The sequence below is a fragment of the Pseudomonas sp. P65(2024) genome, assembly GCF_057480955.1.
On sequence record NZ_JBLIYX010000011.1, the window covers coordinates 1 to 108,998 of the forward strand.

117 protein-coding genes, 1 tRNA gene, 1 pseudogene and 1 riboswitch (1 of these 120 running past the window's edge) are annotated in these 108,998 nt (G+C 64.5%); of the genes and pseudogenes, 79 read left to right on the forward strand and 40 right to left on the reverse strand.

What is annotated here, in order from left to right:
- The 31 genes from AC25MA_RS15755 to bfr all read left to right on the forward strand — a co-directional run.
- A partial coding sequence (locus tag AC25MA_RS15755; protein WP_080963315.1) for an EF-Tu C-terminal domain-related protein occupies positions 1 to 121 on the forward strand: 121 nt, incomplete at its 5' end.
- Positions 122 to 262: 141 nt separating this feature from the next.
- Positions 263 to 574: a 30S ribosomal protein S10 gene (rpsJ, locus tag AC25MA_RS15760; RefSeq protein ID WP_003103876.1), complete on the forward strand. Its 312-nt coding sequence runs from the start codon at positions 263 to 265 to the stop codon at positions 572 to 574.
- 80 nt (positions 575 to 654) lie between these two features.
- Positions 655 to 1,290, forward strand: a complete 636-nt coding sequence (gene rplC / locus AC25MA_RS15765; protein ID WP_011531887.1) for a 50S ribosomal protein L3 — start codon at positions 655 to 657, stop codon at positions 1,288 to 1,290.
- A 12-nt stretch (positions 1,291 to 1,302) separates the two neighbouring features.
- A complete protein-coding gene (rplD, locus tag AC25MA_RS15770) occupies positions 1,303 to 1,905 on the forward strand; it encodes a 50S ribosomal protein L4 (protein WP_008089819.1) in 603 nt (200 codons plus the stop codon).
- Positions 1,902 to 2,201 carry a 50S ribosomal protein L23 gene (rplW, locus tag AC25MA_RS15775; RefSeq protein ID WP_003255484.1) on the forward strand — a complete coding sequence of 100 codons (300 nt, stop codon included), beginning with the start codon at positions 1,902 to 1,904 and terminating at the stop codon, positions 2,199 to 2,201. Before rplD ends, rplW begins: the two co-directional genes overlap by 4 nt.
- Before the next feature lie 14 nt (positions 2,202 to 2,215).
- Entirely contained in the window at positions 2,216 to 3,040 is an 825-nt protein-coding gene (gene rplB / locus AC25MA_RS15780; RefSeq protein ID WP_027915105.1) for a 50S ribosomal protein L2, read from the forward strand.
- Positions 3,041 to 3,056: 16 nt separating this feature from the next.
- On the forward strand, positions 3,057 to 3,332 hold the full coding sequence (gene rpsS / locus AC25MA_RS15785; RefSeq protein WP_003255482.1) for a 30S ribosomal protein S19: 276 nt from the start codon (positions 3,057 to 3,059) through the stop codon (positions 3,330 to 3,332).
- 11 nt (positions 3,333 to 3,343) lie between these two features.
- On the forward strand, positions 3,344 to 3,676 hold the full coding sequence (gene rplV, locus AC25MA_RS15790; RefSeq protein WP_003103908.1) for a 50S ribosomal protein L22: 333 nt from the start codon (positions 3,344 to 3,346) through the stop codon (positions 3,674 to 3,676).
- Between the two features lie 13 nt (positions 3,677 to 3,689).
- Positions 3,690 to 4,376, forward strand: a complete 687-nt coding sequence (gene rpsC, locus AC25MA_RS15795) for a 30S ribosomal protein S3 (protein WP_011531889.1) — start codon at positions 3,690 to 3,692, stop codon at positions 4,374 to 4,376.
- 12 nt (positions 4,377 to 4,388) lie between these two features.
- On the forward strand, positions 4,389 to 4,802 hold the full coding sequence (gene rplP, locus AC25MA_RS15800; RefSeq protein ID WP_009397508.1) for a 50S ribosomal protein L16: 414 nt from the start codon (positions 4,389 to 4,391) through the stop codon (positions 4,800 to 4,802).
- Positions 4,802 to 4,993, forward strand: a complete 192-nt coding sequence (gene rpmC, locus AC25MA_RS15805) for a 50S ribosomal protein L29 (RefSeq protein ID WP_002555481.1) — start codon at positions 4,802 to 4,804, stop codon at positions 4,991 to 4,993. Before rplP ends, rpmC begins: the two co-directional genes overlap by 1 nt.
- 2 nt (positions 4,994 to 4,995) lie before the next feature.
- Entirely contained in the window at positions 4,996 to 5,262 is a 267-nt protein-coding gene (gene rpsQ, locus AC25MA_RS15810) for a 30S ribosomal protein S17 (protein ID WP_003255478.1), read from the forward strand.
- Between the two features lie 23 nt (positions 5,263 to 5,285).
- On the forward strand, positions 5,286 to 5,654 hold the full coding sequence (gene rplN, locus AC25MA_RS15815) for a 50S ribosomal protein L14 (RefSeq protein WP_008089810.1): 369 nt from the start codon (positions 5,286 to 5,288) through the stop codon (positions 5,652 to 5,654).
- An 11-nt stretch (positions 5,655 to 5,665) separates the two neighbouring features.
- Positions 5,666 to 5,980 (forward strand): 50S ribosomal protein L24, encoded by a 315-nt coding sequence (gene rplX / locus AC25MA_RS15820; protein ID WP_003255476.1) that lies wholly within the window; start codon positions 5,666 to 5,668, stop codon positions 5,978 to 5,980.
- Between the two features lie 20 nt (positions 5,981 to 6,000).
- Positions 6,001 to 6,540, forward strand: a complete 540-nt coding sequence (rplE, locus tag AC25MA_RS15825; protein ID WP_012316517.1) for a 50S ribosomal protein L5 — start codon at positions 6,001 to 6,003, stop codon at positions 6,538 to 6,540.
- Between the two features lie 13 nt (positions 6,541 to 6,553).
- Complete coding sequence (gene rpsN, locus AC25MA_RS15830; protein WP_011531890.1) at positions 6,554 to 6,859, forward strand: 30S ribosomal protein S14; 306 nt, start codon at positions 6,554 to 6,556, stop codon at positions 6,857 to 6,859.
- A 209-nt stretch (positions 6,860 to 7,068) separates the two neighbouring features.
- Complete coding sequence (gene rpsH / locus AC25MA_RS15835) at positions 7,069 to 7,461, forward strand: 30S ribosomal protein S8 (RefSeq protein WP_028690236.1); 393 nt, start codon at positions 7,069 to 7,071, stop codon at positions 7,459 to 7,461.
- A gap of 12 nt (positions 7,462 to 7,473) precedes the next feature.
- Complete coding sequence (gene rplF / locus AC25MA_RS15840) at positions 7,474 to 8,007, forward strand: 50S ribosomal protein L6 (RefSeq protein ID WP_028690237.1); 534 nt, start codon at positions 7,474 to 7,476, stop codon at positions 8,005 to 8,007.
- A 10-nt stretch (positions 8,008 to 8,017) separates the two neighbouring features.
- Positions 8,018 to 8,368, forward strand: coding sequence for a 50S ribosomal protein L18 (gene rplR / locus AC25MA_RS15845; RefSeq protein WP_011531893.1), 351 nt, complete (start codon positions 8,018 to 8,020; stop codon positions 8,366 to 8,368).
- Positions 8,369 to 8,371: 3 nt separating this feature from the next.
- On the forward strand, positions 8,372 to 8,872 hold the full coding sequence (gene rpsE, locus AC25MA_RS15850; protein WP_023629184.1) for a 30S ribosomal protein S5: 501 nt from the start codon (positions 8,372 to 8,374) through the stop codon (positions 8,870 to 8,872).
- Positions 8,873 to 8,874: 2 nt separating this feature from the next.
- On the forward strand, positions 8,875 to 9,051 hold the full coding sequence (rpmD, locus tag AC25MA_RS15855) for a 50S ribosomal protein L30 (protein WP_028690238.1): 177 nt from the start codon (positions 8,875 to 8,877) through the stop codon (positions 9,049 to 9,051).
- Between the two features lie 3 nt (positions 9,052 to 9,054).
- Positions 9,055 to 9,489: a 50S ribosomal protein L15 gene (gene rplO / locus AC25MA_RS15860; protein WP_011531896.1), complete on the forward strand. Its 435-nt coding sequence runs from the start codon at positions 9,055 to 9,057 to the stop codon at positions 9,487 to 9,489.
- On the forward strand, positions 9,490 to 10,821 hold the full coding sequence (gene secY, locus AC25MA_RS15865) for a preprotein translocase subunit SecY (RefSeq protein WP_003257108.1): 1,332 nt from the start codon (positions 9,490 to 9,492) through the stop codon (positions 10,819 to 10,821).
- Positions 10,822 to 10,851: 30 nt separating this feature from the next.
- Positions 10,852 to 10,968 (forward strand): 50S ribosomal protein L36, encoded by a 117-nt coding sequence (gene rpmJ / locus AC25MA_RS15870; protein ID WP_011531897.1) that lies wholly within the window; start codon positions 10,852 to 10,854, stop codon positions 10,966 to 10,968.
- A 131-nt stretch (positions 10,969 to 11,099) separates the two neighbouring features.
- Positions 11,100 to 11,456: a 30S ribosomal protein S13 gene (gene rpsM / locus AC25MA_RS15875; protein ID WP_003255457.1), complete on the forward strand. Its 357-nt coding sequence runs from the start codon at positions 11,100 to 11,102 to the stop codon at positions 11,454 to 11,456.
- 18 nt (positions 11,457 to 11,474) lie between these two features.
- Positions 11,475 to 11,864, forward strand: a complete 390-nt coding sequence (rpsK, locus tag AC25MA_RS15880; protein ID WP_003255454.1) for a 30S ribosomal protein S11 — start codon at positions 11,475 to 11,477, stop codon at positions 11,862 to 11,864.
- A 15-nt stretch (positions 11,865 to 11,879) separates the two neighbouring features.
- Positions 11,880 to 12,500 carry a 30S ribosomal protein S4 gene (rpsD, locus tag AC25MA_RS15885; RefSeq protein ID WP_023629185.1) on the forward strand — a complete coding sequence of 207 codons (621 nt, stop codon included), beginning with the start codon at positions 11,880 to 11,882 and terminating at the stop codon, positions 12,498 to 12,500.
- Between the two features lie 22 nt (positions 12,501 to 12,522).
- Complete coding sequence (locus AC25MA_RS15890) at positions 12,523 to 13,524, forward strand: DNA-directed RNA polymerase subunit alpha (RefSeq protein WP_003255452.1); 1,002 nt, start codon at positions 12,523 to 12,525, stop codon at positions 13,522 to 13,524.
- Positions 13,525 to 13,566: 42 nt separating this feature from the next.
- Positions 13,567 to 13,953, forward strand: a complete 387-nt coding sequence (gene rplQ / locus AC25MA_RS15895) for a 50S ribosomal protein L17 (RefSeq protein ID WP_003255451.1) — start codon at positions 13,567 to 13,569, stop codon at positions 13,951 to 13,953.
- 170 nt (positions 13,954 to 14,123) lie between these two features.
- The gene (locus tag AC25MA_RS15900) at positions 14,124 to 15,563 is read left to right on the forward strand and encodes a catalase (RefSeq protein WP_250164711.1); all 1,440 of its coding nucleotides are present in this window, start codon (positions 14,124 to 14,126) and stop codon (positions 15,561 to 15,563) included.
- A gap of 163 nt (positions 15,564 to 15,726) precedes the next feature.
- On the forward strand, positions 15,727 to 16,191 hold the full coding sequence (gene bfr / locus AC25MA_RS15905) for a bacterioferritin (RefSeq protein WP_028690240.1): 465 nt from the start codon (positions 15,727 to 15,729) through the stop codon (positions 16,189 to 16,191).
- 70 nt (positions 16,192 to 16,261) lie between these two features.
- Here bfr and uvrA read toward each other — a convergent pair whose 3' ends face one another.
- Positions 16,262 to 19,096, reverse strand: coding sequence for an excinuclease ABC subunit UvrA (gene uvrA, locus AC25MA_RS15910; RefSeq protein ID WP_050703559.1), 2,835 nt, complete (start codon positions 19,094 to 19,096; stop codon positions 16,262 to 16,264).
- Between the two features lie 129 nt (positions 19,097 to 19,225).
- On the opposite strand from uvrA, the gene AC25MA_RS15915 reads away from it, so the two are divergent.
- Both AC25MA_RS15915 and AC25MA_RS15920 read left to right on the forward strand, forming a co-directional pair.
- Complete coding sequence (locus AC25MA_RS15915) at positions 19,226 to 20,620, forward strand: MFS transporter (protein WP_062361853.1); 1,395 nt, start codon at positions 19,226 to 19,228, stop codon at positions 20,618 to 20,620.
- Between the two features lie 9 nt (positions 20,621 to 20,629).
- Positions 20,630 to 21,175, forward strand: a complete 546-nt coding sequence (locus tag AC25MA_RS15920) for a single-stranded DNA-binding protein (protein ID WP_028690243.1) — start codon at positions 20,630 to 20,632, stop codon at positions 21,173 to 21,175.
- A gap of 113 nt (positions 21,176 to 21,288) precedes the next feature.
- On the opposite strand, the gene AC25MA_RS15925 is transcribed toward AC25MA_RS15920, so the two are convergent.
- The gene (locus AC25MA_RS15925; protein ID WP_197866268.1) at positions 21,289 to 21,786 is read right to left on the reverse strand and encodes a GlcG/HbpS family heme-binding protein; all 498 of its coding nucleotides are present in this window, start codon (positions 21,784 to 21,786) and stop codon (positions 21,289 to 21,291) included.
- A gap of 171 nt (positions 21,787 to 21,957) precedes the next feature.
- Between AC25MA_RS15925 and AC25MA_RS15930 the strand changes: the two genes are divergently transcribed.
- The 8 genes from AC25MA_RS15930 (at position 21,958) to AC25MA_RS15965 (ending at position 32,159) form a co-directional block, all read left to right on the forward strand.
- Complete coding sequence (locus AC25MA_RS15930) at positions 21,958 to 22,827, forward strand: DMT family transporter (RefSeq protein WP_028690250.1); 870 nt, start codon at positions 21,958 to 21,960, stop codon at positions 22,825 to 22,827.
- 153 nt (positions 22,828 to 22,980) lie between these two features.
- The gene (gene fdnG / locus AC25MA_RS15935; RefSeq protein ID WP_139121029.1) at positions 22,981 to 26,049 is read left to right on the forward strand and encodes a formate dehydrogenase-N subunit alpha; all 3,069 of its coding nucleotides are present in this window, start codon (positions 22,981 to 22,983) and stop codon (positions 26,047 to 26,049) included.
- Entirely contained in the window at positions 26,049 to 26,999 is a 951-nt protein-coding gene (fdxH, locus tag AC25MA_RS15940; protein ID WP_349739024.1) for a formate dehydrogenase subunit beta, read from the forward strand. Before fdnG ends, fdxH begins: the two co-directional genes overlap by 1 nt.
- On the forward strand, positions 26,996 to 27,652 hold the full coding sequence (locus tag AC25MA_RS15945) for a formate dehydrogenase subunit gamma (RefSeq protein ID WP_028690254.1): 657 nt from the start codon (positions 26,996 to 26,998) through the stop codon (positions 27,650 to 27,652). The genes fdxH and AC25MA_RS15945 overlap by 4 nt, the downstream gene beginning before the upstream one ends.
- A 4-nt stretch (positions 27,653 to 27,656) precedes the next feature.
- Complete coding sequence (gene fdhE / locus AC25MA_RS15950; RefSeq protein WP_349739025.1) at positions 27,657 to 28,577, forward strand: formate dehydrogenase accessory protein FdhE; 921 nt, start codon at positions 27,657 to 27,659, stop codon at positions 28,575 to 28,577.
- Between the two features lie 133 nt (positions 28,578 to 28,710).
- On the forward strand, positions 28,711 to 30,138 hold the full coding sequence (gene selA / locus AC25MA_RS15955) for an L-seryl-tRNA(Sec) selenium transferase (protein ID WP_279153080.1): 1,428 nt from the start codon (positions 28,711 to 28,713) through the stop codon (positions 30,136 to 30,138).
- Positions 30,135 to 32,045 (forward strand): selenocysteine-specific translation elongation factor, encoded by a 1,911-nt coding sequence (gene selB, locus AC25MA_RS15960; RefSeq protein WP_486972223.1) that lies wholly within the window; start codon positions 30,135 to 30,137, stop codon positions 32,043 to 32,045. The genes selA and selB overlap by 4 nt, the downstream gene beginning before the upstream one ends.
- 18 nt (positions 32,046 to 32,063) lie before the next feature.
- Positions 32,064 to 32,159 (forward strand) — tRNA-Sec (locus AC25MA_RS15965).
- 95 nt (positions 32,160 to 32,254) lie between these two features.
- Here the strand turns inward: AC25MA_RS15965 and AC25MA_RS15970 are convergent.
- Positions 32,255 to 33,244, reverse strand: coding sequence for an asparaginase (locus AC25MA_RS15970; protein WP_028690258.1), 990 nt, complete (start codon positions 33,242 to 33,244; stop codon positions 32,255 to 32,257).
- A 75-nt stretch (positions 33,245 to 33,319) separates the two neighbouring features.
- Positions 33,320 to 34,762, reverse strand: coding sequence for an alanine/glycine:cation symporter family protein (locus tag AC25MA_RS15975; protein ID WP_028690259.1), 1,443 nt, complete (start codon positions 34,760 to 34,762; stop codon positions 33,320 to 33,322).
- A 181-nt stretch (positions 34,763 to 34,943) separates the two neighbouring features.
- Here AC25MA_RS15975 and AC25MA_RS15980 point away from each other — a divergent pair, with 181 nt between their 5' ends.
- Positions 34,944 to 35,756, forward strand: a complete 813-nt coding sequence (locus AC25MA_RS15980; protein WP_028690260.1) for a helix-turn-helix domain-containing protein — start codon at positions 34,944 to 34,946, stop codon at positions 35,754 to 35,756.
- Between the two features lie 39 nt (positions 35,757 to 35,795).
- Here AC25MA_RS15980 and AC25MA_RS15985 read toward each other — a convergent pair whose 3' ends face one another.
- Positions 35,796 to 36,635, reverse strand: coding sequence for an alpha/beta hydrolase (locus AC25MA_RS15985; protein ID WP_062361868.1), 840 nt, complete (start codon positions 36,633 to 36,635; stop codon positions 35,796 to 35,798).
- Positions 36,636 to 36,816: 181 nt separating this feature from the next.
- Here AC25MA_RS15985 and AC25MA_RS15990 point away from each other — a divergent pair, with 181 nt between their 5' ends.
- A complete protein-coding gene (locus AC25MA_RS15990; protein WP_028690262.1) occupies positions 36,817 to 37,701 on the forward strand; it encodes a sugar nucleotide-binding protein in 885 nt (294 codons plus the stop codon).
- The gene (locus AC25MA_RS15995; RefSeq protein WP_088851507.1) at positions 37,694 to 38,626 is read left to right on the forward strand and encodes an NAD-dependent epimerase/dehydratase family protein; all 933 of its coding nucleotides are present in this window, start codon (positions 37,694 to 37,696) and stop codon (positions 38,624 to 38,626) included. Before AC25MA_RS15990 ends, AC25MA_RS15995 begins: the two co-directional genes overlap by 8 nt.
- A 74-nt stretch (positions 38,627 to 38,700) precedes the next feature.
- On the opposite strand, the gene AC25MA_RS16000 is transcribed toward AC25MA_RS15995, so the two are convergent.
- Positions 38,701 to 39,141, reverse strand: a complete 441-nt coding sequence (locus tag AC25MA_RS16000) for a winged helix-turn-helix transcriptional regulator (protein WP_088851506.1) — start codon at positions 39,139 to 39,141, stop codon at positions 38,701 to 38,703.
- Positions 39,142 to 39,245: 104 nt separating this feature from the next.
- On the opposite strand from AC25MA_RS16000, the gene AC25MA_RS16005 reads away from it, so the two are divergent.
- The gene (locus AC25MA_RS16005; RefSeq protein ID WP_279153079.1) at positions 39,246 to 40,466 is read left to right on the forward strand and encodes an MFS transporter; all 1,221 of its coding nucleotides are present in this window, start codon (positions 39,246 to 39,248) and stop codon (positions 40,464 to 40,466) included.
- Here the strand turns inward: AC25MA_RS16005 and AC25MA_RS16010 are convergent.
- From AC25MA_RS16010 to AC25MA_RS16030, 5 genes are all read right to left on the reverse strand, one after another.
- A complete protein-coding gene (locus tag AC25MA_RS16010) occupies positions 40,454 to 41,137 on the reverse strand; it encodes an OmpW/AlkL family protein (protein ID WP_028690266.1) in 684 nt (227 codons plus the stop codon). The two genes, AC25MA_RS16005 and AC25MA_RS16010, sit on opposite strands and share 13 nt — an antisense overlap.
- A gap of 109 nt (positions 41,138 to 41,246) precedes the next feature.
- A complete protein-coding gene (locus AC25MA_RS16015) occupies positions 41,247 to 41,732 on the reverse strand; it encodes a DUF3299 domain-containing protein (protein ID WP_486972207.1) in 486 nt (161 codons plus the stop codon).
- 99 nt (positions 41,733 to 41,831) lie between these two features.
- Positions 41,832 to 43,097, reverse strand: coding sequence for an ABC transporter permease (locus AC25MA_RS16020; protein ID WP_062361877.1), 1,266 nt, complete (start codon positions 43,095 to 43,097; stop codon positions 41,832 to 41,834).
- Positions 43,097 to 43,807 (reverse strand): ABC transporter ATP-binding protein, encoded by a 711-nt coding sequence (locus AC25MA_RS16025; protein ID WP_028690269.1) that lies wholly within the window; start codon positions 43,805 to 43,807, stop codon positions 43,097 to 43,099. The genes AC25MA_RS16020 and AC25MA_RS16025 overlap by 1 nt, the downstream gene beginning before the upstream one ends.
- Entirely contained in the window at positions 43,808 to 44,395 is a 588-nt protein-coding gene (locus AC25MA_RS16030; protein WP_069016310.1) for a DUF2796 domain-containing protein, read from the reverse strand.
- A gap of 135 nt (positions 44,396 to 44,530) precedes the next feature.
- Between AC25MA_RS16030 and AC25MA_RS16035 the strand changes: the two genes are divergently transcribed.
- Positions 44,531 to 44,875, forward strand: a complete 345-nt coding sequence (locus AC25MA_RS16035; protein ID WP_028690271.1) for a hypothetical protein — start codon at positions 44,531 to 44,533, stop codon at positions 44,873 to 44,875.
- Positions 44,876 to 44,901: 26 nt separating this feature from the next.
- Here AC25MA_RS16035 and trxA read toward each other — a convergent pair whose 3' ends face one another.
- The 3 genes from trxA to AC25MA_RS16050 are packed head-to-tail and all read right to left on the reverse strand — an operon-like array spanning position 44,902 to position 46,918.
- On the reverse strand, positions 44,902 to 45,774 hold the full coding sequence (gene trxA / locus AC25MA_RS16040; protein ID WP_028690272.1) for a thioredoxin: 873 nt from the start codon (positions 45,772 to 45,774) through the stop codon (positions 44,902 to 44,904).
- Positions 45,775 to 45,805: 31 nt separating this feature from the next.
- Positions 45,806 to 46,465 carry a class I SAM-dependent methyltransferase gene (locus AC25MA_RS16045; RefSeq protein WP_028690273.1) on the reverse strand — a complete coding sequence of 220 codons (660 nt, stop codon included), beginning with the start codon at positions 46,463 to 46,465 and terminating at the stop codon, positions 45,806 to 45,808.
- Positions 46,466 to 46,918: a YbaY family lipoprotein gene (locus tag AC25MA_RS16050; protein ID WP_028690274.1), complete on the reverse strand. Its 453-nt coding sequence runs from the start codon at positions 46,916 to 46,918 to the stop codon at positions 46,466 to 46,468.
- Positions 46,919 to 47,023: 105 nt separating this feature from the next.
- Here AC25MA_RS16050 and nrdR point away from each other — a divergent pair, with 105 nt between their 5' ends.
- The 12 genes from nrdR (at position 47,024) to AC25MA_RS16110 (ending at position 55,719) form a co-directional block, all read left to right on the forward strand.
- Positions 47,024 to 47,488, forward strand: coding sequence for a transcriptional regulator NrdR (gene nrdR, locus AC25MA_RS16055; protein WP_009685710.1), 465 nt, complete (start codon positions 47,024 to 47,026; stop codon positions 47,486 to 47,488).
- A gap of 2 nt (positions 47,489 to 47,490) precedes the next feature.
- Positions 47,491 to 48,618 carry a bifunctional diaminohydroxyphosphoribosylaminopyrimidine deaminase/5-amino-6-(5-phosphoribosylamino)uracil reductase RibD gene (gene ribD, locus AC25MA_RS16060; RefSeq protein WP_028690275.1) on the forward strand — a complete coding sequence of 376 codons (1,128 nt, stop codon included), beginning with the start codon at positions 47,491 to 47,493 and terminating at the stop codon, positions 48,616 to 48,618.
- A 41-nt stretch (positions 48,619 to 48,659) separates the two neighbouring features.
- A complete protein-coding gene (locus tag AC25MA_RS16065) occupies positions 48,660 to 49,325 on the forward strand; it encodes a riboflavin synthase (RefSeq protein WP_028690276.1) in 666 nt (221 codons plus the stop codon).
- A gap of 18 nt (positions 49,326 to 49,343) precedes the next feature.
- A complete protein-coding gene (ribBA, locus tag AC25MA_RS16070; protein ID WP_028690277.1) occupies positions 49,344 to 50,435 on the forward strand; it encodes a bifunctional 3,4-dihydroxy-2-butanone-4-phosphate synthase/GTP cyclohydrolase II in 1,092 nt (363 codons plus the stop codon).
- 91 nt (positions 50,436 to 50,526) lie between these two features.
- A complete protein-coding gene (gene ribH / locus AC25MA_RS16075; RefSeq protein ID WP_003255395.1) occupies positions 50,527 to 51,003 on the forward strand; it encodes a 6,7-dimethyl-8-ribityllumazine synthase in 477 nt (158 codons plus the stop codon).
- A complete protein-coding gene (nusB, locus tag AC25MA_RS16080; protein ID WP_028690278.1) occupies positions 51,000 to 51,500 on the forward strand; it encodes a transcription antitermination factor NusB in 501 nt (166 codons plus the stop codon). The genes ribH and nusB overlap by 4 nt, the downstream gene beginning before the upstream one ends.
- Before the next feature lie 18 nt (positions 51,501 to 51,518).
- Positions 51,519 to 52,475, forward strand: coding sequence for a thiamine-phosphate kinase (gene thiL, locus AC25MA_RS16085; protein WP_028690279.1), 957 nt, complete (start codon positions 51,519 to 51,521; stop codon positions 52,473 to 52,475).
- Positions 52,472 to 52,975 (forward strand): phosphatidylglycerophosphatase A family protein, encoded by a 504-nt coding sequence (locus tag AC25MA_RS16090; protein WP_023632630.1) that lies wholly within the window; start codon positions 52,472 to 52,474, stop codon positions 52,973 to 52,975. Before thiL ends, AC25MA_RS16090 begins: the two co-directional genes overlap by 4 nt.
- Positions 52,976 to 52,991: 16 nt before the next feature.
- Entirely contained in the window at positions 52,992 to 53,729 is a 738-nt protein-coding gene (locus AC25MA_RS16095) for a substrate-binding periplasmic protein (RefSeq protein WP_028690280.1), read from the forward strand.
- A 144-nt stretch (positions 53,730 to 53,873) separates the two neighbouring features.
- Positions 53,874 to 54,491 (forward strand): GTP cyclohydrolase II, encoded by a 618-nt coding sequence (ribA, locus tag AC25MA_RS16100; protein ID WP_028690281.1) that lies wholly within the window; start codon positions 53,874 to 53,876, stop codon positions 54,489 to 54,491.
- Complete coding sequence (locus AC25MA_RS16105) at positions 54,488 to 54,907, forward strand: hypothetical protein (protein ID WP_062361885.1); 420 nt, start codon at positions 54,488 to 54,490, stop codon at positions 54,905 to 54,907. Before ribA ends, AC25MA_RS16105 begins: the two co-directional genes overlap by 4 nt.
- Entirely contained in the window at positions 54,907 to 55,719 is an 813-nt protein-coding gene (locus tag AC25MA_RS16110) for a cobalamin-binding protein (RefSeq protein WP_463402180.1), read from the forward strand. The genes AC25MA_RS16105 and AC25MA_RS16110 overlap by 1 nt, the downstream gene beginning before the upstream one ends.
- Here AC25MA_RS16110 and AC25MA_RS16115 read toward each other — a convergent pair.
- From AC25MA_RS16115 to AC25MA_RS16130, 4 genes are all read right to left on the reverse strand, one after another.
- Complete coding sequence (locus AC25MA_RS16115; RefSeq protein WP_486972208.1) at positions 55,697 to 57,586, reverse strand: TonB-dependent receptor plug domain-containing protein; 1,890 nt, start codon at positions 57,584 to 57,586, stop codon at positions 55,697 to 55,699. The genes AC25MA_RS16110 and AC25MA_RS16115 overlap by 23 nt on opposite strands.
- 76 nt (positions 57,587 to 57,662) lie before the next feature.
- The gene (dxs, locus tag AC25MA_RS16120) at positions 57,663 to 59,558 is read right to left on the reverse strand and encodes a 1-deoxy-D-xylulose-5-phosphate synthase (protein WP_069016308.1); all 1,896 of its coding nucleotides are present in this window, start codon (positions 59,556 to 59,558) and stop codon (positions 57,663 to 57,665) included.
- Positions 59,559 to 59,793: 235 nt separating this feature from the next.
- Positions 59,794 to 60,681 (reverse strand): (2E,6E)-farnesyl diphosphate synthase, encoded by an 888-nt coding sequence (ispA, locus tag AC25MA_RS16125; protein ID WP_069016307.1) that lies wholly within the window; start codon positions 60,679 to 60,681, stop codon positions 59,794 to 59,796.
- Entirely contained in the window at positions 60,678 to 60,920 is a 243-nt protein-coding gene (locus tag AC25MA_RS16130; protein ID WP_028690287.1) for an exodeoxyribonuclease VII small subunit, read from the reverse strand. The genes ispA and AC25MA_RS16130 overlap by 4 nt, the downstream gene beginning before the upstream one ends.
- Before the next feature lie 220 nt (positions 60,921 to 61,140).
- On the opposite strand from AC25MA_RS16130, the gene AC25MA_RS16135 reads away from it, so the two are divergent.
- The 3 genes from AC25MA_RS16135 to AC25MA_RS16145 are packed head-to-tail and all read left to right on the forward strand — an operon-like array spanning position 61,141 to position 64,874.
- The gene (locus AC25MA_RS16135) at positions 61,141 to 62,556 is read left to right on the forward strand and encodes an MBOAT family O-acyltransferase (protein WP_186596816.1); all 1,416 of its coding nucleotides are present in this window, start codon (positions 61,141 to 61,143) and stop codon (positions 62,554 to 62,556) included.
- The gene (locus tag AC25MA_RS16140; RefSeq protein ID WP_028690289.1) at positions 62,543 to 63,679 is read left to right on the forward strand and encodes an SGNH/GDSL hydrolase family protein; all 1,137 of its coding nucleotides are present in this window, start codon (positions 62,543 to 62,545) and stop codon (positions 63,677 to 63,679) included. Before AC25MA_RS16135 ends, AC25MA_RS16140 begins: the two co-directional genes overlap by 14 nt.
- Before the next feature lies 1 nt (position 63,680).
- Complete coding sequence (locus tag AC25MA_RS16145; RefSeq protein WP_088851631.1) at positions 63,681 to 64,874, forward strand: SGNH/GDSL hydrolase family protein; 1,194 nt, start codon at positions 63,681 to 63,683, stop codon at positions 64,872 to 64,874.
- 63 nt (positions 64,875 to 64,937) lie between these two features.
- Here AC25MA_RS16145 and ribB read toward each other — a convergent pair whose 3' ends face one another.
- Complete coding sequence (gene ribB / locus AC25MA_RS16150) at positions 64,938 to 65,588, reverse strand: 3,4-dihydroxy-2-butanone-4-phosphate synthase (protein ID WP_028690291.1); 651 nt, start codon at positions 65,586 to 65,588, stop codon at positions 64,938 to 64,940.
- 80 nt (positions 65,589 to 65,668) lie between these two features.
- Positions 65,669 to 65,810, reverse strand: a riboswitch (FMN riboswitch).
- 36 nt (positions 65,811 to 65,846) lie between these two features.
- Positions 65,847 to 67,430 carry an RNA repair transcriptional activator RtcR gene (gene rtcR / locus AC25MA_RS16155; RefSeq protein WP_486972209.1) on the reverse strand — a complete coding sequence of 528 codons (1,584 nt, stop codon included), beginning with the start codon at positions 67,428 to 67,430 and terminating at the stop codon, positions 65,847 to 65,849.
- Positions 67,431 to 68,656: 1,226 nt separating this feature from the next.
- Here rtcR and AC25MA_RS16160 point away from each other — a divergent pair.
- The 3 genes and pseudogenes from AC25MA_RS16160 to AC25MA_RS16170 form a co-directional block, all read left to right on the forward strand.
- Positions 68,657 to 69,565: pseudogene (locus tag AC25MA_RS16160) on the forward strand (slipin family protein); the annotation flags it as partial.
- A 39-nt stretch (positions 69,566 to 69,604) separates the two neighbouring features.
- Positions 69,605 to 70,810, forward strand: coding sequence for an RtcB family protein (locus AC25MA_RS16165; RefSeq protein WP_069016302.1), 1,206 nt, complete (start codon positions 69,605 to 69,607; stop codon positions 70,808 to 70,810).
- Positions 70,811 to 70,849: 39 nt separating this feature from the next.
- Positions 70,850 to 71,647: a nucleotidyltransferase domain-containing protein gene (locus AC25MA_RS16170; protein WP_028690294.1), complete on the forward strand. Its 798-nt coding sequence runs from the start codon at positions 70,850 to 70,852 to the stop codon at positions 71,645 to 71,647.
- A gap of 4 nt (positions 71,648 to 71,651) precedes the next feature.
- Here AC25MA_RS16170 and AC25MA_RS16175 read toward each other — a convergent pair whose 3' ends face one another.
- The 6 genes from AC25MA_RS16175 to AC25MA_RS16200 form a co-directional block, all read right to left on the reverse strand.
- A complete protein-coding gene (locus AC25MA_RS16175; RefSeq protein WP_280060710.1) occupies positions 71,652 to 72,542 on the reverse strand; it encodes an alpha/beta hydrolase in 891 nt (296 codons plus the stop codon).
- 68 nt (positions 72,543 to 72,610) lie between these two features.
- On the reverse strand, positions 72,611 to 74,839 hold the full coding sequence (locus AC25MA_RS16180; RefSeq protein ID WP_062361917.1) for a TonB-dependent siderophore receptor: 2,229 nt from the start codon (positions 74,837 to 74,839) through the stop codon (positions 72,611 to 72,613).
- Between the two features lie 83 nt (positions 74,840 to 74,922).
- Positions 74,923 to 76,260, reverse strand: a complete 1,338-nt coding sequence (locus tag AC25MA_RS16185; protein ID WP_288518809.1) for a HAMP domain-containing sensor histidine kinase — start codon at positions 76,258 to 76,260, stop codon at positions 74,923 to 74,925.
- On the reverse strand, positions 76,260 to 76,952 hold the full coding sequence (locus AC25MA_RS16190; protein ID WP_486972210.1) for a response regulator transcription factor: 693 nt from the start codon (positions 76,950 to 76,952) through the stop codon (positions 76,260 to 76,262). Before AC25MA_RS16190 ends, AC25MA_RS16185 begins: the two co-directional genes overlap by 1 nt.
- A gap of 116 nt (positions 76,953 to 77,068) precedes the next feature.
- Complete coding sequence (locus tag AC25MA_RS16195; protein ID WP_028690299.1) at positions 77,069 to 78,001, reverse strand: FecR family protein; 933 nt, start codon at positions 77,999 to 78,001, stop codon at positions 77,069 to 77,071.
- Entirely contained in the window at positions 77,994 to 78,533 is a 540-nt protein-coding gene (locus AC25MA_RS16200) for a sigma-70 family RNA polymerase sigma factor (RefSeq protein ID WP_028690300.1), read from the reverse strand. Before AC25MA_RS16200 ends, AC25MA_RS16195 begins: the two co-directional genes overlap by 8 nt.
- A 170-nt stretch (positions 78,534 to 78,703) precedes the next feature.
- Between AC25MA_RS16200 and AC25MA_RS16205 the strand changes: the two genes are divergently transcribed.
- Positions 78,704 to 81,634, forward strand: a complete 2,931-nt coding sequence (locus AC25MA_RS16205) for a TonB-dependent receptor (RefSeq protein WP_486972211.1) — start codon at positions 78,704 to 78,706, stop codon at positions 81,632 to 81,634.
- A 248-nt stretch (positions 81,635 to 81,882) separates the two neighbouring features.
- On the opposite strand, the gene AC25MA_RS16210 is transcribed toward AC25MA_RS16205, so the two are convergent.
- The 9 genes from AC25MA_RS16210 to exaC all read right to left on the reverse strand — a co-directional run bounded on the left by AC25MA_RS16210 (position 81,883) and on the right by exaC (position 91,143).
- Positions 81,883 to 82,581 (reverse strand): LexA family transcriptional regulator, encoded by a 699-nt coding sequence (locus AC25MA_RS16210; RefSeq protein WP_069016297.1) that lies wholly within the window; start codon positions 82,579 to 82,581, stop codon positions 81,883 to 81,885.
- 195 nt (positions 82,582 to 82,776) lie between these two features.
- Positions 82,777 to 83,304 carry an inorganic diphosphatase gene (gene ppa, locus AC25MA_RS16215; RefSeq protein ID WP_028690314.1) on the reverse strand — a complete coding sequence of 176 codons (528 nt, stop codon included), beginning with the start codon at positions 83,302 to 83,304 and terminating at the stop codon, positions 82,777 to 82,779.
- A 92-nt stretch (positions 83,305 to 83,396) separates the two neighbouring features.
- Positions 83,397 to 84,212, reverse strand: coding sequence for a M90 family metallopeptidase (locus AC25MA_RS16220; protein WP_197866399.1), 816 nt, complete (start codon positions 84,210 to 84,212; stop codon positions 83,397 to 83,399).
- Between the two features lie 7 nt (positions 84,213 to 84,219).
- Positions 84,220 to 84,867 (reverse strand): DedA family protein, encoded by a 648-nt coding sequence (locus tag AC25MA_RS16225; protein WP_028690316.1) that lies wholly within the window; start codon positions 84,865 to 84,867, stop codon positions 84,220 to 84,222.
- Positions 84,868 to 85,156: 289 nt separating this feature from the next.
- Positions 85,157 to 85,615: a GNAT family N-acetyltransferase gene (locus AC25MA_RS16230; RefSeq protein WP_028690317.1), complete on the reverse strand. Its 459-nt coding sequence runs from the start codon at positions 85,613 to 85,615 to the stop codon at positions 85,157 to 85,159.
- Positions 85,616 to 85,722: 107 nt separating this feature from the next.
- Positions 85,723 to 86,541 carry an ethanolamine ammonia-lyase subunit EutC gene (eutC, locus tag AC25MA_RS16235; RefSeq protein WP_028690318.1) on the reverse strand — a complete coding sequence of 273 codons (819 nt, stop codon included), beginning with the start codon at positions 86,539 to 86,541 and terminating at the stop codon, positions 85,723 to 85,725.
- Between the two features lie 8 nt (positions 86,542 to 86,549).
- The gene (locus AC25MA_RS16240; protein ID WP_028690368.1) at positions 86,550 to 87,944 is read right to left on the reverse strand and encodes an ethanolamine ammonia-lyase subunit EutB; all 1,395 of its coding nucleotides are present in this window, start codon (positions 87,942 to 87,944) and stop codon (positions 86,550 to 86,552) included.
- A 49-nt stretch (positions 87,945 to 87,993) separates the two neighbouring features.
- The gene (eat, locus tag AC25MA_RS16245) at positions 87,994 to 89,442 is read right to left on the reverse strand and encodes an ethanolamine permease (RefSeq protein ID WP_028690369.1); all 1,449 of its coding nucleotides are present in this window, start codon (positions 89,440 to 89,442) and stop codon (positions 87,994 to 87,996) included.
- A 180-nt stretch (positions 89,443 to 89,622) separates the two neighbouring features.
- Positions 89,623 to 91,143 carry an acetaldehyde dehydrogenase ExaC gene (exaC, locus tag AC25MA_RS16250; RefSeq protein ID WP_028690370.1) on the reverse strand — a complete coding sequence of 507 codons (1,521 nt, stop codon included), beginning with the start codon at positions 91,141 to 91,143 and terminating at the stop codon, positions 89,623 to 89,625.
- A 267-nt stretch (positions 91,144 to 91,410) separates the two neighbouring features.
- Between exaC and AC25MA_RS16255 the strand changes: the two genes are divergently transcribed.
- The 4 genes from AC25MA_RS16255 to AC25MA_RS16270 all read left to right on the forward strand — a co-directional run bounded on the left by AC25MA_RS16255 (position 91,411) and on the right by AC25MA_RS16270 (position 95,713).
- On the forward strand, positions 91,411 to 93,387 hold the full coding sequence (locus AC25MA_RS16255; RefSeq protein WP_486972212.1) for a sigma-54-dependent Fis family transcriptional regulator: 1,977 nt from the start codon (positions 91,411 to 91,413) through the stop codon (positions 93,385 to 93,387).
- A 66-nt stretch (positions 93,388 to 93,453) separates the two neighbouring features.
- Entirely contained in the window at positions 93,454 to 94,803 is a 1,350-nt protein-coding gene (gene mpl, locus AC25MA_RS16260; RefSeq protein WP_028690372.1) for a UDP-N-acetylmuramate:L-alanyl-gamma-D-glutamyl-meso-diaminopimelate ligase, read from the forward strand.
- Positions 94,800 to 95,429, forward strand: a complete 630-nt coding sequence (gene ubiX, locus AC25MA_RS16265; protein WP_028690373.1) for a flavin prenyltransferase UbiX — start codon at positions 94,800 to 94,802, stop codon at positions 95,427 to 95,429. Before mpl ends, ubiX begins: the two co-directional genes overlap by 4 nt.
- On the forward strand, positions 95,426 to 95,713 hold the full coding sequence (locus AC25MA_RS16270) for a YceK/YidQ family lipoprotein (protein ID WP_088851638.1): 288 nt from the start codon (positions 95,426 to 95,428) through the stop codon (positions 95,711 to 95,713). The genes ubiX and AC25MA_RS16270 overlap by 4 nt, the downstream gene beginning before the upstream one ends.
- 64 nt (positions 95,714 to 95,777) lie before the next feature.
- On the opposite strand, the gene AC25MA_RS16275 is transcribed toward AC25MA_RS16270, so the two are convergent.
- The 3 genes from AC25MA_RS16275 to AC25MA_RS16285 all read right to left on the reverse strand — a co-directional run bounded on the left by AC25MA_RS16275 (position 95,778) and on the right by AC25MA_RS16285 (position 98,727).
- Positions 95,778 to 96,422 carry an oxidoreductase gene (locus AC25MA_RS16275; protein WP_028690375.1) on the reverse strand — a complete coding sequence of 215 codons (645 nt, stop codon included), beginning with the start codon at positions 96,420 to 96,422 and terminating at the stop codon, positions 95,778 to 95,780.
- Between the two features lie 27 nt (positions 96,423 to 96,449).
- The gene (locus AC25MA_RS16280) at positions 96,450 to 98,183 is read right to left on the reverse strand and encodes a C13 family peptidase (RefSeq protein WP_213883182.1); all 1,734 of its coding nucleotides are present in this window, start codon (positions 98,181 to 98,183) and stop codon (positions 96,450 to 96,452) included.
- 88 nt (positions 98,184 to 98,271) lie between these two features.
- Positions 98,272 to 98,727 carry a MaoC family dehydratase gene (locus AC25MA_RS16285; protein ID WP_028690377.1) on the reverse strand — a complete coding sequence of 152 codons (456 nt, stop codon included), beginning with the start codon at positions 98,725 to 98,727 and terminating at the stop codon, positions 98,272 to 98,274.
- 151 nt (positions 98,728 to 98,878) lie between these two features.
- Between AC25MA_RS16285 and AC25MA_RS16290 the strand changes: the two genes are divergently transcribed.
- Genes AC25MA_RS16290 through AC25MA_RS16300 form a run of 3 tightly spaced genes read left to right on the forward strand, consistent with a single transcriptional unit; the run spans position 98,879 to position 100,554 of the window.
- Positions 98,879 to 99,241, forward strand: a complete 363-nt coding sequence (locus tag AC25MA_RS16290) for a CidA/LrgA family protein (RefSeq protein ID WP_028690378.1) — start codon at positions 98,879 to 98,881, stop codon at positions 99,239 to 99,241.
- Positions 99,238 to 99,954 (forward strand): LrgB family protein, encoded by a 717-nt coding sequence (locus AC25MA_RS16295; RefSeq protein WP_028690379.1) that lies wholly within the window; start codon positions 99,238 to 99,240, stop codon positions 99,952 to 99,954. Before AC25MA_RS16290 ends, AC25MA_RS16295 begins: the two co-directional genes overlap by 4 nt.
- 9 nt (positions 99,955 to 99,963) lie before the next feature.
- Positions 99,964 to 100,554 (forward strand): LON peptidase substrate-binding domain-containing protein, encoded by a 591-nt coding sequence (locus AC25MA_RS16300; RefSeq protein WP_486972213.1) that lies wholly within the window; start codon positions 99,964 to 99,966, stop codon positions 100,552 to 100,554.
- A 35-nt stretch (positions 100,555 to 100,589) separates the two neighbouring features.
- Here the strand turns inward: AC25MA_RS16300 and AC25MA_RS16305 are convergent, their stop codons facing one another.
- On the reverse strand, positions 100,590 to 101,906 hold the full coding sequence (locus AC25MA_RS16305; protein WP_486972214.1) for a bifunctional DedA family/phosphatase PAP2 family protein: 1,317 nt from the start codon (positions 101,904 to 101,906) through the stop codon (positions 100,590 to 100,592).
- A 3-nt stretch (positions 101,907 to 101,909) separates the two neighbouring features.
- Positions 101,910 to 102,602 carry a DNA-3-methyladenine glycosylase gene (locus tag AC25MA_RS16310; protein ID WP_069016293.1) on the reverse strand — a complete coding sequence of 231 codons (693 nt, stop codon included), beginning with the start codon at positions 102,600 to 102,602 and terminating at the stop codon, positions 101,910 to 101,912.
- A gap of 295 nt (positions 102,603 to 102,897) precedes the next feature.
- On the opposite strand from AC25MA_RS16310, the gene AC25MA_RS16315 reads away from it, so the two are divergent.
- The 7 genes in view from AC25MA_RS16315 to mltB are tightly spaced (at most 44 nt apart) and all read left to right on the forward strand, a layout consistent with a single transcriptional unit that may run on beyond the window.
- Positions 102,898 to 104,169 carry a glutamate-5-semialdehyde dehydrogenase gene (locus AC25MA_RS16315; RefSeq protein ID WP_069016292.1) on the forward strand — a complete coding sequence of 424 codons (1,272 nt, stop codon included), beginning with the start codon at positions 102,898 to 102,900 and terminating at the stop codon, positions 104,167 to 104,169.
- A 1-nt stretch (position 104,170) separates the two neighbouring features.
- Positions 104,171 to 104,830: a nicotinate-nucleotide adenylyltransferase gene (nadD, locus tag AC25MA_RS16320; protein WP_028690384.1), complete on the forward strand. Its 660-nt coding sequence runs from the start codon at positions 104,171 to 104,173 to the stop codon at positions 104,828 to 104,830.
- Positions 104,831 to 104,874: 44 nt separating this feature from the next.
- Positions 104,875 to 105,294, forward strand: a complete 420-nt coding sequence (rsfS, locus tag AC25MA_RS16325) for a ribosome silencing factor (RefSeq protein WP_028690385.1) — start codon at positions 104,875 to 104,877, stop codon at positions 105,292 to 105,294.
- 9 nt (positions 105,295 to 105,303) lie between these two features.
- Positions 105,304 to 105,771 (forward strand): 23S rRNA (pseudouridine(1915)-N(3))-methyltransferase RlmH, encoded by a 468-nt coding sequence (gene rlmH, locus AC25MA_RS16330; protein WP_023631106.1) that lies wholly within the window; start codon positions 105,304 to 105,306, stop codon positions 105,769 to 105,771.
- Between the two features lie 17 nt (positions 105,772 to 105,788).
- Positions 105,789 to 107,687 (forward strand): penicillin-binding protein 2, encoded by a 1,899-nt coding sequence (gene mrdA, locus AC25MA_RS16335; protein ID WP_046857281.1) that lies wholly within the window; start codon positions 105,789 to 105,791, stop codon positions 107,685 to 107,687.
- A gap of 38 nt (positions 107,688 to 107,725) precedes the next feature.
- A complete protein-coding gene (gene rodA / locus AC25MA_RS16340) occupies positions 107,726 to 108,829 on the forward strand; it encodes a rod shape-determining protein RodA (protein WP_051555660.1) in 1,104 nt (367 codons plus the stop codon).
- Positions 108,830 to 108,846: 17 nt separating this feature from the next.
- A protein-coding gene (mltB, locus tag AC25MA_RS16345) for a lytic murein transglycosylase B (RefSeq protein ID WP_028690388.1) crosses the window boundary here: on the forward strand, positions 108,847 to 108,998 show its start. The gene runs 859 nt beyond the window's last position; 152 of the gene's 1,011 nt are visible here — the first part of the coding sequence; it begins with the start codon at positions 108,847 to 108,849; its stop codon lies beyond the right edge, outside the window.

The window sequence follows — 108,998 nt, forward strand, 5'->3', positions numbered from 1 at the left end:
CAACATCCAGATGACTGTCACCCTGATCAAGACCATCGCAATGGAAGACGGTCTGCGCTTCGCCATCCGTGAAGGCGGTCGTACCGTCGGCGCCGGCGTCGTGGCCAAAATCATCGAGTAATCACTCGATCGGTTGAAAAAACCCCCGCTCAGCGGGGGTTTTTTTTATTGGGTTGACACTAATTTGGGGCGTCTATAGAATCACGCCTCCTTTTAACGGGCGTAGTGCGCCCGATGGGAACAGCCTGGAGTCTGAAATCCAATGCAAAATCAGCAAATCCGTATCAGGTTGAAGGCTTTCGACCATCGCCTGATCGACCAATCCACCCAGGAAATCGTGGAAACCGCGAAACGTACTGGTGCACAAGTGCGTGGTCCAATTCCACTGCCAACCCGCAAAGAGCGTTTCACCGTTCTGATCTCCCCGCACGTCAACAAAGACGCGCGTGATCAGTACGAGATTCGCACTCATAAGCGCGTTCTGGACATCGTCCAGCCAACGGATAAAACCGTTGATGCGCTGATGAAGCTTGATCTCGCGGCAGGCGTGGAAGTGCAGATCAGCCTCGGCTAAGACTTCGGTCTGGTCGTGTAACGCTCTGAAATGGGCGGCCATAGCGGGTGAAAGCCCCGTACACTCATGAGGTTTACAACATGACTATTGGTGTAGTCGGTCGAAAAGCGGGCATGACCCGTATTTTCACCGAAGAAGGTGTCTCCATTCCGGTCACGGTCATCGAGATCGAGCCGAATCGCGTCACCCAGTTCAAAACTGAAGAAACCGATGGCTACCGTGCAGTGCAAGTCACTGTCGGCGAGCGTCGTGCTTCGCGTGTGACTGCCGCTCAGGCAGGCCACTTCGCCAAGGCTAACGTTGCCGCTGGTCGCGGTGTCTGGGAGTTCCGTCTTGAAGAAGGCGATTTCCAGGCTGGCGATCTGATCAAAGCTGAACTCTTCACTGCAGGCCAGCTGGTAGACGTAACCGGTCAGTCCAAAGGTAAAGGCTTCGCCGGTACCATCAAGCGTTGGAACTTCCGTGGTCAAGACAACACCCACGGTAACTCCGTATCGCACCGTGTCCCTGGCTCCATCGGCCAGTGCCAGACTCCTGGTCGTGTATTCAAGGGCAAGAAAATGTCCGGTCACATGGGCGCCGAGCGCGTGACTGTTCAGTCCCTGGAAGTAGTACGCGTAGACGCTGAACGCAACCTGCTGCTGATCAAGGGTGCCGTCCCAGGCGCTACTGGCGGCGACGTGGTCGTGCGTCCGGCTGTCAAGGCTCGCGGTTAAGGGGAAACTGACATGCAACTTAATGTAAATGACGCTCAGGCGATCGAAGTTTCCGAACTGACCTTCGGTGGCGAATTCAACGAGACGCTGGTACACCAAGCAGTCGTGGCCTACATGGCCGGCGGCCGTCAGGGCACCAAGCAGCAGAAGACCCGTTCTGACGTGGCCGGTGGCGGTAAGCGCCCATGGCGTCAGAAAGGTACTGGCCGTGCTCGTGCCGGTACTACCCGTGGTCCGATCTGGCGTGGCGGTGGTGTAACCTTCGCAGCTCGTCCTCAAGATCACTCGCAGAAGCTCAACAAGAAGATGTACCGCGCAGCCCTGCGCTCCATCCTCGCTGAGCTGGTGCGTAGCGACCGTCTGGTCGTGGTTCAGGACTTCGCTGTTGAAGCGCCGAAAACCAAGGATCTGCTGAACAAGCTGAACGGCATGGGTCTGAACGACGTTCTGATCGTTTCCGACGCTGTTGATCAGAACCTGTACCTGGCTGCTCGCAACCTGCCGCACGTCGACGTACGTGACGTTCAAGGTTCCGACCCGGTCAGTCTGATCGCATACGAGAAAGTGTTGATCACTGTCTCGGCCGTGAAGAAATTCGAGGAGCTGCTGGGATGAACCAGGAACGCGTATTCAAAGTCCTCCTTGGCCCGCACGTTTCCGAGAAGGCTACCGTTCTGGCTGAGAAAAAAGGCCAGTTCGTATTCAAGGTTGCTACCGATGCAACCAAGCTGGAAATCAAGAAAGCTGTCGAAGGCCTGTTCAACGTAAAAGTTGAAAACGTGTCGACTGTCAACGTTCTGGGTAAAACCAAGCGTACCGCACGTGGTCTGGGCAAGCGTAATGACTGGAAGAAGGCGATCGTCTCCCTTCAGCCAGGCCAAGATCTCGATTTCAGCAGCAGTGCTGAGTAAGGAAGGGGTGCATCATGGCAATCGTTAAATGCAAACCGACTTCCCCTGGCCGCCGTTTCGTGGTCAAGGTGGTCAACAAGGAGCTGCACAAAGGCGCTCCTCACGCACCGCTGCTCGAGAAGAAATCGAAGTCTGGTGGTCGTAACAATAATGGCCGCATCACCACTCGTCACGTTGGTGGTGGTCATAAGCAGCATTACCGTCTGGTTGACTTCCGTCGCAACGACAAAGATGGCATCCCAGCCACTGTCGAGCGTATCGAATACGACCCGAACCGTACTGCTCACATCGCCCTGCTGTGCTACGCAGACGGCGAGCGTCGCTACATCATCGCCCCTAAAGGCGTGAGCGCTGGCGACCAGCTGATCGCAGGTGCCCTGGCCCCAATCAAGGCCGGTAACTCCCTGCAACTGCGCAACATCCCAGTAGGTAGCACCATTCACGGCATCGAACTGAAGCCGGGTAAAGGTGCTCAGATCGCTCGTTCCGCTGGTGCTTCGGCTCAGCTGATCGCTCGTGAAGGTGTCTACGTGACCCTGCGTCTGCGCTCTGGTGAAATGCGTAAAGTCCTGGCTGAGTGCCGTGCGACCCTGGGCGAAGTCTCGAACTCCGAGCACAGCCTGCGTTCGCTGGGTAAAGCTGGTGCCAAACGCTGGCGCGGCGTTCGCCCAACCGTTCGTGGTGTTGCCATGAACCCGGTTGACCACCCGCATGGTGGTGGTGAAGGTCGTACCTCCGGTGGTCGTCATCCGGTATCGCCATGGGGCTTCCCAACCAAGGGTGCTAAAACCCGTGGTAATAAGCGTACCGACAACATGATCGTCCGTCGTCGCAAGTAACTAGAGGGATACGACAGTGCCACGTTCTCTGAAAAAAGGTCCTTTTATCGATCTTCACCTGTTGAAGAAGGTCGAAGTGGCGGTGGAGAAGAACGATCGCAAGCCAGTTAAAACCTGGTCGCGCCGTTCGATGATCCTGCCACAAATGGTCGGTCTGACCATCGCGGTACACAACGGTCGCCAGCACGTCCCAGTTCTCGTGAACGAAGACATGGTCGGCCACAAACTGGGCGAGTTCGCCGGTACCCGCACCTACCGCGGGCACGTGGCTGACAAGAAAGCCAAGCGTTAAGGGGTAAGGAAATGGAAGTAGCCGCTAAGTTGTCGGGCGCTCGCATCTCCGCCCAGAAAGCCCGCTTGGTCGCCGACCAGATCCGCGGGAAGAAGGTGGGCGAAGCGCTCAACCTGTTGGCCTTCAGCAGCAAAAAAGCCGCTGAAATCATGAAGAAAGTCCTCGAGTCGGCCGTTGCCAACGCCGAACACAACGAAGGCGCAGACGTTGATGACCTGAAGGTCTCCACCGTCTTCGTCAACGAAGGGCGTTCGCTGAAGCGCATCATGCCACGTGCCAAAGGCCGTGCTGATCGCATCGTCAAGCGGTCTTGCCATATCACTGTCAAGGTTGCGGACAAGTAACGGAGTCGATCAGATGGGTCAGAAAGTACATCCCACTGGCATTCGCCTGGGAATCGTCAAGGAGCACACCTCCGTCTGGTACGCAGACGGCGCGACTTACGCAGATTACCTGCTGAAGGATCTGCAAACTCGCGAGTACCTCCAGGACAAACTAAAAAGCGCGTCCGTAAGCCGTATCGATATTCATCGTCCGGCTCAAACTGCACGCATCACCATCCACACCGCTCGTCCCGGTATCGTTATCGGCAAGAAAGGTGAAGATGTTGAGAAGCTGCGTCAGGACCTGACCAAGCAGATGGGTGTGCCTGTGCACATCAACATCGAAGAGATCCGCAAGCCGGAACTCGACGCTATGCTGGTTGCTCAGAGCGTTGCCCAGCAGCTGGAGCGCCGCGTTATGTTCCGTCGCGCCATGAAGCGCGCCGTACAGAACGCCATGCGTATTGGTGCCAAGGGCATCAAGATCCAGGTGAGCGGTCGTCTCGGCGGTGCCGAGATCGCACGTACCGAGTGGTATCGCGAAGGTCGTGTGCCTCTGCACACCCTGCGTGCCGATATCGACTACAACACCTACGAAGCTCACACCACCTACGGTGTGATCGGTGTGAAGGTTTGGATCTTCAAAGGCGAAGTAATTGGTGGTCGCCAGGAAGAGCTGAAGCCTCAAGCACCAGCGCCTCGTAAAAAAGCTGCTAAGTAAGGGGTACGCCAAATGTTGCAACCAAAGCGTACAAAATTCCGCAAGCAGATGACCGGCCACAACCGTGGTCTGGCACTGCGCGGTAGCAAGGTCAGCTTCGGCGAGTTCGCTCTGAAAGCTGTCGCCCGCGGTCGTCTCACCGCTCGCCAGATCGAGTCGGCACGTCGTGCCCTGACCCGTCACGTAAAACGTGGCGGTAAGATCTGGATCCGTGTCTTCCCGGACAAGCCGGTTACCAAGAAGCCTCTCGAGGTTCGTATGGGTAAAGGTAAAGGTTCCGTGGAATACTGGGTTGCCCAGATTCAGCCAGGCAAAGTCCTGTACGAGATCGAGGGTGTTTCTGAAGAGCTGGCGCGCGAAGCTTTCGCTCTGGCCGCTGCAAAGCTGCCTCTCGCCACCTCCTTTGTTAAGCGGACGGTGATGTGATGAAAGCGAATGAACTTCGTGAAAAATCCGCACAGCAACTGAATGAGCAACTGCTCGGCTTGCTGCGCGACCAGTTCAATCTGCGCATGCAGAAAGCAACTGGCCAGTTGGGGCAGTCGCACCTGCTCTCGCAAGTTAAGCGTGACATCGCTCGCGTGAAAACTGTGCTCAACCAGCAGGCAGGTAAGTGATCATGGCTGAAGCTGAAAAAACCGTCCGTACGCTGACTGGCCGTGTCGTCAGCGACAAAATGGACAAGACCATCACCGTTCTGATCGAGCGTCGCGTAAAGCACCCGATCTACGGTAAATACGTTAAGCGTTCGACTAAGCTGCACGCGCACGACGAAGCCAACCAGTGCAAGATCGGCGACAAGGTTTCCATCCGTGAAACCCGTCCGCTGGCCAAGACCAAGTCCTGGGCACTGGTTGAAGTCCTCGAACGCGCTGTTGAAGTCTAAGGGCTAAGGGTCGGAGAAATTTTATGATTCAGACTCAATCCATGCTCGATGTGGCCGATAACAGCGGCGCTCGTCGCGTCATGTGCATCAAGGTGCTCGGCGGTTCCCACCGTCGTTACGCCGGTATCGGTGACATCATCAAAGTTACCGTCAAGGAAGCAATTCCTCGCGGTAAGGTCAAGAAAGGCCAGGTGATGACCGCTGTTGTCGTCCGTACCCGTCACGGTGTACGTCGCGCTGACGGTTCCATCATTCGTTTCGACGGCAACGCTGCTGTTCTGCTGAACACCAAGCAAGAGCCGATCGGTACTCGCATCTTCGGGCCAGTGACCCGTGAACTTCGTACCGAGAAGTTCATGAAGATCGTCTCGCTCGCCCCTGAAGTGCTCTAAGGAGATCCGACATGCAAAAGATTCGTCGTGACGACGAGATCATCGTGATCGCCGGCAAAGACAAAGGTAAGCGCGGTAAGGTGCTGAAGGTTCTCGCTGACGACCGTCTGGTCATCGGTGGTGTCAACCTGGTCAAGCGCCACACCAAGCCTAACCCGATGGCGGGCGTCCAGGGCGGTATCGTCGAGAAAGAAGCGCCTCTGCACGCTTCCAACGTTGCCATCTTCAACGGCGAAACCAACAAGGCTGACCGCGTTGGTTTCAAAGTAGAAGACGGTAAAAAAATTCGTGTCTTCAAGTCGACCCAAAAAGCGGTTGATGCTTGAACACTGCTAGGTAGAAGACCATGGCACGACTGAAAGAGATTTACCGGAACGAAATCGCTCCTAAGCTTAAGGAAGAACTTAAGCTGTCGAACGTGATGGAAGTTCCGCGCGTTACCAAAATCACCCTGAACATGGGTCTGGGCGAAGCGATCGGCGACAAGAAAGTCATCGAGCACGCTGTTGCCGACCTGGAAAAGATCACCGGTCAAAAGCCGGTCGTGACTTTCGCTCGTAAATCCATCGCGGGCTTCAAAGTCCGTGAAGGCTGGCCGATCGGTGTCAAGGTGACCCTGCGTCGCGAAAAGATGTACGAGTTCCTGGACCGCCTGCTGGCGATCTCCCTGCCACGGGTTCGCGACTTCCGCGGCCTGAATGCCAAGTCCTTCGACGGTCGTGGCAACTACAGCATGGGCGTGAAAGAGCAGATCATCTTCCCGGAAATCGATTACGACAAGATCGATGCTCTGCGCGGTTTGGACATCACCCTGACCACCACTGCTCGTTCGGACGACGAAGGCCGCGCTCTGCTGCGTGCTTTCAAGTTCCCGTTCCGCAACTGATTGGAGTAGGAAAATGGCCAAGAAGAGCATGAAGAACCGCGAGCTGAAGCGTCAGCTCACGGTAGCCAAGTTCGCTAAGAAGCGTGCTGAGCTGAAAGCGACCATCGTCAACCTGAACGCCTCTCCTGAAGAGCGTTTCGCTGCCGTTGTCGCCCTGCAGAAGCAACCACGTGACGCCAGCGCCTCGCGCCTGCGTAACCGTTGCCGCCTGACCGGTCGTCCGCACGGTGTATACCGTAAGTTCGGCCTGGGCCGTAACAAGCTGCGCGAAGCCGCCATGCGCGGTGACGTGCCAGGTCTGGTCAAGGCCAGCTGGTAATCCCGGTTGGCGTGACGCCGGCGTGAGGGGAGTAATCTTCCGACCGCCGGTGACCTCGCAACGAAACAAGCCCCTACATGGGGCTTGTTTCGTTTCTGCCTTGTGTCTAGAATGACCGGCTCACCTGAGCCTGGGTTTTTTGCCCTGCCTGCTCGGGTGGTTGTGATAGCCGCAAGGCTAATAATTCTTGTATCAGGAGCATCTAGCCCATGAGTATGCAGGACCCGTTAGCGGACATGCTAACTCGCATCCGTAATGCCCAGATGGCTGAAAAGTCTGTCGTAAGCATGCCTTCTTCCACCCTGAAGGTCGCGGTTGCCAAAGTACTGAAAGACGAAGGCTACATCGCCAGCTACGAAGTGACCGGCGAAGCCAAGCCTTCCCTGTCGATCGAGCTGAAGTACTTCGAAGGCCGTCCGGTCATCGAAGAGCTGAAGCGTACCAGCCGTCCTGGTCTGCGCCAGTACAAGGCCGTTACCGAGCTGCCGAAAGTACGTGGCGGCCTGGGCGTGTCTATCGTCTCCACCAACAAAGGTGTGATGACTGACCGCGCTGCGCGCGCTGCCGGTGTCGGCGGCGAAGTTCTGTGCACAGTGTTCTAAGGGGAGATAGGCATGTCTCGCGTCGCTAAGAACCCCGTTAAGCTGCCAGCAGGCGTCGAAGTCAAATTCGCCGGCCAGCAGCTTTCGGTGAAGGGTGCCAAGGGCACTCTCGAACTGAACGTTCACTCGTCTGTTGAAGTTACCGAAGAAGCTGGTGAGCTGCGTTTCGCACCTCGCAACGGTGATCAGCAAGCTCGCGCCATGGCCGGTACCACCCGCGCCCTGGTCAACAACATGGTCCAAGGCGTAAGCCAAGGCTTCGAGCGCAAGCTCCAGCTGGTCGGTGTTGGTTACAAGGCACAGGCCAAGGGCACCGTCCTGAACCTGGCCCTGGGCTTCTCGCACCCAGTGGATTACGAACTGCCAGCCGGTATCACCGCTGAAACCCCAAGCCAGACCGACATCCTGATCAAGGGTATCGACAAGCAGCTGGTGGGTCAGGTGGCCGCTGAAGTCCGCGGTTTCCGTCCGCCAGAGCCTTACAAGGGCAAGGGTGTGCGTTACGCGGACGAAGTAGTCCGTCGTAAAGAAGCCAAGAAGAAGTAGGGCCTAGCAAATGACCGACAAAAAAGTTACTCGACTGCGTCGCGCTCGCAAAGCACGCCTGAAAATGCACGAGCTCGAAGCCGTGCGTCTGTGCGTGTTCCGCTCCTCGCAGCACATCTACGCCCAGGTCATCTCGGCCGACGGCAGCAAGGTTCTGGCAAGCGCCTCGACCTTGGACAAAGAACTGCGTGATGGCGCCACCGGCAACATCGACGCGGCCACTAAGGTTGGCAAGCTGGTAGCTGAGCGTGCGAAAGCCGCCGGTGTATCTCAAGTTGCCTTTGACCGTTCCGGCTTCAAGTACCACGGCCGCGTCAAGGCGCTGGCTGATGCTGCTCGTGAAGGCGGGCTGGAGTTCTAAGTTATGGCAAATAACGATCAAAAGCGCGACGAAGGCTACATCGAGAAGCTGGTTCAAGTTAACCGCGTAGCCAAAACCGTAAAAGGCGGCCGTATCTTCACCTTCACCGCGCTGACCGTGGTGGGTGATGGCAAGGGTCGTGTTGGCTTTGGCCGTGGCAAATCGCGCGAAGTACCTGCCGCGATCCAGAAAGCCATGGAAGCTGCTCGTCGCAACATGATTCAGGTTGACCTGAAGGGCACCACCCTGCAGTACGCCACCAAGGCCGCCCACGGCGCCTCGAAGGTCTACATGCAGCCTGCCTCGGAAGGTACCGGTATCATCGCCGGTGGCGCAATGCGTGCCGTCCTGGAAGTTGCTGGTGTTCAGAACGTCCTGGCCAAGTGCTACGGCTCGACCAACCCGGTGAACGTGGTTCACGCCACCTTCAAGGGTCTGAAAGCCATGCAATCCCCTGAGTCCATTGCTGCCAAGCGCGGCAAGACTGTTGAGGAGATCATCTGATCATGGCAACCGTAAAAGTAACGCTGATCAAGAGCACCGCCGGCCGCCTGCCTAACCACAAACTGTGCGTTAAAGGTCTGGGTCTGCGTCGCATCGGTCACACTGTAGAAGTCCAGGATACTCCCGAGAATCGCGGGATGATCAACAAGGCTTACTACATGCTGAAGGTCGAGGGTTAATCGATGAAACTCAATGATCTGAGTCCAGCGCCGGGTTCCCGTCGCGAGAAGCACCGTCCGGGCCGTGGTATCGGTAGCGGTCTGGGCAAGACCGGTGGCCGTGGTCACAAAGGTCAGACCTCCCGTTCCGGTGGTTCCATCGCTCCAGGCTTCGAAGGCGGTCAACAGCCGCTGCACCGTCGCCTGCCGAAGTTCGGCTTCGTTTCCCTGAAAGCCATGGACCGCGCAGAAGTGCGTCTGTCCGAGCTGGCCAAGGTGGAAGGCGATCTGATCACCGTTCAGTCCCTCAAGGACGCCAACGTGATCGGCCAGCACGTACAGCGCGTGAAAATCATGCTGTCGGGCGAAGTCACTCGCGCAGTCACCCTCAAGGGTATCGCCGTCACCAAAGGTGCACGTGCGGCTATCGAAGCAGCTGGCGGCAAGTTCGAGGAATAAATGGCTAAGCAAGGTGCTCTCTCTTCGCTCGGTAAGGGCGGGATGTCGGAACTCTGGGCTCGTCTGCGCTTTCTGTTCATGGCGATCATCGTCTATCGGATTGGCGCGCACATCCCAGTGCCAGGCATTAACCCGGACCGTCTCGCGGATCTGTTCCGGCAGAATGAGGGGACCATTCTTAGCTTGTTCAACATGTTTTCCGGTGGCGCGCTGGAGCGCATGAGCATCTTTGCACTGGGGATCATGCCGTACATCTCGGCATCGATCATCATGCAGCTCATGACCGCTGTCAGCCCGCAACTGGAGCAGTTGAAGAAGGAAGGTGAAGCTGGCCGTCGCAAGATCAGCCAGTACACCCGCTACGGCACCGTTATCCTGGCGCTGGTCCAAGCCATTGGCATGTCCATTGGCCTGGCCAACCAGGGCGTGGCGTTTTCTGTGGGCCTGGGCTTCCATGTCGTCGCCGTCTCCACCTTCGTGGCGGGCGCGATGTTCATGATGTGGCTCGGCGAGCAGATTACCGAGCGCGGTGTGGGCAACGGTATCTCGATGTTGATCTTCGCGGGTATCGTTGCCGGTCTTCCGAGAGCAATCGGGCAGTCTTTCGAGTCTGCGCGTACAGGCGATATCAACATTTTCGCCCTGGTCGCTATCGGTTTGCTGGCAGTAGCGATTATCGGCTTCGTGGTGTTCATTGAGCGTGGTCAGCGTCGTATCGCCGTTCACTACGCCAAGCGTCAGCAGGGCCGCAAGGTCTTCGCTGCGCAGACCAGCCACCTGCCGCTGAAGGTGAACATGGCGGGCGTAATCCCGGCCATTTTCGCGAGCAGCATCTTGCTGTTCCCGGCTTCGCTGGGTGCCTGGTTCGGTCAGTCCGAAGGTATGGGCTGGCTGCAGGACATCTCGCAGTCGATCGCTCCTGGTCAGCCGTTGAACATTCTGCTGTTTAGTGCAGGGATCATCTTCTTCTGCTTCTTCTACACAGCGTTGATGTTCAACCCGAAAGACGTAGCGGAAAACCTGAAGAAGTCCGGTGCCTTTATTCCGGGTATCCGTCCTGGTGAGCAGTCGGCGCGCTACATTGATGGCGTCCTGACCCGTCTGACCATGTTCGGTGCTCTTTACATGATGGCCGTGTGCCTTCTGCCCCAGTTCCTGGTGGTGGCAGCAAACGTGCCGTTCTACCTTGGCGGGACCTCGTTGCTGATTGTGGTAGTGGTTGTGATGGACTTCATGTCCCAAGTACAATCGCACCTCGTTTCGCACCAGTACGAATCCCTGATGAAGAAAGCCAACCTGAAAGGCTACGGCGGCAGCGGTCTGCTGCGCTGATTTAGCCCCTTAAGGTTCGAGGAGTCGGTAATGAAAGTTCGTGCATCGGTGAAAAAGCTGTGCCGCAACTGCAAGATCATTCGTCGCGAAGGTATCGTGCGCGTGATCTGCAGCGCGGAACCGCGTCACAAGCAGCGCCAAGGCTGAGTGTGATCCGCGCTTCAAACCCAGCAGCTAGTGTGCTGCTGGGTTGATTATTCGTTTCTACAGCGATATTATCTCGCGCCCTATTTCTTGGCTTCCGGGGCGTAGGTAGCTGTCAATTGGAGTCCCACTGAATGGCCCGTATTGCAGGCGTCAACATTCCAGATAACAAGCATACTGTTATCTCGCTGACCTACATCTATGGTGTCGGTCGCACTACCGCGCAGAAAATCTGTGCGGACGCTGGTGTAAACCCAGCCGCTAAGATCAAGGATCTGAGCGACGAGCAAATCGAAACCCTGCGTGGCGAAGTCGCGAAGTTCACCACCGAAGGTGACCTGCGCCGTGACATCAACATGAAGATCAAGCGCTTGATGGACCTGGGTTGCTACCGCGGCCTGCGTCATCGTAAAGGTCTGCCGGTTCGCGGTCAGCGCACCAAGACCAACGCACGCACCCGTAAGGGCCCGCGTAAGCCGATCCGCAAGTAATCGCCCAGGAATATAGACATGGCAAAACCTGCTGCTCGTCCTCGTAAAAAAGTCAAAAAGACAGTGGTTGATGGCATCGCCCACATCCATGCGTCTTTCAACAACACCATCGTGACCATCACCGACCGTCAGGGCAACGCACTGTCCTGGGCTACTTCCGGTGGTTCGGGTTTCCGTGGTTCGCGCAAATCCACCCCGTTCGCAGCCCAGATCGCTGCTGAGCGTGCTGGTCAAGCTGCGCTGGAATATGGTCTGAAGAACCTCGACGTCAACGTCAAGGGTCCAGGTCCAGGTCGTGAATCCGCCGTTCGTGCACTGAACAGCTGCGGCTACAAGATCGCCAGCATCACCGACGTGACGCCAATCCCGCACAACGGGTGCCGTCCGCCGAAGAAGCGTCGCGTGTAATCAGGAGACAGATAAATGGCACGTTACATTGGTCCAAAATGCAAACTGTCTCGCCGTGAAGGCACTGACCTGTTCCTGAAGAGCGGCGTTCGCGCTCTGGAATCGAAGTGCAACATCGAAGCAGCCCCAGGTATCCACGGCCAGCGCCGTGGCCGTCAGTCCGACTACGGTACCCAGCTGCGCGAGAAACAAAAAGTCCGTCGTATCTACGGTGTTCTGGAGCGTCAGTTCCGCGGTTATTACCAAGCTGCTGCCTCGAAAAAAGGCGCAACCGGTGAGAACCTGCTGCAACTGCTCGAGTGCCGTCTGGATAACGTCGTCTACCGTATGGGCTTCGGCTCGACTCGTTCCGAGTCCCGCCAGCTGGTTTCGCACAAAGCGATCAGCGTCAACGGTAAGACTGTGAACATTCCATCCTACCAAGTTCGTCCGGGTGACGTGGTCTCGGTTCGCGAGAAGTCGCTGAACCAGCTGCGCATTGTTCAAGCCCTTGAACTGTGCGCCCAGCGTGGCCGCGTTGAGTGGGTTGATGTGGATGCTGCTAAAAAGTCGGGCGTTTTCAAGAACGTTCCTGCTCGCAGCGACCTGTCCGCCGACATCAACGAAAACCTGATTGTCGAGCTCTACTCCAAGTAAGGGCTAGAAAATAGGTGCATCCATGCAGATTTCGGTAAATGAGTTTCTGACACCCCGTCACATCGACGTGCAGGTTGTCAGTCCAACCCGCGCCAAGATCACGCTCGAGCCTCTCGAGCGTGGCTTCGGCCATACCCTGGGCAACGCGCTGCGCCGCATCCTGTTGTCCTCCATGCCTGGCTGTGCAGTAGTCGAGGCCGAGATCGACGGCGTACTCCATGAGTACTCCGCGATCGAAGGTGTTCAGGAAGACGTCATTGAAATCCTGTTGAACCTGAAAGGCCTGGCTATCAAACTGCACGGTCGTGACGAAGTTACGCTGACCTTGTCGAAAAAGGGTTCGGGGGTGGTTACCGCTGCCGATATTCAGCTGGATCACGATGTCGAGATCGTCAACCCCGATCACGTAATCGCGAACCTGGCGTCCAACGGCGCCCTGAACATGAAGCTCACCGTAGCTCGTGGTCGCGGTTACGAGCCGGCCGACTCCCGTCAGACCGACGAAGACGAAAGCCGCAGCATTGGCCGTCTCCAGCTGGACGCTTCGTTCAGCCCGGTGCGTCGTATCGCCTACGTGGTCGAGAACGCCCGTGTTGAACAGCGTACCAACCTGGACAAGCTGGTCATCGATCTGGAAACCAACGGTACTCTGGATCCTGAAGAGGCTATCCGTCGTGCCGCGACCATCCTGCAACAGCAGCTGGCCGCGTTCGTCGACCTCAAAGGTGACAGCGAGCCGGTTGTGGTCGAGCAGGAAGACGAGATCGATCCGATCCTGCTGCGCCCGGTTGACGACCTGGAACTGACCGTACGTTCGGCCAACTGCCTCAAGGCGGAGAACATCTACTACATCGGCGACCTGATTCAGCGTACCGAAGTAGAGCTGTTGAAGACTCCTAACCTGGGCAAGAAGTCCCTGACTGAAATCAAGGACGTCCTGGCCTCCCGTGGTCTTTCCCTCGGCATGCGCCTCGACAACTGGCCGCCTGCAAGTCTTAAGAAAGACGACAAGGCGACTGCCTGATCGTCGTAATCACCGAACGTAGTGTTTGGTAAGGAATGAATCATGCGTCATCGTAAAAGTGGACGTCACCTGAGCCGTACCAGCTCTCACCGCAAGGCTATGTTCCAGAACATGGCAGTGTCGCTGATCGAGCACGAGCTGATCAAAACCACCCTGCCGAAAGCCAAGGAACTGCGCCGCGTTGCCGAGCCGCTGATCACCCTGGCCAAGGAAGACAGCGTCGCCAACCGTCGTCTGGCCTTCGACCGTACCCGTTCGAAGTCCGCCGTTGGCAAACTGTTCAACGACCTGGGCAAGCGTTACGCCACCCGTCAGGGCGGCTACCTGCGCATCCTGAAGTGCGGTTTCCGCGCTGGCGACAACGCGCCTATGGCGTACGTCGAGCTGGTTGATCGTCCGGTCGGTGGTGCTGTAGAAGCTGCCGAGTAAGACGTTCTGTCTGCTGCAAAGAACCGGGCCTAGGCCCGGTTTTTTGTTGTCTCATGAATTGTTATTTTCTATTGATGTAAGTCAGGTAATGAATTTGTTCTTGTAACATGGGTCGACAATACTCTCTCCAAGCCGATTAGCCGGCCGTTCAAGACCGATCAGGAGAGCCCATGAGCAAGATTCTCACCACCGCAAGCGGCGCGCCCGTAGCCGACAACCAGAATTCCCGTTCCGCAGGCCCTCGCGGCCCGCTGCTGCTCGACGATTTCCACCTGATCGAGAAGCTCGCCCACTTCAACCGCGAGAATATCCCCGAGCGTCGCGTGCACGCCAAGGGCTCCGGCGCCTACGGCACCTTCACCGTCACCCGCGATATTACCGAACTCACCAGTGCCAAACTGTTCGACAGCATCGGCAAGCAGACCGAAACGTTCTTGCGCTTCTCCACCGTGGGCGGTGAACGCGGCTCGGCGGACACCGAGCGCGACCCGCGTGGTTTTGCGGTGAAGTTCTACACCGAGGAAGGCAACTGGGACATTGTTGGCAACAATACGCCGGTGTTCTTCATCCGTGATCCGCTGAAGTTCCCCGACTTCATCCACACCCAGAAGCGCCACCCGCAGACCAATCTGAAGAACGCGCAGATGATGTGGGACTTCTGGTCGCACTCGCCCGAGGCGTTGCATCAGGTCACCATCCTGTTCTCCGACCGCGGCATCCCGGACGGCTACCGCCATATGCACGGTTTCGGCAGCCACACCTACAGCCTGATCAACGCCAAGGGTGAGCGCACTTGGGTCAAGTGGCACTTCAAGACCCAGCAGGGGATCAAGAACCTGGCGCCGGCCGAGGCCGCCCGACTGGCGGGCAGCGACCCGGACTACGCCCAGCGCGACCTGTTCCAGGCCATCGAGCGCGGTGACTTCCCGCGTTGGACCGTGTGCATCCAGGTGATGAGCGAAGCCGAGGCCGCCAGCCGTGACGAGAACCCCTTCGACGTGACCAAGACCTGGTCGCAGAAGGACTACCCGTTGATCGAGGTCGGCGTGCTGGAACTCAACCGCAACCCGCTCAACTACTTCGCCGAAGTCGAGCAGGCGGCGTTCGGTCCCAGCAACATGGTGCCCGGGGTCGGCCTGTCGCCGGACCGCATGCTGCAGGGCCGCGTGTTCGCCTATGCCGATGCTCATCGCTACCGGGTAGGCACCAACCATCAGCACTTGCCGGTCAATGCGCCACGTTGCCCGGTGCACAGCTACCAGCGCGATGGTTCCATGGCCACCGGCGCCTACGGCAGTGCTCCGAACTACGAGCCCAACAGCTACACGGATGCACCGAAACAGTCGCCGCGCCATGCAGAGCCGGCATTGGCCCTGAACGGTTCGGCGCACCGCTACGACCACCGCGAAGACAACGACTACTACAGCCACGCCGGCGCGCTGTTCCGCCTGATGAATGATGAACAGAAGGCGCTGTTGATCGGCAACATCGCCGGCGCCATGGCGGGGGTCAGCGAGGACGTTATCCAGCGTCAGTTGCAGTACTTCTTCAAGGCCGACCCGGCTTATGGAGAAGGGATTGCTAAGGCCCTGGGGATGAATCTTGGCTAACTGGAAGTGATAAGAAGAACCGCCCTCATTAGGGCGGTTTTTCAATGAATATCACTACTGTTTAGCCGATTATTTGCTTCTGATTGCGCATTTTTCAGTGACCGCGAGCAAAACCTGGTTCACACTATGTCCCATAGCCGTATTCACAGGGAGAAGCAGGGCGATGCAAGGTCACCCGGACGTAATCAACTACCTCGTCACGTTGCTGAAGGGCGAACTGGCAGCACGCGATCAGTACTTCATTCACTCGCGGATGTACGAAGACTGGGGCCTGACCAAGCTCTACGAACGTATCAACCACGAGATGGAAGAAGAGACGCAGCACGCCGACGCCCTGATGCGCCGTATCCTAATGCTCGAAGGCACCCCAGACATGCGCGCCGATGACCTGGAAGTGGGCAGCACCGTGCCGGAAATGATCGAGGCTGATCTCAAGCTCGAGTACAAGGTCCGCGCCGCGCTGTGCAAGGGTATCGAGCTGTGCGAGCTGCACAAGGACTACATCAGCCGCGACATCCTGCGCGCGCAGTTGGCCGATACCGAAGAAGATCACACCTACTGGCTGGAGAAGCAGCAGGGGCTGATCAAGGCCATTGGCCTGGAGAACTACCTGCAGTCGCAGATGTAATTTCTGTATTGCAGATGCCCCTGTGGGAGCGGGCAAACCCGCTCCCACAGGGTTTTTTTCGGGCCTGAAATCAGGCCCGATCGCGTTCCAGCAGCGGCTTGAGGTAATGTCCGGTATAGGACTGTTTCTTCTCGGCTAGCTCTTCCGGCGTACCGCAGGCAATGATCTGCCCACCCTTGGAGCCACCCTCCGGCCCCAGGTCGACCAGCCAGTCGGCGGTCTTGATCACATCCAGGTTGTGCTCGATCACCACCACGGTATTGCCGTGGTCACGCAGGCGGTGCAACACGTCCAGCAACTGCTGGATATCGGCGAAATGAAGACCTGTGGTCGGTTCGTCGAGGATGTACAGGGTCTTGCCGGTGTCCCGCTTGGACAGCTCGCGTGACAGCTTGACCCGCTGCGCCTCGCCACCCGACAGGGTGGTCGCCGATTGCCCCAGCTTGATGTACGACAGACCGACATCCATCAGCGTTTGCAGCTTGCGCGCCAGGGCCGGGACCGCATCGAAGAACTCGCGGGCATCCTCGATGGTCATTTCCAGTACCTCGTGGATGTTCTTGCCCTTGTACTTGATCTCCAGTGTTTCGCGGTTGTAGCGCTTGCTCTTGCACACATCGCAGGGCACGTAGATGTCCGGCAGGAAGTGCATTTCCACCTTGATCAGGCCGTCACCCTGACAGGCCTCGCAGCGCCCGCCCTTGACATTGAACGAGAAGCGCCCCGGGCCGTAGCCACGGGAACGTGACTCCGGCACGCCAGCGAACAGCTCGCGGATCGGCGTGAAGATACCGGTGTAGGTCGCCGGGTTGGAACGAGGCGTGCGGCCGATCGGGCTCTGGTCGATATCCACCACCTTGTCCAGGTGCTGCAGGCCATCGACGCTGGCGTGCGGCGCGGCCTCCAGGCTGCTCGCGCCGTTGAGCGCGGTGGCGGCGAGCGGGAACAGGGTGTTGTTGATCAGCGTCGACTTGCCCGAGCCGGACACGCCGGTCACGCAGGTCAGCAGGCCGATTGGCACTTCCAGGTCGACGTTCTGCAGGTTGTTGCCGCGCGCGCCCTTGAGCTTGAGCGACAGCTTCTTGTTGCGTGGGGTGCGCTTGGCCGGGACGACGATCTTCTTGCGCCCGGACAGGTACTTGCCGGTCAGCGAGTCGGGGTGCGCCATGACCTCTTCGGGCGAGCCCTCGGCGACGATCTGGCCGCCATGCACGCCAGCGCCCGGGCCGATATCCACCACGTAGTCGGCCAGGCGGATGGCGTCCTCGTCGTGCTCGACCACGATCACCGTGTTGCCCAGGTCGCGCAGGTGGTTGAGGGTGGCCAGCAGGCGGTCGTTGTCCCGTTGATGAAGACCGATGGACGGTTCATCGAGGATGTACATCACCCCGACCAGGCCGGCGCCGATCTGGCTGGCCAGGCGGATACGCTGGGCTTCGCCGCCGGACAGGGTATCGGCGCTTCGGTCCAGCGTCAGGTAGTCGAGACCAACGTTGACCAGGAACTGCAGGCGCTCGCAGATCTCCTTGAGGATCTTTGCCGCGATCTCGCCACGCCGCCCGGTGAGGGTCAGCTCGCCGAAGTAGTTGCTGGCTTCGCCGATCGGCAGGTTGGTCACCGCCGGCAGGGTCTTCTCGCCGACCCACACATGGCGAGCCTCACGACGCAGGCGGGTGCCGCGGCAGTCGGGGCAGGGCTGGGTGCCGAGGAACTTGGCCAGCTCTTCACGCACGGTGGCCGACTCGGTTTCGCGGTAGCGGCGCTCAAGATTGGGCACGATGCCCTCGAAGGGGTGCGAGCGCTTGACGATGTCGCCACGGTCGTTCAGGTACTTGAAATCGACGCTCTGCTTGCCGCTGCCCTGCAGGATGACCTTCTGGTGCTCGGCCGACAGTTCGCCGAACGGTTCCTCGAGGCTGAAACCGTAGTGCGCGGCGAGTGAACCGAGCATCTGGAAGTAATAGACGTTACGCCGATCCCAGCCACGTATCGCGCCTTCGGCCAGGGTCAGCTCGGCGTTGACCAGGCGCTTGGTGTCGAAGAACTGCTTCACCCCCAGGCCGTCACAGGTCGGGCAGGCACCGGCCGGGTTGTTGAAGGAAAACAGCTTGGGCTCCAGCTCGCTGATCGCATGGCCGCACACCGGGCAGGCGAAGCGTGCGGAGAAGATCACTTCCTCGCCGTCTTCGTCGTCCATCGGCGCGACCAAGGCGATGCCGTCGGCCAGCTTGAGCGCGGTCTCGAACGACTCGGCCAGGCGCTGCTGCAGGTCGGCGCGGACCTTGAAGCGGTCGACCACCACATCGATGCTGTGCTTCTTCTGTTTATCCAGCTTGGGCAGTTCGTCGAGCTCGTAGAGCTTACCGTTGACCCGTGCGCGGACGAAGCCCTGGGCACGCAGTTCGTCAAACACCGCCAGGTGCTCGCCCTTGCGCTCGCGGATCACCGGAGCCAGCAGCATCAGCTTGCTGCCTTCGGGCTTTTCCAGCACCAGGTCGACCATCTGGCTGATCGTTTGCGCCTCCAGCGGGATATCGTGGTCCGGGCAGCGAGGGGTACCGACGCGGGCATAGAGCAGGCGCAGGTAGTCGTAGATCTCGGTGATGGTGCCGACGGTCGAGCGTGGGTTGTGCGAGGTCGACTTCTGCTCGATGGAGATCGCCGGCGACAGGCCTTCGATGGTGTCGACATCGGGCTTTTCCATCATCGACAGGAACTGCCGGGCATAGGCCGACAGCGATTCGACGTAGCGGCGCTGGCCTTCGGCGTACAGGGTGTCGAACGCCAGCGAGGACTTGCCGGATCCGGACAGGCCGGTGATCACGATCAGTTTGTCCCGGGGCAGGGTCAGGTCGATGTTCTTCAGGTTGTGGGTACGTGCCCCACGGATCAGGATCTTGTCCACTACGGCCTCGCTCGGCGGGCATAAACAAAGGAGTATACGGCGCGCTGCCATTACGCGGCAAAGCGTCGCGTATATGCCGCCAAGGCGTCGGACTGATAGAATCGCCGCCGGTTCACACGAGGTTAATCCATGCACGACACCCACAACGAGCGCATGAGTGGCAGCGAAACCCGCGCTGCCAGCGGCCTGGCCCTGGTCTTCGCCTTTCGTATGCTGGGCATGTTCATGGTACTTCCGGTGCTGGCCACCTACGGCATGGACCTGGCCGGCGCCACGCCTGCGCTGATCGGTCTGGCCATCGGTGCCTACGGCCTGACCCAGGCCGTGCTGCAGATTCCGTTCGGAGTGATTTCCGACCGCATCGGCCGCCGCCCGGTGATCTACGTGGGGTTGATCATCTTCGCCCTGGGCAGCGTGCTGGCGGCCCAGGCCGATTCTATCTGGGGCGTGATCGCCGGGCGTATCCTGCAGGGCGCGGGGGCGATTTCCGCGGCAGTGATGGCGTTGCTGTCCGACCTGACCCGCGAGCAGCACCGGACCAAGGCCATGGCCATGATCGGCATGAGCATCGGCCTGTCGTTCGCCGTGGCGATGGTCGTCGGCCCGCTGTTGACTCGCGCCTTTGGCTTGTCAGGATTGTTCCTTGCCACCGCAGGACTTGCCCTGCTCGGCATCGGCCTGATCGCCTTCGTCGTGCCCAGTTCGCACAATGTGTTGACCCATCGTGAGTCCGGTGTCGCCCGTCAGGCCCTCGGCCCGACCCTGCGCAATCCGGACCTTCTGCGCCTGGATATCAGCATCTTCGTGCTGCACGCGATCCTGATGGCCAGCTTCGTGGCGCTGCCCCTGGCGTTCGTCGAGCGCGGCGGGCTGCCCAAGGAACAGCACTGGTGGGTGTACCTCACCGCGTTGCTGGTTTCATTTTTTGCAATGATCCCCTTCATCATCTACGGGGAAAAGAAGCGCAAGATGAAACGCGTGTTGCTCGGCGCGGTCAGTGTCCTGCTGCTGGTGGAGGTGTTCTTCTGGCAGTGGGCTGACAACTTGCGCGGACTGGTGATCGGCACCGTGGTATTCTTTACTGCATTCAACCTGCTGGAGGCATCCTTGCCTTCGCTGGTCAGCAAGGTGTCGCCTGCCGGTGGCAAGGGGACGGCGATGGGGGTTTACTCCACCAGCCAGTTCCTCGGCGCCGCACTGGGAGGCATCCTCGGTGGCTGGTTGTTCCAGCACGGTGGCTTGAGCATGGTGTTCCTGGGATGTGCCGTGTTGTGCGTCCTGTGGCTGCTCACTGCGTTGCGCATGAACGAGCCGCCGTACGTGACCAGCCTGCGCATGCCGCTGACGCCGGAAGCGGTCCGGGAAGCCGGGCTGACCGAGCGCCTGATGGCCGTGCCGGGTGTGACCGACGCCGTGGTGGTGGCAGAAGAAGCCGCCATCTATATCAAACTGGATACGAAAATTTTGGACCGTGCGACCCTCGAGCGTCTGGTGAACCCAGCCTCTGCGGCGTGCGAAGCCTAGGAGAACGTTATGGCCCGTGGGGTTAACAAAGTCATTCTGGTCGGTACCTGCGGTCAGGATCCCGAAGTCCGCTACCTGCCCAACGGTAACGCCGTGACCAACCTGAGCCTGGCCACCAGCGAGCAGTGGACCGACAAGCAGTCGGGCCAGAAGGTCGAGCGTACCGAGTGGCACCGTGTGTCGCTGTTCGGCAAGGTTGCCGAGATTGCCGGCGAGTACCTGCGCAAGGGTTCGCAGTGCTACATCGAAGGCAAGCTCCAGACCCGCGAGTGGGAAAAGGACGGCATCAAGCGCTACACCACCGAGATCATCGTCGACATCAACGGCACCATGCAGCTGCTCGGCGGTCGTCCGCAGGGTCAGCAGGGTGGTGGTGACCAATACAACCAAGGTGGTGGTAACAACTACAACCAAGGTGGCCAGCAGCAGTACAACCAGGCTCCTCGTCAGCAGGCTCCGCGTCCGCAGCAGGCGCCACAGCGCCCGGCGCCGCAACAACCGGCTCCGCAGCCAGCCGCTGACTTCGACAGCTTCGACGACGATATTCCGTTCTGATACTTCCAGGAGGCGCCATGGCTGCCTCCCGCGAAAACGGAGCTGAAACAAGAAACCCGCTTCATACCTGAAGCGGGTTTCTTTTTGTCTGAAGCCGGTGCTCTGACAAGGCGTCAGCCTTCCTCGAGTGCCGTTCTGGCAAATTGGGCGTCCAGTTCCGGCGTTGCTCCGCTGATACCGATGCCGCCGATATGCCTGCCGTTCGCGTCCATGATCGGCAGGCCGCCTTCCAGCAGGGTGAACCCGGGGAGCGAGGCGTAGGGATTGGCCGGCAGCGCGGTGCTGCGCTCGCCGAGCGAGCGGGTCGACAGAGGGAAGCGGGCGGATGTCTCTGCCTTGAGCTGCGCGACCTGGATGCTGCCGCTGCTGGTGCCATCCATGCGGTGGAAGTACTTCAGGTTGCCGTGGTTGTCGACGATGCTGATGACAATGGCAAAGCCTTGGGCGCGGGTGGCACGTTCTGCGGCATCGGCCATGCTCCGTGCTCGCTCGGTTGTGATCTGCTGCGTGGTGGGAGGCGTGTGAACATTGTCTGCCGTCGCCGCTACGGTGGGTTGAAGGAACACCGAAGTGCCAATCAAGAGAGTGGTCAAAAGGTACTTGATGCTCATGCCCGTGAGCCTCGTCCATGTGTGGCCCGTTAACCTAACAGGCACAGGATATTTCGCGACGTAGTACGTTTCCGATAGCGACGTAGTGCTGTTCTTGAATGCCGTCATGTGGCTTGAACTTTGGAACTGACGATGGCTATCGTCACGCTCCTCCCATTCAGGAACCGAGACATGGATGTGCTCATGGGGCTGCTGGCGGCCGTACTCTGGGGAGCCACCGACTTTCTGGTCGGCATGAATGCCCGGGCGGTCGGGGTAAAGCGGGCGGTATTCTTCGGACAGTTGTTGGGCCTGTTATTGATGGGGCTCATCATTGCCGTATCTTCCCAGCAACTCATCAAGATGGTCGCGGCCCCGGCGAGCGTGCTGCTGCTCGCCTGCCTGGCGGCGCTGTGTACCCTGAGCGGCGCGTTGGCTCTTTCGAAGGCGTTCGCGATCGGCAAGACCTCGGTGGTGGCGCCGCTGGTGACTTCCTATGGCGTGTTCACCACGCTGCTCGCCTGGCTGGGCGGCGAGACGCTGGGCACCTGGCAGATCTTCGGGTTGCTGACCTGCTTTCTGGGTGTGGTCCTGGCCAGCCGTGAGGCAAAGGGCGGCAGTGGGCAAGCGCCTGCGGACGGTCGGCTGTCGGTCGGCTTCGCCCTGCTGGCGGCGCTGCTGTATGGCGTCAGCTTCTGGGTTCAGGGCAAGTACGCCCTGCCAGTGCTGGGGCCGGTGAACATGCTGGCGCTGGGCTACGGGGTGGGGGTTCTGTTCCTGCTGCCTGAAGCACTGCGAATGTTTCGAAACCAGGTTACGGTCAGGCTCAAGACCTGGGGGACCTTGTGTGGAGCCAGCCTTTTCAACCTGGGAGGCTTCTCGGCGTTTTCCTGGGGCGCGTTGCATGGCTCGATCGCAGTCGTCACGGTGATCAGTACCTTGTCCGGAGGCATCGCCGCCATTCTCGGCTTCCTGTTCTACCGTGAGCGCCTGTCCCTGCTGCAGATCGTCGGGGTGCTCCTGGTGCTGGCGGGCGCGGTCCTGTTGCATCTGTATGGATAAGGCGGCGATTTGCCTTGCGCCTGATCCAGATCATCGCGCTTTGCAGATTCTTGACTAGGCTTAACAGTTGGCGGTGTCTGTCCACCGTCACCGTGAAGTCCCTGAGGCGCCGGCCAAGTCCCGCGCGCCCGAGAACCTGATCAGGAGTGCACGATGGATCTCAACCGTCGGCAATTCTTCAAGGTCGCCGCCGTCGGCCTTGGAGGCTCGAGCCTTGCGGCGTTGGGCATGGCCCCGACACCCGCGTTCGCCGAGCAGGTGCGCCACTTCAAGCTGGCGCATACCAAAGAAACCCGTAACACCTGCCCTTATTGCTCGGTCGGCTGCGGCCTGATCATGTACAGCCAGGGTGACGCGGGCAAGAACGTCAAACAGAATATCATCCACATCGAGGGCGACGCGGACCATCCGGTCAACCGCGGCACCCTGTGCCCGAAAGGCGCCGGCCTGCTGGACTTTATCCACAGCCCCAGCCGCCTCAAGTACCCCGAGGTGCGCAAGCCGGGCAGCAACGAGTGGACCCGCATCGACTGGGACGAAGCCCTCGACCGCGTCGCCGAGCTGATGAAACAGGACCGCGACGCCAACTTCATCGAGAAGAACGCCCAGGGCCAGACGGTCAACCGCTGGCTCACCACCGGCTTTCTCGCCGCGTCCGCCGCTTCCAGCGAAGCGGGCTACCTGACGCACAAGGTGATCCGTTCGCTGGGCATGCTGGGGTTCGATAACCAGGCGCGTGTCTGACACGGCCCGACGGTGGCAAGTCTTGCCCCGACGTATGGCCGTGGCGCGATGACCAATCACTGGTCTGACATCGCCAACGCAAACCTGGTCCTGGTGATGGGCGGCAACGCCGCTGAAGCGCACCCGTGCGGCTTCAAGTGGGTGACCGAAGCCAAGGCGCACAACAAGGCGCGGCTGATCGTGGTCGACCCGCGATTTACCCGTACCGCCTCGGTGGCTGATTACTACGCGCCGATCCGTACCGGCAGCGACATCGCCTTCATGGGCGGGCTGATCAATTACCTGCTGAGCAACGACAAGATCCAGCACGAGTACGTGCGCAACTACACCGACGTGTCGTTTATCGTCAAAGAGAACTATGGCTTCGAGGACGGGCTGTTCAGCGGCTACGACGCGGCCAAGCGCGTGTACGCCGACAAGTCCGGGTGGGGCTACGAGCTGGGCGAGGACGGCTATGCGAAGGTCGACCCGACGCTGCAGCACCCGCGTTGCGTCTACCAGCTGATGAAGCAGCACTACAGCCGCTACACGCCGGAACTGGCGAGCATGACTTGCGGCATGCCCCAGGACCAGATGATGAAGATCTGGGAAGAGATCGCCACCTGCTCGACACCGGGCAAGACCATGACGATCCTCTATGCCTTGGGCTGGACCCAGCACTCCATCGGCGCGCAGATCATCCGGAGCGCGGCCATGGTGCAGTTGCTGCTGGGCAACGTCGGCATGCCGGGGGGCGGGGTCAACGCCTTGCGTGGGCACTCCAACATCCAGGGCCTGACCGACCTGGGGCTGCTGTCGAACTCGCTGCCGGGCTACCTCACCCTGGCCGGCGACGCCGAGCAGGACTACGCCGCCTACATCGACAAGCGCGCCTCCAAGCCGCTGCGGCCGGGGCAGCTGTCGTACTGGCAGAACTACGGCAAGTTCCACGTCAGCCTGATGAAGGCCTGGTACGGCGCCAACGCCACCGCCGCCAACAACTGGGGCTACGACTGGCTGCCCAAGCTCGACGTGCCGGCCTACGACGTGTTGCGCATGTTCGAGATGATGGGCCAGGGCAAGGTCAACGGCTACATGTGCCAGGGCTTCAACCCGATCGCCGCGCTGCCGGACAAGAACCGCGTCACCGCGGCCCTGGCCAAGCTCAAGTGGCTGGTGGTCATGGACCCGCTGGCCACCGAGACCTCCGAGTTCTGGCGCAACGCCGGCGCGTTCAACGACGTCGACACCGCCAACATCCAGACCGAGGTGATCCGCCTGCCCACCACTTGCTTCGCCGAGGAAGACGGCTCGCTGGTCAACAGCAGCCGCTGGCTGCAGTGGCACTGGAAGGGCGCCGACGGTCCGGGCGAGACCCGCACCGACGTGCACATCATGAGCGAGCTGTTCCTGCGCCTGCGCAAGCGTTACCAGGCCGAAGGCGGCACCTATCCCGACCCGATGCTCAACCTCAGCTGGCCGTACAAGGTCCCGGAAGAGCCTTCGCCCGAAGAGCTGGCCAAGGAGATGAACGGCTGGGCGGTCAGCGACCTCACCGACGCCACCGGCGCCACGCTCAAGGCCGGTCAGCAACTGGCCGGCTTCGCCCAGATGAAGGACGACGGCAGCACCGCGTCGGGCTGCTGGATCTTCGCCGGTTGCTGGACCGAGCAGGGCAACCAGATGGCCCGGCGCGACAACAGCGACCCGTACGGCATGCACCAGGTGCAGAACTGGGCCTGGGCCTGGCCGGCCAACCGGCGGATCCTCTACAACCGTGCCTCCAGCGACCCGCAGGGTAAGCCGTGGGATCCGGAGAAGAAACGCCTGGTGTGGTGGAACGGCAAGGCCTGGACCGGCACCGACGTGCCGGACTTCAAGGTCGACTCGCCGCCGGAAGCGGGGATGAATCCGTTCATCATGAACCCCGAGGGCGTGGCGCGGTTCTTCGCCATCGACAAGATGGCCGAGGGGCCGTTCCCTGAGCACTACGAGCCGTTCGAGACGCCGATCGGTATCAACCCGCTGCATCCGCAGAACAAGAAGGCCACCAGCAACCCGGCCGGACGGATCTTCGATTCGGTGTGGGACACCCTCGGCACCCACGACGAGTTCCCCCATGCGGCGACCACCTACCGGCTGACCGAGCACTTCCACTTCTGGAGCAAGCATTGCCGGCTCAACGCCATTGCCCAGCCCGAGCAGTTCGTCGAGATCGGCGAGGTGCTGGCGAACGAGAAGGGCATCAAGGCCGGCGACCGGGTAAGGGTGTCGAGCAAGCGCGGCTATATCGACGCGGTGGCGGTGGTGACCAAGCGGATCCGTCCGCTGCAGGTCAACAACCAGACCGTGCACCAGATCGGCATCCCGTTGCACTGGGGGTTCACCGGTAGCACGCGGCACGGCTTCCTGACCAACACCCTGGTGCCGTTCCTCGGTGATGGCAACACGCAGACGCCGGAGTCCAAGTCGTTCCTCGTCAAAGTGGAGAAACTCTGATGGCCAGCCAAGACATCATCGCCCGCTCGGCCACCACCACCGTACCGCCCTCGGTACGCCAGCAGCAGGAAGTCGCCAAGCTGATCGACACCACCAAGTGTATCGGCTGCAAGGCCTGCCAGGTGGCGTGCTCGGAGTGGAACGAACTGCGTGACGAGGTCGGCCACAACCACGGCACCTACGACAACCCCCAGGACCTCAGCGCCGAGACCTGGACCCTGATGCGCTTCACCGAGCACGAGCGCGACGACGGCAACCTGGAGTGGCTGATCCGCAAGGACGGCTGCATGCACTGTGCCGAGCCCGGTTGCCTGAAGGCTTGCCCGAGCCCGGGGGCGATCATCAAGCATGCCAACGGTATCGTCGACTTCAACCAGGACCACTGCATCGGTTGCGGCTATTGCATCACCGGCTGCCCGTTCAACATCCCGCGCATCTCGCAGAAGGATCACAAGGCGTACAAGTGCACCCTGTGTTCCGACCGCGTGAGCGTGGGCCTGGAGCCGGCCTGCGTGAAGACCTGCCCGACCGGGGCGATCGTCTTCGGCAGCAAGGAGGAGATGAAGGTGCATGCCGACGAGCGCATCGTCGACCTGAAGTCGCGGGGGTACGAGAACGCCGGGCTGTACGATCCGGATGGCGTCGGCGGCACCCATGTGATGTACGTGCTGCACCACGCCGACACGCCGAGGATCTACGCCGGCCTGCCGGACCAACCGGTGATCAGCCCGTTGGTGGGGCTGTGGAAGGGCTTCAGCAAGCCCCTGGCGCTGCTGGCCATGGGCGCGGCGGTGCTGGCCGGGTTCTTCCACTATGTACGCGTGGGGCCGCAGCGGGTCGAGGAGGACGAACACCCGGCGCCTGTGGATAACACGGTCCACGAGGTCGACCCGGCGGTGCATGTCTATGATCCGAACCGCCCGGGCGGGCAGAGGGAGCAGCGGCCATGAATGACAACAAGCCTATCCTGCGCTACAACGCCAACGAACGGAGCAACCACTGGGTCGTGGCGATCCTGTTCGTGCTGGCCGGCCTTTCGGGGCTGGCGCTGTTCCATCCGGCACTGTTCTGGCTCAGCCACCTGTTTGGCGGCGGGCCGTGGACGCGGATCCTTCACCCGTTCATCGGCGTGGGCATGTTCGTGTTCTTCCTCGGGCTGGTGCTGCGCTTCTGGCGCGCCAACTTCATCACCGCCAACGACCGCCTGTGGCTGCGCCGCATCGACCGGGTGATGCTCAACAAGGAAGAGGGCGTGCCGCCGGTCGGCAAGTACAACGCCGGGCAGAAGCTGCTGTTCTGGACCTTGCTGGCCTGCATGCTGGTGCTGCTGGTCAGCGGCGTGGTGATCTGGCGCGCGTATTTCAGCCATTGGTTCGGTATCGAGGTCATTCGCCTGTCCACGCTGTTGCATGCCCTGGCGGCGTTCGTGCTGATCCTCAGCATCATCGTGCACATCTATGCCGGGATCTGGATCAAGGGTTCGATCGGCGCCATGCTGCATGGCTGGGTGAGCCGCGCCTGGGCGCGCAAGCACCATGAACTGTGGTACCGGGAAGTGACCGGCGACAAGTCGCCACACAACCACGGTGGAAAAGAAGGATGACCGTTTGAGCACGATTCTCGAACCTGGACAGATCGAAGCGTCGGCAGTGATGCCGCCGTTTCTGCACCTGCCCGCCGCCCACCTCTTCGAGGTGCGCGCCACACGGCTTGAGCAACTGGCCGAGGGTAACGCCCTGGGTGATTACCTGCGGTTGATGGCCCGGCTGTGCCGGATTCAGCAGCAGCTTGTGGATAACCCGCCTGCGGGATTACCGGTGGCCGAAGAGCGCCAGCGCCTGTGTATAAGTCATGGTTTGCCGCCCCTGGCGGCCGACAGCCTGGTGCGTGAAGGGCCTTGGTTGGTCTGGTTGCAGGCGTTGCTCGAGCGCTTCGAGACCGCATCCGACGGGCCACTGGCCGAGGCGCTGGATGCGTTGCGTGGCAGCGACGATGCCCAGCGCAAGGGCTGGGCTATCGCCCTGCTCGGTGGCCAGTACGATGCAGTGCCGGCGGCGCTGGTGCCCTTCATTGGCGCCGCGTTGCAGGCGGCGTGGTCCAGCTGGCTGCTGGCCTTGCCTGCGCCTGAGCTCAAGCCAGCGGGCAGCCTGGCCCAGTGCCCAGCCTGTGGATCGCCGGCCATGGCCGGGGTAGTGCGTAACCGTGGCAAGCATAATGGCCTGCGCTACCTGGCCTGCTCGCTGTGTGCCTGCGAATGGCATGTGGTGCGGGTCAAGTGCGTGTACTGCGAGTCGAGCAAGGACCTGCGCTACAGAAACCTCGAGGATGACCGCCACGCGCCGGGCAAGGCGCCGCTGCGCGCCGAGTGCTGCCCGGGGTGCCAGAGCTACCTCAAGCAGTGCTACCTGGAGAACGACGCCGCGGCCGAGCCGCTGGCCGACGACCTGGCGAGCCTGGCGCTGGACATGCGCCTGGACGAGGAGGGTTTCCATCGGCTGGCGCCGAACCTGCTGTTGGCGCCGGGGTAGTGTCTACACTGCAATACCGAGTCGCCTGATTCGCGGGCAAGCCCGCTCTCACAGGAAGCGTACAGTACCTGTGGGAGCGGGCTTGCCCGCGAAGAGGCCGGAACAGACAACGGATTTGTTTAAGGTAGTACTGATGTCTTCAACCCTCGCCAGCGACACCCCACGCCTGCCTTCCATCGACACCTTGCTGCGCCATCCGGCCTGCGCCCCGCTGATCGACCGTCATGGTCGTGACGCCACGCTGGCCACCCTGCGCCAGTTGCTCGACGACCTGCGCGAGCCTGCTCGCCTCGGCCAACTGAGTGCCACCGAACTGACCGCCGAAGTGCTCCTGGGCCGAGCCGGCGAACGCCTGGCCATCCAGCAGCGCAGCCAGGTACGCCGGGTGTTCAACCTCACCGGCACGGTGCTGCACACCAACCTGGGCCGGGCCTTGCTGCCCGAGGAAGCGGTCGAGGCCATGCAGACCGCCGCCCGCTATCCGCTGAACCTGGAGTTCGACCTCAACACCGGCAAGCGCGGCGACCGCGACGACCTGATCGAAAGCCTGATCCGCGAGCTGACCGGCGCCGAGGCCGTCACCGTGGTCAACAACAACGCCGCCGCCGTGCTGCTGGCGCTCAACAGCCTGGGCGCGCGCAAGGAAGGGATCATCTCCCGGGGCGAACTGATCGAGATCGGCGGTGCCTTCCGTATCCCCGACATCATGGCTCGCGCGGGGGTGAAGCTGCACGAGATCGGCACCACCAACCGCACTCACGCCCGCGACTATGAAGCCGCGATCAACCCGCGCACGGGCCTGCTGATGCGCGTGCATTGCAGCAACTACAGCATCCAGGGTTTCACTACCCAGGTGCCTACCGCGGAACTGGCGCGCATCGCTCATGCTCATGAGTTGCCGCTGCTTGAAGACCTGGGCAGCGGCAGCCTGCTCGACCTGACCCGTTGGGGCTTGCCGGCCGAGCCGACCGTGCGCCAGGCGCTGGCCGATGGCGCCGACATCGTCACGTTCAGTGGCGACAAACTGCTCGGCGGGCCGCAGGCGGGGATCATCGTCGGGCGCAAGGAGCTGATCGCGAAGATCAAGAAGAATCCGCTCAAGCGTGCCCTGCGGGTCGACAAGATCACCCTTGCGGCACTCGAAGCCGTGCTGGCGCTGTATCGCAACCCGGACCGCCTGGTCGAGCGCCTGCCGAGCCTGCGCCTGCTCACCCGGCCCCAGGCCGAGATCGCCGCCCAGGCCGAGCGCCTGGCGCCTGAACTGGCCGCACGGCTGGGGACGCAATGGACGGTTAGCGTCGAACCGGCCCTGGGCATGATCGGCAGCGGCAGCCAGCCCGTGGCGCGCCTGCCCAGCGCGGCCTTGTGCCTGCGCCCGCAGGTGTCGAAGAAACTGCGCGGGCGCAGCCTGCATGTGTTGGAGCGGGCGCTGCGCGACCTGCCGGTGGCGGTGCTCGGCCGCATCGATGACGATGCCCTGTGGCTCGACCTGCGCCAGTTGGACGATGAGGTCCAGTGGCTGGCGCAACTGCCGGCGTTGCAGTTGGGGCCGGTGCAGTGATCGTCGGTACCGCCGGCCACATCGACCACGGCAAGACCGCGCTGCTCCAGGCCCTGACCGGCCAAGCCGGCGACACACGCCAGGAGGAGCGTGCCCGGGGCATGACCATCGATCTTGGCTACCGCTATGCCCCGTTGGCTGAAGGCGCGCCGCTGACAGGCTTTATCGATGTGCCTGGCCACGAGCGTTTTATCCACAACATGCTTGCCGGCGCCCATGGCATCGACCTGGTGCTGCTGGTGGTGGCCGCCGACGACGGGGTGATGCCGCAGACTCGTGAGCACCTGTCGATCATCGAACTGCTGGGTATTCCCCAGGCGCTGGTGGTCATCAGCAAATGCGACCGGGTCGAGCCGGCGCGGTTGATCGAAGTCCAGGCCCAGGTCACCGAACTGCTCGCGCCTGGGCCCTATGCCGGGGCCAGGCAATTTCCGGTTTCGAGCCTGTCCGGCGCGGGAATCGACGCCCTGCGCGAGGCCTTGCTGGCGGCCGAGGCGCATGTTCGCCAGCGCAGCGTGCGCGGCGGTTTCCGCCTGGCCGTGGACCGGGCCTTCGCGGTTTCCGGGGCAGGGGTGGTGGTCACCGGCACGGCGCTGGCCGGGCGGGTCAGCGTCGGCGACACCTTGCTGTTGGGCAAGGTAGGCAAACCTGTGCGGGTGCGTGGCCTGCACGCGCAAAACCAGGCGGCATTGGTCGCCGAGGCAGGGCAGCGGGTGGCATTGAATATCAGCGCGGAAAAGCTCTCGGCCGAACAGGTACATCGCGGCGACTGGCTGCTACCTGAGTGGTTGCATGCACCCAGCGTGCGAGTGGATATCAACCTCACCTTGCTGGCCGGAGAAGCACGCGTGTTCGAGCACTTCAGCGCGGTGCACGTGCACCTGGGGACCCAGGATGTCACTGCCCGGGTCGCGTTGCTCGAAGGGGAACGGCTCGAGGCCGGCCAGCGCATGTTCGCCCAACTGCTGCTCAATGCACCGTTGCAGGCAGTGCATGGGGATCGTCTGGTTCTGCGCGACCAGCGCGCCCAGCGCACGCTGGGTGGTGGCCGTGTGCTCGATCCATTCGCCCCGAGCCGGCAGCGGCGCAGCGAGGCGCGCTTGCGCCAGTTGCAGGTGCTGCGCAATGCCGACGGCCTCGAGCGGGCGTTGCCGGCCTTGCTGGAGGCAGCCCCGGGCGGGCTCGAGCCCCGGCGTCTGGAGCGTCAGTTCAATCGCCTGCGTGAGACCTGGCAGTTGCCGGATGCGGTGCTGGTGATTGCCACGCGTCAAGGTCAGTTGCTGTTCGATTGCCTACAGTGGCAGGCGCTCAAGCGACAAGTGCTGGAGCGCCTGGCGCAGTTCCATGAACAGGAACCTGATCAGCTTGGCCCGGACCGTGACCGACTGCGCCGCTTTACCGCATTGCCGTTGGAGCGGCCTGCGTTTGTCAGCCTGTTGGATGAGTTGCTGGGCGAAGGCGCGATCAGCAGCAGTGGCCCGTGGCTGCACCTGCCGGATCACCGGGTCCAGCTGAGCGAGGCGGATACCGCGTTGTGGGCGCGTCTGTTGCCCCGCCTGTTGGCGGGCGAGTTCGATCCGCCCTGGGTGCGGACCCTGGCCGGCGAGGAGGGCTGCGACGAGGCTGACGTGCGCCTGCTGTTGCGCAAGCTTGCCCGGTTGGGCCTGGTGCACCAGGTGGTGCGTGACCTGTTTTACCCGGAGACGACGTTCAAGCGCATGGCAGAGCTGCTGTTGCGTCAGGCCGAGACATCGCCGATAGTGCAGGTCGCGGCGTTTCGCGATGGTTTGGCCATCGGTCGCAAGCGCACTGTGCAGATTCTCGAGTATTTCGACCGCGTTGGCTTGACCCGACGAGTTGGCGACCTGCGTCATATCCGCGTCGACAGCGCCCTGGCCCAGCCGTAACGCGGGCCCTGATTTCAAGGAAGGCAATCGCGCCCGGTGGCGCGGCCGGGCTTCAAACCCGGTTGGGGACGGCAGCCGTTCCCGGGCAGGTTCGACTCCCGCTGCCTTCCGCCACTTTTCCAGAGGCTGAAACGATCGCGGGGCAAGCCCGCTCCCACGGATTTGTGGGAGCGGGCTTGCCCCGCGATGGCGAACGGACGATCTGCGAGTCAGGCGCGCTCGCCGCACAGGTCCAGCGCGAACCAATGTTCCGCCGCCTGCACGTCCAACCCTGCGCCCAACAGCGCAAACAGCTTGCCCAGCGCCGCCTCGCGGGTCATGCCACCGCCACTGACCAGCCCGGTGTCACGCAGGCGGCTGCCAGCGGCATAGGTGTCGAATACCACCGAACCTTCCGGACACTGGCTGATGGCAACGATCATCACCCCACCCTGGCGGGCGTCGTGCAGCACGTCGAGCAGTGCCTGGTCATCGGACGGGCCGGTGCCACTGCCGTAGCACTCCAGCACCAGCCCCTGGATGCCACTGTCGAACAGGCCACGCAGATGTTCGGCGGCAAGGCCAGGGAACACCGGCATGACCGCCAGCTTGACCGGCTGGCGTGGCTGACGGTAGTCCAGGCGGGTCGGCAGCTCAGAAGTGTGTTCGCCCTCGCGATGGCGAGGTAGCACGGTGAAGGCGTCGAACGCCTCGCTGCGCAACTTCGAGGCGCGGCAGCCGTGCAGCAGCTGACCGTGGAAGTACAGCTGCACGCCGTCTTCCAGGCCGTTTTCGAACAGGTTCAGGGCGCCGACGAGGTTGGCCCAGGCATCGCTGTCCGGCGCGCCGGCCGGTAGCATGGAACCGGTCAACAGCACTGGTGCTGGCAGGCCCAGCAACAGGAACGACAGGGCCGCGGCGCTGTAGGCCAGGGTATCGGTGCCATGCAGCACCAGCACGCCGTCGTGGCCATCACGCTCGACCGCCTCGACGATGGCATCGCGCATCGCCAGCCAGTTGGCCTGTTGCATGTTGGCGCTGTCGATCAGTGGGTTCAGCTCACGCAGCGACCAGTGCACCTTTGGCGCGTCGCCGCAGTTGGCGAAGTGGTCACGCATGCGCGCTTCGAAGCCACCGGCCGGCGCGAGGCCTTCGGCGGTCTGTAGCATGCCGATTGTGCCACCGGTGTAAAGGACGAGAAGATTCTTGACTGCACGCATGGGAATTTTCCGTAGCGATGTAGCGAAGGAAGAGGCAGCCGCCCACGGACGGGGCGGCTGGGGCAGGGGAGAATATCAGCGCTGAGCGTGCGCCTGAACGGCGGCTTTGTCAGTGGCTGTTTCAGCCTGCGGATTGGCCGGCCAGGCGGCACGGTCCAGGTCCAGGTCGGTGAACTTGCTGGAGTCGAACACTGGCTGCTTGATACCAGCCTTGCGCTGAGCGTCGTAGTCGCGCATGACGCGCAGGCCGACTTTGAACAGCATGGCCAGGGCGATCAGGTTGACGAATGCCAGGCAGGTCATGGTGATGTCGGCGAAGGCGAACACGGTCGACAGGTCCTGCGTCGAACCCCACACCACCAGCGCCAGTACCAGGCCGCGGAAAGTCATCAGCACGGAGCGGTTGCGGCTGAGGAACTGCAGGCTGTTTTCGCCCAGGTAGTAGTTGTAGAGAATGCAGGTGAAGACGAACAGCGACAGCGCAACGCTGACGAAGATGCGGCCCCAGTCACCGACCACGGCGGCCAGCGAGTTCTGGGTCAGGACGATGCCGTCACCTTCGAAGCCCGGGGTGTAGAAGCCCGACAGCAGGATCAGCAGCGCGGTGCAGGTGCAGATCACGAAGGTGTCGAGGAACACGCTGAAGGCCTGGACTACGCCTTGGGCGCCCGGGTGCTTCACGGCGGCCACGGCGGCGACGTTCGGCGCGCTGCCCAGGCCTGCTTCGTTGGCGAACACGCCACGCTTCACGCCCATGACGATGGCGCTGCCGAGCAGGCCAGCGAACGCAGGGTCGAGGCCGAAGGCGCTCTTGAAGATGGTTTCCAGCATGGCCGGGACGTGTTCGATCTGGGTGCCGATCACGTACAGGGTCACGCCGATGTAGGCCAGGGTCTTGACCGGTACCAGCAGGTCGGACACTGCGGCGATGCGCTTGATACCGCCGATGAAGGTCAGGGCCAGCAGGGCTGCCAAGACGATACCGGTGTGTTTCGGATCGAAGGCAAAGGCGTTCTGCAGCGAGTGGGTCACGGTGTACGACTGCAGGCCGATGAAGGCGAAGCCGTAGGTGACCAGCAGCAGGATCGAGAACACGATCGCCATGCTTTTCAGCTTCAGGCCGTGCTGGATGTAGTACGCCGGGCCGCCGCGGTACAGGCCATCGCCATCGGCGCGCTTGTAGACCTGGGCCAGGGTGCATTCGAAGAAGCTGCTGGACATGCCCACCAGCGCGGTGACCCACATCCAGAACACGGCGCCCGGGCCACCGAGGGTCACGGCGATACCGACACCGGCGATGTTACCGGCGCCGACGCGACCGGCCAGGCTCAGCATCAAGGCCTGGAACGAGCTCAGTTGGCCTGCCTGGCCGCGAAGGGATTCCTTGAAGACACCGAACATGTGGCCGAAATGGCGGAACTGGACGAACCGCGAGCGGATGGTGAAGTAACCGCCGAGTCCGACGATCAGCACGATGAGCAGTTTCCCCGAGAGGAAATCGTTGAGTGCTTCGAGCATTGGAAAATGACCTCGATTCTTATTCTTCGCGTGGAAAGACCAGCGGGCGGCAGGCGCACCGCTTTTCATTGGGGGCGCATGGTTGGCTATGACAACTGTGGTTACAATTTCGCGGGTTGCTCCGTTTTGGTGCGACTTGATGCTAGAATGGCGTCACTCGCATCATCCGGACCTGCGCATCATGGGCGATCATTTCGCTATCAACCTCAAATTGGCCTGTAGCCACTACCGCTCTATCTCCGAGGTTTGCCGGCAGCTGTCGATCAATCGCGCGCAGTTCAACAAGTACCTGAGCGGTCAGAGCCGTCCGACGGCTTACAACCTCAAACGCATCGGCGATTTCTTCGGCGTCGAGGATTACGAGCTGGGTCTGCCGGCCGAACAGTTCGCCCGCTTGATCGGCGCACGCACCCAGGAACAGCGTGTCGGTCCTCAGGACGACCCGATCAGCGAACTGTTCAGGCCGCTGCATAAAGAAGCCGGCAACCTGTCGCGCTATTGCGGCTACTACTTCGAATATTCCAACTGCATGTCGGTGCCGGGCTCGATCCTGGTATCGCTGGTGCATCTGTGGGAGGAGCGCGGCAGCTTTTTGTTCGAGCGCCAGGAACGCCAGGAGCGCAGCAGCGGCCTCGACCAGCACGCCGAGGTGCGTTGCCGCTACCTGGGCGCGGCGTTCCAGCTGCAGGACCGGATGTTCCTGATCGACTACGAGTCGCTGACCTTCAACGAGATGAGCCAGACGATCCTCATCCCCAGCTTCAAGAGCCGCATCAGCCGCCTGAACGGCCTCAAGACCGGGGTTTCCAGCGGTGACCGTCGCAATCCGGCGTGCACCCGGGTGGTGTGGGAATACCTGGGCGAGGAGATCAACCGCATCAACGCCTACCGGCAGATCAAGCTGTACCGCCCGGACGATCCGCGCATCGATGACGACATCCGTGATCGGCTGAGCGCGGGGATGGTCAGCAACGGGTTGTTCGAGATCGAGTGAGCCATCATTGGCCGCGCATTGGGAGCGGGCGCCGCAGGACTAGTCGAGAATGAACGCCGCCACCGCATCGGCCACCTGGTCCGCGACCTCCGGCCGGGCCCGCAGGTGCGCGGCGATGCCGTGGTCGCAGTCGGTGAGCATCAGGCACTCCACATGGGGCGCCGGCACCGAGCGCAGCAACGCGTGGGTGACCTCCTCGGGAATCGGGCTGTAGCGCTCGACGCCCGCCAGCCGCCGGGTACCGGCCGAGGTGCCGGGCCCCTGGCCGTGGACCCTGGAGTTGAGCCCGTCGTATTCGCCGATCACCAGCAGCACGCGGCCCTGGAACTGGCGCAGGAAGGCGTAGCTGTCGCAGTCGAGGAAGGCATAAGGCTTGCGGATGGCCTCGCTGAAGGCCGGCCCGAAGGGCGCGGCATGGGCCGCGTCGGGGTAGACCGCCGGGCAGATCAGCACCAGCTTGCGCACGCTGGGGCGCTGGGCGGCCAGCTTCAGGGCTATGGACGCGCCCAGGCTGTGGCCGACCAGGGTGTCGCTGCGCGTGTCCAGATGCCGGTGAAAGCGCAAGGCCTCCTGCAGGTTGATGTCCAACGAGGCGTCCTTGGCCCCTGGTTCGCTGGCCAGGCTGTGGCCGGACAGGTTGCCGGTCAACGAGCCGATGCCCTGCTGCTGGAGGCGGTAGAGCAACGGGTTGAGGCGGGTGAAGTCGGAGCGTGCGCCGCCGACCACGAATACCGAGGGGGCACGCTCGGCGTCTGGCAGCAGCAGGCGTGCCTGCTGGCGATAGTCGGCAAAATCCTCGTCAATGAACCGCTCCGGGCCGGGCGCGGGCTCGTCGAATTGCCATCTGGCGCGCTGTGCAGTGTTCAGTTCGGCATCCATGTTGATCTCCTTGAACAGGCCTGGCGCAGTATAAGTAGCTGTCGGCAAAGGCGGAATACCGCCCCGACCGGTGCCAATCGCCACGCGGCGCGCGCCAGGCCTTGCCTGGGTTGGACTTCCCCTGTCGGAAACAGCAAAATGAACCCCTTTCCTCCATCGACCAACCGGACCTGTTGACTCTATGCGTATGCGCCTGATGCTGTTGGGTGGTGGCAATGCCCTCGGGCAAGCGCTGATTCGTCTTGGGGCCGAGGAAGATATCGCCTTCCTGGCGCCTCGCCCGCCGGAAAACGGCTGGGATCCGGCCAGCCTGACCCTGCTGCTCGACGAGCAACGTCCGCACGCCGTGGTCAACCTGGCCTATTATTTCGACTGGTTCCAGGCCGAGTCCGTCAGCGAGCAACGCCTGGCCCAGCAGGAGCGGGCGGTGGAGCGGCTCGCCGAGCTGTGCCAGCACCACGAGATGATCCTTGTGCAACCGTCCAGCTACCGTGTGTTCGATGGCTCGCGCGCCACTGCCTACAGCGAGAAGGACGAGCCGGTGCCACTCGGCCTGCGCGGCCAGGCGCTCTGGCGCATCGAGCAGAGCGTGCGCGCCACCTGCCCGCAGCATGTGCTGCTGCGCTTCGGCTGGCTGCTGGACGAAAGCATCGACGGCGCGCTCGGGCGCTTCCTGACCCGCGCCGAACAGCCCCAGGAATTGCTGCTGGCCGATGACCGCCGCGGCAACCCGACGCCGGTGGACGACGCCGCGCGGGTGATCCTCTCGGTGCTCAAGCAGCTCGATTGCCAGGCGCCGCTGTGGGGCACCTACCACTATGCTGGCAACGAGGCTACCACGCCGCTGGTGCTCGGCCAGGCGATCCTCACCGAGGCCACCCAGTGGCGCAAGCTGGCCGTTCAGGCGCCGACCGCCCAGGCCCACGCCGCCCGCCCGGATGCCAGCGAGGAGCCACAGCACGCGGTGCTGGCCTGCAAGAAGATCCTTCACACTTTCGGCATCAAGCCCCGCGCCTGGCGCGCCGGCTTGCCGCCCCTACTGGACCGATTCTACCGACATGGCTGACGCCCCCATCCTGATCACCGGCGGTGCCGGCTTCATTGGCTCCCACCTGTGCGATGCGTTGCTGGAGAAAGGCTACGCGGTGCGTATCCTCGACGACCTGTCGACCGGCAAGCGCAGCAACCTGCAGCTCGGCCATCCGCGTCTTGAACTGCTCGAAGGCGATGTCGCCGACGCCGCCCTGGTGGCCCGTGCCGCCACTGGTTGCCAGGCGGTAGTGCACCTGGCTGCGGTAGCCTCGGTGCAGGCCTCGGTGGAAAATCCGGTGAAGACCCACCAGAGCAACTTCATCGGCACGCTCAATGTCTGCGAGGCGATGCGCCTGAATGGCATCCGTCGCGTGCTGTTCGCCTCCAGCGCGGCGGTGTACGGCAACAATGGCGAAGGCCAGTCGATTGCCGAGGACACGCCCAAGGCACCGTTGACTCCCTATGCGGTGGACAAGCTGGCCAGCGAGCAGTACCTGGACTTCTACCGCCGCCAGCATGGGCTGGAGCCGGTGGTGTTCCGCTTCTTCAATATCTTCGGGCCGCGCCAGGATCCTTCCTCGCCGTATTCGGGGGTGATCAGCATCTTCTGCGAGCGCGCCATCCAGGGTACGCCGATCACCGTGTTCGGTGATGGCGAGCAGACCCGCGACTTCCTGTTCGTCGGCGATCTGGTCCAGGTGATGGTGCAGGCACTTGAACAGCCGGTGGTGGAAGAGGGCGCGGTGAATATCGGCCTGAACCAGGCGACTTCGCTGAACCAGTTGCTCAAGGCACTGGAGCAGGTGGTGGGCGGTTTGCCGGCGGTCAGCTACGGTCAGGCCCGCTCGGGCGATATCCGCCATTCGCGGGCAGACAATTCGCGCTTGCTGGCGCGTTTCGCGTTCCCTGAGCCGACGCCGTTCGTCGAGGGGCTGGCGCGGTTGCTCGGCAAGGTCTGAATCCCCATCGCGGGGCAAGCCCACTCCCACGTCGCCATGGGGGCTGGTGGGAGCGGGCTTGCCCCGCGATGGCATCACGAATGCCGGACCACCCGCCGCCGGCAATCCTCCGGCCGCACCTCCCGCCCATCCCGGGCCCGCACCTGCAGCGTCTCCAGGCCTTGGCCACGATCATCCACCACCTGCGAGCGTGATTCCCCCGCCGTGAACAGGTAGCGCTCCCCCCACTGGCGCAAGCCGATCACGATCGGAAACACCGAGCGCCCCCGTTCGGTCAGCACATATTCCTTGTAGGCACTGCCATCCGAGGCCGGCTGCTGCACCAGCAGTTCCGCCTCCACCAGCAGCTTCAAGCGCGAGGCGAGGATGTTCTTCGCCAGCCCCAGGTTCTTCTGCAATTCGCTGAAGCGGCGCAGGCCGTCAAAGGCATCGCGCAGGATCAACAGCGCCCAACGGTCGCCGATCACCTCCAGGGCGCGGGCCACGGGGCATTGCTGGTTGTTCTCGTCGAGCATGGCGCGATCCTTGGGTGTCTATCTGGTTGCAGAATAAAACCACTTTTGTTAAGAAGCTAGTTATGTGGTTTTAAATTGAAACTAGAATTGAAAGGGAGTCTTCGATGTCGACGCTCACCCGTGGATTGACGTTGTTGCTGGCAGCCGCCTGCGCACTGGCCGTGGCCACGGTGTATCTCGCCCAGCCGCTGCTGGAGTCGATGGCGGCGAGCCTTGGGGTGAGCAGCGCCCGCGCCGGCCTGGTAGTGGGAATGACCCAGGCTGGCTATGCCTTGGGGCTGCTGATGATCGTGCCACTGGGGGACCTGGTCGATCGCAAGCGGCTGATCCTCGGCCAGTTGCTGGTCTCGTCCGGTGCCTTGCTGGCGGTAGCCTTTGCCGTGGACTGGGCCTTGCTGCTGGTCGCAATGGCCCTGATCGGCCTGGCCGCGGTGGTGGTGCAAGTGATGGTGGCGCATGCCGCCACGCTCGCCACGCCCGCCGAACAAGGGCAAGTAGTGGGCACGGTGACCAGCGGCGTGGTGTTAGGCATCCTCTCGGCGCGCCTGGTATCAGGCGCGGTAGCCGACCTGCTCGGCTGGCAGGGTGTGTATGGCCTGGCGGCGGTGCTTGCGCTGGCAATGGCGGGGCTGCTCGCCTGGCGCTTGCCTGTCGCCAGGCCGCAGGGGCAGAGGCAGCGCTATCGGGCGTTGCTGGCATCGGTGCTGCGGCTGTATCGACATGACCGTCTGCTGCGTGAGCGCGGTGTGTTCGCGGTGCTGGTGTTCGCGGCGTTCAGCGTGCTGTGGAGTGCGATGGTGCTGCCCTTGAGCGCCGCGCCACTGGCACTGGATCACACGCAAGTCGGGCTGTTCGGTCTGGCCGGCGTGGCGGGGGCACTGGCGGCATCGCGTGCCGGGCGTCTGGCGGATCACGGACATGGACGGCGGGTGACTGGCTGGGCATTGGGTCTGCTGACCCTGTCGTGGCTGCCCATCGCCTACCTTGAGCAATCATTGCTGGCGCTGGTAGTCGGGATTCTGATGCTGGACCTGGCCGTGCAGGCGGTGCACGTGACTAACCAGAGCCTGCTGCTGGCGGGGCGCGGCGAGATGGCCAGCCGGCTGATCGGCGCCTACATGTGCTGCTATTCGCTCGGCAGCGGGGTAGGGGCGGTCGTGGCGACCTGGGTTTACGGACAGTGGGGCTGGGTGGCGGTGTGCGGGGTGGGGGCGGGGATAAGCGCGCTGGCCTGGGGCTATTGGGGGTATCTCTGGAGCGTCGAGACGATGCGTGGCGCGCCCGCTCCAGAGGGAGCAGGCGCGCCTGCGGATCAGAACTTGTAGCCGATACCGACCATGTAGACCCACGGATCGACATCGACGTCGACTTTGGTCTTGCCGACGCCCAGGGCGCTCGGGCCATCGATGCTGGCCTTGGTGTCGATGTCGACGTACCAGACCGCGGCGTTGAGCAGCAGGTTGTCGGTGAGCATGTAGTCCATGCCCAACTGGCCGGCGATGCCGACCGAGTCCTTCAGCTTCATGTTGCTGAAGCCCTGGGCCTTACGGTCGCTGGTCAGGTCCTCATCGAAGAACATCGTGTAGTTGATGCCCACGCCGGCGTATGGCTGGAACTTCGAGGACGGCGCCATCGGGTAGTACTGCAGCGACAGGGTCGGCGGCAGTTGCTTGATGTCGGCCAGCTTGCCGTCCAGGCCAGGGCCGAGGCCCTTGACGCCGACTTTGTGCTGGAACGGGGTGGCGGCCAGCAGCTCGAGACCGATGTGGTCGGTGAGCATGTAGGCGAAGGCCAGGCCCAGCTGGGTGTCACTGTCCAGAGTCGCCTTGGTGCCCGAGACCTTGGCGCCGTCGAGCTTGATGTCGCCGCTGTTCTCGTTGGGCGCGGTGGTGATGGCGCCGGCGCGGAGGATGAAATCCCCCGCCTGGTGGGCGTGGGCGACAGGGGCTGCAAGCGCCAACGCGACGAGCGAGGCACCGAGCAAGGACTTGTTCATGGAAGCTCCCAGAGGACGTGAGTAATCGAGTAGTCCAATGGTACGAAGCTGACTAAACAGAAAGTTTGACCCAGCTCAAAGAAGCCGTGCTATCGGGGTGACGCAATGCTCACTTCAGCTCATAAGCGTAGATTTTCTCTGCTTCCATCTGGTAACCGGCGTCCGCCAGTTCGCTGCTGCTGGCCTTGACCTGCATCGTGCCCTCGATCCAGTACGGTTGGTACAGGTCTTCGATGCGCACGCCCATCTCGCTGAAGATATGCACGATCTGGTTCGACGGCGGTGGCGGCACATGGATGCAGGCGCCGTAGTAGGGCACCAGGAGGAACTCGGTGGTGCGGCCTTCGTCGCTGACTTCCAGCGGCACGATGTAGCCGGGGATCTTCACCTGCTGGCCGTCCAGGGCTTTCACCACCGGCGCGTTGGGCGCCTGCTGGCGGGCGGCGGGGGCGGCCTCGGCGGACAGCGCGTCGCTGATCTGCGACAGATCGTGCAGGGGCGTCAGTTGTGGCGGGATGACCGGCGCGCCCTCGGGGATCAGGGCGGGCCAGTCCAGCTCGCGCGGGTCGGCGGCCCAGAGGGGCATCGAAGTCATCAGCAGGATCGTGAGCAGCAGATACTGAATGATCGGTCTTGCCCTCTTCGCGGGTTTACCCGCGAAGAGGGTGGTGAAGTCTAGGATCATGTCTGTCTCTTAAAGGTGGATCGACAAGCCATCGGCCAACGACTGCCGATAGGCGCGCCAGGCCGGCACGCTACCCATCAGCAGCGCCGCGCCGAGGATGATGGCCAGCAACGTCCACTCGTGGGCGCTCGGCCAGGCCAGTGGCAGGTATAGCCCATAGTTGGCCTGCACATAGCCCTGGGCCAGGGCTATGCCTGCGTACAGCAACCCCAGCCCGGCGGCGATGCCTGCCAGCGCCAAGGCCAGCGCCTCGAGCACCAGCAATCCGGCGATATGCCAGGGACGGGCACCCACCGATCGCAGGATGGCCATTTCCCGGCGGCGCTCGTTGAGGCTGGTGAGAATGGCCGTGAGCATGCCGATCAGGCCGGTGAGCACAACGAACAGCGACACCACGAACAAGGCCTGCTCCGCCGTGCCCATCAGGCTCCACAGCTCCTGCAGGGCCACGCCGGGCAGGATCGCCAGCAGCGGTTCGGCGCGGTATTCGTTGATCTCGCGCTGCAGGCTGAACGTGGCGATCTTGCTGTTGAGCCCGAGCATGAACGCGGTGATGGCCGCAGGCTGCAGGTCCATGGTGCGGGCCTGCTCGGCGCTGATGCGCCCGGCGCCACGGGCCGGCACGCCGTTGTGCCAGTCGATGTGGATCGCCTCCATGCCGGCCAGGCTGATGTGCAGGGTGCGGTCCACCGGGGTGCCGGTGCGCTCGAGCACGCCGACCACGGTGAACGGCTTGTCGTCGTGCTTGACCAGGCTGATGGCGGCTACACCATGCGCCAGGACCAGCTTGTCGCCGAGCTTGTAGTGCAGCGCCTGGGCCACTTCGGCGCCGAGCACCACCTCGAACGGATCGTCGGCGAACGCCCGGCCCTGGTCGAGTGCCAGGTGCTGACGGCGGCCGAACTGGTAGTGGCTGAAATAGTCGGTGGTGGTGCCCATCACCCGGTAGCCACGGTGCGAGTCACCCAGGGAAATGGGGATGGCCCATTTCACCCGCGGGTCGCTGGCGTAGTGCTGGTAGCTGTCCCAGCGGATGTTGTTGGTGGCGTTGCCGATGCGAAACACCGAGTACAGCAGCAGGTTCACCGACCCCGAGCGGGCGCCGACGATCAGGTCGGTGCCGCTGATGGTGCTGGCGAAGCTGGCGCGGGCCTCGGTGCGCACCCGCTCGACGGCCAGCAGCAGGCACACCGACAGGGCGATGGCGAACGCGGTGAGCAGGGCGGTGAAGCGGCGGTTGGCCAGGCTGGCCAGGGCAAGGCGAAGCAGGTACATCAGGCCTCCCGGGGCTTGGCGGCGCGGTTGAGCTCGGCCAGGGACAGGTGCCGGTCGAACAGCGGCGCCAGGCTCTGGTCATGGCTGACGAACAGCAGGCTGGCACCCGCGTCGCGGCATTCGTCGAACAGCAGGCGGATGAAGGCCTCGCGGGTGTCGGCGTCGAGGGCCGAGGTGGGCTCGTCGGCAATCACCAGCTCGGGCTGACCGATCAGCGCCCGGGCCGCGGCAACCCGCTGCTGCTGGCCGATCGACAGGCTGTCGGCGCGGCGGGCGAGCAGCGCCGGGTTGTCCAGGCCAAGGTGGGCGAGCAGTTGGGCAGCGGCCTGGTCGATGCTGCCATGGCGCTGGGCGGCGCGGGCCGCGCGGCTTTTCGAGAAGCGACAAGGCAGCTCGACATTCTCCCGCACCGACAGGAACGGCAGGAGGTTGAACTGCTGGAAGATGTAGCCGGTGTGATCGACCCGGAAACGGTCGCGCGCACCCAGGCCCAGGGCCGCAAGGTCCTGGCCAAGCAGGCGGATGCTGCCTTGTCCGGGGCGGTTGACCCCTCCCAGCAGGCCGAGCAGGGTGGTCTTGCCGCTGCCGCTGGGGCCCTTGAGGAACAGCGCCTCGCCGGGCTCCAGGCGAAATGCAGGGATTTCCAGGAGCGGCGCCTGGCCGGGCCAGGCGAACACCAGGTCATGCAGTTCGATCAGCGGCTGGTTCATTCAGAACGCGACCACGGCCTTGGCGGGGGTGGCCTCGATGCCTTTCTGGCCGTTGGGGCCGATCAGTTGCACGTTGATCTTCTGGGTCTGCGGGAAGGTCTTGAACAGCGGGCCGAGGTCGATCTGGGTGAGTTTGTCCGGGGTGGCGCAGGTCAGCTGGTAGTGGGCGTTGACGTCGGCGTGACCGTGCTCATGCTCATGGCTGTCGCCATCCTCGTCGGCCTGGGCGGCGTCGCCGAACAGCGGGCTTTCCAGCTCCTGGGCGTCTTCCTTGCAGCCGGCTGCCGGGGCAACGCCGAACAGTTTCAAGGGCTGTTCGAGCTGCTGGCGGGCGGCGGCGACCTTGGCCTTGTCGGTATCGTTGCTGGCCACGTGCTCGAAGCCGACAATGTTCATCGCCGGGCTGTCCAGTTCCAGCTCGAGGGTGTTGCCGTCGAGCACCGCGTTGAGCTTGGCCACGCCATGCTCGTGGGCACCGAGGGAGCCATGGGCGTGGTCATGATCGTGGTCGTGGTCGTGGTCGTCGTGGGCATGGGCCACGGCCAGGGGCAGCAGGGCGAAGGGCAGGGCGAGCAACAGACGACGCATGGACGGCTCCACAGGCGGTTTGGGAAAGATTATGTGATGTTATAACAATTTTACTTTGCCCCGCCAGCCTGCCTGGCACAGGTTTCATGTTCGTGGGAGCATGGCGGCATCGAGACTGGAGGCAGGGTACCTATCGTGAGAATTCGTGGACAGATCGGTGAATGGCCGGTGGACCTGACCATTGAGCTGGCGCCGGAGGAGTGGGCGCAGCTGGGGCGTCGACTGGAAGTGCCGGCGTCTGTCGAGGCGGTGCCGGTCACCACCAGCCCGGCACCTCGGCAGGATGACGGACAATGGGCAGCGGCGCGTGACGTGCTGCGCCAGGCGGGGCAGATGAGCGGGCCGGCGCTGCTGGAGCGCCTGGAGGGGCTGGCCGGGAACGTGGCGGCGGGCAAGCGGCTGCTGGTGCGCTTGCGCCACAGCAGTGAGGTGAAGGTGGAAAGCGGCGTGGATGCGCCGGTTTATCGCTGGGTGGGGTGAGGGGCTGCAAAGCAGCCCCAACAGCCTCAGAACAGCGCAGCGGACAGCTTGCGGCGATACAGGCTGACCAGCGGGTGAGCGTTGCCCAGTAGTTCGAACACCTGCAGCAGCGCCTTCTGCGGCAAGCCGTTCTCGTAGGCGCGGTTGCGCTGGAACAGCTTCAGCAGCCCCTCCATCGCGGCCTCGTACTGCTGGCGCGCCAACTGCTGGATGCACAGCTGGTAGGCCGCCTCGTCGTCCTGCGGGTTCTGCGCCAGGCGGCTCTTCAGCTCGGCGGCTTCCGGCAGGCTGGCGGCCTGGCGCAGGAAGGTCAGCTGGGCCTTGGCGCCGGCCAGGGCGGCCTTGTGCTCATCGGTCTTGACCGCGTCGAGCACCACCTGGGCTTCGCCCAGCTCGCCCCGTTCGGCCAGGCAGCGGGCATAGAGGATCAGCGCCTCGGCATTGCTGTTGTCTTCACCCAGCAGCACCTGCAGCAGGGCTTCGGCTTCGCTGAATCGGCTTTCGGCGAACAGCGCCTTGGCCTGCTCCAGCGGCGCGGCGGCGGGCGGCGCGGGCATCTGCACGTGGGGTTCGAGCATGGCGCGGATGGCCGACTCGGGTTGCGCGCCGGCGAAACCGTCGACCGGCTGGCCGTCCTTGAACAGCACCACGGTCGGCAGGCTGCGAATGCCGAACTGGGCGACGACCTGCTGCTCGACGTCGCAGTTGATCTTGGCCAGCAGCAGCTCGCCCTGGTAGCCCTCGGCGATTTTCGCCAGCAGCGGCATCAGCGCCTTGCACGGCGCGCACCATTCGGCCCAGAAGTCGACCAGCACCGGCTTGTGGAAGGAGTTCTCGATGACCAGTTGCTGGAAGGTGGCATCGGTGGCATCGAAGATAAAGGGTGTTTCCTGGCTCATCGTGACTCTCGCAAATCGGTGAATACCCCCACTATAAGGGCTCGCGGCTGGCGTGGTACAGGCTGACCCGGCGGAATTCGTGCGGCTCGGCCAGATCAGGCAGGGTCAGCGCCTCGAGCACCCCGAGCGGGCGGTACAGCGGGTGGCTGAAATCGCGCACCCGCGAATCGGCCACCAGCGCCTGGCGACCTCGGCTGAGGAACTCGTCCAGCAGCGGCAGGTTGGCGCGGTCGTAGAGTACATCGGCGACCAGGATCAGGTCGAAGCGGTCGGCCTCGGCAAAGAAATCGCTGCTGTAGTTCAGCGTCACGCCGTTCAGCGCGGCGTTGGCACGGCAGGCGTCCAGGGCCAGCGGGTCGAGGTCGCAGGCCACTACCTCCCGCGCGCCAGCGCGGGCGGCGGCGATCCCGGCGATGCCGGAGCCGGCGCCGAAATCCAGCACGCGCTTGCCGCGCACCCATTGCGGATGCTCGGCCAGGTAGCGCGCCATGGCCAGGCCGCTGGCCCAGCAGAAGCTCCAGTAGGGCGGCTCCTCGAGAATGCGCCGGGTTTCCTCGCGGCTGAACTCACGGTCCATGTTCTGTTCATCGATCAACCAGAGTTTCAGGTCGCACCCAGGCAGTTCGCTGACGATCAGGCGCGCTTCGCCGATCAGGCCGCTCAGGGCCTGTCGCAGGGTTGGCGGGGCCATCTAGGGTGCCTTTTCGAAACGCAGCGGACCGGTGGCCTGGGTTTGGGCCTGGGCAATGCGAACCGGCGGCAGGTGCAGGATCAGCTGGCCGGAGCGGCTGGCACGGCCGCGCAGTTCGACCCGGGCGCCGGCGGGGAAGGCTTCGGGGTTGAAGCGCAGGCGGTAGGGCAGGGCCTGGCCGGTGCCGCTCAGGGTGCTGCTGGCCAGCAGTTGCTGGGGCCGGCCACGCTCATCGATCACCAGCAGGGCCAGCTCCACGTCAGCGCCTGCCGGGATTTCCAGCAGGGTGCCGCTCAACTCGCGCTGGTAGGCCGGCAGCGGGCCCAGGGGTTCGGTTTTCTTCGCCACTTTGGCCGGCACCGGGGCCGGGGCCTGTTCCGGCTTGGGGCGGTCGCTGCCGCAGGCGGCGAGCAGGGCGGCGCAACACAGCACGACGAGCGCTCGAGGGTGCATGAGGTAGTCCTTCACGGGCAGATTTGCATGGATGGTAAACCCTTTGGCTTGTCTTGCCAGTGCAATGCGCTACCATGGCCCTCCCTTTTTTTGTTGCCTGCCACCATGCACTGTCCGTTTTGCGGTGCCAACGACACCAAGGTCATCGACTCGCGTCTGGTCGCCGAGGGCGAACAGGTGCGTCGCCGGCGTGAATGCGTCGCCTGCGGCGAGCGCTTCACTACCTTTGAAACCGCCGAGCTGGTCCTGCCCCGGCTGATCAAGCAGGACGGCACGCGCCAGCCCTTCGACGAAGACAAGCTGCGCGCCGGCATGCAGCGCGCGCTGGAGAAGCGCCCGGTCAGCGTCGAGCGCCTGGAAGCGGCGCTGGCGCACATCAAGAGCCGCCTGCGTGCCACCGGCGAGCGCGAAGTGAAGTCGCTGGTGGTTGGTGAGATGGTGATGGCCGAGCTGCGCAAGCTCGACGAGGTGGCCTACATCCGTTTCGCCTCGGTCTACCGGCGCTTCCAGGACCTCGACGAATTCCGCGAAGAAATCGACCGCCTGGCCCGCGAGCCGGCTAAAGAGTAAGCATGTCCAGCCAAGCCATTCTCGACGCCCACTACATGGCCCGCGCCGTGGAACTGGCCCGCAAGGGCCTGTACAGCACCCACCCCAACCCCCGCGTAGGCTGCGTGATCGTGCGTGACGGCGAGGTGGTCGGCGAAGGCTGGCATGTGCGCGCCGGCGAGCCGCACGCCGAGGTCCATGCCCTGCGCCAGGCCGGCGAGCGCGCCCGCGGCGCCTGTGCCTACGTCACCCTCGAGCCCTGCAGCCACCATGGCCGCACGCCGCCGTGCGCCGATGCGCTGGTCAAGGCCGGGGTGGCGCGGGTGGTGGCGGCCATGCAGGACCCCAATCCGCAAGTGGCCGGCAACGGCTTGCAGCGCCTGCGCGAGGCCGGCATCGAAGTCGCCAGCGGCGTGCTCGAGGCCGAGGCCCGCGCGCTCAACCCGGGGTTCCTCAAGCGCATGGAGCAGGGCCTGCCGTTCGTGCGCGCCAAGCTGGCGATGAGCCTGGACGGCCGCACCGCCATGGCCAGTGGCGAAAGCCAATGGATCACCGGCCCCGCGGCGCGTGCCGCGGTGCAGCGCCTGCGCGCCCGCTCCAGCGTGGTACTGACCAGCGCCGAGAGCGTGCTGTTCGACCAGGCCCGCATGACCGTGCGCGGCGAGGAACTGGGCCTGGATGACGCGCTCACCACTCTGGCCCTGTCGCGCCCGCCGTTGCGCGTGCTGGTCGACGGGCGCCTGCGCTTGCCACTGGACGCGCCCTTCTTCCAGGCCGGCCCGGCGCTGGTGGTGACCGCCGCTGGTGAAGACCCGCGCTATGCGGCCGCCGGTCATGAACTGATCAATCTGCCCGGTAGCGAGGGTCGCGTCGACCTGCCGGCACTGCTGCGCACCCTGGCCGGGCGCGGGGTCAACGAAATCCTGCTGGAGGCCGGTGCCGGCCTGGTCGGCGCCTTCGCCCGCCAGGGCCTGGTCGACGAGTACCAGCTGTTCGTCGCCGGCACCTTCCTCGGCTCCGACGCCCGCCCGTTGCTGGACTGGCCGCTGTCGAAAATGAGCGAGGCGCCGCGGCTGAAGATCACCGAAATGCGCGCGGTCGGCGATGACTGGCGAGTCACTGCCATCCCCCTGCCGCCCCCCGGCGTATAATGCCTGGCTTGCCTCGCGCAGCCCGTATCTAGGAGAACACCATGTTCACCGGCATCATCGAATCCATCGGCACCATCCGCAGCCTCACCCCCAAGGGCGGTGACGTGCGCGTCTACGTAGAGACCGGCAAGCTCGACCTGGGCGACGTCAAGCTCGGCGACAGCATCGCGGTCAACGGCGTGTGCCTGACCGCCGTCGAACTGCCCGGCGACGGCTTCTGGGCCGACGTCAGCGTCGAGACCCTCAAGCGCACCGCCATGGTCGATCTCAAGAGCGGCAGCCGGGTCAACCTGGAAAAGGCCCTGACCCCCACCACCCGCCTGGGTGGCCACTTGGTCAGCGGCCACGTCGACGGTGTCGGCGAGATCGTCTCGCGTGCCGATAACGCCCGCGCCATCCAGTTCCGCGTGCGCGCGCCCAAGGAACTGGCCAAGTACATCGCCCACAAGGGCTCGATCACCGTCGACGGCACCAGCCTGACGGTCAACGAAGTCGATGGCGCCGAGTTCGAGCTGACCATCGTCCCGCACACCCTGTCCGAAACCATCATGGCCGACTACCGCGCAGGGCGTCGGGTGAACCTTGAGGTCGACCTGCTGGCCCGTTACCTGGAGCGTCTGCTGCTGGGCGACAAGGCCGCCGAGCCGAGCAAAGGCAGTGGCATCACCGAAAGCTTCCTGGCCGCCAACGGCTTCTTGAAATCCTGATTGAGAAGGGGGTGCCGCGTGGCGCTCAACAGCATCGAAGAACTGGTCGAAGACATCCGCCAGGGCAAAATGGTCATCCTCATGGATGACGAAGACCGCGAGAACGAAGGCGACATCATCATGGCGGCCGAGTGCTGCCTGCCCGAGCACATCAACTTCATGGCCAAGCACGCCCGTGGCCTGATCTGCATGCCGATGACCCGCGAGCGCTGCGAAACACTGAAGCTGCCGCTGATGGCGCCGCGCAACGGCTCGGGCTTCGGCACCAAGTTCACCGTGTCGATCGAGGCCGCCGAAGGCGTCACCACCGGCATCTCCGCCGCCGACCGCGCTCGCACCGTGCAGGCCGCTGCCGCCAAGGACGCCAAGGCCGAGGACATCGTCAGCCCCGGCCACATCTTCCCGCTGATGGCCCAGCCCGGCGGCACCCTGGCCCGTGCCGGCCACACCGAGGCCGCTTGCGACCTGGCGCGCATGGCCGGTTTCGAGCCGAGCGGGGTGATCTGTGAGGTGATGAACGACGACGGCACCATGTCGCGTCGCGCCGAACTGGAAGTGTTCGCTGCCGAGCATGGCCTGAAGATCGGCACCATCGCCGACCTGATCCACTACCGCATGATCCACGAGCGCACCGTGCAGCGCGTCTCCGAACAGCCGATCGAGAGCGAGCTGGGCCAGTTCAACCTGGTCACCTATCGCGACGCGGTGGAGGGCGACGTGCACATGGCCCTGACCCTGGGCAAGATCTGCGCCGAAGAGCCGACCCTGGTGAGGGTGCACAACATGGACCCGCTGCGCGACCTGCTGATGGTCAAGCAGCCGGGCCGCTGGAGCCTGCGCGCGGCCATGAGCGCCGTGGCCGAGGCCGGCAGCGGCGTGGTGCTGCTGCTGGGCCACCCGCTGGACGGCGACGTGTTGCTGGCGCATATCCGCGAGAGCGCCGGCGATACGCAGCCCAAGGCGCCGACCACTTACAGCACCGTCGGTGCCGGCTCGCAGATCCTGCGCGATCTCGGTGTGCGCAAGATGCGCCTGATGAGTTCGCCGATGAAGTTCAATGCGATATCCGGATTCGATCTGGAAGTTGTAGAATACGTGCCCTCCGAGTGACTTGAGGCGGCCTGATCGCCCCTAGACTCGAGTCAAAACCCTCCCGAGGCCGCCACAGCGCGGCCTCGCTCTTGAAGATGAGAACTCCGGAATGACCCTGAAGACCATCGAAGGTACCTTCATCGCCCCCAAAGGTCGCTATGCTTTGGTGGTTGGCCGCTTCAACAGCTTCGTCGTCGAAAGCCTGGTAAGCGGTGCAGTCGATGCCCTGGTACGCCACGGCGTCAGCGAAAGCGACATCACCATCATCCGTGCCCCGGGCGCGTTCGAAATCCCGCTGGTAGCGCAGAAAGTCGCCCAGCAGGGTGCTTATGACGCGATCATCGCCCTGGGCGCGGTGATCCGTGGCGGTACCCCGCACTTCGAATACGTGGCGGGCGAGTGCACCAAGGGCCTGGCCCAGGTGTCCATGGAGTTCGGTGTTCCGGTGGCCTTCGGCGTCCTGACCGTTGACTCCATCGAGCAGGCCATCGAGCGTTCCGGCACCAAGGCCGGCAACAAAGGTGCCGAAGCTGCCCTGTCGGCCCTGGAAATGGTCAGTCTGCTGGCGCAGTTGGAGGCCAAGTGATTAGCGACGAAAGCGATCGTTTCAACCCGCGCGATCCAAAACCTGCGGATGCCGGCAAGCCCTCGAAGAGCGCCAAGCGTCGCGAAGCCCGCAAGCTCGCCACGCAAGCGCTCTACCAGTGGCACATGGCCAAGCACTCGCTGAACGAAGTGGAAGCGCAGTTCCGGGTCGATAACGATTTCTCCGATGTCGACGGCGCCTACTTCCGCGAGATCCTGCACGGGGTCCCGGCGAAGAAGGTCGAGATCGACGAGGCGCTCAAGCCTTGCCTGGACACGCCGCTGGAAGAACTCGACCCGGTCGAGCTGGCCGTGCTGCGCCTGTCCACCTGGGAGTTCATGATGCGCGTCGATGTGCCGTACCGCGTCGTCATCAACGAAGGTGTGGAACTGGCCAAGGTCTTCGGCGCCACCGACGGCCACAAGTTCGTCAACGGCGTGCTGGACAAGCTGGCTCCGCGTCTGCGTGAAGCGGAAGTCAAGGCGAACAAGCGCTGATCGCGGCGCTGACCAGCCATGGGTGAGTTCGAGCTGATCCGTCACTACTTCGCCGCCGCGCCTTGTGCGCAGGGCGGCGAGGGCGTGGCCCTGGGGATCGGCGACGATTGTGCCCTGCTGGACCTGCCCGCCGGCGAGCAGCTGGCGATCTCCACCGACACGCTTGTGGCCGGTGTGCATTTCCCCACCGTCTGCGATCCGCTGCTGCTGGGCCAGCGTTCGCTCGCTGTGGCGGCCAGCGACCTGGCGGCCATGGGCGCCACGCCCATCGGCTTCACCCTCGCTCTGACCCTGCCCGAATTCGGCCCGGGCTGGCTGGCAGCCTTCGCCGATGGCCTCGGCCGCGTGGCCCACCGTTGCCGCATGACCTTGATCGGCGGTGACACCACCCGTGGGCCGCTGAGCATCACCGTGACCGTGTTCGGCCGGGTACCGGCGGGCCAGGCCCTGCGCCGCAGCGGCGCGCAGCCGGGCGACCTGCTGTGCGTCGGCGGTTTTTTGGGCAACGCAGCGGGGGCCTTGCCGCTGGTGCTGGGCGAGCGCGAGGCGGCTGCCGAGGTGGCCGGTCCGCTGCTGGAGCACTACTGGTCGCCCTTGCCCCAGCTGCAACTGGGCGAGCGCCTGCGCGGCCTGGCCACGGCGGCACTGGATATCTCCGACGGCCTGCTGGCCGACTGCGGGCATATCGCCAAGGCGTCCGGCGTTGCGCTGGAGGTGAACCTGGCGCTGGTCCCCGTGTCCGCACCTTTACAGGCTTTCCTGGGGCACGAGGCGGCAGTGCAGGCGGCGCTCACCGGTGGCGACGACTACGTGCTGGCCTTCACCCTGCCGGAAAGCGCACTGACCTCCCTGGCTCGCGAGGTTCACGTCATCGGCCGTGTGCTGCAAGGGCAGGGCGTGACCCTGCGTGACCCGCAGGGCCTGGACATCACCCCCGTACAGCGGGGCTATCAACATTTCAGGGAGACACCGTGACCGACCACCCCAACCAGGTGCCTGCGGAGTTCGTTCCGCCTTCGGTCTGGCGCAACCCGTGGCACTTCATCGCCTTCGGCTTCGGCTCCGGTACTTTGCCCAAGGCCCCCGGTACCTGGGGTTCGCTGGTGGCGCTGCCGTTCATCCCGCTGTGGCAGATGCTGCCCGACTGGGGCTACTGGCTGCTGCTGGGCATCAGCATGCTGTTCGGCGTGTGGCTGTGCGGCAAGGTGGCCAACGACTTGCGCGTGCACGATCACGAGGGCATTGTCTGGGACGAGATCGTCGGCATGTGGATCACCCTGTGGCTGGTGCCGGAAGGCTGGCAGTGGCTGCTGGCGGGGTTCCTGATGTTCCGCTTCTTCGACATCCTCAAGCCGTGGCCGATCCGCTGGGTCGATCGCCATGTGCATGGTGGGTTCGGGATCATGCTCGACGATATCCTGGCCGGCGTGTTCGCCTGGTTGGGCATGCAGGTTCTGGTGTGGGCGGTGGCCTGATACAGGGAGCGTTGCGATGGCCGTGAGGAGTGTGTTGCTGGCGTGGGTGCTGCTTTGCGCAGTGCCCGGTGTCATGGCCCAGGAGCAGCAGGTGCGCCTGGTCAGCGAGGAGTGGCTAGACTACACCAACGCCGATGGCAGCGGGCTGGCCTGGGACGTGCTGCGCAAGGTGTTCGAGCCGGCCGGCGTCAAGGTCAAGGTACTGAGCGCGCCGTACAGCCGCTCGGTCGGTCTGGTGAAGCGGGGCGAGGCCGATGCCTGGGTCGGCTCCTACAAGGAAGAGAACGACGACAATCTCTATCCGCGCTGGCATTTCGACATGGACCATATCTATGCCCTGGGCCTGGCGGGCAAGCCGCAGCCGACGCTGGACACCATCGGCCAGTACCGCCTGGCCTGGGTACGTGGCTATGACTACGCCAGCTACCTGCCGAACGTGCACAATTTCCGCGAGGTCCAGCGCCGCGAAGGGATCCTGCCCATGCTTGAGCATGACCGGGTGGATTTCTACGTCGATGCGCAGACCGAGGTCGAATATGTGCTCGGACAGGCGCCCGAGCCCCAGCGTTTTCGCAGCACCCACGTCGCCGAGCTGCCGCTGTACCTGGCCTTCACCCGCAGTGCCCAGGGCGAGGCCCTGCGTGACCTGTTCGACCGGCGCATGGCGCAACTGGTCCGTAGTGGCGAGCTGAAGCCGATCTTCGAGCGTTGGAAGCAGCCGTATCCGTTTACCAGCGATAGTCAGCCTCACTGAGTAGCGGGGCGTTAGAGCAGGCGTCAGCAACACCATAAGCATCGAACTTTTCGATCTTAAGCCACCCTATTCCTCCTGCGCACCTGCGCCGGGCTGCTGATACAATCGGCCGATCTGAAAAATCCTACTACCCAGGAGCACAACGTGCCCGTCGTCTTTGTTGCCGCCTCTAAACTCCCGACTCCCTTTGCGACCTTCACCATGCATGGCTTCCTCGACGAAGCCACTGGCCGCGAGCACGTGGTGCTCAGCCTGGGTGACATCGCGGACGGCGAGCCGGTGCTGGGGCGCCTGCATTCCGAGTGCCTGACCGGCGATGCGCTGTTCAGCCAGCGCTGCGACTGCGGCTCGCAACTCGAAGCCGCGTTGCAGGCCATCGCCCGCGAAGGCCGTGGCGTGCTGCTGTACCTGCGCCAGGAGGGCCGTGGCATTGGCCTGCTGAACAAGATCCGCGCCTACGAACTGCAGGACGGCGGCGCCGACACCGTCGAGGCCAACGAGCGCCTGGGCTTCGCCGCTGACCAGCGCGACTACGCCATGTGCCTGCCGATGCTCGAGCACCTGGGTGTTAAGTCGCTGCGTCTGATGACCAACAACCCGCGCAAGGTCAAGGCGCTGACCGACATGAACATCAAGGTCTCCGAGCGCGTGCCGCTGCATACCGGTCACAATCCGCACAACCGTCTGTACCTGGCCACCAAGGCCGACAAGCTCGGTCACATGATGGGCAACAAGCACCAGGGCGAGGTGCCCCAGGCGTGACCCGAGGCGAGGTGAAGCGCCGGCTGGCCCTGGCCTGGTGGCAGTACCTGGCCGTGGGCCTTATGCCATTGCCGATAATGGCCTGGGCGTTCGGCCGGGGAGAGCCGCTGATTCCGGTGCTGGCCATGCCCTTGTTCATCGCCGGAGCCGCGACCATGTTCCTCAGCCTGCCGCGCTTTGGCGCCTACAAGCGGGCGTTGATCGCCACCGACAAGCAGTTGGGCTCGCCGGACGAACCCGGTGCCTGGATCGAGCTGGCGCGGGTCAGGCGCCTGGCCATGCTGTTCGCCTGCTTCCCGGCCTGGGTCGCGGCGCTGTCGGTGCTGGTCGGGCTGGAGGCGGTGCCGCAGATCCTCCTTGCCCTGTCCACCTTGGTGGTGCTGTACCTCTACCGTATCCCGCGCCAGCTCGGCTGATGCGGGCGTTTCTCGCCTCCCTCGCATTGTTGTGCCTCGGTACCCTGGCCGAGGCCGGGCCGCGGGTGGTCAGCCTGGCGCCGTCGATGACCGAGATCGTCCTCGAACTGGAGGCCGGCGACCTATTGGTGGGCGTGCTGGACGCGGGTGAGCGTCCGCCGAGCCTTCAGGCCCTGCCCTCGGTCGGGCGCCATGGCCAGCTGGACATGGAGCGCCTGCTCAGCCTCAAGCCTGACCTGCTGCTGCTCTGGCCCGGCAGTGTCGCGCCGGCCCAGCGCGACCAGCTCAAGCGCCTGGGTATCGCCACGTTCAGCGGCGAGCCCGGCGACCTCGACCAGTTGATCGAGCAGATCGAAGCCATCGCCCGGCGCCTTGGGCGGGACGAGCGGGGCCATGCCTATGCCGCCGGCCTGCGTGAGCGACTACAAGCGCTGCGGGAACGCTACCGGCGCGACACGCCGCTGCGGGTGTTCTACCAGGTCTGGGACAATCCGCTGTACACCCTGGGCGGGCGCCAGGTGGTCAGCGATGCCTTGCGCGTCTGCGGGGCGCGCAATGTGTTCGACGACCTGACCCAACCCGCGCCACAGGTCAGCGTGGAGTCGGTGCTGCTGCGCAATCCCGAGGTGATCCTGGCGGGTGACGCGGCGCAGCTGGCCAGCTGGCGTCGCTGGCCGCAGATGAGCGCCGTGCAGGAGGAAGGCTTGCTGGTGGTACCGGACAAGGGCCTGGAGCGGCCCAGCGGGCAGATGATTGAGGCCACCGCCCGGTTGTGCGCGCTGCTGGAGGCTAAAGGGTCGGGGTCCAGGTAAGGCTCACCAGCCAGGTGCGGCCTTCTTCACGATAGCCGTACTGGCTGCCGTCGAAGCTGTACAGGGCACGGCTGTATTGCTTGTCCAGCAGGTTGTCCAGCTTCAGCTCCAACCTCACCTCGTCCGTCAGGACCATGCCGCCGCGCAGGCCGAGTAGTCCGTAGCCACCGATGCGATTGTTGTTGGATGGATCGTCGTAGCTGCCGCTGACGGCTTGCCAGCTCGCGCCCACGTTGAAGCGTTCGAACTGACGGTCCAGGTCCAGGCTCAATGTGCGCCGAGCGCGCCGTTGCAAGGTATGGCCGGTTTCACGATCTCGCGGATCGATCATGCTCAGGCCCAACTGAGAGGTCCAGCCGGCCCACTCCTGCATGAGCGACAGTTCCAGGCCGTTGATGCGTGCATTGTCGACATTGCCGGGGCGCCTGCGGGCGGGGTCGTAGTTGATCGCGTCGCGCAGGTCGGTGCGATACAGCGAGGCCTCCAGTCGGGTATGGCTGGCCAGTTGGCTGCGCCATTGCAGCTCGTAGCTTTTCGAGTGCTCGGGACGCAGGTCCGGGTTGCCGTACTGTACGTCATACAGGTCGTTGAAGGTCGGGGCACGGAACCCCTCGCTGTAGGACACCAGCACATCGTTGCGTGGATTTAAGGGGGCGGTGAGGCTGGCATTCCAGGTGGTCTGCTCGCCGTACTGCTGGTTGCGGTCATGACGCACGCCGAGCTCGCTCGAGAAGCGTTCCCCCGCGAAACGGTACTGGGCGAAAGCGGCGCGGTTCCAGCGGCTGTCCTCGCTGAAGTTCGCCGTGCCGTGGAAGCGGTCCTGATACCAGTCGCCACCCAGCATCAGCTGGTTGCGCTCGTCCAGGGCAAACTCGTTCTGCCAGGTGACCTGATCACGGTAGGTGTTGTAGATGAAGCGCTGGTCGCTGAGCTTGTCGCGTTTGTCGTCGCGGTTTTCGCTGTGGCCCAGTTCCAGCCTGGAGTGCCAGGTGTCGTTGAGCTGGGCGTCGAACCAGGAGCCAAGACTGCTGACACTGAAGTCGGTATAGGGTTGCTGTGGATAACTCAGCCAGGTGACCTCATCCAGCCGTCCATACGGATTGTCGTATTCACTGCGCCCACGGCTGTCGAGCAGATTCAAGCCCGCCTCGAAACGCTCGTTGAAGGTATGGCTAAGGCTCAGGTTGAGCGAGCGATTGCGATAGGCGTCATGGTCGCCATCGCTGGCGTGCGACGGCCCGGTCGAATCGATGCCGGCGGTCTCGTCCAGGCTGGCGCCGAGGTTGAAGCGGGTCGTGTCGTCGCCACCCGACAGCCCCAGGCTGCGTTGCCAGGTCTGATTGCTGCCAGCGGCCAGGCGCAGGCGCGGTTGCAGGCCCGGGGCGCCGCCACGACGGGTGAAGATCTGGATTACCCCACCAATGGCGTCGCTGCCGTAGACCGCCGAGCGCGAGCCGCGCAGCACTTCCACACGTTCGATCTGGTCGACGTCGAGAAACTGCAGGCCACTGTCGCCAGAGGTGGCATTGGCGATGCGCACGCCGTCGACCAGCACCAGGGTCTGGGCAGCCTTGGTGCCGCGGATGAAGATCCCAGGCAGGCTGCCGCGACCGCCGGTGGGCGCAACCTGCACGCCGGGGACACGGGCGAGCAGGTCGGTGACACCGCTCGGCTGCAGGCGGTCGATATCGGCACGGGTGAACACTGTGTTGGCGGCGCTGGTGGCGGTGCGTGACTCGACCTGGCGGCTGGCGCTGATCAGCACGTCGGGAAGCTTCAGGGCGTCATCGCGGGAGGGTTCGGCGGCCAGGGCGCTGGCGGGGAGGCAGAGCAGGAAGAAGGCGCGGATCTTCATGGGCAGTTCCATTGCGATCGCGGGACAAACCCGCTCCCACGACGACCAGACAGGCCTCGTGGGAGCGGGCTTGCCCCGCGATCGGTTTTTACAGGCCGAGCTTGGTCATGCGGGCAGTGACGGCCGCCTGTATACCAGCCACATCCAACCCACATTCAGCCAGCATCTGCGCAGGCTTGGCATGTTCGACATAGATGTCCGGCAGGCCCAGGTGCAGCAGCGGCTTGACCACGCCCTCGCGGGCCAGGAACTCGCCGACGGCAGCGCCGGCGCCACCCATGATGGCGTTCTCCTCGATGGTCACCAGCAGCTCATGGCTGGCGGCCATCTCCAGTACCAGGGCCTCGTCCAGCGGCTTGACGAAACGCATGTCGACCACGGTGGCGTCGATCTGCTCGGCCACTTGCAGGGCCTCGGCCAGTTGCACGCCGAACACCAGCAGGGCGACCTTGCCGCCCTGGCGACGGACCACGCCCTTGCCGATCTCCAGCGGCTCGAGGTCGCCGCTGATCGGTGCATTCGGGCCGGTGCCGCGTGGGTAGCGCACGGCGGCCGGGCCCTTGTAGTGGTGGCCGGTGCTGAGCATCTTGCGCAGCTCGTTCTCGTCGCTGGGGGTCATCACCAGCATGCCGGGGATGCAGCGCAGGTAGGACAGGTCGTAGGCGCCGGCGTGAGTCGGGCCGTCCTCGCCGACCAGGCCGGCGCGGTCGATGGCGAACAGCACATCGAGGTCCTGCACCGCCACATCGTGAATCAGTTGGTCGTAGGCGCGCTGCAGGAAGGTGGAGTAGATCGCCACCACCGGCTTGGCGCCTTCGCAGGCCATGCCTGCGGCAAAGGTCACCGCGTGCTGTTCGGCGATGGCGACGTCGAAGTAGCGCTCGGGGTAGCGTTCGCTGAAGTCGACCAGGTCCGAGCCTTCCTTCATCGCCGGGGTGATGCCCACCAGGCGGTTGTCGGCGGCGGCCATGTCGCACAGCCACTGGCCGAACACGGCGGAATACTTCGGCCCGCTGGCCTTCTTCGGCGCCACCGGCTTGTTGGCCGGCTCCAGCTTGGTGATCGCGTGGTAGCCGATCGGGTCGACCTCGGCCGGGGCGAAGCCCTTGCCCTTCTTGGTGACCACATGCAGGAATTGCGGACCCTTGAGGTCGCGCATGTTGCGCAGGGTGGCGATCAGGGTCGGCAGGTCGTGGCCGTCGATCGGGCCGATGTAGTTCCAGCCCAGTTCCTCGAACAGGGTGCCGGGCACCAGCATGCCCTTGGCGTACTCTTCGGTGCGGCGGGCGATCTCCCAGGCCCCGGGCAGGCGCGACAGCACTTTCTTGCTGCCTTCGCGCATGCTGGCATAGGTGCGGCTGGAGAGGATCTTGGCCAGGTAGTTGGACAGGCCGCCGACATTGCGCGAGATCGACATGTCGTTGTCGTTGAGGATGACCAGCATGTCGGCATCCACTTCCTGGGCGTGGTTCAGCGCCTCGAAGGCCATGCCGGCGGTCAGTGCGCCGTCGCCGATCACGGCGATCGACTTGCGTGGGTCGTTCTGCAGGCGGGCGGCGATGGCCATGCCCAGGGCGGCGCTGATCGAGGTGCTGGAATGACCGACGCCGAAGGTGTCGTATTCGCTCTCGCTGCGGCGCGGGAAGGCGGCGATGCCGTCCTTCTGGCGCAGGCTGAGCATGCGCTCGCGGCGACCGGTGAGGATCTTGTGCGGGTAGGCCTGGTGGCCGACGTCCCACACCAGCCGGTCATCCGGTGTGTCGAAGACGTAGTGCAGGGCGATCGTCAGCTCGATGACGCCCAGGCCCGCGCCAAAATGCCCACCGGTCTGACCGACGGTGTAGAGCAGCTCCTGGCGCAGCTCGTCGGCCAGGGTCTCCAGGTCGGCTTCGGCCAGCCGGCGCAGGCCGGCGGGCGTATCGGCGCGGTCCAGCAATGGCGTGACCGGGCGTTCGCGGGGGATCTCTTGAAACGTCGTGGGCATCAGGCGTGTCGTTATAGGTGTGAAGACGCGGCAGTTTACCCCATTGTAGGAAAAGCTGCCCATTCGGACGGGTGTATGAGGGCCACCGGTGCGGCAGATATCCTGTAGCAGCGGCCTTGTGTCGCGATAGGGCCGCACAGCGGCCCCGGCAATTTCTGCATTGATGCTGAATCTGGGGCTGCTTTGCAGCCCTTTCGCGACACAAGGCCGCTCCTACAGGGGGATGTGTCAGGCCTTAGTGGCGGCGCTCGACAATATAGCGGGCGAGCGCTCGCAACGGCTCAGCGTTGTCGCCGAAACCTGCCAACGCGGCCAGCGCCTGGTCGCGCAGCTCCAGGGCATAGGCCTTGGCCGCTTCCAGCCCGAGCAGCGCCGGGTAGGTCGGCTTGTCGCGGGCGATGTCGGCGCCCTGGCGCTTGCCCAGGGTGGCGGTGTCGCTCTCCACGTCAAGAATGTCGTCCTGCACCTGGAACGCCAGGCCGATGGCCTGTGCATAAGTCTGCAGGGCATCAAGCTGGGCCTGATCGGCGCGGGCGCTGGCCAGGGCGCCAAGGCGAACGCTGGCTTCGATCAGCGCGCCGGTCTTGTGCCGGTGCATGTACTCCAGGGCTTGCTGGTCCAGCTTGACGCCCACCGAGCCGAGGTCGATGGCCTGGCCGCCGACCATGCCGGCGGGGCCGGCGGCTTTGGCCAGGGCCTGGACCATCTGCAGGCGGATGGCGTCGGCCTGCGGGCTCAGGTGAGGGTCGAGCAGGGCACTGAAGGCCAGGCTCTGCAGCCCGTCGCCGGCGAGGATCGCACAGGCTTCATCGAACGCCTTGTGGGTGGTGGGCTGGCCGCGACGCAGGTCGTCGTCGTCCATCGCCGGCAAGTCGTCATGCACCAGCGAGTAGGCGTGGATCAGTTCCACCGCGCAGGCCGCGCCGTTGGCATGCTCGGCAGGCACACCGAAGGCTTCGCAGGCGGCATAGGCCAGCAGCGGGCGCACGCGCTTGCCGCCGTTCATCACGCTGTAGCGCATGGCGGCATAGAGGCGTTCGAGTTCCTTCGACGGTGCCTGGAACAACGGTTCGAGGGCGGCGTCGACCCGTGCCTGGGCGCTCTGCTGGTACTGGGCGATCATGCCTCGGGCTCCGCGTCGAACGGCTGGGCAGCCAGTTCGCCGTCACGCTCCAACAAGATCTGCACTTTCTGCTCGGCCTGGGCCAGGGCGCCCTGGCAATCGCGGGTCAGGGCGATGCCCTGCTCGAAGGCGGCCAGCGACTCTTCCAGCGACAGTTCGCCGTTCTCCAGGCGTTCGACCAGGGCTTGCAGGTCGGCGAGGGATTGTTCGAAATCGATGGAGGTTTTTTTGCGGGCCATGGCGACTGTCTCGGTGGCATTCAGAACGGCGCGACACTAGCAGAGCGGGGCAGGGGGAGCAAATTGCATGGGCCTATCGTTCGTCGCATTTTGTTGCACTTGTTCGGTGCGAGCCATCTTGCAATCGGCGATGCAATCGAATTGTGGGGGTGACGGCCCTCTGCCATAATCCGCGCGCTCTGGCCCGAGGGTCAGGGACCTTTCTTCCCGACGTCATGTAATGGACTACGTTGTGAGCTTCCTCTCGATCGAATTCGGCCTCTGTTTCACGCTGTTCTTCATTCTTTATTGGAGCCTGTGCTGGAGCGTGCGGTTGCAGAACCTGCTGCTGCTGACCGCCAGCTATGGCCTGGTGGCGAGCTTCAGCCTGCAGTCGTTGTACATCCTGCTGGGCTACAGCGCGCTGGTGTACCTGCTCGGCCTGCTGGCGGGGCGCTATCCCGGGCGCTGGTTCAGTCGCGTGCTGCTGCTGACCCTGGTGCTGGGCTGCTTCTACCTGTTCAAGTACCAGGAGTTCTTCGTCGGCGGCGCCCAGGGCGCCCTGGCGGCGGCCGGGTTCGAGGTGTCGCTGCCGCTGCTGGAAGTGCTGGTGCCGATCGGGCTGTCGTTCTATACCTTCCATTCGGTCAGCTACCTGGTGTCGATCAACCGCCGCGAACTGGCGCCGGCGGCGCCGCTGGACCTGGCCCTGTACCTGGCGTTCTTCCCCAGCCTGGTGGCCGGGCCGGTCAACCGTGCCCTGCACATGCTGCCGCAGATCCGTCCGCCGGCCATGCGCCAGGTGCTGGAGCCGCAGCGGGCGCTGGGGTTGATCGCGATGGCGGTGGTCAAGCTGTTCTTCCTCAGCGCCTGGCTGGGCAGCGAGTGGGTCGACCCGGTGTTCGACACCCCGGGCAGCGCCAGCCCCGAACAGGTGCTGTTGAGCGTGTACGGCTACAGCTTGCTGATCTACTTCAACTTCAGCGGCTACACCAACCTGGTCACCGGTATTGCCCTGCTGCTGGGCTTTCGCCTGCCGGACAACTTCGACGCGCCGTACGCCGCGCACAACCTCAAGGAATTCTGGGGGCGCTGGCACATCAGCCTGTCGCGCTTCATCCGCGACTACGTGTACATCCCGCTGGGCGGCAATCGCAAGGGCGCATGGCGCGGCAACCTGAACATGCTGCTGGCGATGCTGGTGTCCGGCCTGTGGCACGGGGCGAGCGTGAACTTCATCATCTGGGGCGCGCTGCATGGTGTCGGCCTGGCCATTTCCAAGCTGTTCAGCCAGTGGTTTCCGGGCTTCGCCCGGCTGCCGTGCGCCGGCCTGCTGGCGCGCCTGATGACCTTCCACTACGTGGCCTTCGCCTGGATCTTCTTCCGCAGCCCGACGCTGGACGGCGCGCTGGAGATGCTCGGCGACATCGGCCAGCTGAGCCTGGCGGGGCTGAACAGCGCCACCGGCCTGATGCTGTTGGCCTGCGTGCTGTTCGTGGCCAGTTATCCACAGTGGCTGGCGCTGTTGCGCCAGAGTGGCGCGCTGTTCCAGCGTCTGCCGTGGCAGCTGTACCCGATCCCGCTCGGGGTCGGCGTGTCGCTGGTGATTTTCGCTTCGCAGTCGGGCGTGCCGGGGTTCATCTATGCAAGCTTCTGATAGCAAACAGCTGTTCCAGGTGCAGATGGGCGCCGCCCGTGGCTTGTATGCGATCGTGGTCACCACCGCATTGCTGTTCTGGCTGAACCAGGACTCGATCAAGCTCTACTGCCAGCAGAAATACCACCAGAGCTGCGAGATACCGCTGCTAGGCCAGATGCCGGCCTGGCGCATGGGTGCGCAGTTGACGGCCATGCTGGAGGCGCAGCGCGATGACCTGCTCGAGCAGTTGCTGCCCGCGGCGCAACTGGCCGAGGGGCCGGCGGTCGAGGTTCTGCCCGCACCGCAGCCGGTGGTCACGGTCGATCTGGAAACCCCGGCGGCCGTGGCCAAGCCGTTGCCACCGGTGTCGACGCCGGCGCATGTGCAGCCGACGCCTGCGCCGCTTCATGCGCCAGCCCCCGTCGTTGTCGCCCAGCCTGCGCCGCCCGCGCCTGCACCCGCATTGCTGCAGCCGGGTACCGTGGCCTCGCTGGCCGCTGGCGACGACGTGTTCCTGGTCGGTGACTCGCTGATGCAGGGCGTGGCGCCGCACCTGGCCAACAGCCTGCGCAAGCGCTACCAGATCCGCACCGTCAACCTCAGCAAGCAAAGCACCGGCCTTGCTTACCCGGGCTTCTTCAACTGGCCGAAGACCGTGGCCGACACCCTTGATCACGAACCGAACGTGCGCCTGATGGTGGTGTTCCTCGGCCCAAACGACCCGTGGGACATGCCCCAGGGCAAGGGCAAGCCGTTCCTGCGCTTCAAGTCGCCGGAGTGGGAGGTCGCCTACCGCGCCCGTATCGATTCGATCCTTGAGCAGGCCCGCGCGCACAACGTGCAGGTGATCTGGGTCGGGCCGCCGAACATGGAGAAGGCGCGATTGTCCACGGCCATGGGCTACCTCAGCGGGCTATACCAGGAGCAGACCGCGCTGTTCGGCCAGCACTATGTCTCGGCCAACCCGATCCTCGGCTACCCCGACGCCAACTTCTCGTATACGGTGCAGACACCGCAGGGCAAGCGGGTCAAGGTGCGGGTCGACGACGGCATTCATTTCACCATCACAGGCCAGAAGATGATCGCCGAACAGGTTCTGTCGCTGATCAGTTTTCCGGGCCTGACCGTTACAGGACATTGAGATGCGCCAATGGCATCACCTGCTGGGCCTGGCCCTGCTGATCAGCGCCGCGCCGGGTTGCAGCACCGGCGCCAACAGCGTGAGCGCCCAGCCCACGGCCCGGCCAGCCGCCGCGCCAGCCACCCGCCAGGACGGCAACCTGGCCTTGCTCGCCGGCAAGCTGCGCAATGCCGGCCGGGCGCCGGTCGCCATCGTCCAGCTGGGAGACTCGCATACCGCCGCCGACCTGTTCAGCGGCGAGCTGCGCAAGCTGTTGCAGGCGCGCTACGGCGACGGTGGCATCGGCCTGGTGCCGGCTTCGCCAGTGCCGGGGATCCGCAACGACCGGGTGATCATCAAGAGCGAGAAGCGCCAGTGGGAGCTGGTGTCGGCGCGCAACCAGCAGAGCTCGCGGTTTCCGTTGGGGGGCTACCTGTCGCTGCCGTTGGCCAATCGTGCCAGCGTGGTGCTGCAGGCGCGGGACGAGGATCGCCAGCGCTACAAGGTTTCGGCGCTGTACCAGTCGACCACCAGCGCCAGCCTCTTCGTCAATGGCGGCCAGCGCCGCGTGCTGCCGGCCAGCAATGGCCAGTGGCGCTTCAGTCCGGCCTACGCCAATGTCGGCCTGCCGGTGCAGTTGAGTGTCGAGGGCGGTCGGGGTGTCGCTTTGGGTGGCTGGTACATCCAGGGGCAGAAGCATGCCGGGGTGACCTACTCGGCGCTGGGCATCAACGGCGCGCGCCTGGACGTGGTGGACAAGTGGCAGCCGGGCTGGCGCGACAGCCTCAAGGCCGTGCGGCCTGACCTGGTGATCCTGGCTTACGGCACCAATGAAGCGTTCGACGACAAGCTCGACCTGGCGCTGTACCAGACGCAACTGGACGCGACCCTCACGGGCCTGCGCAAGGACCTGCCGCAGGCGGCGATCCTGCTGGTCGGTCCGCCAGACTCGATCAAGCAGCGCAAGGCGCGCAGCTGTGCGGCGCGCCAGCCGCAACCGCTGGCCTCGGTGATCCGTATCCAGAAGCAGATGGCGTACAAGCACAAGGCGCTGTTCTGGGATTGGCAAGGGTTCATGGGTGGGCCGTGCTCGATTGCCGGCTGGCAGGCAGGTGGGCTGGCGCGGCCGGATCTGGTGCACCTGACGGCTGATGGCTATCGCAAGAGTGCGGCGGGGTTGTACGAGTTTCTGAAGGGGCCGCTGGGGTTGCGTTGAGGCCTGGCCTCATCGCGGGGCAAGCCCGCTCCCACGCTGACCGGGGGCGGGCTTGCTCAGGTATCAGGCCGGCTCGGCCTGCAACTCGACCATCGTCTCGCGATAGCGCGCCAGTTCCTCGATGGTCAGCACCGGCAGGTTGTACTGCCGCGCATACACCGCCACCTGCTCGCCGCGGGCCATGCTGCCGTCGGGGTTCATCAGTTCGCACAGCACCGCCGCCGGGCGCAGGCCGGCCAGGCGGGCCAGGTCCACCGAGCCTTCGGTGTGGCCGCGGCGGGTCAGTACGCCGCCATCGCGAGCGCGCAGCGGGAACACATGGCCTGGGCTGACGATATGACGTTCCTGCGCGGTCGAGCGCAGCGCGGCCTCGATGGTGGTGATGCGGTCCTGTGCCGACACGCCGGTGCTGACCCCTTCGGCGGCCTCGATGGTGACGGTGAAGCCGGTGCCATGGCGGGCCTGGTTGTTTTGCACCATCGGCGCCAGCTGCAGGGCGTCGACGGTGGCTTCGTCCAGGCACAGGCAGACGATGCCGCTGCAGTCGCGGATCATCATGGCCATGGTCTGCAGCGAAAGGTTCTCGGCGGCGGCGACGATATCGGCTTCGTCCTCGCGGTCGTCGTCGTCGAGCAGCAGCACGGGGCGCCCGGCCTGGAAGGCGGCGATGGCGGCACTGACGTTGGGGAATTGCGTGTTGAGCATGGTGGACATGAAACGCTCCTCGTGAATGATCGATGAACGTCTCGGGGCGAACATAATGCGCGCGCAGGGGCGCCCGGACGGCCCCTGCCAAACGCCTTCTTTCATCCGGACTATGACCGTCGGCTCTGGAGTCGCACCAGATCTGCTGACCCCCGGCATGGCCGGGGCGCTCGCGGGCTCATCTTTCGATTTACCGCCGGTGGGGACTTTCACCCCGCCCTGAAGACCGGCCAAGCATACAGCACTGTGCCAGCGGGCTGGCAAGCCCTACGACTTTAGTTGCTGCCACTCCAGCCCGAAGCGGGCCAGGTACTTGCGCAGGCGGTCGGCGTCGTTGGGGTTGGCCTTCTCCTGACGCGATACCGCGAACAGCTGACGCCCGGCTTCTGACAGGCTCGGTGCGCGGCGGCAGACGTCGATCACCGCCTGTAACTGCACCTGGTCGAACAGGTCGAGTGAGCGGTCGGCCAAAAGTGGCTCGCTGGCCGACTCCAGGCCCCATGCATAGCGCAGCCGGGCAATCTCTTCCTCGACCATTTCCTCATCGATACGCCCGCTGTCGGCCAGGGTCGCCATGCGCGTGATCGACGCCGATAGCTCGCGGAAGTTGCCGGCCCAGCGGGCCTCGCCGGCATGGGCGAAAGCCAGGTAGCGGCGCTTGGCCTCGAGGTTGAAACGCACCTGACGCCCTTGTTCGCGGGCATGGCGCTGCAGTTCGAAATCGAGGTTCGGCTCGATGTCCTCGCGGCGTTCGGCCAGGCCGGGGAGGGCGAAGGTCCACAGGTTGATGCGGGCGAACAGGTCCTCGCGGAACGAGCCGTCGGCGACCTTGGCGCGCAGGTCGCGGTGGGTGCCGGCGATCAGCTGGAAGTCGCTTTCCACTTCGCGGTCCGCGCCCAGCGGGAAGAAGCGTTTTTCCTCGATGGCCTTGAGCAGCATGGCCTGCTCATCAGCGCCCAGTTCACCGATCTCGTCGAGGAACAGCATGCCTCCGTCGGCGGCGCGCAGCAGGCCGTCGCGGGCGTTCTGGGCGCCGGTGAAGGCGCCCTTGGCGTGACCGAACAGGGTCGACATGGCACCGTCGCCGCGCAGGGTGGCGCAGTTCACTTCGATGAAGCGCCCGCCCAGCTGATGGCGCCCGCGCTTGAGCTCATGGACGCGGCGGGCCAGAAATGACTTCCCGGCGCCGGTCGGGCCGACTAGCAGCATGGGGGCCTTCGAGCGCAGGGCGACCCGCTCGATCTGTTCGATGGTGCGATTGAAATCCTGGTTGCGCGTGGCGATGCCGGACTTGAGCAGCGACTGCCCCTCGACCTGCTCGCGGCGAAAGCGCGAGGCGATCGGGTCGTAGCGCGACAGGTCGAGGTCGATCAGGGTGGCGATTCCGGCCGGGTCACTGTTTTCGTCCTGCTTGCGCGAGGGCGAGGTCTGCACCAGGCGCGCTGGCAGGTAGCGCGCCTCGGTGAGCAGGAACCAGCAGATCTGCGCGACGTGGGTACCGGTGGTGATGTGCACCAGATAGTCCTCGCGCTCGGTGTCGAAGGTATAGCCGCTGGCGAAGTCGTGCAGGGCGCCGTAGACCTCCTCGAAGTCCCACGGGTTGCGCAGCGCAAGCGGGTGCAGGCGCACTTCGGTGCCGGGCGAGACCTGCTGGATGTCGGCGCGAATCCGCTCGGCCAGGCCGAGGTCGCGGGCGCCGGGGCCGTGGATAAGTTCCAGGCGGTCCAGAGGCAGGTCGGCTTGCTGGCACAGGCCGATGGTTGGCCGCCAGCGGTTCCAGCGTGCGGCGCCCTTGCCGTTGCGGTCGAGGGTGGTACCGAGGAAGCCGATGGCGACGAGAGGCTTGCGCATCCTTGATTATCCTAAAAGATAAATTGCTATCCGATGATATACGAAAAAAGAATCTCCATGAGTGCTTGCAGTGGTGTGCAAATGAATAAGATAAAAATAATTCTATATAAAACAATAAGTTAAATAATCTTATCTATGCCAAATGAAAACCTGGCACGCCGCTCGCTATATCCCTCTTGACCGCATCGCCAGGCAGGCCCTCGGGAAAGGGGAACCCCCCGCCGGTGCACGTACCCACCTTCAGGTGTCGGTGTCGTGCATGCCGCCGCCGCAACGACCGGTCATTGCTGCGCTGGGCCCCTGGAAAGGCTGGCGCAGACGCTCGCCGGGCAAAGCCCCGGCACTACCCTCCTAAGGTAGCTGTAACCGCAACACCCGCCGGTGGGGCACAGGCAACGCAAGCAGGGCCAGGACGGCCCGTCACTGCGAAGGACGCCTGGCCCACCGCTGGCCCACCCGGCTCGCCGGCCGGGCTTGGCGCAACGAGGGTGGCCGCTGGAGCAACGCTCCCGGCCCCGGACTCCGCCAGGCTTCGCTCGCGACGCCCGCTGGGTTGGCGACCACCGGCAACCAAGGACATTGAACAAAGGATGAGCAAGATGAACATGTTGAAGCGCTTTGTAGTGAAGAAGAACGAACACGGCCTGTTGCTGAACGATGGCGATTTCGAGGCGATCCTCGAGCCGGGCCAGTACAAGCGTTTCGATTGGCAGGGGCGGCTGACGCTGAAGAACTGCCCCCAGGATTCCCCGCTGCACGACTATCCCCTCGAGCGCTATCTGCGCCAACATGAGCCGGCGTTGGTCGAGCAGTATTTCCTTACCCTGGACATGGCCGAAAACGAAGTGGGCCTGCGTTTCGAGGATGGTCAGTTGAAGGAACTGCTGGCAGCCGACAGCCGCCGCCTGCAATGGAAAGGCCCGACCCGGCAGAGCCTGACGCGGATCGACCTGGCCCAGGGGCGGCGCCTGGACGCCGAACTGCTGGCACGCCTGAACAAACCGGGAATCGCCGGCATGGACAACGTGCTGCTGGTGACGGTGCCGACCTTCAGTGTCGGTGTGCTGCGCATCGACGGTGTCGTGGTCGACCTGCTGCCGGCCGGGCAGCACGGCTTCTGGCGCTGTGGCGCCCAGGTGGTGGTGGACACGGTGGACACGCGTCGCCCGGTTTCGGACGTCAACGTCCGGGAGTTGCTCGCCCGTGGCATGGACCAGCACCTGGTGTGCATGGACCTGAGCGAGCATGAGGTCGGGCTGCACTTCGAGGACGGCAAGCTGGTCGAAGTGCTGCCGCCGGACAGCCGCCGTGCCTACTGGAAAGACCAGGCCAGGCACGAGCTGCAACGTATCGACCTGACCCACGGCCAGTGCCTGGACGCCGAGTTGGTGACCCGCCTGAATCGTCCTGGAATCGCCGGCATGGACCATGTACTGCTGGCGCTGGTGCCGGCTTTCCATGTCGGCGTGCTGAAGATTGACGGCGTGGTGGCCGGTTTGCTCGAGCCCGGGCAGCATGGCTACTGGCGCTGCGGCAGCCAGGTAGCGGTGGAGATGGTCGACACCCGCCTGCAGGCGCTGGAGGTGAGCGGCCAGGAGATCCTCACCCGCGACAAGGTCAACCTGCGCCTGAGCCTGGTGGCCAACTGGCGTTATACCGACGTGCTCGGTGCCCATGGGCAGATGAGCAAGCCAGTTGAGCACCTGTACCGCGAGCTGCAGTTCGGCCTGCGTGCGGCGGTGGGTACCCGCACCCTCGATGAGCTGTTGGAGAACAAACAACTGATCGACGACAGCGTTACCGAGCACCTGCAGGCGCAGTTGCCGGGCAGTGGCCTGGAGGTGGGCAGCCTCGGGCTGCGCGACATCATCCTGCCGGGCGAAATGAAGACCCTGCTGGCGCAGGTGGTGGAGGCGGAAAAGGCCGCCCAGGCCAACGTGATCCGGCGCCGTGAGGAAACCCAGGCGACCCGTTCGCTGCTCAACACCGCCAAGGTGATGGAAGGCAACCCGACGGCCCTGCGCCTGAAGGAGCTGGAAACCCTGGAGCGGGTGGCCGAGCGCATCGACCGGATTTCGGTGTTCGGTGGTCTGGATCAGGTATTGAATGGAATGGTCAGCCTCAAGGCGGGTTGACCCTTTGCGACACGACGTAGCGCAACAAGGAACAAGGCAATGAACATACTCGAAGTGGCGGGCGGCAAGCCGATCAAACTGTGGACCGACGGCGTGCCGGTCGAGGACGACGCCCGCAAGCAACTGATGAACACGGCGAAGATGCCGTTCATCTTCAAGCACCTGGCGGTGATGCCGGATGTGCACCTGGGCAAGGGCTCGACCATCGGCAGCGTGATCCCCACCGTGGGCGCGATCATTCCGGCGGCGGTGGGCGTGGACATCGGCTGCGGCATGATCGCCGCACGCACCTCGCTGCACGCCCGCGACCTGCCGGACAACCTGCACGGCCTGCGCACGGCCATCGAAAAAGCCGTGCCCCATGGCAAGACCTTCGGTCGTCGTGACCAGGGCGCCTGGGACAATGTGCCGAACCAGGCCGACCAGGTATGGAGCGGCCTGGCCGGGCGCTTCAAGGCGATCACCGACAAGCAACCGCGGCTGGAGAAGACCAACAACCGCCAGCACCTGGGGACACTGGGGGGCGGCAACCATTTCATCGAAGTTTGCCTGGACGAGGCCGACCGGGTCTGGTTCATGCTGCACAGCGGCTCGCGTGGTGTCGGTAACGCCATCGGCAACCTGTTCATCGAACTGGCACAGGCCGACATGCGTCAGCACATGGTCAACCTGCCGGACCGGGACCTGGCGTATTTCGAGGAAGGCAGCCGGCACTTCGCCGACTATGTCGAGGCGGTCGAGTGGGCGCAGGACTTCGCCCGGCACAACCGCGAGCTGATGATGCAGGCGGTGGTTGCCGCCACCCGAAAGGTGCTGGGCAAACCGTTCGAGGCCAGCCTCGAGGCGGTCAACTGCCACCATAACTATGTGCAGAAGGAGCAGCACTTCGGCCGCGAGGTGCTGGTGACCCGCAAGGGTGCGGTGTCGGCGCAGAAGGGCCAGTTGGGCATCATTCCCGGCTCCATGGGCGCCAAGAGCTTCATCGTCCGTGGTCTGGGTAACGAGGAGGCGTTCTGTTCGTGCAGCCACGGCGCGGGCCGGGTGATGAGCCGTACCAAAGCCAAGAGCCGCTTCACCGTCGAGGACCAGCAGCGTGCCACCGCCCATGTGGAGTGCCGCAAGGACAAGGATGTGATCGACGAGATCCCGATGGCCTACAAGGACATCGATGCGGTGATGCAGGCCCAGCGGGAGTTGGTCGAAGTGGTGCATACCCTGCGTCAGGTGGTGTGCGTGAAAGGTTGAAATGGGCGCCCTATGGCGCCCTGTACAAGGAACGAAGACATGTATCAGGACGACCCCCACCCATTGCCCGAGGCCATGCATGCCCGGGTGCTCGATGAATTGCAACGTATCGAGCGCGAGCACGAGGTGAATGTGCTCTATGCCTGCGAGTCCGGCAGCCGTGCCTGGGGCTTCGCTTCGCCGGACAGCGATTATGATGTGCGCTTTGTCTACGTGCCGCGCAACGACTGGTACTTGCGGGTGGACGAGCCTCGCGATGTGATCGAGCGGCCGCTCTGCGACGAACTGGACATCAGCGGTTGGGAGCTGCGCAAGGCCCTGCGCCTGATGCGCGGCGCCAACCCGAGCTTGCTCGAGTGGCTGGGCTCGCCGCTGGTGTACCGCGCCGACGCCGAAGCTACCGGGCGTTTGCGCGAGCTGGGCGAGGCTTTCTACTCGCCGCGCGCCGTGCGCCACCACTACCTGTCGATGGCACGCAAGAACCTGCGCGGCTACCTGATGGGCGAGACGGTGCGTTTCAAGAAGTACCTGTATGTGCTGCGACCGTTGCTGGCGGTGCGCTGGATCGACCAGGGACTGGGCATGCCGCCGACGGCGTTCGCCGCGTTGATGGCGCGTACCGTCGATGACCCGCGACTGCAGGCGGCGATCGACGCGCTGCTGGTTGTGAAGCGCCGCAGCGGCGAGGCCGAGCACGGACCGCGGGATGAGGTATTGCATGGGTTCATCGAGGCCGAGCTGGCGCGGGCAGGAGAGGCGCGGGAAGTACCGGTGACGAGGGGGGACACCGGGTTGCTGGATGATTTTCTGCGGGACACCGTGCGCCAGGCTGGATGACGGCTCACTGAGCCGACTTGGACATCCTGTCCATCACGAACCACAGCGAGGCCGGCAGCATTGGCCCGTGGTCCAGGCCGTCGAATGGCTGGAAAGTCGCTGACAATCCCTTCACTCCGGCCAGACTGGCCACCAGCGTCCGGGCAGGTCGTTGCACATCGCCCTGCAGCGGCCCTCGGGGGTTGGCCGGTTCCCGCGTGCCGCGCATCAGCAGCAGGCTAGGCTGGTGGCTGCCCAGCCGCTCCTGCAACCCTTGCATCTCGGCCACGATGGCGCCGTCGTTCCACCATAACGATGGGCTGGCCGCCGCATAGTCGCTGAACAGCCGCGGGCGGGTGAACAGTGTGTGCAGCGTCAACAGCCCGCCATAGGAGTGGCCCCAAAGTGTCTGTCGTTGCGGGTCGACGGGCGCCACAGCGGCGACCATCGGACGCATGCGTTGCTCCAGCAGATCGAGGAATTCATCGGCGCCACCGCTGGCCTGGCCGGTCAGGGGATCGCGTTGCTCGGCCAGCCCGGGCACCACGGGGGTGTAGTCGTAGGTACGGGCGGCACGCTCGATGCGTTGGTCAGTCTGGTAACCGATGGCGACCAGCAGCGGTGCCTGGCCGCCGGCCAGCGCCTGCAGTTGCTCTGGCTCAAGGGCGCTGATGGCGGCGTTGCCGTCGAGCATCCATAGCACCGGGTAACCGCTGGCGGGGGCCGGGCGCCGGGGCTGGCCGATCCACAGGCGGTAATGGCGCTGGCCGTCGCGCGAATCCAGGTCGAGGTGGCTGAAGCGATAGGCCAGGTCCTGGCGCTGCAGCAGGGTCGTGTCCATCTTCTGCTCGGGTTGCGGCTGGGCCAGGGCCGAACCGCTCAGCACCAGTGTCATGATAAGGAAAAGGATCTTCATCGGGCGTTCTCGTGAGGTCATCCATGACAGGCCGCCGCGGCATCGTCGGATGCAACGGCGGCACGGGTTCAGAAGGAGGCGGTCAGGCTGGTGTAGAGGGTGCGCCCGGGTTCGTTGTAGGTGGCCGCGCCTGCGCCCTCGATACCGTTCACCGCCTGGGCGTTGCCGGCCCGGTACAGGCGTTTGTCGAACAGGTTGTCGATGCCGGCGGTCACGCTCAGGTTTTTAGTGAGCGCATAGGTGCCGCTGGCGCCGACCAGGGCGTAAGGGGCCACCTGGTCGTTGGCGGTGCCGGTGACCCGTTTGCCCTGGTAGTCGTACTTCTTCGGCGTCTGCTTGCCGTACCACGCCACGCTCAGCTGCAGCGACAGGTCGTCCGATGCTTGCCAGTCGAGCATCGAGTTGAGGGTGTAGGCCGGGGTCACCGACAGGGTCTCACCGGTGGTCTTGTTCTTCGACTGCAGCATGTAGGTGAAGTTGTTGCTCCACTTCAGCTGTTCGCTCAGCGGGATGGTCAGGGTACCCTCGAGGCCCTCGACCAACGCCTTGGGGATGTTCTCCCACTGGTAGAGGGTGGCGTTGGCGTTGGCGCCGACACCGCCGGATGCCTGTCCGATGCCGCTCAGGCCAGAGTCGATCTTGTTCTTGTAGTCGTTGCGAAAGTACGTCAGGCCGGCGACCCAGCCGTTGTCCTGGAACTCGATGCCCAGTTCCTTGTTGACGCTGGTCTCGGCTTCCAGGTGCGCGTTGCCCTGCAGGTAGCAGCTGGTGCTCTGCCCGTAGCAGCCCTGGCCACGGCTGTAGAGCAGGTAGTCGGGGTTGAGCTGGTACAGGTTCGGCGCCTTGTAGGCGCGGGCGATGCCGGCCTTGAGCGTCAGGGTGTCGCTCAGCGCATGGGACAGATTGAGCGACGGGCTCCAGTTGTCGCCGACGATGCTGTGGTGATCGAAGCGCAGCGCCGGAGTGAGCATGGTGCCGGGCAGCAGTTCGATGTTGTCCTCGGCGAACAGCGAGAAGATCTGCGCCTGGCTGCTGGTGCTGCGGCCGCTGCTGGCCAGGCCGGGCACGCTGCCGCCTTCGCTGGTGGTCTGGGTGTTGGCGCTGGGGTCGTCCAGTTTCTGCTGGCTCCACTCGCTGCCCAGGGTCAGGGTCTGGTCGCGCCAGGCGTGCAGTGGCAGGTTGAGCTCACCGTGGGCGGTCAGGTCGCGCAGCGTCGATGTGTAGAAGTCGGTGTTGCTGAAGATGCCTTCGGTGCCGCCGGCCAGGCCTTCGTTGATGCGCTGGTTGCGGGTCTTCTCGTATTGCAGGAAGGCCATGCTGCTGCCGAAGTCCCAATCGCCACGGTGGGTGATGGCGAAGTTCTCGCGGTAGAGAATGTTGGTCTCCTTGCCGAGCATGCTTTTGACGTTGGCGTTGGAGTTGGTGTTCTGCGTATCGCCCGCGTACAGGTTGCCCTGGCGGCTGAAGCCGGCTTCGAGCTCCAGGGTCTGTTCCGGCGTCAGGCGCCAGCTCAGCAGGCCGTTGAGGTCCTTGTTGCGCACGCCTTCGCGGCCGGCGGGCAAGGTACCGGCCTGGGTGCCGGTGCGCGCGGACTGGTGGCCGGCGTTGATGTCCCAGTCGTCCGCGTCGGTCTTGGCCACGTTGCCGTAGACGCGGTAGCTCAGGGTGTCGGTCAGTGGGCCGTTGAGGCCGAAGCTCACGCGTTTGGTGGCGCCTTCGTCACCGTGCTGCGGGAAGTTCTGGTACACGGTCATGTTGCCGTGGGGTTCGCCCGTCGGTTGCTTGGTGATGATGTTGATCACCCCGCCCATGGCGCCGGAGCCGTAGCGTGCCGCCGCCGGGCCGCGGATCACCTCGATGCGCTCGACCTGGTCGGCCGGCACCCAGTTGGTGTCGCCGCGCGAGTCGCGTTCGCCGCGCCAGCCGTAGCGCACCGAGCTGCGGCTGCTGACCGGCTTGCCGTCGACCAGGATCAGGGTGTTCTCCGGCCCCATGCCGCGGATATCGATCTGCCGGTTGTTGCCGCGCTGGCCGCTGGTGGAGTTGCCGGTCAGGTTGACCCCCGGCATGGTGCGGATGATCTGCGACAGGTCGTTGGCCGGTGGGCGTTTCTGGATGTCCTCGGCGGTGATGACCGACACACCCGGCGCCTGCTTGGTCTCCTCCAGGGCGGTGGCCACTACGTTCTGGCTTTCCAGCACGATCGGTTCTGGCTGGTTGGCGGCCTGCACGGCGCTGCTCAGCAGGCAGCTGGACAGCAGCAGGAAGGGGGCGAGAGGAAGCGGGCGGGGCGACATGTGTGATCTCCGGCACGGCGGGCTGAATTCAAGAAATCACAGATGCTAATAAATCGTATTTGAGAGTAAAGCGCATTAACTTTCTAAACACTTTCGCTTGCCGGCAACAGTAGGTGCAGGCACAGGCCAGGATGCCCATTGCTCGCCCACAGGCGCCCGCCCTGCAGCTCGATGGCGCGCCGGGCGATGGCCAGGCCCAGGCCGAAGCCGGCGCCGCTGCCGGGCAGGCGGCGGTAGGGCTGGAAGATCTGCTCGAGTTCATCCTCTGGTACTCCGGGCCCTTGGTCGCGCAGGCACAGGTGCCAGAAGGCGCCCTCGCGCCAACCGTCCAGGCCGACCCGGCCAATGGCGGGCGAATGGCGGATTGCGTTGCGCAGCAGGTTTTCCAAGGCCTGGGCCAGGCTGTCCAGGTGCGCCTGCACCTGGCAGTCGAGGCCGAGTGAGCAGGGCAGCCGTTCGACCGGCCAGCCGCTTTCGAAGCAGCTGTCCTGGACCAGCGCCTCCCAGACCGAGAGCACCAGTACCGGCTCGGTCGCCAGTTGCGGTTGCTCGGTGTCCAGCCAGGCCAGATCGAGGGTGTCCTCCAGCAGTTTCTGCATGTCGTCCACCTCGCGGTCCAGGCGCTGTCGCAGTTGCTCCTCCGGCAATTCGCTGTCGTGGGCGATGCGCAGGCGCGCCAGCGGCGTGCGCAGTTCATGGGACAGGGTACGTAGCAGCAGGCGTTGCTGGTCGAGGCTTTTGCGCAGGCGCACGGCCATGTGCTCGAAGGCCTGGGCCAGCTCGCCCAGTTCGTCGCGGCGTTCCTGCAGGGGCAGCCTGGGGCCATCCAGGTCATCAGCCCGCAGGGCGTCGGCGCGGTCGCGAAGGCGATTGAGTGGCACGACCAGATGGCGGTACAGCGCCAGGCCCAGCAACAGGGCGAGCAGGGCGGGGGCCACGCCGTGGGTGACTACGTGGGTCCAGGGTGTCAGGCCGGTGGGCAGCAGGTGTTCGGGGAGCTGGATGACCAGGCGGCCGTCCTCGGGGTGTTCGGGGAAGGCAATGCTCACGTATGGCAGCTCGTCCTGCAGGCGCCGGCTCATCGGCCAGTCGAGTTTGCGCATGAAGGTCAGGCGGCTGGCTTCATCAGCGCTCAGCGCGGTAGTGCCTAGGCTTTGCAGATGAGGGCCGATGATGGCGACCCAGGTGTTCTCATCGGCTTCGAGCCGACGGCGCAAGCGTTCCACGCCATCGGCACCTTCCGCGCGCCAGGCCTGCTCGGCCTGTTCGGCGAAGCCGGCGAGGAACACCCGGTCGGCGGGGGCCAGGAAGTAGGTGCTGCGTTCGACCGACAGGCCCCAGGTCCAGATCAGCCAGGTCAGCAGCAGGCAGAAGCACACCTGCAACAGCGCCAGTTTCCACAGCAGCGGATGACGGCGCATCAGGTGTTGCCCGCATCGACCAGGATATAGCCCTGGCCGCGCACGGCCTGGATTTCCAGGTGGCTGGCGCCGATGGCGGCGAGCTTGCGGCGCAGGTTGCACACATGCACATCCAGGCCGCGGTCGAGGCGGGTATAGGCCCGGTGCAGGACGCTCTGGTACAGAAATGCCTTGCTCAGCGCCTCGCCGGGATGGGCTTGCAGGGTCACCAGCAAGCGGTATTCGGAACCGGTCAGCCCGGCACTCTGGCCATGCTGGGCGACATCATGGTTGGCGGTATCGAAGGTCAGCGTGCAGGCATTGCGTGGCATGGACTGGCGCCGGTCCAGCGCCACCCGGCGCAGCAGCGCATCGATCCGGGCATCCAGTTCGGCCAGGCTGAAGGGCTTGGGCAGGTAGTCGTCGGCGCCGCGGGTGAAGCCGCTGATGCGGTCCTGCTCGGCGCCCAGGGCCGACATCAGCATTACCGGTACCGCCTGGTGCCGGCGCAGTTCGTCGAGCAGGCTCAGGCCATCGATGCCGGGAAGCATGATGTCCAGCAGTAGCAGGTCGAAGGGGGCCTGCTGCATCGTGTTCAATGCCTGGGTGCCGTTCTCGCAGGTCCGGACGCTGAAGCCACGGCGCATGAAGTGCTGTTCCAGGTCCTGGCGCAGGCGCGGGTCGTCTTCGGCGAGGAGGAGCTTGGGGGGCACGGGCATGACCTTGATGAGAATTCGTTGCAAATACGAATCATCCCATTGGCGATGGTGCCGGGGCAATGGCCGGATGCTGGCATTTCGTCGCGTGGTTGAGGCCTTTGGCCCCTGTTTCAGCGACTGATGAACATCCCGCCAGCTTCGCCGCGCGCGCGCAGGCCATGGCTCTCGCTCAGCATGGCCAAGGCCAGAGGCAGGTCATCGACCGGGAAGCTGCCGGAGACCCGCAACTCGGCCACGGCCGGGTCGCAGACCAGACGCTGGTCGCTGTAGCGCATCAATTCCTGGGCCCACTGCAACAGCGGCATGTCGTCGACCACCAGCAAGCCATTGCGCCAGGCCAGCTGGGTGTCGCGGGCGATTTCCACCAGGCCGAGCCGGTCGCGGTCGAAGCGCACCTGCGAGCCTGCGTGGATGACGGTGGCACTGCCGGCCTCGGGGGTGACGCGCACGGCGCCTTCATAGACCGCGAGCTGAGTCTCGCGAGGGCGTTGGCGCACGCTGAAGCGGGTGCCCAGCGCCTGCATCAGGCCATGTTCGCTCCGCACCTGCAACGGCCGCGACGGGTCCGCGGCGGTGACGATGTACGCCTCGCCACGGCGCAGGTGCAGCAGGCGCTCCTCGGCCGAATACGCCACTCGCAGCTCGCTGTGGCTGTTTAGAGTGACCTGGGTGCCATCGCTCAGCAGCAGTTCGCGGCGCTCGCCCACTGCGGTCTGGTAGTCGATACCCTCCTGGGTCTGCCGCCATACCCACCAGCCCAGCGGGGCCGCGCCGATCAGCACCAGCAGGCCACGCAGCACGGTGCGACGGCTGCTGTCCTGCGGGCGAACGAGTGTCTGCCGGGCAAGGGTCGGTGGCAGGGTGCCGAGGCGCGTCAGCAGGCGCTCGGCGCGCTTCCAGGCGCGTTCGTGGTCCGGGTCGCGGCGCCGCCAGCGTTCCAGCTCGAGCTGTTGCGCTGGCGTCAGCGGGCCTTCCTGCATCAGCAGCAGCCAGGCGGCGGCCTTGGCGAGCACGGCCTGGGCAATGGCGGGTTGGTCACTCATCGGGCATCTGGCTCAGGCAGGCCATGTAGCCCTCGTGGATGTACTTCTTCACCGTTGGCAGCGCGATGTTCAGGGCCTGGGCAATGTCTTTCTGTTTCATGCCGTCCAGGCTGGCCATCAGGAACGCCTGCCTGACCCGTGGGCGCAGGCTGTCGAGCACCGCGTCGATCTCATGCAGGGTCTCGAGGATGACGCTCTGCTGCTCGGGCGACGGCTGCAGCGCCTCGGGCACCAGCGCCAGCGCTTCGAGCCAGGCCTGCTCCAGCGAATGGCGGCGGCGCCAGCTGACCAGCACGCAGTTGGCGATGCGTGTCAGGTAGGCGCGCGGCTGGCGCAGGGTGTCGGGCTGGTTGCTGTCGCGGCTGGCGAGCAAGCGCACGAAGATGTCCTGGGCCAGATCGTCGGCCACGCCGCGCCCCCAGGAGCGCAACCGGTACGCCAGCCAGCCGCGCAACCAGGCGTGGTGCTCGATATACAGCGTGGTGACGGCGCAGTGCTTGGCGGGCCGCGGCGGGGACTTGAAAAGGGTCATGGCTGGGAGGCGTCAGGGCGCAAATGCAAACAATTATCACTAGATTTGGTTAAATCACAAGATCAAGTGAAAATGCGAATCGCACGCATATACCTTTTTCGCCGTCATGCGACAGAAGGGGTGCAAGCCCGCATCGAGTGCCGGGCACTGACCTCACGAGCGAGAAAAGCATGCCCGCAATTCGTCGGCTTTCCCCTGTTTCGCGTCCTTCGCAACACTTGTCCCCGATCAGCTTCGCCGTGCGTTGCGCGATGCTCGGCTGCCTGATGGGCACGGCTTCGACCCTGGCCCAGGCCGCCGATACCCCGGCCGTGGCGTCCACCCGGCTCGACGATGCCACGCCGCGCGACTACGACATCGCCCAGGGGCCGCTGGGCACCGCGCTGGGCGTGTTCGCCAGCCAATCGGGCCTGCTGTTGTCCTATGACCCCGAGCTGACCCGCGGCCGCGCGGCTCCGGCGCTCAAGGGGCGCTATACCTTGCAGGAAGGGGGCCGGCGGCTGCTGGCCAACAGCGGCCTGCAACTGCTGCCGAACGCGCGGGGCGCGTACATCCTCATCCCACAGGCCCAGGCATCGGCGACAGCGACGGAATTGACGCCGACAATGGTCGCGGCCAGCGAGCTGGTTGACCCGCAGCGCGACACCTACCGCGCGCCGCGCTCTACGGTGCACCTGTCGCGCGAAGACCTCGACCGCTTTAGCACCGTTTCGGTGGGCGACATGCTCAAGGGCGTGGCCGGCGTGCAGGTGGGCGACAGCCGCAACGGTGGCGCGCTGGACGTCAACATCCGCGGCATCCAGGGGCAGAGCCGGGTGGCGGTCAGGGTCGATGGCTCGGAGCAGGCGGTGGATGTCTACCGGGGCTACGGCGGTACCCAGCAGCGCAGCTACATCGACCCCGACCTGATCAGCAGCGTCACCGTGAACAAGGGCCCCAGCACCCGCTCGGGAGCGATCGGCGGCTCTGTGGAGATGAAGACCATCGGCGTCGAGGACATCCTGGTCGATGGCAAGGATGTCGGCGTGCGCCTGACCGGCAACTTGTGGAACAACGGCGTGGAGCCCGAGCACCGCAACCGCAACGCCAGGGACGAGGACCTGAGCGCGGTACCGCGCGACCAACGCGGCAGCCTGTTCGGCTCCAAGGCCGAGTCCGGCAGCGCCGCCTTCGGCTACTCCCATGAACGCTTCGACCTGGTGGCGGCCTATGCGCACCGCAACCAGGGCAACTACTTTTCCGGCAAGAAGGGCCAGGACCGCTACCGGCTCTACGACCGCGACGGTGACGAACAGCCGAGCGTCGCCAACACCTACAACGCCGGCGAGGAGGTGCTCAATTCGTCGTCCGAGACCGACTCCTACCTGCTCAAGACCACTTGGCGGCTGGCCGACGACCATACCCTGGACCTGGGCTACCGCCGGTTCGACGGACACATGGGCGAGATCATGCCGTCGGACATCTTCCGCTACGGTACCGCCGGCATCTACCAGTACCCCACCAGCGAAATCCGGATCGACACCTACACCGCCCGCTATCACTACCTGCCCGAAGGCAATCCGTGGGTAGACCTCACCAGCAGGCTGTGGCTGACCGACTCGAAGACCAGTACCTTGAGCGCGGCCTGGATGGCGCCCAAGTCGCAGCTGTACCGTACCGACCGCGCCTGGTCCCGCCAGGACAATCGCCGCATCGGCGGCGACCTGAACAACGTTTCGCGCTTCACCACGGCCCATGGCGATTTCAAGCTCGACCTGGGCGGCGCCTTCCAGCTCGAAGACCTGCAGCCGCAGAAAAGCGTGGTCTCCACCCAGCATGACATCAACGCCAACCGCATGCTGCGTGACGCGTCGCGCCAGGAGTTCAGCTTCAACGGCAACCTGGAATTCAAGCCCACTGAAACGCTGACGCTGTGGGGCGGCGGTCGCTATGCCCACTACCAGACCAAGGACAACACCGTGCTGGCCGAGGCGCGCCGCGAGGAGCGGGAAATGCGCTGGATCACCGCCAGCAGCCCGGGGCACTGGGGCAGCATGATGTGGTTCCCCGACCAGAACGGCCAGTACACCGACGCCACCGATCCACGCCTGAACAACGGCATCGTCTTCGAGAACAGCAACGAGCCGTTCAATGGCGTGCCGTTCAACGAGTCCGGCGCGACCAACGTGGAGGTCCACCCCGAAGGCATCAGCAACGTGGTCACCGGCTACGACTACACCCCGCAGGGCAAAAGCCGCGGCGGTGGCTTCGCACCGGCCTTCGGTATCAATGTCGAGTTCCTCCCGGACACCTTCGTCTATGCCTCCTACACCGAAGGCCTGCGCCTGCCGTCGCTGTTCGAGACCAGCCAGGGCACCCAGCAGGTCACCCCGGGCAAGCACCTCAAGCCCGAGCGCTCGCGCAGCTGGGAAGTGGGGGTGAGCGCCTTGCGCAGCGACCTGCTGATCGCCGGCGACGAGGCGTCGGCCAAGCTGGCCTGGTTCGACAACGACATCAAGAACTACATCACTCGTTACTACGACCCGAGCCCAGGCCTGTGGGGCCAGATGACCTTCAGCAACACCGACAGCTTCCATACCCGTGGCCTGGAACTGCAGTCGCACTACGATGCCGGGCGCGTGTTCGCCGACCTTTCGGCCACCTACTACCTGATGACCGAGACCTGCGACGCGGCCTTCGCCGCCAAGCTGCGCGCCAGCGCCAATCGGTATCAGCGCACCCACGACACCCCGGACTGCACGTCGGGCAGCTACATGGGGTCGTACACCAACACCCAGAACCCGCCGCGCTTCTCGGCCAACCTGCTCGGCGGGATGCGTTTCTTCGACGAGGCACTGACCGTGGGCGGGCGCATGACCTACAGCTCGGGGCCCACCGCGCAGATGGATAAGCCCTGGCAGACCGGCGCGACCACGCCGCAGATCGACTACCGCTCGGTGGCGTTGTTCGACCTGTTCCTCAAGTACAAGCTGCTGGAGCACACCGAGCTGAATGTGTCGGTGCAGAACCTGACGGATCGTTACTACCTGGACCCGCTGGCGCAGAGCTTCATGCCTGCACCGGGGCGGACCTGGCGGGTGGGGATGGTGGCGCGTTTCTGAGGGGCGCGCAGCTGCTCGGCAGGCATTAAAAAGCCGGCTTGTGGCCGGCTTCTCGGGGACGGTCTTGGCTCATTTTTGATAAGCCGCAACCGCCTTAAACGGTTGGCAACATGGCCTGAAAAAGATGGCGGACGGCTGTGTGAGGCGTCGCCAGGCCCTCTGGAATGCGGCTTGCACCATCAGGGGGCGTGATGTGCGGCGTAGCATACCCGTGTGTGCGACACATGCCCAGCAAAAAGTGAGGTGCTTCAGGCGGGGCGTGCCGGGCGCAGGCTTGACCACCAGAACACCCAGCCGAGGATTTCCACGTTCTGCACCCGGCGCTGATAGGCCGTATAGCGTTCGCTGGGGTGGTTGAGGCGGTCATGGCTGTGCAGGCACAGCGTGCCGTTGTGGCCAAGGGTGAGGTGCTGTACCCGCAGGCGACCGTTGTGCAGCAGGGCGTAGCATTCGCCGTCGACCACCCGGGTGCAGTCGCGGTCGATGGCCAACAGGGCGCCCTGGGGCAGCAGCGGTGTCATGTTGTTGCCCGGCATGCCGAGGCAGATGGCCATTTCGGCGCTGACCTGCACGCACTCCAGAGCTCGCCGGGGTATTGGCTGGTAGTGCCCTGGCACGGCTATCAGTTTGCCTTCCCGTACCTGGTGCAATGGCAGGTGGAGCAGATCTGTGTCAAGGGCTTGCAGCGGCGGCGGCAGGGCCAGGTTTGGCGTTGCCGGTGATGCGGGGGCCAGTGGCGTCGGATGTTTCGCTCCCTCGCCACTGCGCAGCCAGCGCCTGCGTACGCAAAACAGGTCGGCGATTTCATCGAGCCGGGCCTGGGGCACACCGCGCTTGAACCAGTTGTTGACGTGTTGCGGTGTAACTTTGCGCTGTGCGGCAAAGTCGGAGGGGGTCAGGTTGCACTCCAGCAGGAGGGCTTTGAGACGGTCACCGGATGTTTTCATGGTGCCGAGTCTATAGGCCCTCGAACGGTGTGGAAATCAACCCGATGTCGAGGGAGTTTGTAGGAAAAATGGCGGTTTGTAGGGTGGTGCTTAGGACTAGGTGAGAAGTTTCGTTTTATGTTTGGGTGATGGTTGATTCTCTTGGCGAGCGCCCACAAAAAACCCTGCAGAAGCAGGGCTTTTCGTGTTTCAGGCTCAGCCCTTGTAGGCAGCGACCGATTTGGTGATCGCGGCGCGGGCGGCGTCGGCGCCTTCCCAACCTTCGATCTTGACCCACTTGCCCTTCTCGAGATCCTTGTAGTTCGCGAAGAAGTGTTCGATCTGTTGGATCAGCAGGGCTGGCAGGTCGGTGTATTCCTTCACGTCGACGTACAGCTGGCTCAGCTTGTCGTGCGGTACGGCGATGACCTTGGCGTCGCCGCCGCCGTCGTCGGTCATGTTCAGCACGCCGACCGGACGGGCGCGGATCACCGAGCCTGGAGCGACCGGGTACGGGGTCACGACCAGCACGTCCAGCGGATCACCGTCGTCGGCCAGGGTGTTGGGGATGTAGCCGTAGTTGGCCGGGTAGAACATCGGGGTGGCCATGAAACGGTCGACGAACAGGGCATCGCTGTCCTTGTCGATCTCGTACTTGATCGGCGCGTGGTTGGCCGGGATTTCGATGGCGACGTAGATGTCGTTCGGCAGGTCTTTGCCGGCTGGAATCTTGCTGTAGCTCATTGGGCAATGCCCCCGTGTTTGATCAAAAAAGTGGCGGCGATTATAGGCATATTCCCACGGTGGGTGCCACGCCCGGCCTGATGTGCGGGCGTTCAGGCGTGGCGTTCCCGGTAGTCCGGGTGTTCGGCCTGCAGTCGCGTCAGGCGCTCGAGCGGGTCCTGGCGGTAGAACAGCGTCAGCTGCTGGTAGACCTGCGGCCAGGCCTGGTGCAGCAGGTCGGGGGCGCTGAAGAAGTATTCGCTGGTAACGGCGAAGAATTCGGCCGGGTTTTCCGCGGCGTAGGGGTCGATGGCCGTTTCGGCGTCCGGGTCGGCATCGAGCTGGCGATTCATCGCGTCATAGGCCTGTTGCATGGCCTGGGCCCAGTCTTCGACACGCATGCCGTGGTGCAGCGGCGGCAGGCCGTTGGCATCGCCGTTGAGCATGTCCAGCTTGTGCGCCAGTTCGTGGATCACCAGGTTGTAGGCTTCCCAGCCGCCGCTGGCCAGCACGCCGGGCCAGGCCAGGATCACCGGGCCCTGCTGCCAGGCCTCGCCGCTGTGCTCGGCGTCCCAGACATGTTCGACGCCGCTGGCGTCGCGATGGCGCTGGGGGCTCTTGAAATCGTCGGGGTAGAGGATGATCTCGTGGAAGCCCTGGTACCAGTTCAACTCGCCCAGGTGCAGCAGCGGCAGCTGGGCCTGGGCGGCGAGGAACAGGCGCTGCTCGTCGTCCAGCTCGACGCCCGGCAGGGTGGTCAGGTGTTTGTCGTGCAGGAACAGCACGCTGGCTTCACGCAGCCAGCGGTCTTCCTCGTCGCTGATGCCGTCCAGCAGCGGCAGGCGATCGCGGATCACCTGCCACATGTGCGGATCGACTGGATAGCGGGCCAGGGTGCGCCGGCGGCGCCAGGCGCTGAACGACCACATGCGCCGGTCAGTGGGCCTTGGCCGTGCGGCCGAAGCGACCGCGCAGCAGGCCGAGGATCATCGGCACCAGCGACAGGATGATGATGCCGACCACCATCAGCGACAGGTGCTGCTTGATGAACGGCACGTTGCCGAAGAAGTAGCCCAGGGTCACCAGGCCGCCGACCCATAGCAGCGAGCCGGCCACGCTGAACGCCAGGAAACGCGGGTAGTGCATGTGGGCGATGCCGGCGACGAACGGCGCGAACGTGCGCAGGATCGGCAGGAAGCGCGCCAGGGTGACGGTCTTGCCGCCGTGGCGTTCGTAGAACTCGTGGGTGCGCTGCAGGTAGTCCCGGCGGAAGATCTTCGAGTTGGGGTTGCGGAACAGGCGTTCGCCTGCGGTGCGCCCGATCACGTAGTTGGTGCTGTCGCCGAGGATCGCCGCGGCCATCAGCAGGCCGGCCAGCAGCACCGGATCCATGCCGCCACCGGCGGCCACGGCGCCGGCGATGAACAGCAGCGAGTCGCCCGGCAGGAACGGCATGACCACCAGGCCGGTCTCGCAGAAGATCACGGCGAAAAGGATGGCGTAGATCCAGGGACCGTAGTTGTTGACCAGCAGGTCGAGGTAGGCATCGAGATGCAGGATGAGGTCCAGCGGGTTGAAATCCATGTACAGCACCTGTGTTCTTGACCCGCTTCTACGGGCGCGCGATGACGGACAGTGCCATGGTTGGGGACGGTTTACCGGCTAGGCGGGTAACTTTTCGCACATGACAGGAGGGGGATTATACGGCGAAGTCCGGATTGTGCCCGGAGAGTTTGTAGCGGAGCGTTACGACAGAGTCACTGGGCGTCGTGGGGGAGCGTTTGCTGTAACGCGGTTCCTGTGGGAGCGGTCGTGTGTCGCGACCCATCGCGACACACGACCGCTCCCACAGCGAGCACAAGAGCGCCAGGCATCAATCCTGACTGATCGGCAGGATGTAGTTCTCGAACTCGGTGTCCTTGCGAAAGCCCATGGATTCATAGGTCTTGCGCGCCACCTCGTTGTCGCTGCTGGTGGACACGCGCATTCGCACGGCGTTGGATTGCTTGGCCATCTTCTTGGCCTCGCGCATCAGGTTGTCGGCGACCAGCATGCGGCGTGAGTCCTCGGCCACGTAGATGTCGTTGAGGATCCACACGCGCTTGAGCGACAGCGAGGAGAAGCTCGGATACAGCTGGCAGAAGCCCAGCAGGCGGTCGTCGCCGTCATCCGGCAGCGCCAGGTAGATGATCGACTCCTTGCGCTTGAGGCGCTTCTCGAGAAAGGCCCGCGAACTGTCCGGGTAAGGCAGTTGCCCATAGAACTCGCGGTATTTCACGAACAAAGGGGTGAGCAGGTCGAGGTGTTCCAAGGTTGCCTGGATGATGCGCATGGGCGGGCCTCTGAGTCCATTGGGGATACGGCGGATTGCCTGCAGCGTCCTCTGGCATGCTGCCTAAAGCAGGCTAGAAGCGCAATCCGCCTTCCGTGACATGTTTTTTACCCTTCGCCGAGTAGGAAGTTTCCGTTTTTGCCGGCGGATTCTTCACTGTCGATGCTGTGGACCTCCGCTTCGTCCTTCAGATTCACCCCCGACAGCTGACGCCTGCACGCCTCGCGCATCAGGTACAGCAGGCGGTGGGCGGCCAGGCCGTAGCTCAGCCCTTCCAGGCGCACGTTGGAGATGCAGTTGCGGTAGGCATCGGTCAAGCCGACCTTGGGCGCGTAGGTGAAGTACAGCCCCAGGCTGTCGGGTGAACTCAGGCCTGGGCGTTCGCCGATCAACATGACGGTCATGCGCGCGCCAAGCAGCTCGCCCACTTCGTCGGCCACCGCGACCCGGCCTTGCTCCACCAGGATCACCGGAGCGCTGCTCCAGCCATCGGCGGCGGCCTGCTCCTCGAAACGGCTCAGGAAGGGCAGGGTGTGGCGGTGCACGGCCAGCGCCGACAGCCCATCGGCGACGACGATCGCCAGGTCGACGCCGCCGGGGTTGGCTTGGGCGTGCTCGCGCAGGCGCTGGGCCGAGTCTTCATGCAGGCGCCGGCCAAGATCCGGGCGTTGCAGGTACTGGTGGCGGTCGCTGGCGGCGCTGTGCAGCAGCAGGCTGTCGCGGCCGCGCTCGCCGAGTTGCTGGCGCAGGCCGACATGGTCGAACGGCAGATGCACGGCATCGCGGGCCTGGGCATGGGCGAACTGGAAGTCCAGCTGGGCGCCGGTGGGCAGGCTGATGCCGGTGCGGCCGAGGGCGATGCGCGCCGGGGTGAGGTTGCGCAGGGCCAGCCAGGGGTTCTCTGGGGTGGGGGTGTGTCGGTCCATGGTCATCCCTATGCAAGCTGCGCCAGGGCCTGGCGGAAGGCCGGCGGCAGGTTGTCGCCGAAGCGGATGCGGCCGTCGGCCTGGGTGAAGATGCCGGTGCGCTCCAGCCACGCCTCGAATTCCGGCCCGGGCTTCAGCCCCAGGGTCTGGCGCGCGTAGAGCGCGTCGTGGAACGAGGTAGTCTGGTAGTTGAGCATGATGTCGTCCGAGCCGGGGATGCCCATGATGAAGTTGATCCCGGCCACGCCCAGCAGGGTCAGCAGGGTGTCCATGTCGTCCTGGTCGGCTTCGGCGTGGTTGGTGTAGCAGATGTCGCAGCCCATCGGCACGCCCAGCAGCTTGCCGCAGAAATGGTCCTCGAGGCCGGCGCGGATGATCTGCTTGCCGTTGTACAGGTATTCCGGGCCGATGAAACCAACCACGGTGTTGACCAGGAACGGCTTGAAGTGGCGGGCCACGGCGTAGGCGCGGGTCTCGCAGGTCTGCTGGTCGACGCCATGGTGCGCGTTGGACGACAGCGCGCTGCCCTGGCCGGTCTCGAAGTACATCAGGTTCTGCCCGACCTTGCCGCGCTTGAGCGACAGGCCTGCCTCGTAGCCTTCCTGAAGCACGTTGAGGTTGATGCCGAAGCCGGCGTTGGCCGCTTCGGTGCCGGCGATGGACTGGAACACCAGGTCCAGCGGCATGCCACGGTTGATCGCCTCGATCGAGGTGGTGACGTGGGTCAGCACGCAGGATTGGGTGGGAATGTCGTAGCGCTGGATGATCGCATCGAGCATCTCCAGCAGCGCGCAGATCGAGGCGATGCTGTCGGTGGCCGGGTTGATGCCGATCATGGCATCGCCATTGCCGTACAGCAGGCCATCAAGGATGCTTGCGGCGATGCCGGCCGGCTCGTCGGTCGGGTGGTTGGGCTGCAGGCGCGTCGACAGCCGTCCGCGCAGCCCCATGGTGCCGCGAAAGGCGGTGACCACGCGGATTTTCTGCGCCACCAGCACCAGGTCCTGCACGCGCATGATTTTCGAAACCGCCGCCGCCATTTCCGGCGTCAGGCCCGGCGCCAGGGCGCGCAAGCTGTGCTCGTCGGCTTGCTCGCTGAGCAGCCAGTCGCGCAGCCCACCGACGGTCAGATGGCTGACCGCAGCGAAAGCTTGCGGGTCGTGGGTGTCGACGATCAGGCGGGTGACTTCGTCCTGTTCATAGGGAATCAGCGCCTCGTTGAGGAAGTGCTTGAGCGGGATGTTGGCCAGGGCCATCTGCGCCGCCACCCGCTCGCCGTCGTTGCTGGCGGCGACCCCTGCCAGGTAGTCGCCAGAGCGCGCCGGACTGGCCTTGGCCATCACCTCTTTGAGGCTGTCGAAGCGGTAGACCTGGTGGCCCACCGTATGCGTGAAACTTGCCATACAGAATCTCCAGGGCGCCGCAGGCCTGGCCTGCGGCGCAAGTCGGCAATCAGTGCAGGGCCTCTTCGGCCTTCTGGATCGCGGCGAATTCCTCTTCCGGGGTACCGGCCACCAGGTGGTGACGGCTGTAGAAAGCAAAGTAGGCAATTAATACTGCATAGATCACTGCAGCGCCAATCACCACCCTTGGATCGACCAGAAACCCGGCGACCACGGCGATGCAGGCCAGCACCAGGGCAACGCCCGAGGTGAAGATGCCGCCGGGCGTGCGATACGGACGCTCCATTTTCGGGCGGCGGATGCGCAGGGTGATGTGCGCGGCCATCATCAGCACGTAGGACAACGTCGCGCCGAACACCGCCACCAGGATCAGCAGGTCGCCCTGGCCGGTCAGCGACAGGGCGAAGCCGATGATGCCGGGGATCACCAGGGCCAGCACCGGGGCCTTGCTCTTGTTGGTTTCCGACAGCTTGCGCGGCAGGTAGCCGGCACGGGAAAGCGCGAAGATCTGCCGCGAATAGGCGTAGATGATCGAGAAGAAACTAGCGATCAGGCCGGCCAGGCCCACCAGGTTGACGAAGCCGCCCATCCAGGTGGAGCCGCCGTAGGCCTTGGACAGTGCCTCGACCAGCGGGTTGCCCGAGGCCTTGAGGGCTTCGGAGCCGGCGCCGCCGGGGCCGACCACCAGAATCAGCAGGGCGAAGGCCAGCAGCACCAGCATCGCGCCGATCAGGCCGCGGGGCAGATCGCGTTTCGGGTTCTTGGTCTCTTCAGCGGCCAGCGGCACGCCCTCGACCGCGAGGAAGAACCAGATCGCGTAGGGAATCGCCGCCCACACCCCCACATAGCCGAACGGCAGGAAGCTGCTGGCACCGACTGCGTCGGTCTTGGCGATGTCGAACAGGTTGGCTGCATCGAAATGGGGCACCATGCCGATCAGGAACACCGCCAGGGCGATGGCGGCGACGGCGGTGATGATGAACATCAGCTTCAGCGCCTCGCCCACCCCGAAGATATGGATGCCGATGAACACGATGTAGAAGGCCAGGTAGATCATCCAGCCGCCGATGCCGAACAACGACTGGCAGTAGGCGCCGATGAACACGGCGATGGCCGCGGGGGCAATAGCGTACTCGATGAGTATCGCCGTGCCGGTGAGGAACCCGCCCCAGGGACCGAAGGCGCTGCGGGCGAAGCCATAGCCGCCGCCAGCGGTGGGGATCATCGACGACAGTTCGGCCAGGGAGAAGCACATGCACAAATACATGGTGGCCATCAGCAGGGTGGCGAGGAACATGCCGCCCCAGCCGCCCTGGGCCAAGCCGAAGTTCCACCCGGCGTAGTCGCCGGAAATCACGTAGGCCACGCCCAGGCCCACCAGCAGGACCCAGCCGGCGGCGCCTTTTTTCAGTTCACGTTGCTGGAAATAGTCCGATCCGACTTTTTCGAAGTCGACGGAGGAGCTCGCCGGCGCGCTGCCGGAATGATCGCTTGGCATAGGGTTCACCTGTTGTTTTTCTTAGGTTGCCGGAGGGACTGCCGGCCACTGGTGATTCGTTTTGCAGAAAGCGGGCCAAGGGGCAGCTGCAAGCCCCAAGCCGCAAGCTTCAAGAAAAAGCAGCCCGCATCCGGCCTGCTTTTCTTGTCGCTTGAAGCTTGGAACTTGAAGCTGCTCTTGTTAGAAGAAGCCCAGCGGGTTGATGTCGTAGCTCACCAGCAGGTTCTTGGTCTGCTGGTAGTGGTCGAGCATCATCTTGTGGGTTTCGCGGCCGACGCCGGACTTCTTGTAGCCACCGAACGCGGCATGCGCCGGGTACAGGTGGTAGCAGTTGGTCCACACGCGGCCGGCCTTGATACCGCGGCCCATGCGATAGGCGCGGTTGATGTCGCGGGTCCACACGCCGGCACCGAGGCCGAACTCGGTGTCGTTGGCGATGGCCAGGGCCTCGGCTTCGTCCTTGAAGGTGGTGACGCTGACCACCGGGCCGAAGATCTCTTCCTGGAACACACGCATCTTGTTGTTGCCCTTGAGCAGGGTCGGCTGGATGTAGTACCCGCTGGCCAGCGCGCCTTCGAGCTGCTCCACCTTGCCGCCGGTGAGCAGCTCGGCGCCTTCTTCCTGGGCAATCTTCAGGTACGACTGGATCTTCTCGAACTGCTGCTGGGATGCCTGGGCGCCGACCATGGTGTCGGTGTCCAGCGGGTCGCCGCGCTTGATCTGCAGGACCTTCTTCATCACCACTTCCATGAACTGCGGGTAGATCGACTCCTGCACCAGGGCGCGCGACGGGCAGGTGCACACCTCGCCCTGGTTGAAGAACGCCAGCACCATGCCTTCGGCGGCCTTGTCGATGAAGGCAGGCTCGGCCTGCATGATGTCCTCGAAGTAGACGTTGGGCGACTTGCCGCCCAGTTCGACGGTGGACGGGATGATGTTTTCGGCCGCGCATTTCATGATGTGCGCGCCGACCGGGGTGGAGCCGGTGAAGGCGATCTTGGCGATGCGCTTGCTGGTGGCCAGGGCTTCACCGGCCTCGCGGCCATAGCCTTGCACCACGTTGAGCACGCCCTTGGGCAACAGGTCGCCGATCAGCTCCAGCAGCACGGTGATGCCCAGCGGCGTCTGCTCGGCGGGCTTGAGCACCACGCAGTTGCCGGCGGCCAGGGCCGGGGCCAGCTTCCAGGCGGCCATCAGCAGCGGGAAGTTCCACGGGATGATCTGCCCGACCACGCCCAGTGGCTCGTGGATGTGGTAGGCCACGGTGGTTTCGTTGATCTCGGCGGCGCCGCCTTCCTGGGCGCGGATGCAGCCGGCGAAGTAGCGGAAGTGATCGACCGCCAGCGGGATGTCGGCGTTGAGGGTTTCGCGGATCGGCTTGCCGTTGTCCCAGGTCTCGGTGATGGCCAGCAGTTCGAGGTTCTGCTCGATGCGGTCGGCGATGCGCAGCAGGACGTTGGAGCGGTCCTGTACCGAGGTGCGGCCCCAGGCGTCGGCGGCGGCATGGGCGGCGTCGAGGGCCTTTTCGATGTCTTCGGCGCCGGAACGGGGGAATTCGGCGATCGGCTGGCCGTTCACTGGCGAGGTGTTGGTGAAGTACTCACCCTTTACCGGAGGAACGAACTCACCACCGATGTAGTTGCCGTAGCGGCTCTTGAAGGAAACCTTCGCGCCCTCGGTACCGGGATGTGCGTAACGCATGGTGTGTCTCCTGGTCATTGTGATTGTTGCGGAGTTTCCTAGCGTAGAGCAAAGGTCGGGCCAGTGCCTGGAGGGCCTTGTGTATCAATGACTTGGGTCAAGATCGGGCAGTGGCTGGCGCCGCCCTGTGCCAGGGCCGACACGGCCTGGGTGACACTTTGTACCGTTTACGACACAACCTGTGACCACAGGGTCAGTGCAGCATTGCAAAGCGTTGCCGCCTGGAGGATGCTGGCAACACGCTCTATCTGCGGAGAACAACTACAAATGCAGAGCAACCCGTTCAGTCGCCATGCCCAGCAAGTGCTCACGGTCGCCCACGGCCAGGCCAGCGGGCCGGGCAGCGACCCGTCGATCGCCCGCTCCTGGCTGCGCTGCCTCGAAGATTACCACCTCGATCCGGCCCGGGCCCAGGCCCCGGTGGTGCTCGAGCACGGCCGCCTGCTGGAGAGCCGCGAGCGTCTGCACCAGGTGCTGCAGATCGCCGACAACGAGATGAACAGCCTGCACCAGCAGCTCTCCGGCAGCGGTCACGCGGTGCTGCTGACCGACGCCCGCGGGGTGATCCTCAACTGCGTCTGCGCCCCCGGCGAGCGGCGTATTTTCGAGCGCGCCGGGCTGTGGTTGGGCGCCGACTGGAGCGAAGCCCGCGAGGGCACCAACGGCATCGGCACCTGCCTGGTCGAGCGCCAGGCCCTGACCATTCACCGGGACGAACATTTCCGTGGCCGACACACCGGCCTGACCTGTTCGGCCAGCCCGGTATTCGACCCCCATGGCGAACTGCTGGCGGTGCTCGACGTATCGTCGGCACGGCCGGATGTGTCGCGCCAGAGCCAGTTCCACACCATGGCCCTGGTCAACCTGTCGGCGAAGATGATCGAAAGCTGCTATTTCCTGCGTCATTTCGAGCAGCAGTGGTTGCTGCGCTTCCACCTGCAGGCGGAGTCGGTCGGCCTGTTCAGCGAAGGGTTGCTGGCCTTTGACGGTGACGGGCGGATCTGCGCCGCCAACCAGAGCGCCTTGAACCTGCTGGGCACCATCCGTGGCGGCGTGCTGGGCAAGCCGCTGGACAGGTTCTTCGCCTGCAGCCACGACGAGCTGTTCAGTCGCGCCACGCCCCAGGGCAGCAGCGCCTGGCCGCTGCACACCCGCGATGGCCGCCAGGTGTTCGCCAGCCTGCGTGGCCAGGCCCGTGTGCCGGTGTGGTCGGTGCCGGTGGCCTTGCCCCACGCCAGTGCCCCCGGCATTTGCCTGCTCGACCCAGCCCTGCGCGAGGACTTTCGTCGTGCCGTGCGGGTGTTCGAGCGCGATGTGCCCCTGCTGCTGCGCGGCGAGACCGGCTGCGGCAAGGAGGCCTTCGCCCAGGCCGTGCACCAGGCCAGCTCGCGTCGGCACAAGCCGTTCGTGGCAATCAACTGCGCGTCGATTCCCGAGAGCTTGATCGAAAGCGAGCTGTTCGGCTATCGCGGCGGCAGCTTCACCGGCGCGCGCAAGGAGGGCATGCGCGGCAAGCTGTTGCAGGCCGATGGCGGCACCTTGCTGCTGGACGAGATCGGCGACATGCCGCTGGCGCTGCAGACCCGTCTGTTGCGGGTGCTCGAGGAGCGTCAGGTGGTGCCCATTGGCGGCGAGCCGCAGGCGGTGGATGTGCGGATCGTCAGCGCCACCCACCGTGACCTGCTGGAACGGGTGGCGCAGGGCGGTTTCCGCGAAGACCTCTACTACCGCCTCAATGGCCTGGAAGTCGCCCTGCCGGCGCTGCGCGAGCGCAGCGACAAGGCGCAGTTGCTGGACTTCCTGCTGGCGCAGGAGACCGAGGGCCAGGCCATCGGCCTCGACCCGGCCGCCCGCCAGGCGCTGTTGGACTTCACCTGGCCGGGTAACGTGCGGCAGATGAGGAATGTGCTGCGTACCTTGGTGGCGTTGTGCGAAGGCGCGCACATCGAGTTTTCCGATCTCCCGGCAATTGTTCGCAATGGCGCGGCCTCCTCAGGAGCGGCCTTGTGTCGCGAAAGGGCCGCAGAGCGGCCCCAGGATCCTGAGCATGTCGCTGAAATCGCCGGGGCTGCTGCGCAGCCCTGTCGCGGCACAAGGCCGCTCCTATACGCCGAGCGCGATGCACTGCTCACCGTACTGGAGGCAAACCGCTGGCACTTGACCCATGTCGCCGAGCAGTTGGGCATCAGCCGCAATACCTTGTATCGAAAACTGCGCAAACACGGCATCGCCAGGGTCGGATGAGCGAAACAGCGAGTGCGATTTCCCTCGCCCTGGGCTACCCTGCCTCGACGTTTTGCGAGGTCGATCATGCACATTCATATTCTCGGTATTTGCGGCACTTTCATGGGTTCGCTGGCCGTGCTGGCCAAGGAGCTGGGCCACCGCGTCACCGGCTCCGACGCCAACGTCTATCCCCCGATGAGCACCCAGCTCGAGGCCCAGGGCATCGAGCTGACCCAGGGCTACGACCCGGCCCAGCTGGAGCCGGCACCTGACCTGGTGGTGATCGGCAACGCCATGTCGCGGGGCAACCCGGCGGTGGAGTACGTGCTGAACAAAGGCCTGCCCTATGTGTCCGGCCCGCAGTGGCTGGCCGACCATGTGCTGCAGGGCCGCTGGGTATTGGCCGTGGCCGGTACCCACGGCAAGACCACCACCAGCAGCATGCTGGCCTGGGTTCTGGAACACGCTGGCATGAGCCCGGGCTTCCTGATCGGCGGCGTGCCGCAGAACTTCTCGGTGTCGGCGCGCCTGGGCGCAACGCCGTTCTTCGTGGTCGAGGCCGACGAATACGACAGCGCCTTCTTCGACAAACGCTCCAAGTTCGTCCACTACCACCCGCGCACCGCGATCCTCAACAACCTGGAGTTCGATCACGCGGATATCTTCCCCGACCTGGCGTCCATCGAGCGGCAGTTCCACCATCTGGTGCGCACCATCCCCAGCGAAGGCCTGGTCATCCACCCGACCACCGAGCAGGCGCTGGAGCGGGTCATCGGCATGGGCTGCTGGACCCCGGTGCAGACCACCGGCGAAGGCGGGCAATGGCAGGCGCGGCTGCTCAGCGCCGACGGCTCGCGTTTCGAGGTGCTGTTCGAAGGTCAGGCGCAGGGTGTGGTGGATTGGGCGTTGACCGGTCAGCACAACGTCGCCAACGCCCTGGCTACCTTGGCCGCCGCCCGTCATGTCGGCGTGGCGCCGGCCATGGGTATCGAAGGCCTGAGCGCGTTCAAGAGCGTCAAGCGGCGCATGGAGAAGGTCGCCGAAGTGCAGGGCGTGACCATCTATGACGACTTCGCTCACCACCCGACCGCCATCGCCACCACCCTCGACGGTCTGCGCAAGCGCGTCGGCGAGGCACCGGTGATTGCGGTGATCGAGCCGCGCTCCAACTCCATGAAGCTCGGCGCCCACCGCGATGGCCTGCCGGAAAGCGTCAACGACGCCGACCAGGTGATCTGGTACGCGCCGCCCAACCTGGGCTGGGACCTGGCGGGCACCGCCGCGCAGTGCAAGGTGCCGAGCGTGGTGGCCGACAGCCTTGAAGCCATCATCGAGCGCATCAAGGGCCAGGCCCGTCCGGGCACCCATGTGGTGATCATGAGCAACGGCGGCTTCGGTGGCCTGCACGGCAAGCTGGCCGAGGCGCTGAAGTGAGCGGGCCGGAACGCATCACCCTGGCCATGACCGGCGCCTCCGGGGCGCAGTATGGCCTGCGTCTGCTCGACTGCCTGGTGCGCGAGGAGCGCGAGGTGCACTTCCTCGTCTCCAAGGCCGCGCAACTGGTGATGGCCACCGAGACCGACGTGCTGCTGCCGGCCAAGCCCCAGGCCATGCAGGCGTTCCTCACCGAGTACACTGGCGCGGCCGACGGACAGATCCGCGTGTACGGCAAGGAAGACTGGATGTCGCCGGTGGCCTCGGGCTCCGGCGCGCCGGCGGCGATGGTGGTGGTGCCCTGTTCCACCGGGACCCTTTCGGCGATCGCCACGGGCGCCTGCAACAACCTGATCGAGCGGGCCGCCGACGTGACCCTCAAGGAGCGTCGGCAATTGATCCTGGTGCCGCGCGAGGCGCCGTTCTCCACCATCCACCTGGAGAACATGCTCAAGCTGTCGCAGATGGGCGCGGTGATCCTGCCGGCGGCACCGGGGTTCTACCACCAGCCGCAGAGCATCGACGACCTGGTCGATTTCGTCGTGGCGCGCATCCTCAATCTGCTGAACATCCCGCAGGACATGCTGCCGCGCTGGGGCGAGCATCACTATGGGGTCGATGATTGAAGCGGGTGCTGGCGGGGCTGGTGATACTGGGCCAGCTCGGCGGCTGCGCCACGGTGCGCACCCTCGACGCCAACAAGCCGGGGGCGCCGGTGGTGTATGCCGGGACGCGCCTGGACCTGTACGTGATCAACGGCGGTTGTTGTCCCCTGGACCGCTTTGGCGCCGAAGCGCCGGCCTATCCGGGGCTGGACCTGCCGGGCAGTGCGTTGCTGGATACCTTGCTGCTGCCGTTGTCGTTGTTGACGGCGGCGGGGGTGGGCTTTAACGCCACCGGTGGTCTTTGATAGCCAAGGGCTGCTCTGCAGCACAATCGCCGGCTTGCCGGCGATTGGCGTGGTTCAGGACTGACTATTTCTTCCCCAGCTTGCGCAGCTCGTCGGACTCAACCACCCGAATCCCATCTTCCTCTTCCAGCGCCAGACGCCACAGCGCCCGAGCCAGGGTGCAGGCCTCGATGCCCCGGTACTTGCCCGGTATCAGGCGGGCGAAGGGCGCCGCCATCCGTTCCCCCAGACGCGGCTCGATCCGCTCGCCCAGCAACAGCGAAGGCCGCACGATGGTCAACTGCGGCCAGTCCTGCTGCTTGAGCGCCTCTTCCATCTCGCCCTTGACCCGGTTGTAGAAGACCGACGATTTCGGATCGGCGCCCAAGGCGCTGATTACCAGCAGGTGGCGGGCGCCCATCTCGCGGGCACGCTTGCTGAAGGCCACGACCATGTCCAGGTCGACGGCGCGGAACGCATTTTCCGAGCCGGCCTGCTTGAGCGTGGTGCCCAGGCAGCAGAAGGCGATATCGACACGGCCGGCCAGTTGCGGGAGAAACACAGCCGGGTCGCCCACCGGGTTTTCCAGGTGCGGGTGCTCGGCCAGGGGGCGGCGGGTCGGTGCCAGAACGCGGCTGATGGTGGGCTCGTTGAGCAGGCGGTCGAGCAGGTGTTCACCCGTCAGACCCGTGGCACCGGCAAGCAGGACATGTTGAGGCGTCAGGTACATGATGTCTCTCCCTCGTTACTACACAGCTTAGTGGGCACCAGGTGTTTTTGCCTGTTGCCCAGAAGCTGGCTGGGCTTCATTGCGCAGGGCTTGCTCGGCCTGTTGGCGGCGCAGGCGCTGCCAGTGGCTGATCACTGCTGGCGGCGCCCAGAGCTGCGGCTCCGAGGCTTCGAAGCCCTCCCTTCGTTCTCTTTCGGCAACGCTTTGACGCGCCAGTTCAAACGCCTGTTTCAAGTCGTCGGTCTGGTTCAGCGCCTGGGCGAACAGGGCGTCGCCGAAATAGGTGAAGTCGGCTTCTTCGGAGCAGCCGAACGACACCCGGTCGGGGCGCGCGGCGGTCATGACCAGGGTGCGGTCGTCCTTGAGCGGAGCGATGTAGCCACCCGAATAGCAGGCCGAGATGACGATTACCTTGTCGCGGTCTTTCAGCGGGGCCAGGGCGCTGGCCAGCTCGTCCGCGGAGAGGTCGGCCAGTTGCAGGCGCGGCTGGTCGAGGACCAGTTGGTGGTCATGGCTGCCATGGCTGGTCAGGTAGATGAACACCAGGTCCTCGGGGCCGCTGCGCTCGGCCAGGGTGCGGGCGGCGCGGGTGAGGTTCTCGCGGGTGGCCATCGGGCGGTCGGCCAGGTGGTCGCGATGGTTGACCAGGGTCACCTGGCCGTGGGCGCCGAAGCGCACCTTGAGCATGTTGCTGACATAGTCGGCTTCGCGCAGGAATACGCTCTGCTGGCCGTCGCCGGCTACCACCAGGCTGTACAGCTGCACCGGCGGCACCGACGCCGGCACCTTGGCCAGGGCATCGGCCAGCAGCTTGCCCTGGTTGAGCAAGGCCAGGTCCAGTGGGTCGGGCAGCAGTTTGCCCTGGGCATCGCGCACGCGCACGCCGTTGACCCAGGTGCCGCTCTCGATCCGTCCGTCCGGGTGGGTCAGCTTGCCGCGACCGTGGTAAGTGTCGTCGGCGAAACCGCCGACGTACTGGCTGCCGTCGGCCAGCTGCAAGGTACCGCTGCCGGCGAAGCGCCAGTCGCGAAAACCTCCCTTGTAGCGGCTGCCGTCGCTGCCCAGCAGTTCGCCCTGGCCGACCAGTGATCCATCCTTGAAGTCGCCGATCCAGACGTCGCCGTCGGCGCTCTCGTAGCGCCCCCGGCCTTCGAGGCGGTTGTCCTTGAATTCGCCGATGTACTGCTCGCCGTCGGCGCTGTCATAGGTGCCGGCGCCTTGCAACTGCCCGTCGATGAAGTGGCCGCTGAACTGGTTGCCGCTGGCGTCGCTGCGCACCCCGGCGCCATTGGGCTTGCCCTTGGCGAACAGCCCCTGGTAGTGGCTGCCGTCGGCCAGTTCGAGTTGGCCGGCGCCTTCGTACTGGTCGTCCTTGAACTGGCCGCGGTAGGTCTGGTCGTTCTGCTTGAGCGTGCCCTCGCCGTCGCGTCGGCCATGCTTGAAGGTGCCTGCATAATGGCTTCCGGGGGTGGTCAGGTCGCCCAGCCCCTGGAACAGGCCTGCACTGAACTGGCCGCGATAGACCTCGCCGTTGCTGCCATGCCATTCGCCTTGGCCATGCCACTGGCCGTCCTTGAAGGTGCCGGCATACCAGCTGCCGTTGGGGTAGTCGATGCGTCCCTCGCCTTGCAGCAGCCCATCGACCACCTGGCCGCGGTAGCGGCCGCCGTCGGGCAACCGGGCGTCCGGAGGCGACAACGGTTCACCTTCGCCGCAGGCGGCAAGCAACAGGATCAAGGTCAGGGGAAGCAGGGGGCGCATGGCGGGTTCCGCGGCAATCGATGCGCCGAGTATGCCGCAGAATGCGCGGGTGCGTGAATCGGGGCCGCGTGGCGGCCCCAGGGGCGTATCAAACGAAGCAGAGCGACAGCGGTTCGGCGATGTAGGCGGGTTTTTCTTCGCCTTCGATCTCGAGGGTGACGGTGGCCTTGAGCAGCCACTGCCCCGGTTTCTTCTCGGTGGCGTCGGTCAGGTCGACCTTCAGTCGCACCTGGCTGTCGACCTTCACCGGTTGAATGAAGCGCACGCTGTCCAGGCCGTAGTTGACCACCATCTTCAGTCCTTCGGGCAGCACGAGGATGTCTTCCATCAGCTTGGGGATCAGCGACAGGGTGAGGAAACCATGGGCGATGGTGGTACCGAACGGCGTTTTCTTCGCCTTTTCGGGATCGACATGGATGAACTGGAAATCGCCAGTGGCCTCTGCGAACAGGTTGATGCGTTGCTGATCGATCTTCAGCCAGGCGGAACGTCCCAGTTCCTTGCCAACGTACTGCGAAAGCTCTGTAACGGGTACATAGGGCATCGCGACATCTCCAGATTGTCATTTGGTACGAGTGTGCAAGATCAGCACGGCGAACCGTTTCAGTCAAGTTGACTGCTTTTCGCCGAATATCGCCTTATAGACAGTTGCTTAGCGTGCTTATAATGGCCGCCATGCTCTGAGGGAGGTCCATATGCTGTTGCGTGGTTTGACCTGGCTGGTGCTGTTCCAGTTGCTGGGAACGGCGATCAACCACCTGTTGCTGCCCATCCTGCCCGGGCCCATCATCGGCCTGTTGTTGTTGATGGCCTTCCTGATGACCCGTGGCGAGGTTGGCGAGCCGCTCAACGAGGCCGCTGGCAGCCTGTTGCGCTACCTGCCGCTGCTGCTGGTGCCGCCGGCGGTGGGGGTGATGGTCTATGCCAGGGACATCGCCGCCGACTTCTGGGCCATCGTCGGGGCCTTGCTGATCTCCTGCCTGCTGACCCTCGTGTTCGTTGGCGTGCTGATGCAGAAGCTGATCCACCGCCAGGGCAAGCGCGAGGAGCAGCCATGATCCTCGACTGGCACGGCGCACTCGAGGCGGTCATCCATCATCCGTTGTTCGGCATCGGCATCACGTTGGCCGCCTACCAACTGGTGCTGGCGGGCTACGAGAAGACCCGCTGGATCTTCCTGCAACCGGTGCTGGTGTCGATGCTGGTAGTGATCGGCATCCTCCTGGCCTGCGGCATCGACTACGCCGAATACCGCAAGAGCACCGAGATCATGAACATCCTCCTGGGGCCGGCCACCGTGGCCCTGGCGGTACCGCTCTACCTCAACCTGCGGCGCATTCGGCAGCTGTTCTGGCCGACATTTACTACGCTGGTAGTCGGAGGCCTGTTCGCCACCGTGGCGTGCCTGGCGCTGGGGTGGTGGTTCGGTGCCGAACACATGATCCTGATGACCATGGCGCCGAAATCGGTCACTTCGCCGATCGCCATGCTGGTGGCCGAGCAGATCGGCGGTGTGGCGGCCTTGGCCGCGGTGTTCGTGTTGATCACCGGGGTGATCGGTGCGATCTTCGGCCCGGCGCTGTTGACCCGATGCGGCGTGCTCAGCCCCGAGGCGCGAGGCATGGCGCTAGGGGTGACCGCCCATGCGGTGGGCACTTCGGTGGCCTTGCAGGAAAGTGATGAATGCGGCGCCTTCGCCGCGCTGGCGATGAGCCTGATGGGGGTGGCCACGGCGGTGTTCCTGCCGTTGGCGGTCAGCCTGGTGGCTTGAGGAGTCGAGATGACGTTACCGCTGTTTCCCCTCAATACCGTGCTGTTCCCCGGTTGCCTGCTCGACCTGCAGATCTTCGAGGTGCGCTACCTGGACATGATCGGCCGCTGCATGAAGCAGGGTGCCGGTTTCGGCGTGGTGTGCATCCTTGAAGGCGAGCAGGTGGGCAAGGCACCGCCGGTGGTGGCCTCGCTCGGCTGCGAGGCGCTGATCCGCGATTTCGTGCAGCAGGACAACGGCCTGCTGGGTATTCGCGTCGAGGGCGTGCGGCGGTTTCGTGTCGAACAGACCGAGGTGCAGAAGGACCAGCTGATGCTCGCCGAGGTGCAATGGCTGGCGGACCTGGCGGACAGCCCGTTGGTGGAGCAGGACGACGACCTGCTGGCCTTGCTGCTGGCGTTGGGCGAGCACCCGATGGTCGAGGCGCTGGACATGCCGCGCGACGTGGACGGGCGCCAGTCGCTGGGCAACCAGCTGGCGTACCTGCTGCCGTTCATGGAAGAGGACAAGCTCGACCTGCTGGCCATCGATTCGCCACAGCTGAGGCTGGAGGCGATCCAGGCGCTGCTCGAGCGGATCCAGGGCGAGTTGTTCGCCTGAGCTGCCCAAGCCCGCTCCAACACCTCGCGAGTGCATCAGTACTGGTAACGCAACAACGCCTTTGGCAGTGCATGCAGGGCAAAGAACGCCAGCAACGCGACGCAGGCCGGCAGCACCAGCCACCACACCCGTTGCGGCAGCGCCACCAGCGGTTGGCGATGCTGTACCAGGGTCAGGCTCGCCGCGCACACGCAGCACGCCAGCAGTGCCCCGGCCAGGATGTCGGTCGGCCAGTGCGCCCCGAGGTACACCCGCGACAAGGCGATCGCCAGTGCCGGCAGGCAGCCCAGCATGACCCAGGTCAGGCGCATGCGCGGTGGCTGCCCGCGACCGGCCAGTACCGCCAGCACCAGGAAGAAGGCGAAGGATGCCGAGCTGTGGCCGCTGGGCATGCTGTAACTGGTCAGCGGATCGACCAGCACTTCGGGGCGGGCGCGGGCGAACAGCCATTTCAAGGTGCCATTGGCGGCGGCGGTGCCGATCAGCGTCGCCCCGGCGAACAAGGCATGGCGCCATTGCCGGGCCAGCAGCAGCAGGCCGGTGAGCAGGCCGCCCAGGAAGAACTGGGTGCGGAAGTCGCCCAGGCGGGTGATCAGCACCACGGCGCCGTCGATGACCTGGCTGCGGTGTTCCTGGACCAGGGTCATCACGCCCTGGTCGAGCTCGTTCAGGTATGGCCAGCCGATGAACAACGCCGCCACGGCCAGGCCGCTGAGGGCGGCGATCAGGCGTGTGCCATGGCGCTGGTCGCGGATGCTGGTGCTCAGGCTCAGGCCAATCAGTACCGCCAGGGTGCCGACGACGATTCCGGCGTCCAGCCAGAACCCTTCCGGCAGTGGCAGGCGCATGGCCGCGCCGGTGGCCCAGCCCGGTAGCAGGTAGGCCACCGACCAGCCGGCGCCGGCCACCAGGCTCACGGCGATGAAGCGCGGCAGCGGCATGTCGAACATGCCGGCAACCATCGGCAGCATCGGCCGTAGCGGGCCGATGAAGCGGCCGACCAGCAGGCTGGCGATGCCGTAGCGCTGGAAGTACGCCTCGGCGCTGCCGATCCACTGCGGGTGGCTGCGCAGCAGCGGCAGGCGGCGGATGTTCTGGTGGAAGTACTTGCCGATGCCATAGGAGATCGCATCGCCCAGCACGCCGCCGAGGAAGCCCAGCAGCAACGTCTCGCCGAGGCTGAAAGCACCGCTGCCGGCCAGCACGGCGACGGCGAACAGCAGCACGGTGCCGGGCACGATGATGCCGGCGATGGCCAGGCATTCAACGCAGGCCACGATGAAGATGGCCAGGCCCAGCCACTGCGGGTTGGCGCCAAGCCAGGCGGTCAGGCTGTCCAGCCATTGGCCCATGGTTCAGTTTCCTTGTTCGAGCATGAAGAAGTCTTTCCCTTCGACCTGGCCGCGGCGCAGCGGGTTTCGGGTGCAGAAGCGCGCGTAGTCGGCATCGACGAAGCGGTAGGGCAGGTGTTCATCGCGGCCGTGGGGGATGCCCAGGCGGGTGGTCTGGATCACCCTCGGCACCTGTATGGCGCAGTCCTCGACATACAGGCGCTCGGGGTCGAAGCGCCGGGCGTCCCAGTGCGGCACCTTCAGGCCCATGGCCCGGCACAGCAAGGTCTGGCCGTTGCACAGACGCTCGGGAGGGCGCAGGTTGCCGCTGGCGTCGGGATTGTTCAGTTGCATCCGGGCCAGGCTGTTAGCGTCGGACATGGCGTCGGTCCACGGGTAGGCGGACTTGATCAGCACCGCGTTGCCTGGGCCGTGGGCGCTGAAGTTCAGCGAGTCGCCGCCACGGGCGTAGTACATGTAGATGTGCCCGCCGTCGAGGAACAGCGCCTTGCGCTTCTCGGTGAAGCCCAGGGAGGCGTGGCTGCCCTTGTCGGTCAGGTAGTAGGCCTCGGTCTCGATGATCCGCGCCGCCAGCCAGAGATCGCCGTGGCGATGGCGGATGACCTTGCCCAGCAGCTCGCGGGCGAGGGTCTGGGCATCGCGGTCGAAGAAGCTGTCGGGCAAGGCCCGGGCCGGGCAGGGGGCTGGAGCGGACATACGCACGGTTCGTGGCTGTGAAGGCGGCGATGATAGCAATGAATGGCTTAATCGAGGCTGAATCAGATTGACGCCATGGCAGGGCATTTCCGCTTCCGCCATCGGGCTGCATGCCCCAAAGGGCGTGGGCGCCGGCTTTCTCCTTGCTGGGGTTGGGGTGTTTTTCGATACGGGTGGTTACATCTTTCCTACACATTCCTTCCAGCATTTTCTACCATCCGCCACCCGCCGCTGGGCGTACCCGAGCGCTCCAGTTATAATCAGCCGATTTCCCCTTTGCCAAGACATCGAGCCCATGACCGAGTCCGTTCTTGACTACATGACCCGCCTGGGTCGCGCCGCCCGTGAGGCCTCGCGGGTGATCGGCCGTGCCAGCACCGCGCAGAAGAACCGCGCCCTGCAGGCCGCCGCCGACGCCCTCGACGCGGCCCGCGACGCGCTCACCGCAGCCAACGAACAGGACTTGGCCAACGGTCGCAAGAACGGCCTGGAGCCGGCGCTGCTCGACCGCCTGGCACTCACCCCCGCACGCATCGACGGCATGATCACCGGCCTGCGCCAGGTGGCCAGCCTGCCGGACCCGGTCGGCGCCATCCGCGACATGAGCTACCGTCCGTCGGGCATCCAGGTCGGCAAGATGCGCGTGCCGCTGGGTGTCATCGGCATCATCTACGAGTCGCGCCCCAACGTGACCATCGACGCCGCCAGCCTGTGCCTGAAGTCGGGCAACGCCACCATTCTGCGTGGCGGCTCCGAGGCCATCCACTCCAACCGCGCCATCGCCACCTGCATCCAGCGTGGCCTGGCCGAGGCCGGCCTGCCGCCGGCGGTGGTGCAGGTGGTCGAGACCACCGACCGTGAGGCCGTGGGCGCGCTGATCAGCATGCCGGAGTTCGTCGACGTGATCGTCCCGCGCGGCGGTCGTGGCCTGATCGAGCGCATCAGTCGCGATGCCCGGGTGCCAGTGATCAAGCACCTGGACGGCATCTGCCATGTCTTCGTCGATGCCCACGCCGACCTGGACAAGGCCTGGCGCGTGGCTTTCAACGCCAAGACCTACCGCTACGGCATCTGCGGCGCCATGGAAACCCTGCTGGTTGACCAGGCCGTGGCTGAGCGCTTCCTGCCGGAAATGGCCCGCCGCTTTCACGACAAGGGCGTCGAGCTGCGCGGCTGCGAGCGCACCCGGGCGATCATCGACGCCAAGCCGGCCAGCGAAGACGACTGGCACACCGAATACCTCGACGCGATCCTGTCGATCCGCGTTGTCGACGGTCTGGAGCAGGCCATCGAGCACATCAACCACTACGGTTCGCACCACACCGACGCGATCATCACCGAGCACCAGGGGCAGTCCCGGCGTTTCATCGCCGAGGTCGACTCGGCATCGGTCATGCTCAACACCCCGACCTGCTTCGCCGACGGCTTCGAGTACGGCCTGGGCGCGGAGATCGGCATCTCCACCGACAAGCTGCACGCCCGCGGCCCGGTCGGCCTGGAAGGCCTGACCTGCGAGAAGTACGTGGTGATCGGTGACGGCCAGCTGCGCGGCCAGGAGTCGTGCTGAGTTGAGCAACGCGGTGGCAGTCCGGCGTATCGGCATTCTCGGCGGGACCTTCGACCCGGTGCATATCGGCCACCTGCGCAGCGCGCTGGAAGTGGCCGAGTTCATGCGCCTCGACGAACTGCGCCTGCTGCCCAACGCCCGCCCGCCGCACCGCGACACGCCGCAGGTGTCGGCCCAGGACCGCCTGGCCATGGTGCGTAGTGCCGTGCAGGGCGTCGAGCGCCTGAGCGTGGATGACCGCGAGCTGGCCCGCGACAAGCCGTCGTACACCATCGACACCCTTGAATCGATCCGTGCGCAGCTGCACGCGCACGACCAGTTGTTCCTGGTGCTGGGTTGGGACGCGTTCTGCGGCCTGCCCAGCTGGCATCGCTGGGAAGAACTGCTGCAACACTGTCACATCCTGGTGCTGCAACGCCCGGATGCCGATGTCGAACCCCCCGACGCGCTGCGCAACTTGCTGGCGGCGCGCTCGGAGAGCGATCCCACCGCCATGTCCGGCCCGGCGGGGCACATTTCGTTCGTCTGGCAGACCCCGCTCGCGGTGTCCGCCACACAGATCCGACAGCTGCTGGCCAGCGGCAAGTCGGCGCGGTTCCTGGTGCCGGACGCAGTACTGGCCTATATCGAGGCACACGACCTGTATCGTGTGTCCAACTGACGGCGCCCGCTGGCGCCTCAATCAATGAGTTGAACGAGTTTTATATGACCAAGCAGAAAATTTACGGCGAAGAACTGGTCGCAGTGACCAAGGCCGCGCTGGAAGACGTCAAGGCCCAGGACATCCAGGTCATCGACGTGCGCGAAAAGCACAGCCTGACCGACTACATGATCATTGCCACCGGTACCTCCAACCGCCAGATCAACGCCATGGCGGAAAAGGTCCGTGAGGCGGTCAAGGCCAAGGGCGCTCAACCGCTGGGCGAAGAAGGCAAGGGCGACAGTGATTGGGTGCTGCTGGACCTCAACGACGTCATCGTCCACATGATGACCGCCGCTGCCCGCCAGTTCTACGACCTGGAGCGCCTGTGGCAGGGTGCCGAGCAAAGCCGTGCCGCCGATGGCAAGCACCACAGCCCGGAACACGCCCACGAGTATTCCGAGAAGCTCAAGGACCGGGAATAAGGAAGCGCCGTGCGTCTGCGTCTGATCGCGGTCGGCTCGCGCATGCCCAAGTGGGTCGAGGAAGGCTGGCATGAGTATGCCAAGCGCCTGCCCCCGGAGCTTGCGCTGGAGCTGGTGGAAATCCCGCTGAACACCCGCGGCAAGAATGCCGATGTCGCCCGCCTGATCCGTCAGGAGGGCGAGGCGATGCTGAGCAAGGTGCAGCCTGGGGAACGCATCGTCACCCTCGAGGTCCATGGCAAGCCCTGGAGCACCGAGCAACTGGCGGGCGAGCTGGACCGTTGGCGCCTGGATGCGCGCACGGTCAACCTGATGGTGGGCGGCCCGGAGGGGCTGGCGCCGGAGGTCTGCGCGCGCAGCGAACAGCGCTGGTCGCTGTCGCCGCTGACGTTGCCGCACCCATTGGTAAGGATACTCATCGGCGAGCAGATCTACCGCGCCTGGACCGTGTTGTCCGGGCATCCCTACCACAAATGAACCTGTAAGCCTGTCCGATGCCGCAGCAGATCCGCCTCAAGGACCACGAGAAAGACGCCCGCCTGGTGCGCAACCGCGTTGTCGTGGGCGCCGTGGCGGTGGTGCTGCTCGTCTGCGTGCTGATCGCCCGGCTGTATTACCTGCAGGTCATCCAGTACGACTATCACTCGACGCTTTCGGAGAACAACCGGGTGCATGTGCAGCCGATTCCGCCGACCCGAGGGCTGATTTTCGACCGTAACGGTGTGGTGGTGGCGGACAACCGCCCCAGCTTCAGCCTGGTGATGACCCGCGAGCGCGCCGGCAATGCCGGCAAATGGCAAGACGTGCTGGATGTGATCGTCGAAGTGCTCGAACTCACCCCCGACGACCGTGCCCTGTTCGAGAAGCGCATGAAACAGGGGCGTCGGCCATTCGAGCCGGTGCCGATCCTGTTCGAGTTGAACGAGGAGCAGATTGCCCGCATCGCGGTCAACCAGTTCCGCTTGCCCGGCGTGGAAGTGGCGGCGCAACTGGTTCGCCATTATCCCCAGGGTGCGCATTTCGCCCATTCGGTGGGCTATGTCGGACGGATCAACGAGAAGGAACTCAAGACCCTCGACCCGGTGAACTACAGCGGCACCCACCACATCGGCAAGACCGGCATCGAACGCTTCTACGAAGACGAGTTGCATGGCCAGGTGGGCTACGAGGAAGTCGAGACCAACGCCCGTGGCCGCGTGCTGCGAGTGCTCAAGCGCACCGACCCGAAGCCTGGCAAGGACATCGTGCTGAGTCTGGACATCAAGCTGCAGGAGGCTGCCGAGCAGGCTCTGGGCGGGCGCCGTGGCGCCATCGTCGCCCTCGATCCGCGCACCGGCGAAGTGCTGGCCATGGTCAGCCAGCCGAGCTTCGACCCCAACCTGTTCGTCACCGGCATCGGCTTCAAGGCTTACGCCGAACTGCGCGATTCGATCGACCGGCCACTGTTCAACCGCGTGCTGCGCGGCCTCTACCCGCCAGGCTCGACCATCAAGCCGGCGGTGGCGATCGCCGGTCTGGACAGCGGCGTGGTGACGGCGGGCAGCCGGGTGTTCGACCCGGGCTACTACCAACTGCCCAACTACGATCACAAATACCGCAACTGGAACCGCACCGGCGATGGCTGGGTCGATCTGGATGTGGCGATCATGCGATCAAACGACACGTACTTCTACGATCTTGCACACAAGATGGGGATCGATCGGTTGTCCAGCTACATGAACAAGTTCGGTATCGGGCAGAAGGTCGCCCTGGACATGTTCGAGGAGTCGCCCGGGTTGATGCCTTCCCGTGAATGGAAGCGCGCCACCCGCCGCCAAGCCTGGTTCCCCGGCGAAACCCTGATCCTCGGCATCGGCCAGGGCTATATGCAGACCACGCCGCTGCAGTTGGCCCAGGCCACCGCGCTGATTGCCAACAAAGGCGTGTGGAACCGTCCACACCTGGCCAAGACCATCGAAGGCCAGCCCCCAGTGGACGAGAACCCCATGGAAAACATCGTCCTGCGCGACAAGTCGGACTGGGCCAGGGTCACTCACGGCATGGAGCAGGTGATGCACGGCGCCCGCGGCACCGCTCGCAAGGCCGCCATTGGTTCGCAGTACCGCATCGCCGGCAAGAGCGGTACCGCTCAGGTGGTGGCGATCAAGCAGGGGGAGAAGTACGACCGCAACAAACTCCAGGAACGCCACCGCGACCATGCGCTGTTCGTCGCCTTTGCCCCGGCCGACGATCCGCGGATCGTGGTCTCGGTGATGGTCGAGAACGGCGAGTCCGGCTCCGGCGTCGCCGCCCCCGTGGTGCGCCAGGTCATGGATGCCTGGCTGCTTGACGAGAACGGCCGGCTCAAGCCCGAGTTCGCCCCTGCCACAGTCGCCCAGGAATCGGCCCCGTGAAGAACAACTTCGACCGCATGCTCTCCAGCGAGGACGTGATGCGCAGGCGCGCCAGCTTCCTGCAGCGCATTCATATCGACGGCCCCTTGCTGCTCATCCTGCTGACGCTCGCCGCTGGCAGCCTGTTCGTGCTGTATTCGGCCAGCGGCAAGAACTGGGACCTGTTGATGAAGCAGGCCAGCTCGTTCGGCATCGGCCTGGTGTCGATGTTCATCATCGCCCAGCTCGAGCCGCGCTTCATGGCGCGCTGGGTGCCGCTGGCCTACCTGGCCGGGGTGTTCCTGCTGGTCGTGGTGGACGTCATGGGCCACAACGCCATGGGCGCGACGCGCTGGATCAACATTCCCGGGGTGATCCGCTTCCAGCCCTCGGAATTCATGAAGATCATCATGCCGGCGACCATCGCCTGGTACCTGTCCAAGCGCACCTTGCCGCCTCACCTCAAGCATGTGGCGATCAGCCTGGTCCTGATTGGCGTGCCGTTCATCCTCATCGTGCGCCAGCCGGACCTGGGCACGGCGCTGTTGATCCTCGCCTCCGGCGCTTTCGTGCTGTTCATGGGCGGGCTGCGCTGGCGCTGGATCGTCAGCGTGATCGCCGCGGCGGTGCCGGTGGCGGTGGCGATGTGGTTCTTCGTCATGCACGACTACCAGAAGCAGCGCGTACTGACCTTTCTCGACCCGGAAAGCGACCCGCTGGGCACCGGCTGGAACATCATCCAGTCCAAGGCGGCGATCGGTTCGGGCGGGGTGTTTGGCAAGGGCTGGCTGCTGGGCACCCAGTCGCACCTGGACTTCCTGCCGGAAAGCCACACCGACTTCATCATCGCCGTGCTCGGCGAGGAGTTCGGCCTGGTCGGCATCTGTCTGCTGCTGCTGATCTACATCCTGCTGATTGGCCGCGGGCTGATGATCACGGCCCAGGCCCAGACCCTGTTCGGCAAGCTGCTCGCGGGCAGCCTGACCATGACCTTCTTTGTTTATGTGTTCGTCAATATCGGTATGGTCAGCGGCCTCCTGCCCGTGGTGGGCGTGCCGCTGCCCTTCATCAGCTATGGCGGAACTTCGTTGGTGACGCTGCTGTCAGCGTTTGGCGTTCTCATGTCGATCCATACGCACCGCAAGTGGATTGCACAGGTTTGAAAAAGGTGAAGAATTTCATGCAAGCAGTGCGTGGCTGGGCTGCCCGCCTGGCGCCGTGGTTCGGCGCGATGGGGCTGTTCGGCGCAATCCAGCAGGCCAATGCCGGCGACTACGATGGCTCGCCGCAGGTGGCCGAGTTCGTTGGCGAGATGACCCGCGACTACGGCTT

What these genes read in the sequence shown, in the direction of transcription:
- rplC (WP_011531887.1), top strand. Translation starts at nt 655, where the DNA reads ATGACTATTGGTGTAGTCGGTCGAAAAGCGGGCATGACCCGTATTTTC.
- fdxH (WP_349739024.1), top strand. Translation starts at nt 26,049, where the DNA reads ATGGCCAGCCAAGACATCATCGCCCGCTCGGCCACCACCACCGTACCG.
- eat (WP_028690369.1), bottom strand. Translation starts at nt 89,442, where the DNA reads ATGCCAAGCGATCATTCCGGCAGCGCGCCGGCGAGCTCCTCCGTCGAC.
- rplX (WP_003255476.1), top strand. Translation starts at nt 5,666, where the DNA reads ATGCAAAAGATTCGTCGTGACGACGAGATCATCGTGATCGCCGGCAAA.
- rpsQ (WP_003255478.1), top strand. Translation starts at nt 4,996, where the DNA reads ATGGCTGAAGCTGAAAAAACCGTCCGTACGCTGACTGGCCGTGTCGTC.
- AC25MA_RS16225 (WP_028690316.1), bottom strand. Translation starts at nt 84,867, where the DNA reads ATGGATTTCAACCCGCTGGACCTCATCCTGCATCTCGATGCCTACCTC.
- rpsH (WP_028690236.1), top strand. Translation starts at nt 7,069, where the DNA reads ATGAGTATGCAGGACCCGTTAGCGGACATGCTAACTCGCATCCGTAAT.
- AC25MA_RS16290 (WP_028690378.1), top strand. Translation starts at nt 98,879, where the DNA reads ATGCTGTTGCGTGGTTTGACCTGGCTGGTGCTGTTCCAGTTGCTGGGA.
- AC25MA_RS16310 (WP_069016293.1), bottom strand. Translation starts at nt 102,602, where the DNA reads ATGTCCGCTCCAGCCCCCTGCCCGGCCCGGGCCTTGCCCGACAGCTTC.
- AC25MA_RS16180 (WP_062361917.1), bottom strand. Translation starts at nt 74,839, where the DNA reads ATGTCGCCCCGCCCGCTTCCTCTCGCCCCCTTCCTGCTGCTGTCCAGC.
- rplV (WP_003103908.1), top strand. Translation starts at nt 3,344, where the DNA reads ATGGAAGTAGCCGCTAAGTTGTCGGGCGCTCGCATCTCCGCCCAGAAA.
- AC25MA_RS16205 (WP_486972211.1), top strand. Translation starts at nt 78,704, where the DNA reads ATGCCCGCAATTCGTCGGCTTTCCCCTGTTTCGCGTCCTTCGCAACAC.
- AC25MA_RS16135 (WP_186596816.1), top strand. Translation starts at nt 61,141, where the DNA reads ATGGACTACGTTGTGAGCTTCCTCTCGATCGAATTCGGCCTCTGTTTC.
- rpmC (WP_002555481.1), top strand. Translation starts at nt 4,802, where the DNA reads ATGAAAGCGAATGAACTTCGTGAAAAATCCGCACAGCAACTGAATGAG.
- AC25MA_RS16295 (WP_028690379.1), top strand. Translation starts at nt 99,238, where the DNA reads ATGATCCTCGACTGGCACGGCGCACTCGAGGCGGTCATCCATCATCCG.
- rpsE (WP_023629184.1), top strand. Translation starts at nt 8,372, where the DNA reads ATGGCAAATAACGATCAAAAGCGCGACGAAGGCTACATCGAGAAGCTG.
- rplW (WP_003255484.1), top strand. Translation starts at nt 1,902, where the DNA reads ATGAACCAGGAACGCGTATTCAAAGTCCTCCTTGGCCCGCACGTTTCC.
- AC25MA_RS16020 (WP_062361877.1), bottom strand. Translation starts at nt 43,097, where the DNA reads ATGTACCTGCTTCGCCTTGCCCTGGCCAGCCTGGCCAACCGCCGCTTC.
- AC25MA_RS16115 (WP_486972208.1), bottom strand. Translation starts at nt 57,586, where the DNA reads ATGGAACTGCCCATGAAGATCCGCGCCTTCTTCCTGCTCTGCCTCCCC.
- AC25MA_RS16210 (WP_069016297.1), bottom strand. Translation starts at nt 82,581, where the DNA reads ATGAAAACATCCGGTGACCGTCTCAAAGCCCTCCTGCTGGAGTGCAAC.
- AC25MA_RS16185 (WP_288518809.1), bottom strand. Translation starts at nt 76,260, where the DNA reads ATGCGCCGTCATCCGCTGCTGTGGAAACTGGCGCTGTTGCAGGTGTGC.
- AC25MA_RS16315 (WP_069016292.1), top strand. Translation starts at nt 102,898, where the DNA reads ATGACCGAGTCCGTTCTTGACTACATGACCCGCCTGGGTCGCGCCGCC.
- ribH (WP_003255395.1), top strand. Translation starts at nt 50,527, where the DNA reads ATGACCCTGAAGACCATCGAAGGTACCTTCATCGCCCCCAAAGGTCGC.
- ppa (WP_028690314.1), bottom strand. Translation starts at nt 83,304, where the DNA reads ATGAGCTACAGCAAGATTCCAGCCGGCAAAGACCTGCCGAACGACATC.
- AC25MA_RS16065 (WP_028690276.1), top strand. Translation starts at nt 48,660, where the DNA reads ATGTTCACCGGCATCATCGAATCCATCGGCACCATCCGCAGCCTCACC.
- mrdA (WP_046857281.1), top strand. Translation starts at nt 105,789, where the DNA reads ATGCCGCAGCAGATCCGCCTCAAGGACCACGAGAAAGACGCCCGCCTG.
- nrdR (WP_009685710.1), top strand. Translation starts at nt 47,024, where the DNA reads ATGCACTGTCCGTTTTGCGGTGCCAACGACACCAAGGTCATCGACTCG.
- AC25MA_RS16030 (WP_069016310.1), bottom strand. Translation starts at nt 44,395, where the DNA reads ATGCGTCGTCTGTTGCTCGCCCTGCCCTTCGCCCTGCTGCCCCTGGCC.
- AC25MA_RS16305 (WP_486972214.1), bottom strand. Translation starts at nt 101,906, where the DNA reads ATGGGCCAATGGCTGGACAGCCTGACCGCCTGGCTTGGCGCCAACCCG.
- rplF (WP_028690237.1), top strand. Translation starts at nt 7,474, where the DNA reads ATGTCTCGCGTCGCTAAGAACCCCGTTAAGCTGCCAGCAGGCGTCGAA.
- rplB (WP_027915105.1), top strand. Translation starts at nt 2,216, where the DNA reads ATGGCAATCGTTAAATGCAAACCGACTTCCCCTGGCCGCCGTTTCGTG.
- AC25MA_RS16230 (WP_028690317.1), bottom strand. Translation starts at nt 85,615, where the DNA reads ATGCGCATCATCCAGGCAACCTTGGAACACCTCGACCTGCTCACCCCT.
- ispA (WP_069016307.1), bottom strand. Translation starts at nt 60,681, where the DNA reads ATGATCGCCCAGTACCAGCAGAGCGCCCAGGCACGGGTCGACGCCGCC.
- AC25MA_RS15980 (WP_028690260.1), top strand. Translation starts at nt 34,944, where the DNA reads ATGGGCGATCATTTCGCTATCAACCTCAAATTGGCCTGTAGCCACTAC.
- rplN (WP_008089810.1), top strand. Translation starts at nt 5,286, where the DNA reads ATGATTCAGACTCAATCCATGCTCGATGTGGCCGATAACAGCGGCGCT.
- AC25MA_RS16200 (WP_028690300.1), bottom strand. Translation starts at nt 78,533, where the DNA reads ATGACCCTTTTCAAGTCCCCGCCGCGGCCCGCCAAGCACTGCGCCGTC.
- AC25MA_RS16240 (WP_028690368.1), bottom strand. Translation starts at nt 87,944, where the DNA reads ATGGCAAGTTTCACGCATACGGTGGGCCACCAGGTCTACCGCTTCGAC.
- dxs (WP_069016308.1), bottom strand. Translation starts at nt 59,558, where the DNA reads ATGCCCACGACGTTTCAAGAGATCCCCCGCGAACGCCCGGTCACGCCA.
- AC25MA_RS16000 (WP_088851506.1), bottom strand. Translation starts at nt 39,141, where the DNA reads ATGCTCGACGAGAACAACCAGCAATGCCCCGTGGCCCGCGCCCTGGAG.
- AC25MA_RS15985 (WP_062361868.1), bottom strand. Translation starts at nt 36,635, where the DNA reads ATGGATGCCGAACTGAACACTGCACAGCGCGCCAGATGGCAATTCGAC.
- AC25MA_RS16010 (WP_028690266.1), bottom strand. Translation starts at nt 41,137, where the DNA reads ATGAACAAGTCCTTGCTCGGTGCCTCGCTCGTCGCGTTGGCGCTTGCA.
- AC25MA_RS16255 (WP_486972212.1), top strand. Translation starts at nt 91,411, where the DNA reads ATGCAGAGCAACCCGTTCAGTCGCCATGCCCAGCAAGTGCTCACGGTC.
- AC25MA_RS16110 (WP_463402180.1), top strand. Translation starts at nt 54,907, where the DNA reads ATGCGGGCGTTTCTCGCCTCCCTCGCATTGTTGTGCCTCGGTACCCTG.
- rpsM (WP_003255457.1), top strand. Translation starts at nt 11,100, where the DNA reads ATGGCCCGTATTGCAGGCGTCAACATTCCAGATAACAAGCATACTGTT.
- AC25MA_RS15995 (WP_088851507.1), top strand. Translation starts at nt 37,694, where the DNA reads ATGGCTGACGCCCCCATCCTGATCACCGGCGGTGCCGGCTTCATTGGC.
- rpmJ (WP_011531897.1), top strand. Translation starts at nt 10,852, where the DNA reads ATGAAAGTTCGTGCATCGGTGAAAAAGCTGTGCCGCAACTGCAAGATC.
- AC25MA_RS16140 (WP_028690289.1), top strand. Translation starts at nt 62,543, where the DNA reads ATGCAAGCTTCTGATAGCAAACAGCTGTTCCAGGTGCAGATGGGCGCC.
- AC25MA_RS16165 (WP_069016302.1), top strand. Translation starts at nt 69,605, where the DNA reads ATGAACATACTCGAAGTGGCGGGCGGCAAGCCGATCAAACTGTGGACC.
- ribB (WP_028690291.1), bottom strand. Translation starts at nt 65,588, where the DNA reads ATGTCCACCATGCTCAACACGCAATTCCCCAACGTCAGTGCCGCCATC.
- AC25MA_RS16175 (WP_280060710.1), bottom strand. Translation starts at nt 72,542, where the DNA reads ATGAAGATCCTTTTCCTTATCATGACACTGGTGCTGAGCGGTTCGGCC.
- AC25MA_RS15900 (WP_250164711.1), top strand. Translation starts at nt 14,124, where the DNA reads ATGAGCAAGATTCTCACCACCGCAAGCGGCGCGCCCGTAGCCGACAAC.
- rodA (WP_051555660.1), top strand. Translation starts at nt 107,726, where the DNA reads ATGCGCAGGCGCGCCAGCTTCCTGCAGCGCATTCATATCGACGGCCCC.
- rplE (WP_012316517.1), top strand. Translation starts at nt 6,001, where the DNA reads ATGGCACGACTGAAAGAGATTTACCGGAACGAAATCGCTCCTAAGCTT.
- trxA (WP_028690272.1), bottom strand. Translation starts at nt 45,774, where the DNA reads ATGAGCCAGGAAACACCCTTTATCTTCGATGCCACCGATGCCACCTTC.
- AC25MA_RS16095 (WP_028690280.1), top strand. Translation starts at nt 52,992, where the DNA reads ATGGCCGTGAGGAGTGTGTTGCTGGCGTGGGTGCTGCTTTGCGCAGTG.
- rpsC (WP_011531889.1), top strand. Translation starts at nt 3,690, where the DNA reads ATGGGTCAGAAAGTACATCCCACTGGCATTCGCCTGGGAATCGTCAAG.
- rplQ (WP_003255451.1), top strand. Translation starts at nt 13,567, where the DNA reads ATGCGTCATCGTAAAAGTGGACGTCACCTGAGCCGTACCAGCTCTCAC.
- selA (WP_279153080.1), top strand. Translation starts at nt 28,711, where the DNA reads ATGTCTTCAACCCTCGCCAGCGACACCCCACGCCTGCCTTCCATCGAC.
- rplD (WP_008089819.1), top strand. Translation starts at nt 1,303, where the DNA reads ATGCAACTTAATGTAAATGACGCTCAGGCGATCGAAGTTTCCGAACTG.
- AC25MA_RS15920 (WP_028690243.1), top strand. Translation starts at nt 20,630, where the DNA reads ATGGCCCGTGGGGTTAACAAAGTCATTCTGGTCGGTACCTGCGGTCAG.
- eutC (WP_028690318.1), bottom strand. Translation starts at nt 86,541, where the DNA reads ATGGACCGACACACCCCCACCCCAGAGAACCCCTGGCTGGCCCTGCGC.
- AC25MA_RS15975 (WP_028690259.1), bottom strand. Translation starts at nt 34,762, where the DNA reads ATGCTCGAAGCACTCAACGATTTCCTCTCGGGGAAACTGCTCATCGTG.
- rtcR (WP_486972209.1), bottom strand. Translation starts at nt 67,430, where the DNA reads ATGCGCAAGCCTCTCGTCGCCATCGGCTTCCTCGGTACCACCCTCGAC.
- bfr (WP_028690240.1), top strand. Translation starts at nt 15,727, where the DNA reads ATGCAAGGTCACCCGGACGTAATCAACTACCTCGTCACGTTGCTGAAG.
- AC25MA_RS16195 (WP_028690299.1), bottom strand. Translation starts at nt 78,001, where the DNA reads ATGAGTGACCAACCCGCCATTGCCCAGGCCGTGCTCGCCAAGGCCGCC.
- thiL (WP_028690279.1), top strand. Translation starts at nt 51,519, where the DNA reads ATGGGTGAGTTCGAGCTGATCCGTCACTACTTCGCCGCCGCGCCTTGT.
- AC25MA_RS15925 (WP_197866268.1), bottom strand. Translation starts at nt 21,786, where the DNA reads ATGAGCATCAAGTACCTTTTGACCACTCTCTTGATTGGCACTTCGGTG.
- rpsK (WP_003255454.1), top strand. Translation starts at nt 11,475, where the DNA reads ATGGCAAAACCTGCTGCTCGTCCTCGTAAAAAAGTCAAAAAGACAGTG.
- AC25MA_RS15930 (WP_028690250.1), top strand. Translation starts at nt 21,958, where the DNA reads ATGGATGTGCTCATGGGGCTGCTGGCGGCCGTACTCTGGGGAGCCACC.
- rplP (WP_009397508.1), top strand. Translation starts at nt 4,389, where the DNA reads ATGTTGCAACCAAAGCGTACAAAATTCCGCAAGCAGATGACCGGCCAC.
- AC25MA_RS15970 (WP_028690258.1), bottom strand. Translation starts at nt 33,244, where the DNA reads ATGCGTGCAGTCAAGAATCTTCTCGTCCTTTACACCGGTGGCACAATC.
- AC25MA_RS16050 (WP_028690274.1), bottom strand. Translation starts at nt 46,918, where the DNA reads ATGCACCCTCGAGCGCTCGTCGTGCTGTGTTGCGCCGCCCTGCTCGCC.
- AC25MA_RS16015 (WP_486972207.1), bottom strand. Translation starts at nt 41,732, where the DNA reads ATGACTTCGATGCCCCTCTGGGCCGCCGACCCGCGCGAGCTGGACTGG.
- AC25MA_RS15990 (WP_028690262.1), top strand. Translation starts at nt 36,817, where the DNA reads ATGCGTATGCGCCTGATGCTGTTGGGTGGTGGCAATGCCCTCGGGCAA.
- AC25MA_RS16300 (WP_486972213.1), top strand. Translation starts at nt 99,964, where the DNA reads ATGACGTTACCGCTGTTTCCCCTCAATACCGTGCTGTTCCCCGGTTGC.
- AC25MA_RS15890 (WP_003255452.1), top strand. Translation starts at nt 12,523, where the DNA reads ATGCAGATTTCGGTAAATGAGTTTCTGACACCCCGTCACATCGACGTG.
- mpl (WP_028690372.1), top strand. Translation starts at nt 93,454, where the DNA reads ATGCACATTCATATTCTCGGTATTTGCGGCACTTTCATGGGTTCGCTG.
- ribD (WP_028690275.1), top strand. Translation starts at nt 47,491, where the DNA reads ATGTCCAGCCAAGCCATTCTCGACGCCCACTACATGGCCCGCGCCGTG.
- AC25MA_RS15915 (WP_062361853.1), top strand. Translation starts at nt 19,226, where the DNA reads ATGCACGACACCCACAACGAGCGCATGAGTGGCAGCGAAACCCGCGCT.
- AC25MA_RS16220 (WP_197866399.1), bottom strand. Translation starts at nt 84,212, where the DNA reads ATGTGGTCGTTCAGCGCCTGGCGCCGCCGGCGCACCCTGGCCCGCTAT.
- AC25MA_RS16280 (WP_213883182.1), bottom strand. Translation starts at nt 98,183, where the DNA reads ATGCGCCCCCTGCTTCCCCTGACCTTGATCCTGTTGCTTGCCGCCTGC.
- rpmD (WP_028690238.1), top strand. Translation starts at nt 8,875, where the DNA reads ATGGCAACCGTAAAAGTAACGCTGATCAAGAGCACCGCCGGCCGCCTG.
- AC25MA_RS16045 (WP_028690273.1), bottom strand. Translation starts at nt 46,465, where the DNA reads ATGGCCCCGCCAACCCTGCGACAGGCCCTGAGCGGCCTGATCGGCGAA.
- rpsD (WP_023629185.1), top strand. Translation starts at nt 11,880, where the DNA reads ATGGCACGTTACATTGGTCCAAAATGCAAACTGTCTCGCCGTGAAGGC.
- rpsN (WP_011531890.1), top strand. Translation starts at nt 6,554, where the DNA reads ATGGCCAAGAAGAGCATGAAGAACCGCGAGCTGAAGCGTCAGCTCACG.
- AC25MA_RS16145 (WP_088851631.1), top strand. Translation starts at nt 63,681, where the DNA reads ATGCGCCAATGGCATCACCTGCTGGGCCTGGCCCTGCTGATCAGCGCC.
- rplR (WP_011531893.1), top strand. Translation starts at nt 8,018, where the DNA reads ATGACCGACAAAAAAGTTACTCGACTGCGTCGCGCTCGCAAAGCACGC.
- AC25MA_RS15945 (WP_028690254.1), top strand. Translation starts at nt 26,996, where the DNA reads ATGAATGACAACAAGCCTATCCTGCGCTACAACGCCAACGAACGGAGC.
- exaC (WP_028690370.1), bottom strand. Translation starts at nt 91,143, where the DNA reads ATGCGTTACGCACATCCCGGTACCGAGGGCGCGAAGGTTTCCTTCAAG.
- rsfS (WP_028690385.1), top strand. Translation starts at nt 104,875, where the DNA reads ATGACCAAGCAGAAAATTTACGGCGAAGAACTGGTCGCAGTGACCAAG.
- rplO (WP_011531896.1), top strand. Translation starts at nt 9,055, where the DNA reads ATGAAACTCAATGATCTGAGTCCAGCGCCGGGTTCCCGTCGCGAGAAG.
- AC25MA_RS16275 (WP_028690375.1), bottom strand. Translation starts at nt 96,422, where the DNA reads ATGTACCTGACGCCTCAACATGTCCTGCTTGCCGGTGCCACGGGTCTG.
- AC25MA_RS16170 (WP_028690294.1), top strand. Translation starts at nt 70,850, where the DNA reads ATGTATCAGGACGACCCCCACCCATTGCCCGAGGCCATGCATGCCCGG.
- AC25MA_RS16005 (WP_279153079.1), top strand. Translation starts at nt 39,246, where the DNA reads ATGTCGACGCTCACCCGTGGATTGACGTTGTTGCTGGCAGCCGCCTGC.
- AC25MA_RS16025 (WP_028690269.1), bottom strand. Translation starts at nt 43,807, where the DNA reads ATGAACCAGCCGCTGATCGAACTGCATGACCTGGTGTTCGCCTGGCCC.
- AC25MA_RS16130 (WP_028690287.1), bottom strand. Translation starts at nt 60,920, where the DNA reads ATGGCCCGCAAAAAAACCTCCATCGATTTCGAACAATCCCTCGCCGAC.
- AC25MA_RS16285 (WP_028690377.1), bottom strand. Translation starts at nt 98,727, where the DNA reads ATGCCCTATGTACCCGTTACAGAGCTTTCGCAGTACGTTGGCAAGGAA.
- rpsJ (WP_003103876.1), top strand. Translation starts at nt 263, where the DNA reads ATGCAAAATCAGCAAATCCGTATCAGGTTGAAGGCTTTCGACCATCGC.
- secY (WP_003257108.1), top strand. Translation starts at nt 9,490, where the DNA reads ATGGCTAAGCAAGGTGCTCTCTCTTCGCTCGGTAAGGGCGGGATGTCG.